This is a genomic window from Aeromicrobium sp. 10G20-16, assembly GCF_055809665.1.
On the sequence record NZ_CM147919.1, the window covers coordinates 2,021,791 to 2,134,743 of the forward strand.

Consider the following 112,953-nt stretch of genomic DNA (forward strand, 5'->3'; position numbering starts at 1 on the left):
CGAGGCGCGCGCCTGCCGGTCGTCGCACGAGGAACCGGCAGCCGCACTCGACGCACTGATCGCCTGGCACATCGACTTCGCCCTGGAACATCCGGCGCTGATCGTCATCCAGGAGCGCGAGTGGTCCAACCTCGACGCCGACGGCCGAGGCGCGGTGCGCCGCCTCCAGCTCACCTACATCGACATCTGGGTCGACGTGCTGCGCCGCCTGCGTGACGACCTCGATCCCGCCGAGGCGCGGGCCGTGGCGCAGGCGACCTTCGGGTTGCTCAACTCCACCCCGCACAGCGCACGCATCAGCCCCCAGGCGATGCGCTCGCTGCTGGCACCGATGGCCCGCGCCGCGCTGCTCGCCTGACCGGGGCGATCGTCGCGATGGCGACCCCCAGCAGCATGACGGCGCCGCCACCCAGCTCGGCGCCGGTCGGCACCTCGCCCTGCGCCAGCCAGGCCGCGACGATCCCGATCGGCGGCACCAGCAGCACGAACGGGACCACGGCACCGGCCGGGTGGCGCGCCAGCAACGAGTTCCAGATGCCGTAGCCGATCAACGACGCCCCGATGGCGGTGTAGAGCGTGCTCGCGATGGCCACTCCCGACAGCGACGTGAGCGCACGCCCGACCTCGTCGGGCCCGTCGACCAGCATCGACAACGCGAAGGCCGGCACCGGCACCACCAGCGCCGACCAGACCACGAGCGACAGGCCCGACTGCACCCCGGCGGCCCGGCTGACCACGTTGCCGATCGCCCACGACATGGCAGCGCCGAGGATGACCAGCAACGGCACCACAGGAGCCGAGGTCCCGTGCGCCACCGCGACCACCACCAACCCCGTGGTGCCCACCGCCGCACCGAGAACCTGACGGCGCGTGGGCCTCTCGCGGAGCACGACGGTCGCGATCACGATCGTGAAGATCACCTGTGCCTGCAGCACGAGCGAGGCCAGGCCGGCAGGAAGCCCGAGGTCGAGGGCCACGTAGAGCAGGCTGAACTGGCCCAGGCTCATGAACCCGCCGACGGCCACCACGGCCTGCCAGGAGGCGGCTGGACGCGGCACGAACAGCACCAGCGGCAGGGCCACGAGGACGAAGCGCAACGACAGGAACAGCAAGGGCGGCACGTCGGCGAGACCCTCGTCGATGACCACGAAGTTCCCGCCCCACAGCACCATCACGACGACGGCGAGGGCGGAGTGCTTCAGCGGCATGGGGCCAGTCTCACCCACTAGGCTCCCGCCATGGACCTCGGCAAGCTGCTCGGCGGCGACCTGGACATCAAGAAGCTCACCGCCGTGATCGACCTGGTGTGGAACAACAAGGACGAGCTGGCCCACATCCCCGACCTGCTCCGGAGCCTGTCGAACGGACTCGGCGAGGCCGGCACCCAGGCGCGTGCAGCGGGTCTCGCCCTGGTGGGCGAGGACGGCGTCTCCGGTGCCACGTCACGGCTCGGCGGCAGTGCCACGCGCCTGGGGTCGATCGCCGAGACGCTGTCCGAGGTCGCCGAGCTCGTGGGCGACGCAGCCGGCGAGGTCAAGAACGTGCCCCTGATGGGCGGGCCGGCCAAGCAGCTCAGCGCCGCAGCGAAGTCGTTGCACGGCACCACCCGGGACCTGGGTGGTCTGGCCGACGACCTCGTCGGGCTCGCGGAGATCCTCGGCCAGGTCGGCGCGGCCCTCGGCCGCCTCGGCGACAGCCTCGACCAGAGCGGGACCGAGGCGAAGAGCTTCGTCAGCGGCACCTAGGGACGGTCGATCAGCCCTCGGCCTCGAAGATCTGCGGGTGGAAGCCGGGCGGGCGGTTGGACGTGCGTGGCCCGAAGTCGCCGGGGTCGGCGAGGTTCCAGTCGTTGAGCCAGTGCTCGGGCGGGTCGTCCAGCAGCTGGCGCGGCTGCAGCCACTCGTGCAGCTCGGCGTACGACTGGGTGACCTGGTGCTCGAGACGCCGGTTCAGCAGCCCCGGGTGCAGCTGGGTGAAGGACGTCAGGCCCATCGACGTGACGATCTGGTGCGCGCTCGCGATGGTCTGGCTCTGGAAGTTGCGCACCCGGACCGACTTGTCGTCGACCCGCAGGGCCCGGGCCCGCCACGGGTCCTGCGTCGTGACGCCCACAGGGCACCGGTTGGTGTGGCACGCCTGCGCCTGGATGCACCCGATCGCGAACATCATGGCGCGCGCCGACAACGTGAAGTCCGCCCCCTGGCAGATCCGCTTGACGATGTCGATGCCGGTGGCGATCTTGCCGCTGGCGCCGATCTTGACGTGCTCACGCACGCCGACTCCGGTGAGGGCGTTGTGCACGAAGACCAGACCCTCGGTCAGCGGCATGCCCACGTGGTCCTCGAACTCGACCGGGCCGGCACCGGTGCCTCCCTCGGAGCCGTCGACGATGACGAAGTCCGGGTAGGAGTCGCGCTCGACCATGGCCTTGCAGATGGCGAGGAACTCGTGGCGCGAGCCGACGCACAGCTTGATGCCGACCGGCTTGCCGCCGCTGAGCTCGCGCAGCTGCTCGATGAACTCGATCAGCCCGCGGGGCGAGCTGAACGCGGTGTGCGCGGGCGGCGAGATCACGGTCTTGCCGACCTCGACCTCGCGGGTCCGCGCGATCTCCTCGCTGACCTTCGCGCCCGGCAGCACTCCACCGAGGCCGGGCTTGGCGCCCTGCGAGAAGCTTGACCGAGATGGTCTTGACCGTGTCGCCGCGCGCCTTCTCCTTGAACGAGTCGGGGTCGAAGTGCCCGTCCTCGGTGCGGCAGCCGAAGTAGCCCGAGGCCACCTCCCAGTTCAGGTCGCCGCCGTGCTTGAGGTGGTACGGACTGATCGCACCCTCACCGGTGTCCTGCAGGAACCCGCCCATCGCCGCACCGGCGTTGAGGGCCTCCACGGCGTTGGCCGACAACGCACCGAAGCTCATCGCCGACACGTTCAGCAGCGCCATCTCGTACGGCTGGGTGCACTGCGGGCCACCGATCATGACGCTCGGGATGGAACCCTCGGCGGTCTTGGCCTTGATCGAGTGGGTGACGAACTCGTATCCGATGGAGTTGACGTCGCGCTCGGTGCCGAACGGCTCGGCGTCCTCCTCACCCTTGGCGCGGGCGTAGACGAGGCTGCGCGTCTCGCGGTCGAACGGCGTGCCGTCGGTGTTGCGCTCGATGAAGTACTGCTGGAGCTCGGGGCGGATCGCCTCCATCGCGAACCGGGCGTGGCCGATCACCGGGTAGTTGCGCAGGATGCTGTGCTCACGCTGCAGCAGGTCCCGGACCCCCAGGAGGCCGATGGCCAGCACCGGCGCGCCGAGGATCCACCACCAGGGTGAGACCAGCAGTGCGAGTGCCGCACCTGCGGCTCCGAGGACGAGCACACCGAGGATTCCGAGCCACCTGATCATGACTCCCACTGTGCCACCGCTGTCCGCACACCACCTGTCACACGTCAGGCACCGCGCAGCGCACGAGCAGAGACCAGCGCCGCTCCGAGCGCCACCGCGATCGCCACGGCCGACGTCGTCTGCACGCCCAGGTCGAAGGCCGCGGTCGCCGAGGCGCGGATCTGCTCACCCACGCTGTTGGGGTACCACTCGGCAGCGGTCAACGTGCTGCCGAGCGTCTCGAACGAACCGTCCCGCTCGCCGTACGACGCCACTGCCGGGATCGTCAGGTTCGCGCGATAGACCGACGTGAGCACGCTGCCGAGCACGGCCGTGCCCAGCACGGCGCCGATCTCGTAGGCCGTCTCGGAGATCGCGGAGGCAGCTCCGGCGCGTGACGCCGGGACGCTCGACAGCATGAGGTCGTTGGTGATCGTCTCGGCGAGTCCGATGCCGATGCCCATCAGCGAGAACGCGATGGCCACCGACATGGCGCTCGGCGACCCGGTCAGGGCCATGACGACGTACCCCAGTGCCGAGGCGCCGAAGCTACCGGTCACCAGCAGGCGGGCCGAGAACCGGTGCAGCAGCCGCACCGCCCAGAACCCGGACAGCACCGTCATCGCCAGACCGGGCAGCAGCACCAGCGCCGCGTCCATCGCCGACATGCCCAGCACCAGCTGCAGCAGCTGGGCGCCGAGGAACAGGAAACCGGTCAGCGCCATGAGGCTCAACAGGTTGGCGACGATGGCGCCGCTGAAGACCCGGTTGCCGAACAGCGACAGGTCGATCATCGGGTGCGCGCTGCGCCGCAGGCGACGCACCAGCACCCAGCCCGAGGTGATCCCCACCGCGAACGCCACGATCGTGGTCTGGTCGAGGCCGTGGTGCGCCACCGACTTGATGCCGTAGACGAACGGCAGCATGGCCGCGAGCGACAGCCCGATCGCCGGCAGGTCGAGCGGACCGGGGCTCGGGTCCTTCGACTCCGGCAGGAGGGCGAGCGCCACCGGGATGAGCAGGGCGATCAGCGGCACGTTGATGAGGAACACCGAGCCCCACCAGAAGTGTCCGAGCAGCCAGCCGCCGAGCACCGGGCCGAGGGCGGCCCCGCCGGAGAACATCGCGGCCCACGTGGCGATCGCGAGGCGACGGTCGGTCCTGTGCGTGAACACGTTGCGGATCAGCGACAGCGTCGAGGGCATCAGGGTGGCGCCACTGATGCCCAGCAGCATGCGGGCGACCAGCAGCATCTCGGCGCTGGTGCTGTAGGCCGCGAGCAACGAGGCCGCGCCGAAGCCGACCGATCCGATCAGCAGCAGGCGGCGACGACCGATGCGGTCGCCGATGCTGCCCATGGCGATCAGCAGTCCGGCGAGCATGATCGCGTAGATGTCGACGATCCACAGCAGCTGCGTGCCGCTGGGGCGCAGGTCGATGCTGATGGCCGGCAGGGCAAAGCTCAGCACCGTGTTGTCGACCGACACCATGAGGACGGGGAGCATGAGGACGGCCAGCGCCGTCCACTCGCGGCGTCCCGCCCGCTCGGGGGTCTGGTCTGCGTTCAGGTGCAGCCCGTCCAGGTGCTGGCTGGTCATGGTGTCCTCCTCGGGTCGGATCGATGTCGGTTGACCGGACTACTGTACCGTCTGGACGGTTTAGTAACAAAGCGAGGTCGCTCCTGATTCCCTCGCTAGGGTGAGGTCATGTCCGAGGAGCGCAGCACGCGTGATCGCGTGCTCGACGCCTTCGAGTCGTTGCTGGTCGCCTCGGGAAGCCGGGCGGCCACGCTCGAGGCCGTCGCCGCCGACGCGGAGGTCTCCAAGGGCGGCCTGCTGTACCACTTCCACAGCAAGGACGAGCTCGTCGAGGGCATGCTGGACCGCCTCCGCGAGCAGGGCGCCGTCGACGTCGAGGCGATGCGGACGGCCAGCGTCGGTCCGGTCGAGTTCTACCTCTCGACCTCCGTGGACTCCGGGAGCGACTTCGACCGCGCCCTGATCGCCACCGCCAGGATCGCCCAGGAGAACGACCCGCGCGCCTCCGCAGCACTGGCGGACCTGCGCGAAGGCTGGTTCGAGGTGCTCAGCGAGCACCTCGGCGACGAGGCGCTCGCCCGCACCATCCAGCTGATCGGCGACGGCCTCTACTTCGACGACACGACCGGACTCGGCGAGCGCAACGCGCTCCCCCACGTGCGTGACGTGCTGCACCGGCTCGGCGTCCTCTGACGTTCATCTGAGCCCCGGCACGAATCCACCTGCCGGACACCTGGCACGCGTCGACTGAGGGCATGACACATCTCGGGGGAGATCGATCCGTCCTGCGCGCCCTCACCCGGCGCCTCGTCCCAGCTCTCGTCGCCACCTCTCTCATCGGAGCAGCCATGGCCCTTCCCGCCGGCGCCGCCGCCCGCACACCCGTCCTCGAGCCGAGCCGCGCCAGGCCGGCCACCCAGGCTCCGCACAGCGACGTCACCGTGTTCGGCCACCGCGGAGCATCGGGCTACCGGCCCGAGCACACGCTGGCGTCGTACGACCTGGCGATCCGCATGGGCGCGGACTACATCGAGCCCGACCTCGTCAGCACCAAGGACGGCGTGCTCGTGGCACGGCACGAGAACGACATCTCCGGGACCACCGACGTGGCCGACCACCCGGAGTTCGCGGATCGACGCACCACCAAGTCGATCGACGGCATCGCCATCACCGGTTGGTTCACCGAGGACTTCACGCTGCGCGAGCTGCGCACGTTGCGGGCCAAGGAACGCCTCCCGCAGGTCCGTCCGGCCAACACCGCCTACGACGGGCGGTACCGCATCCCGACGTTCAGCGAGGTCCTCGCGTTCGCCCGCGCCGAGAGCATCCGGTTCGGCCGACGCATCGGGGTGGCGCCCGAGACCAAGCACCCCACCTACTTCCGCGACATCGGGCTGCCACTGGAAGGTCGACTGCTGAAGGACCTCACCCGGTTCGGCCTGAACCACGCCCGCGCCAAGGTGGTCATCCAGTCCTTCGAGACCGGCAACCTGCGCGACCTCGCCACCCGCACCAAGGTGCCGCTGGTCCAGCTGACCTCGGCGACCGGCGCCCCGTACGACCTGCTCGCCTCCGGCGACGCCCGCACCTACGCCGACCTGATGACGCCCGACGGCCTGCGTGACGTCGCTCGCTACGCCACCTGGCTGGGCCCGGAGAAGAACAGCGTCATCCCCCGCACGCCGTCCGGTGCGCTCGCGACGCCGTCACGCCTGGTCGGCGACGCGCACGCCGCCGGTCTCAAGGTCGTGGCCTACACGTTCCGCGCCGAGAACCAGTTCCTGCCGACCGACTTCCGTTCCAGCACCGACCCGAACGCCTACGGCGACCTCGCCGGCGAGATCCGGGCCTTCACCGCGGCCGGCCTGGACGGGCTGTTCGCCGACCAGCCCGACCTCGCCGTGACCGCCGTCCGCTAGCCCTTGCGGAAGCTCGAGGAAGATGCTCGGGCCGAAGTCGTTCCTGGCGAGCGGACCCTGCAGGCGCTTCTCGATCGCCAGCATGGCGCCCGTGGGCAGCAGCTTCTTGAGGCGCTGGCTGCGCAGGTTCGACACCGACAGCTTGTTCTGCACCTGCAGCCCCGCGGTGGCGAGCTGATCGACGACCGTGTCGATGTTGTGGTTGACGAACGGGATGGCGTCCGGCTCGTCGGCCTGCACGGTGCGGATGCTGACCGGCTCGGCCGGCAGCGCCTTGCCCTGCTTCTTGAACGCACGACGGTTCTTGAAGTGGCCGTAGTTCGCGACCTCGATGATGGCGGTGCCGCCCGGCGCCAGCACGCGCGAGATCTCGGCGAACTCCGCGCTCGGCTCCGGGAGGTGGTGCATGACCCGGACCATGGTGATCAGGTCCAGCTCACCGTCGGCGAACTGCAGGGCATCGGCCTGCATCTGGACCCGGGCGACGTCGGTGCCGGACAGCAGCTTGGCCGCGGCGTCGAGCTGCGTACGGCTCGGCTCGGCGAGCGTCACGTGGTCGGCGAACTCGCGCAGCAGCAGGCACAGGCGACCGTAGCCGCCCCCGATGTCGGCGGCCTTCGCGAACCGGCGGCCCTTCAGCAGTCGCGAGATGGCGATCTGCTCGGCCGCGTTCTCATAGGCACGCTCGTCGAAGTACGTGGTGTAGTCGTACCCGCGGTCGTACTGGTCGGCGACCTTCTTGGGCTGGTCTGGCGTCTGTTCGGTCACGGCCCGACTCTAACCTCACCCGAAGGTGCGGGGCCCGAAGGTGGCCGGTCGCTTGGCCATGCCGGCCTCGCGAGCGATCTTCGTGTTGGGGGCCTTGAACATGGCCGACTGCAGGCGCCGCTCTCGCCGCAGGGCCTTGCGTCGCGAGCCCCGCTGGTTGGCGTAGAGCAGCTGCTTGGTGGCGGCCACCGAGTCGGGCGAGCGTTCGACGATCTTCTCGACCAGCGCCATCGCCGCCGCCAGGGGATCCTCGGCGACGTCGGTGGCCAGCCCGGCCTCGACGGCCTCGATCCCGGTGATCGTCTCGCCGGTCATCGCGAGACGCTGCAGCACGTCGATGGGCATGTTCTCGATGAACGGGACCGTCCCACCCATGTCGGGGACCAGGCCCCACTTGGCCTCGAGGATCGACCACCTGGCGTCCGGCGTGGTGAAACGGAAGTCAGCCCCGGCCGCGAGCTGCACCCCGGCACCGAAGCAGTGACCGTGCACGACGGCGATGACCGGCACCGGCAGGTCGCGCCAGACCGTCGAGAACTTCTGGAACCGGTTGACCGTTCGTGCTCCCGCGAAGAAGTACCTGGCCACCCGCCGCTTGTTCGTGAACGCCGCGGCGAAGTCGAGCCCGGCGCAGAACGAGCGCCCGGCTCCCTGCAGCACGACGGCCCGGATCGCGCGGTCCTTGGCCAACGACGTCGCAGCGGCGATGAGCTCGTCGACGAGGTCGAGGTCGACCCCGTTCAGCTGCTCCGGCCGATTCAGGGTCACGTAGGCGACCGGGCCGTCGATGGTGGTGAGCACGCGTGCGTCCGACATGCGATTCAGCCTAGGGGGTGACGGACGGGTCCAAGGCCTCGATGGCGCCCTCGAGGTCGGAGACGACGTACGCCTCGCTCCCGGGGATCGCGGCCCAGCCGGGGCCCCCCAGAACCAGGCGGGTGCCCCGCGGCATCGACTCGACCGCCTCCACCAGGGCGGACTGGTCGTCGCGCACCAGGGTGGCCCACACGAAGATCGCGTTCGGCGTGGTCCGCCGCGCCAGCTCGGCCAACGACGTCCAGGGCACGCGAGCGCCGAGCACGAAGCTGCCCGTTCCCCGCTGGGCCAGCGCGGCCTCGAGCGCGAAGACCGGGAGGGAGTGCTGGTCCTCCTCTGCGGTGGCCAGCACGATTCCGCCGTGGCTCATCGGCGCTGCGTGCGTGCGGGCGATCAGTCGCAGCTCGGAGAGCAGTCGTTCGCTCGCGATGTGCTCGTTGACGATGTCGATGGTGCCGTCGAACCAGCCCTCGCCGATGCGCACCAGCACCGGTGCCAGCACGGAGTTCCACGCGTCGACCACCCCCCGGCGGCGCAGCACGCCTCCGAACAGGCTGGTGAGCCGTGTGCCGTCGAGGGCCTCCACGGCTTCGAGGATCGCGTCGACCACCTGGGCGGAGGTCAGATCGGAGTCACCCGGCAGCTCGCCGGCCACCAGCGCCGCGACCTCGGCGGCATCGAGGTCGTGCGCGGCCCTCGCGGCCTCGCGCGGCGTGACGCCTCGATCGAGCAGGCGGCGCATGAAGTCGACGCGCTCGATGTCGTGCGCGGTGTAGCGGCGATGGCCCCCGGCCGTTCGATGGCTCGGGCCGAGCTCATACCGGCGCTCCCAGGTGCGCAGCGTCGCCTGAGCGATGCCGAGGCGCGCCGAGACCGCGCCGACGCCCCAGGTGAGGTCCATCCACCCATCCTGTCGAACCTCGTCAGAACCTGTCCATTTTTCCCAATCTGTGGACAGCCCTGTGGATTCTCTCGTCAGGGGCGCAAATGTCGTCAGAACCTCTGCAGTTTTCCCAATCTGTGGGTGCGCCTGTGGAAAAGTCGCGGTCGCCGCGGGCCAAACCTAGTCAAAACCTATTCACCGGCGTAGAGTTGTCGGCACCCGAGTAGACGCGAACAGGAGCAACCGTCGTGCCGAACATCCAGAAGCTGCCCGTTCCGCTCGTCGAGGCGTACGAATGGCAGTACGACGGCAGCTGCGCCGACCTCCCCACCGACATGTTCTTCTCCCCCGACGCCGAGCGCGGTGCCAAGCGCACGGCACGCGAGGCCCGGGCCAAGCAGATCTGTTCGACCTGCCCGGTCATCGATCGCTGCCTGCAGCATGCTCTCGAGGTCCGCGAACCGTACGGAGTCTGGGGCGGGCTGACAGCGGGCGAGCGCGCGCGTCTGCTTGAGGGTCGCATCGCCAGCTGAGCGGCACCTCGCCGAGCCCCGATCCGGCCGCGCGGCTCATCGGTGACAGGATCGACCCCATGAGCAGCAGCGTGCGACCCGAGCTGGCCGTCATCGGCGGATCCGGCTTCTACACCTTCCTCGACGATCCGCAGACCATCACCGTCGAGACCCCGTTCGGCGCACCCTCCGCGCCGATCGCCGTGGGCACCGTGGGCGGCCGGTCGGTCGCCTTCCTGCCCCGGCACGGCAGTCATCACGAGTTCCCGGCCCACCGCGTGCCGTACCGCGCCAACCTCTGGGCCCTGCGCAGTCTCGGGGTGCGCCAGATCCTCGCTCCCTGCGCCGTTGGCGGCCTGCAGGAGGCCTACGGTCCCGGCACGTTCGTGGTGCCGGACCAGCTGGTGGATCGCACCACCGGACGCACCCAGACCTACTTCGACGAGGGCGCGTGCCACATCTCGTTCGCGGATCCGTACTGCGATCGGCTCCGCGGCCACCTGCTGGCCGGGCTCGAGGGCCACTCCCCGGTGGACGGGGGCGCGATGGTGGTCATCGACGGCCCCCGCTTCTCCACCCGCGCCGAGTCGCGCTGGTACGCGGCCCAGGACTGGGCCGTGGTGAACATGACCGGCCATCCGGAGGCCGTGCTCGCCCGTGAGCTGGCGCTCTGCTACTCCACGGTGGCGCTGGTCACCGACCACGACGCCGGGGTCGACTCCGACTCCGCCGTCAGCATGGACGCCGTCTTCGAGGTCTTCGCGTCGCACACCGACACGCTCAAGGACGTGCTGCGCAGCGTCGTGGCCGACGTGGGAACGGAGCGCGACTGCGCCTGCCCGCACGCGATCGACGGCATGGACCTGCCGATCGAGCTTCCCGTGAGGATCCTGCTGACCGGCGCGGCCGGATTCATCGGCACCCACATCGCTCGCATCGCAGCAGAGCGCGGCCACGAGGTCGTCGGGCTGGATGCCTACCTCGTCCAGGCACACGGCGAGAACACCCAGCCCGCTGCCGACGTCCACGTGCTGGACCTGCGCCACGACGCCCTCGACGACGTGCTCGCCGGGATCGACGTCGTCTGCCACCAGGCCGCCATGGTCGGCAACGGCGTCGACGCACAGGACCTGCCGGACTACGCCGACCACAACGACCACGGACAGGCTCGGCTGCTGGCGGCGATGGCGCGGGTGGGCGTGAAACACATCGTCCTCGCGTCGTCGATGGTCGTCTACGGCGACGGCCGGTACACGTGCCCCGAGCACGGCGACGTCCCCCCGGCGGTCCGACAGGTCGACGACCTCGACGCCGGGCGCTACGACCCCCGCTGCCCGGTCTGCGTGGAGGAGGGGATGGACCACCAGATCACCTGGCGCCTGATCGGCGAGGACACCCCCTTCCTGCCGCGCACCAGCTACGCGGCCTCGAAGGTGGCCCAGGAGCACTACGCGTCGGCCTGGTGCACGCTCGAGGGCGGCCGGGCGATCGCCCTGAGGTACCACAACGTGTACGGCCCCGGCATGCCCGCGGACACCCCGTACGCCGGGGTCGCGGCGATCTTCCGCTCGTCGATCGCCCGCGGCGAGGCGCCGCGCGTGTTCGAGGACGGCGGCCAGATGCGCGACTTCGTGCACGTGCACGACGTCGCGCTCGCCAACGTGCTCGCGCTCGAGCAGGTCGCCGACCACCCGGAGGGCCTGACCGCGTACAACGTGGCCTCCGGACAGCCGTGCACCTTGCTGACGATGGCCGAGACCCTCGCCGGTGCCGGCGGCGGCGAACCGCCCGTGGTCACCGGCGACTACCGACGCTTCGACGTGCGTCACGTCGTGGCATCGCCGGCCGCCGCCACGGCCGGCCTGGGGTTCACCGCCCGGATCTCCCCCGTCGACGGCCTGGCCGCGCTTGCCGACGACCCGTTGCGCACCCGGTGAGCGACGATTGGCGGCCCATCCAGCGACCCCCTAGTTTCGAATCCATGAGTGTGGGCCCAACGGGAATCGTGTGCGACGTGGTGATCCCGTGTCGTGACGAAGCGGCTGCGCTTCCCGGCGTCCTGGCCGGTCTGCCCGCCGGCTGGCGAGCCATCGTGGTCGACAACGGCTCCCGCGACGGCACTGCAGAGGTGGCACAGAGCCTCGGCGCCACGGTCGTGCACGAGGAACGCGCCGGCTACGGCGCCGCCGTGCACACCGGCGTGGAGACCGCCACGGCGGACCATGTCGCGGTCATCGACGGCGACGGCACCATGCTGCTGACCGACCTCGTGCCGATGCTCGACATCGTGCGGTCCGGTGGAGCGCGCATGGCCGTCGGTCGACGCCGCCCCGTGGAGCGCGGCGTGTGGCCGTGGCACGCCCGGCTCGGGACCACGCTGCTGGCCACCGTCATCCGGCGCCGCAGCGGGTTCGGCATCCACGACCTCGCACCCATGCGCGTGAGCCGTCGCGACGACCTGCTCGGCCTCGGTGTCGAGGACCGCCGGTTCGGATATCCGCTCGAGCTGATGCTGCGCGCCTCGAAGGCCGGCTGGACCGTGCGTGAGATCGACGTCGCCTACGGCCACCGCGCACCCGGCACCAAGAGCAAGGTGTCGGGCTCGGTCAAGGGCACCCTGCGGGTCATCAAGGACTTCGCGAAGGTCATGCGATGAACGACCGCTCGGGGGGGCCCACGCTGCTGGTCGTGGCGAAGGCACCGGTGCCCGGACTGGCCAAGACCCGCATCGCGGCGACCACCGGCGAATCGATCGCCGCCGAGCTGGCCGCCGCTGCGCTGCTCGACACCCTCGACACCGTGCTCGCGGTCAGCGCCGACCGCGGCTGGCCGGTGGTCGTGGCCATGACCGGCGACCTCGGGCGGGCCGCCCGCTCGGCCGATATCCGCGCCGCGCTGGATGGCGTGAACGTCGTCGAGCAGCGAGGCGACGGGCTCGACGAGCGACTGGCCCACGCCCACGCCGACGCCGACCGCGGCCGCGGGGTGGTGCAGGTCGGCATGGACACCCCCCATCTGAGCGCCAACGACTACGAGACCGCCGGCGAGGTCGTGCAGGGCGGCGAACGCGTCCTCGGCCCGGCCGACGACGGCGGGTGGTGGTTGCTCGGCCTGCCGGACGCGACCGAGGCCGATCGCCTGGTCGGCGTCCCCATGTCCACCGATCGCACCGCCGAGCACACCCAGCGAGCCTTGGGCACCGTCCGCTGGCTGCGCACCGTCCAGGACATGGACACCTGGGCGGACGCGCAACAGATCGCCGCCGACATCCCCGCCTCCCATCGTCAGCAGTCCCGACTGGCCGTCGTCGTCGACCAGGCCCTTTCCTCAGGAGTGTCCCCATGAACGACGCCTTCGATCCCACCGAGGCCTACGAACCCGCACAGGCGTACGACGACGCCTTCGCCACCGGCCGGGCCGACGTCGTGGGCGTCGGCGGACAGACCGTGCCGTTCGAGGTGCACGCCTGGAACGGCGCCCCCGACATCGTCGACCGGTCGCTGTTCATCGAGCCGTGCACCGGTCCCACGATCGACGTGGGCTGCGGCCCGGGTCGCCTCGTCGGCGAGCTGGCGGGGCGCGGCATCCCGTCATTGGGCATCGACGTGTCGTCCGAAGCCGTGCGCCAGGCCCGCGGTCGCGGCGCCTACGCCCTGCGACGTGACGTGTTCGGCCACGTGCCCGGCGAGGGCGAGTGGGAGTTCGCCCTGCTGGCCGACGGCAACGTGGGCATCGGCGGCGACCCCGTGCGCCTGCTGAGCCGGGTGCGCGAGGTGCTGGCCGTCGACGGGCGCACGATCGTCGAGATCGCCGGCCACGGGATCGGCCTGATCGCCGAGCAGCGTCGCCTGCGCATCAACGGCCGCGACTCGGCCGAGTTCGCCTGGGCGGTCGTCGGTCTCGACGCGATCGCCGACGTCGCCGAGGCGGCCGGACTCAGGATCGACGAAACTCGCACTGTGGGACCGCGTCACGCGGTTACTCTGGTCAGATCATGAGGCTCCTCTAGTGCGTCTGCCCCGGGTCGAGGACATCGAGGCCCGCATTCCACGTCCGGAACACTTCGACGACTCCCGACGGGGGCTGCCGACGACCAGTCGCGTCGGCACCGCCCTGGGAATCGCCTTCGCCATCTGCTTCCTCACCGGGATGTGGAGCCACTTCCAGTACACCGATCCGAGCTGGCTGCCGATCGGACCGAATCCGGCGTGGCTGTACCGCTGGACGCAGGGCCTGCACGTCATCTCCGGCACTGCCGCGGTGCCGTTGATCCTGGTCAAGCTCTGGTCGGTCTACCCCCACCTGTTCGCCCGGCCCCCGGCCAAGGAGGACAAGCAGGCTCTCGTGCTCGAAGGGTTGTCGCGGTTGTCGATCGGCGTGCTCGTCGCGTCAGCGCTGTTCCTGCTGGCGAGCGGCACCCTCAACATCGCCGGCTGGTACCCGTGGGACTTCAGCTTCCGCCGCACGCACGAGGCACTCGCCTGGATCGCCATCGGCTCGATCGTGCTGCACATCGGCGTCAAGCTGCCGTTGATCCGCGAGGGTCTCGGGGCTCCCGTCGACGAGACCCCCGACGACGCCAGTGACGATCCGGGTGACGACGACCCGCACGCCACGAGCCGCCGCGCCGTGCTGGCCGCGACCGGGGCCGCGTCCGGTCTGGCCGCGCTGCTCACCGCGGGCCAGACCATCCCGCTGCTGCGCAAGGTCTCGGTGTTCTCGGTGCGCGACGGCGAGGGCCCGCAGTCCCTGCCGATCAACCGCACCGCCAAGGGAGCCGGGGCCGTCGCCGGCGCCACGTCTCCGGACTTCGCCCTGGAGATCACCTCCGGCGACCAGACCGTCACGTTGACCCTCGACGACCTGCGCGCGCTGCCGCAGTCCACCCACACCCTGCCGATCGCCTGCGTCGAGGGCTGGAGCCGCTCGGCTGAATGGACCGGGGTGGCCGTCCGTGACCTCATCGCGAAGGTCGGTGCACCCGCCCGGTCCACCGTGCGATTCGGCTCCATGCAGACCCGCGGGGCCTTCGCGTCGTCGGAGCTGCCGGGCCAGTTCGTCGCCGACGAGCGCACCCTGCTGGCGCTGAAGCTCAACGGCGAGGTCCTCAGCCTCGACCACGGGTTCCCCTGCCGGCTGATCGCCCCGAACCGGCCCGGTGTGCTGCAGACCAAGTGGGTCCAGAAGATCGAGGTGCGCGCATGACCGGCGTCTCGCCCACACGGCTCCTCCTCGGAGCGGTCGGGGTGGCCGGTGTGCTCTGGGGCGTCTGGTCGCTGCTCGACGACGGCACCACGGCCCTGGTGTCGCTGGCGATCTGGCTCGCCGGAGCGATCGTGGTCCACGACTTCGTGCTGGCACCCCTCACGGTCGGCCTCACCTTCGTGGCCGCCCGATTCCTGCCGCCCTCCGCCCGCATGCCCACCGTCGTGGCGTTCATTGTGTGGGCCACGTGCAGCGTCGCGTTCTTCGCCGTGATCTCCGGGCACGCCGAGAAGACCGGCAACGAGACCATCGGCGGGCGCCCCTACACGCTGTCGTGGATCGTGTTCACGCTCGTGCTCGCGGCCGCCGCAGCCGCTGCCACCACGATCCGCTCCCGTCGGCTCGGGACCCGCTGAGCCTGCCTCGGGAGCGGGCCTACGGGACGGCGTCGAGCAGGGCCCGCGTGTAGTCGTGCTGGGGTTCGCCCAGCACCGACCCGGTCGGGCCCTGCTCCACCAGCTGACCTTCGCGCATGACCGCGACGTGGTCGCTGATGTACCGGATCACCGCCAGGTCGTGGGAGATGAACAGCACCGTCAGTCCGAGCCGGCGCTGGACGTCGCGCAGCAGGTTGAGCACTGCTCCTTGCACCGACACGTCGAGGGCCGACGTCATCTCGTCCGCGACGACCACCTCCGGGTCACCGGCGAGCGCCCGCGCCAGGGCGACGCGCTGCCGCTGACCGCCCGACAGAGCGGCAGGGCGACGGGCCGCGAAGGTCGGGTCCAGCTCGACCATCGCGAGCAGACGAGCCACCCTCTCGGACCGCTCCCGGCGGTCACGCTGCGCGATCATGGCTTCGGCGATGCTGGCGCCAACGGTCATCCGCGGGTCGAGCGACGCGTAGGGGTCCTGGAACACCATCTGCACCGGTCGGGGGTGGCCGCGTCGGTACGACTGCTCGATCGGCTGGCCGTCCAGCAGCACCTGCCCGGACGAGACGGGCGCCAGACCGACCGCCGTCCGAGCCAGCGTCGACTTGCCGGAGCCGGACTCACCCACGAGTCCGACGATCGACCCCGCCGGCACCTCGAGCGTGACGCCGCGCACCGCGTGCACCGCTGCACTGCCGCGCCCGTACCTGGTGTGCACGTCGTCGAAAGTCAGAGCGCTCATGTGTCGTCCCCCCGTCCCTCCACCACCAGGGGCGTGAGCGGATTCCAGCACGCCACGGTCGTGGGCCCCAGGTCCTCCAGCACCGGATCTTCGTCCAGGCAGTGCTGGGTCGCCGCGGGACACCGGGCCGCGAAGGCGCATCCGCGCGGCACCTCGTCCGGTCGAGGCGGCCGACCCGGGATCGTGGCGAGCGGCTGCGTGCGATCGGTGGTCATCGTGGGCACGGCCGCGAGCAGGGCCTGCGTGTAGGGGTGCTGGGCGTGCTCTCGCACCTGGTCGGCGCTCAGCTGCTCGACGATCCTGCCTGCGTACATCACCATCACCCGGTCGGTACGACCCATGATGACGCCGAGGTCGTGCGAGATCAGGATCATCGCTGCTCCGGTCTCGTCCCGTGCCGCGTCGAGCAGATCCAGCACCTGGCGTTGCACCGTGACGTCCAGGGCGGTCGTCGGCTCGTCGGCGATGATCAGGCGTGGTCGTCCCATCAGGCCGATCGCGATCATGGCTCGTTGCCGCATGCCACCGGAGAACTGGTGCGGGTACTGCCGGGCGCGGCGTTCCGCGTCCGGGATGCGCACCTCGCCGAGCACCTGCACCGCTCGCGACAACGCCGCGGAGCGGGAGGCTCCCTGGTGCTCGCGCGCGACCTCCGCGACCTGGGCACCGACGCGCATCACCGGGTTCAGCGAGCTCATCGGGTCCTGGAAGATCACCGACATCGAGTCCGCCAGCCGGTCGCGGGTCACCGATCTGCTCGAGGACCGCAGGTCGTGACCGTCGAACTGCAGCGTGGCGGCCTCGGCCCGGACCGGGGGCTGCAGCAGCCGGGCGACCGCCATCGCGGTCAGGCTCTTGCCGGAGCCGGACTCACCGACGATCCCCACCGACTCGCCGGGGGCGATGTCGAGATCGACGCCACGCACCACGTCCACCCACCGGCCGTCGACCGGGATGCGCACCCGCAGGTCATCGACGACCAGAACACCCTCGCCTCGCTCAGAGGACACCGCGGCGGCTGAGTCGACCGGTGCGTCACCGGCCAGCCCGGGTGTCCACCGGGGAGGACGCCGCTGCCGTCCACCCAGCGTGGAGGCCGCCGCCTCACCCGTCAGGTTGAAGGCCAGGCCGGCCACGACGATCGCCAGTCCCGGGCCGAGAGCCCCAGCGGGGTTGGCATAGATGTTGTCGACGCCTTCGAGCAGCAGGCGACCCCAGTCGTAGCCGGGCGGTTGGACCCCGATCCCGATGAAGGACAGGCCGGCGAAGGCGAGCAGGTGATTTCCCGCACCCATCGCCGCGTTGATGGCCAGCGGCTCGCCGATGTTGGGCAGGACGTGGCGTCGCAAGATGGCGAGCCTCCCGATGCCCATCACGCGCGCCGCCGCCACGTACTCAAGATCCATGATCGAGGCGACCAGGGTCTGGGTGAGTCGCGCGAACCACGGCGCCGCCGCGATGCCGAGCGCCAGGACGGCTCCCTGCTTGCCGACGCCGAAGATGATGGCGAAGAACAACGCCAGCAGCAGCCCGGGGAAGGCCACCGCGATGTTGATCGCCGCCGCCGACCACCGGGCCACCCGGCGCCCGGCCACGGCCGTCAGCGCGCCCAGCAGGACACCGGCCACCAGACCGATCGCGGTCGCGAGGATCGCCAGGCCGACGGCCAGCCGGGTCGCGACCAGCACCCGAAGTCCGATGTCGCGCCCCAGGCTGTCCGTGCCCAACCAGTGCTGCGCCGACGGGGGCGCGCTGATCGCCGAGGTGTCGAACCGGGCCGCCTGTTCGCCCCAGAGGATGGGCGCGAAGACAGCCACGAGGGCGACCACCGCAACCATCGCGAGCGCCGCGACACCCAGTGGGGTGGAGGTGAGCGACCGGAACCGTGCTGCGGCCGCGCGATCGACGCGGGCCGGATCGGTGGGCGTGAGCGTCATCGATCAGCCCTCCTTCAGCGTCGAGCGCGGATCGAGCGCCACGAGCACGATGTCGACGACCAGGTTGACGACCAGGACGATCGCGCCGTAGACCAGCACGATCCCCTGGGCGAGAGGGAAGTCCTTGTTGATGATCGACCCGGTCAACGACGAGCCGAGCCCCGGCCAGGCCACCACCTGCTCGACCAGGACGGTGCCCGCGACCAGTCCGGCCAGCAGCAGGCCGCTGACCGTGAGGGTGGCGGTCACGGCATTCGGCAAGGCGTGCCGCAGGTAGACGCGAGTGGCCCGAAGCCGCTTGGCCCGCGCCGTCCTGACGTAGTCGGTCTGCAGCACGCTCAGCATCTCGACTCGCACGATCCGTGCCAGCCCGGCGGCCGGGCCGATGGCCAGGGCCAGCACGGGGATGACGTACGACGAGACCCCCGTCGCGCCCGCCACCGGCAGCCAGGCCAGGCCCACCCCGAAGACCGCGACAGCGGTCACGGCAACCAGGAAGTCCGGGATCGTCCCCAGGACGGTGGCGGTCGAGGTGAAGGCGACCTCGGTACCGCGACGCCCACCCCCCTCGGTGCGGACCGCAGCCAGCAGGCCGACCGGGATGGCCACGACGATGATGACGACGAAGGCCGCGAACGCGAGCAGCAGCGTGTTCGGCAGGCGGTCGCCGATGATCTGCGCGACGGGCAGCTGGGTCTGGAACGACGTGCCGAGGTCGCCGCGGAACAGGTGCGTCACGTAGTGCACGTACTGCTGCAGCAGGGGGTCGTCCAGACCCAGCTCGGCGCGTCGTGCCGCGATGACGTCAGCGGGAGTGCGTGGACCCAACGCGGCCCGGATGGGGTCGCCGGGGGTGAGGTGGATGATCAGGAAGGAGAACGTGATCAGCACCCAGACCGAGACGAGCAGCCGGAGCGTCCGACGGACTGCGAAGGCGATCCACGGCGGTCGGCGCGCAGATCGCCTCGCAGTACCCGACGGAGCTTCCGGCGGCTGACATCGACGACAGTCGTCAGTTCTTCAGCAGGCGGATCGAGGAGCCCCACAGCTGCCCGCCGGGCGCCACGACCTCGGCGCGCGAGACGAACGTGCGGGAGACGTCGTCGAACATCGGGATCAGGTTGTATCCGGCCAGCAGGGCCTTCTCGGCGTCGGCCCAGTCGGCGCATCCGGCATCGCCCACCTGAGGTGACGCCTTGGCCACCGCCGCGGTGTACGCCGCGTTGTCGATGTGCGAGAAGTTGACGCCACCATCGGCGGGTGCGGGTCCGGACACGAAGGCCACCATCTGCGAGGGAAGGTTGAACGTGAACGGCGCCCAGGCGACGTCCCACTGTCCGGTGTTGAAGAACCGATCGTTCAGCTGCGCCTCGGGGAGCGCCTGCAGGTCGACGTCGACGCCGAGCTTCTTCCACTCCGCGGCCAGGTACTCGGCTCCAGCGGTACGCGCACTCAGTCCTTGGGCGTCGTACTTGAAGGCCACCTTCAGCTGGGTGCCGTCCTTGGCGCGCACGCCGTCCGATCCGGCCACCCATCCCGCGTCGTCGAGGATCTGCTTGGCCTTCGCGGGGTCGTACGCCGGCAAGTTGCCCTTGACCGTGTTGATCCCCGCACAGGGGTTGGGGTCGAGCGTGATGAAGCCGGTCGACGCCTGGCCCTGGCCGCCGGTGGCGACCTTCGACAGCTCGGTGCGGTTGGTGCCGACCGTGAGGGCCTCGCGAACGGCAGGATCGGCACCGGGGCGTCCGTCCGCCTGGTTGAACCAGGTCTCGCCGGCCGTGCTGATGGTGTCGATGGTCGCGAGCTTGGCCGACTGCAGACGGCGGGCGTCGGATCCGCCGACCGCGGCGTAGTTGACCTCGCCGGACAGCACCAGGTTGGCCGTCGTCGTCCCGCTGCTCAGCACGCGGACGTCGAGCGCGTCGGGGGTTCCGGCACCCTTCAGCGACGTGCCGTCCGGACCCCAGGAGTATCCGGCGGTCGGGGTGAAGGAGTAGTTGTCGCCCGGTACGGCCTTGTCCAGCTGCCACGGGCCGGTGCCGATGGTCGCGGCGGCCAGCGCCTTGTGGTCGTCGAGCCCAGCCCGGCAGATGATGAAGATCCCGGACAGCTCGGTGAGCAGGAAGCCGTTCTCGTCCGGCGAGGTGACGGTGATCGTGCGCGCGGCGTCGTCCGCGGCCACCTTGAGACCCGGATGTGCCATCACGCCGTTGAGCGGCGACTTGTTGTCCGGGTTCGCGATGAAGTCGATGTTGTCCTTGACGTCGGTGGCGGTCAGCTTCGAGCCGTCGGAGCACGCGATGTCCGGCTTGAGCGTGAACGACGCGGTGGTCGCCGTGGAGTCCCACTTCTCAGCCAGGCCGGACACGACGGTGCCGTCGTCCTTCAGGTACACCAGGGTGTCGTAGCTCAGTGCCAGCATCGACCGGGTCACCGAGCTCGGCGTCATCGACGGGTCGAGGTTCCCCGGGTCGCTGGCCAGCGCCATCGTGAACGTGCCGCCATCGGCGTAGGCCTTCGGCTGCCCAGACCCGCTCGAACCGCCAGAGCAGGCAGTCAGTGTCAGGCTCAGCGCGACGGCGCCGATAGCAAGTGTGGTGCGTGACATGGCGTGTCTCCTCCGCAGGCAGGTGGGTCACCCCATCCTCGTGGCCCCGCGAGCCTCCGCCATCGTGGGTTCGTGCAATTTGCTGGCGGCTCCTTTGGCCAACAGCACTATGGCGCACGCTCACACCTGCCCGGGCGCGTGCGACGATGGCGTGGTGTCAGACGCTGGCGTGAGCACCGAGCAGCTGTTGGCTCGCCTGCAGTTCGCCGGCCTGGAGCACATCGGCGGTGCCCTGGACCTCGAGGCACACATCACGGCGATCGCGGGGGTCGACGAGCACGACCAGCCAGCCGAGGGGCTGTTGGTCCTGGGCATCGGCCTCGAGGACGAGCCGTCCGTGCTGCGGGCCTGGCAGACGTGGGCTGCTGCTGGTGCGGTCGCGCTGCTGGTGCGCACGTCGCTGGTGGGATCGACGCCGGTCCTGCGCGGCGGTGGCGCGCAGGACACGAGCACGATGCTGCTCGGCATCGGCGACGACATGGCGTGGCTGCGGCTGGCCGCGATGGTGGCCGCCGACCTGGACCGCGACCAGGTGCCGACGGCGGTGGCGCTGGACGACCAAGGGGTGGCCGACCGCGACCACTTCTACGCCATCGCCAACTCCCTGTCGGCCCTGCTCGACGGACCGGTCACGATCGAGGACCTCCGATTCCGGATCGTGGCGTTCTCGGCCGACCAGGATCGAGCCGACGAGCATCGCCAGCGCAGCATCCTCGAACGACGGGTGTCCTCGACCAACAGCGACATCTTGGAGCGCGAAGGAATCTTCGCTCAGCTGTACGCCAGCCCGGTGCCGATCTTCGTCCGCCCGAACATCGTCGGCGCCAGCCCGCGCACCGCCATGCGGATCAGGTACGGCGACGAGACGCTCGGGTCGATCTGGGCGGTGACGTCGGCCCCTCCCACCCCGTTGCAGGAGCATGGCCTGATCGAGGCGTCCAACGTCCTGGCCCTGTCCATCACCCGAGATCGGCTCCTGGACGAGGCGCGCAACGAGTCACGGCACGCCCAGGTCGTGCGACTGCTGGCCGGGGGCACCGACGGTGTCGCCGCCGCGGTTGAGCTGGGCATCGCCGACGTGCCCACCTTCGTCGTGACCCTCAGCCCACGCTCGGGCGGGGACGACCCACTGGGCGACGAGATCTCTGCTCGTCGCCTCGCACGACTGGTCGCGACCTTCACCGCGTCGATGAGTCACCGCGCCGTGGTGGCTCCCGTGGGCCCGAACGTCCACGTCGTGGTGCCGTTCGGGTCCGGCGACCCACGTCCTGACGCCCACGCCGTCGAGGCCCGCCGGTTCGGGACCAATCTGCTCCAGCGTCTCCCGGGCGACGACCTGGTGGTGGGGTTCGGCGACGTCATCGCCGACGCCACCCAGCTGTCCCGGTCGAGGCGGCAGGCCGACACGGCGGCTCGCGTGCTGCGCCTGCGCGAGGTCGACGACCGTCTGGGCGGGGTGGGCTACTGGCGCGACCTGCAGGTCGACGCCCTCCTGATGGAGCTGGTCGATGCGATGATCGCCCGCCACGAGCCGCTCGCCGGTCCGCTGGCGCCCCTGCTGCTCGACGACGACTCCGACCACCTCGACACCGTCCGCGCCTATCTGGACCGGCTCGGCGACGTCACCGCAGCGGCTGCCGACGTCTTCGTGCACGCGAACACCTTCCGCTACCGACTGCGCAAGATCGCCGAGCGGCGCGGGATCGACCTGGACGATCCCGATGTCAGGTTCGCCGTGATGCTGCAGCTCAGGCTCCACGACTGGCGCCAGCGGCTCGCCGCCGGCGCGTCGTCCAGCGCCACCACACCATCGCCCGAACTTGGGCCGGACGCACGAAGCGCCTCCGGCGCCTCGCCCGCACAGTGAGTTCCATGCCTGCTCAGACCACCACCCCCCTCGCCACCGCGCGGCTCGACGACGTCGTCGACGACATCCTTCGACTGGTCGCCGTGGAGTCGCCGTCGGGCGACGTCGCGGCCCTGAACCGCAGTGCCGACGCCGTCACCGACCTGGTCGAGCGACGCCTCGGCCTGACCCCTGAGCGGGTGGACGTCGACGAGGTGCCGCACCTGCGCGTGCGATTCGGTGACGGACCCTCGAAGGTCCTGATCGTGGCGCACCACGACACCGTGTGGCCGCTGGGGACCCTGCACCAGATCCCCGCCGGGGTGACCGACGGCATCCTGCGTGGTCCCGGCTGCTTCGACATGCTGTGCGGCCTGGTGATCGCCGTCCACGCTGCGGCGATGCTGCGCGAGCAGGATCCGGGGGCAGCAGACGGCATCACGTTGCTGGTCACCGGGGACGAGGAGACCGGGTCGAGCACGTCGCGTGCCCTGATCGAGGCCGAGGCCCGGGGCTGTCGGGCGGCGCTGGTGCTCGAGGCCTCGGCCGACGGCGGTGCGGTCAAGGTCGGCCGCAAGGGCGCCTCCATGTACACCGTCGTCATCGATGGCGTCGCTGCGCACGCGGGTCTCGAGCCGGAGCGCGGCTCGAACGCCACCATCGAGGCGGCCCACCAAGTGCTCGCCATTGCGGCGATGGGCGACACCGCCGCGGCCACCACCGTCACGCCCACGCTGCTGACGTCCGGCACCACCACCAACACGATCCCGTCGCGCGCCGAGGTGCACGTCGACGCGCGCGCCATGACCGCTGCCGAGCAGGAGCGTGTCGATGCCGCCATCCGGGCGCTGCGACCGCAGGTGAGTGGCTGCGCGGTCAGCATCCAGGGAGGCATCAACCGGCCGCCCATGGAGCCAGCCCTGGGCGCTGACCTGTTCGATCGGGCCCAGCGAGTGGCAGCCGAGATCGGGGTACCGGCACTGGAGTCGGCGGTCGTGGGTGGCGCATCGGACGGCAACTTCACCGCGGGCGTCGGCGTTCCCACGCTCGACGGACTGGGCGCCGTCGGAGGAGGCGCCCATGCCGTCACCGAGCACGTGGTCGTGGCCGCGATCCCCGACCGCCTCGCGCTGCTCGCACAGCTGTGCGCGTCGTTGCTGGCCGAACCGGCCTGAACCAGTCCTCAGCGGCGGTTGACGATCGCCGCACGCGACGCGACGCCCAGGGCCGACAGCTGGTAGAGCACCACGACGAGGCCGACGAGCTCGGTCGGGTCGCCCGCGTCGGCGCGCACGACGCGGGTGCCCACCCGCTCGACCCCCGGGATCATGGCTGCCGTCTCCGTGGCGGTCTCGTTCGGCAGGTCGACCTCGAGCGTCAGCCGATCCGGCAGGACCGGTGGCTCCAGCCCAGGTGCCGCGGCCACCGCCCGGGCAGCGCGCTCGCGCACCAGTTCCTGCGCCCGTAGCGGCGACAACGAGTCGGCGGCCGACCAGCCGTGCGCCCGCTTGACCTCTGCGACCACCACGCCGGCGAACCGGTCGACGGCACGCTCGCAGGTGACGTCGTCGCCGGTGACCAGCCCCAGGGGAACTCCGGCCGCAGCCAGCTGCAGAGCGTTGACGTCCGCCTCCGACACCGGCTCGTCGTTGAGTCGCACCTCGCCGAAGTGCGACGAGAAGGTGTGCGCCAGGACGCCCCGCTCGCCGGCCGCGGCGTGATACCCCACGAACAGGGCCACGTCGTGATCGGCCGAGATCCCCTCGGCCATGCAGTCGGCCTTGGGCAGACCGGTCAGGACCCGAGCGCGTGGGTCGAGGCGTGCAGCGAGCAGGTTGTCCATCGTGCCGTGGCTGTCGTTGACCAGGACCCGCGTGGCCCCGGCGTCGAACGCTCCGGCGATCGCCGCGTTGGTCTCATCGGTCATCAGCTCCTGAGCGCGCGCGTACCCCGTGCCGCCGCGTGCCACCTGGTCCAGCGTCGCCACGCCGGCGATGCCCTCCATGTCGACCGAGATGTACACCTGGACGTCGCCGCTGGTCACTGCTCCACCGCCCGCAGCGCGTCGACCGCGTGCCGGCCCAGGGTCCCGATCAGCCGGTCGGCGTCCGGGTTGCGCAGCTCCTCGTCGGGGTGCCGGACGAACACGCCCACGGCGTAGCGCCCACCGTCGGGGTACTCCACGACGCCGGCCTCGTTGCGCACGTAGGTGACGGTGCCGGTCTTGCCGCTGATCGAGATGCGCGAGTCGGGAAATCCCGAGGTCAGCCGGTGCGGCCACACCTGCAGGCCGAGGATCCGCCGGACCTCGGCGCACGCCTCGGGCGGTGCCGCGGTGTCGTCCCAGATCGCGCGCAGCAACGTCGTGGCCTCTCGGGCGGTGGTCGCGCTGGTGCGGTCGGGGTCGAACGCCGCCGCCGCGCGCAGACGTCCTCGCAGCTCGTCGTCGGGCTGCGACAACGCGTCGTCGTCCACGTCCTGCCCGATGTCGTCGGCGATCGAGACGAACAACCCCCGGCAGTCCGTCTCCAGCGTCGTGACCTCGAGGCCCAGCCCGGCCAGACCGGCGTTGACGGCGTCGAGCCCGACCCGGTCGATCAGGACGTCGGTCGCATGGTTGTCGCTGACCGACATCATCAGGTACGCGAGGTCGCGGACGGACAGCTCGACGTCGTCGAGCATCACCGACAGCCCGACGCCGCCGAGCGTGCGGTCGCCCGCCGGGACCCGGATCCGGTCGACGAGCTCGAGCTGCCCGGCCGACGCCTGGCGGCAGACCTCGAGCAGCACCGGGATCTTGAAGACGCTGGCGGCGACGACCGGGCGATCCGGGTGCCGGCCCACCTCGGCGCCGGTGGCGAGGTCGACGGCGTGGATCGTCGCGTCGAGACCCAGCTGGGCCAGGGCGGCGTCGGCCGCCGCCTCGAGCTGCGCCTGTGCGTCCTCGATCAGCATCCGGTGTCCTTCCTGGTCGGTTGGGCCGAGCGCCCTCGCCCCGGTGCCGCGTCCAGCTGACCGTCGTCCAGCACGACGTCGCCGCGGCTGAGCACCCAGCGCGGCCACCCGTGCAGGGTGCGCCCGTCGTAGACCGAGTACCCCGCCCGCGACTGCATCGTCGAGCCGTCGACGACTCGGCTCTCCTCGGGATCGATGACGACCAGGTCCGCGTCGGCACCGACCCGGATCTCGCCCTTGGCAGGCAGGCCGAAGAGCGCGGCAGCCCGGGTGGAGGTCACCTCGACCAGCCGCTCGAGGCTCAAGCGGCCGGCGCGGACTCCCTCGGTCCACAGCAGGGGCAGCATCGTCTCCAGCTCGGCCACTCCCTTGCGCAGGGCGTCCACGTCGTCAGCGTGCTCGAGCTTTTGCTGCAGGGTCCACGGGGCGTGGTCGCTGCCCATGGTGTCGATCGAGCCGTCGGCCAGACCGGCCCACAGGGCGTCGACGTCGGCGGCGGACCGGACCGGCGGCATGCCCACGTACTTGGCGCCGTCCGGCTCGGCGTGGACCTCGTCGGTCAGCCCGAGGTAGAGCGGACGCGTCTCCACGTGGACGTCCACGCCTCGGGCCCGCGCCCGGGTGCACACCTCGAGCGCCGACGCCGACGACAGGTGCACGACGTACACGCTCGAGCCGGTCTGCTCAGCCACCGCGATCATCCGCTCCACGGCCGCCCGCTCGCTCACGGGCGGGCGGCTCAGCGGGTAGTGGGCTGCGTCGGCGAGCCCTTCGCCGGCCAGCTGCGCCGTCGCGTCGTCGATCAGCAGCTGGTCCTCGCAGTGCGCCAGCGTGAGCATGCCGGACCGGCCGGCCACCCGCACCGCCTCGACGAGATGGCTCGAGTCCCAGTCGAACGCCAGCACGACCATCTTCAGACTGGTGTGCCCGCGGGCCGCCAGCGCGCGGATCTCGTCCAGCGTCTGCTCGGTCGCACCGATCATCGCGGGGTGCAGGAAGTAGTCGGCGGCCGCCACCTCCTGGCAGGCTGCCGCGTCACGGTCGATCGCGGCGGTGAGTCCTTCGTCGCCCAGGGGAAAGCTCATCTGGCCGAACGTCGTGACGCCCCCGGCGATGGCCGCCAACGACCCGACGTAGAAGTCGTCGACGAACTCCGGGTCGTCGGCGGCCAGCACCTGCGGTGAGCACAGGTGCACATGGGGGTCGACCAGGCCGGGGATCACCACCATGCCGGTCGCATCGATCTCCCGCCGGCCGGCGATGGCGCCCCCGACCTCGGTGATCACACCACCGGTGACGCCGATGTCGGTGACACCGGTGGCTCCAGCGCGGACCACGGTCCCTCCGCGCACCACGACGTCGCAGACGTCGGTCACGTCATCTCCTCGGTGCCGACGGTGAACTCCGCCATGGTCGCGGGATCGGGCTCGACCCCCAGACCGGGGCCGGTGGGGACGCGAATGAACCCGTCCTCGAGCTCGAACGGCTCGGTGATGTCCTGCGCGTAGAACCGGCGCGAGGCCGAGATGTCGCCGGGCAGCGTGAACCCGGGCAGTGCTGCCAGCGCTGCGTTGGCGGCACGACCGAGGCCGGTCTCCAACATCCCCCCGCACCACACGGCCACGCCGTTCGCGCGGCACAGGTCGTGGATGCGTCGCGCCTCGAGGTAGCCACCGACGCGGCCGGGCTTGATGTTGATGACCGCCGCCGATCCGAGCGCCAGCGCGTCGGCGGCGGCCTCCACCGAGACGATCGACTCGTCGAGGCACATCGGGGTCGCCATCTGCCGGGCCAGCTCGGCGTGCTGTCGCAGGTCGTCCTCGCCGAGCGGCTGCTCGATCAGCAGGAGGTCGAACTCGTCGAGGCGACGCAGGTGCGCGGCATCCACCAGGGTGTAGGCCGCGTTGGCGTCGACCTGCAGCGGCACGTCGGGATGTGCCTCCCGCACGGCCCGGACCGGTTCGACGTCCCAGCCGGGCTGGATCTTGAGTTTGATCCGCTGGTACCCCTCGTCGAGGTAGCCCGCGACGACGTCCAGCAGCTGGGGCACCGAGTCCTGGATGCCGACCGACACCCCGGACGGCACCCGGTCGACGGTGGCACCCAGGTGCCGCGCGAGCGAGGTGCCGGCGCTGCGCAGCTCGGCGTCGAGCACCGCCATCTCCAGCGCCGCCTTCGCCATCCGATGACCCACGAACGGCTTCAGGTGGTGCTGCAACGTCTCGGCAGTGAGATCCTCCACCTGCAGCAGCGCCGGCACCAGGTAGGTGCGCATCACGTCGGCGACACCGGCGACGTACTCGCTGGAGTACAACGGGTGGCGCATCGCGACGCACTCGCCCCACCCACGCACGTCTCGGCCGTCGATCTGCCCGTGCAGCTCGACGATGAGTGCCTCGCGATCGGTCTGTCGAGCGAACGACGTCGTGAACGGCGCCACCAGCGGCAGCCGCAAGGTGTGCACCAGAACGGACCGTACCTGCATGTCAGGACCTCCTCAGGACGTAACGGCCTGATCGTTCCACGTCGATGATCGTCCACCCGGAATCCAATAGGACCGGCAGCACGTCACGCACGCGCAGCCGCCAGGCGATCGCTGCCTCGGGGTCGCTGGAGCGGAGCGACTCGATGTCCGCCGGGATCGCGACGCTGCACCAGGTCGCGTCGGCGGTGGGCAGCCGGACGACCCCTGGGCGGCCGTCGTCGCCCATCGTCAGTGCTTCGTGGATCGCCGTTGCGGGAATCTCGACGGCCGGGCGGGCGACCGGGTCGGTCGACCACGCGACGAACAGTCGGTCGCTGCCGTGTCCGTCGTTCAGCCCGTCGCGCATGTCGCCGTAGAAGTCCACCAGGTAGGAGCGCGCTCGGGTTCCCAGGCGGTGCAGGTTGAAGTAGGCGTTGCGCGCCACCAGCGGATCGAAGGTCCACGTGATGGTCGACAGGCCCCGATCGCGACTCCACTGACGCTGGTGGTCCTTCAGGGCGGCGCCGACACCCTGCCCGGCATGACCGCTCATGACACCGACGATGTGCGAGTGCAGGGCCCGACCCAGCGGCTCGGAGAAGAAGCCCACCCCGACCGCCACGAGGCGACCGGAGTCGAAGGCGCCTCCCACGTAGTTGCCGCCGTGGGAGAGCGCGACGAGCATCGCGCTGTCCACCGGGCTTCCGGTGTCGCGCTGCCAGATCTGCGCGAGCAGCTCAGATCCTGCCCCCATCTCCTCGACGGTGAGCTCACGGACGACCAGACCGCGGGTGTCCGGGGCCGCCCCCGACGACGGCATCCCCACCACTGCCATCGGCCACCTCCTCGTGGTCGGGCCGGCCCCTGGACGGCCGACCCTGCCGACCCATCCTCGTGGCGTCACGGGTCAGTCTCTTCGGCCGCGCTCACAAAGTTGCCGATCGACGCTGGTCAGATCCGACAACGTCGTGCTCAGCGGCCGGCTCGGACCGGCCGACCGGCAAGCTCGTCGACGACCAGGTCGTCGTCGCGGACAACGGTGCGTCCCGCGACGATCACCCGGGCGTAGCCGGTCGATGGCAGGCTGCCGTGCTCGTAGGTGGCGCGATCGGTCACCCGCTGGGCGTCGACCACCACGACGTCGGCGTCGCATCCGGCTCGCAGGCGTCCCTTGGCCGCCATGGCGGGCACGAACGGCTCCAGGATCTGCGCCGGCCCGAGCGTGCAGCGGCGCACCGCCTCGACCACCGACACCATCTGCGTCTCCCGGACGTAGCGCCGCCAGAACCGTGAGAACGTCCCGGCGGTCCTGGGGTGCAGGCTCGTCGAGGCCGGCGGCGGCCACGCGTAGGGGTCGGACTGCTCGGCCGGCCACGTCAGCGGCATCGCGTCCGAGGCGACGACAGTTCCCGGGAAGGCGAAGCAGCGGTCGAGGACGGCGCGGTCCGCGGCCCGGGACTCTTCCAGGAAGTGGACGATCGCGACCGATCCAGGATCCTCTTCGCGCAGCTGCCTCAGGTGTGCGGCATCGCGGACCCGTTCGCCGGTGGGGCCGTGCACCAGTGACGACGGCTGGAGTCCACGCTCGGCCAGACGCTCGGGTGCGAGGAAGTCGGCGCTGATCGCCGTGGCGCCCGCGCCGTAGGGGTAGGCCTCGGTCGTGACCGGTGCAGGCGAGCGTTCGATGAGCCGGTGCACGCGATCGACGTGGTGGGTCGACGTGCTGTTGACGTGGCAGTAGTGCGCGCGGACTCCGGTCTCCGCCGCGGCGCGGACGATCTCCTCGGCGCCGTCGACGACGGCGTCCGGCACCTGCTCGACCAGGTCGCGTGCGTGCGTGAAGGTGGACACGCCGTGCTGGGCGGCGAGCTGGCTCACCGCCTGGTACTCCTCGGGATCCACGCGCGGGGCGTACCCCATCAGGACACCGACACCGATGGCACCCGCGTCGAGGTCGCGCGCGATGCGCTCGATCAGCTGGGCGTGCTGGCGCGCGGTGGACGCGGCCTTCCATCGTGGGTCGCCGAAGTGGTCCAGCGGATGGGCCATCTGGGCGACGGTCAGACCGCCGATCTCGATCATCCTCGCGTGCTGCCAGGCCGCCGACGCCCCGTAGTGGATGGCGCGCCCCTCCGCCGCGACGCGTTCGTACCAGCTGGCGACCTCGGTGAACCCGCCTTCGAGGTCCAGGGCGGTGGTGACGCCGTCGCGGGCCTGCAACCGGCTGCCCGCGACGCTCTGGGCGTGGCTGTGCAGGTCGATCCACCCGGGGGCGACGATCATCCCCGTGGCGTCGACCACCTCGGTCGCCTCGACAGGCTCGGTGGTGATCGCCGTGATCGTGTCGCCCGTGATGGCCACCGTGGCGACCGCGTCGTGACCGGACTCCGGGTCGATGACCCGCCCGCCGACGATCGCCGTGTCGCAGGTGAGGGGCTTGTGCGCGTGCCGCATGGGTTCACACCTCCTCGCCCAGTGTCGCGGGACGCACCGCAGCACGCATCGTGCGCGCGCACCAAGGAGTCGCCCGGCGGCAGTCGTTCACCACAAGGCAGGCTGCAGGGTCCGGCTCAGCCGGCGAGGGTGGCGGGCAGGGTCTCGTAGCCGCGCAGGATGCGGGTGGGTCGGCGGGTTGCTCCGGGCTCGAGGCGCAGGTCGGGGAAGCGGTCGAAGATCGTGCGCAGTCCGACCTCGCCCTCCATGCGGGCGAGGGCGGCCCCGAGGCAGTAGTGCCGACCGGACGAGAAGGACACGTGATCGGACGCGTTCTCGCGGGTGACGTCGAAGCGGCCCGGATCGTCGAACACGTCGGGGTCGCGGTTGGCACCGGCCAGCAGCGTGGTGACCATGGATCCCCGCCGCACCTCCACGCCGGCGATCTCGGTGTCGCGCGCCGCCATGCGACCGGTCAGCAGCACCGGCGGGTCGTACCGCAGCACCTCGTCGACGGCGTTGGCCCACCCCTCGGGAGCGCTGCGCAGCTGGGCGAGCTGGTCCGGGTGGTCGTGCAGCAGACGGATGCCGTTGCCGAGCAGGTTGACCGTGGTCTCGAACCCGGCAGCCAGCACGAGTCCGGCGGTCGACTTCAGCTCGTCGTCGGTGAGCACGGCCCCGTCGTCGTCCTGGGCCGTGACCAGCTGGCTGAGCAGGTCGTCACCGGGGTTCTGGCGCACCTGCTCGATGTGGCCGACGAGCCACTGCTCGAACTCGGTCAGCGACGACTCGACGGTGTGGAAGGTGCGCCAGCCCAGGCCCAGGTCGAGCGAGGGAGCGGCGCCACTGCCGAAGGCCAGCACCCGGTCGCGGTCGCGTGCAGGAACGCCCAGGACCTCGGCAATCACCGTCACCGGCAGGAGGGAGCAGTAGCGGTCGACGAGATCGACCGGGCGGGTCGGGTCGAGGTCGTCGAGCAGGTCGTCGGCGATCTGCTGGGTGCGGTCGCGCAGGCGCTGCACCGCCTTGACCGAGAACACCCGGGTGACGAGCTTGCGGTAGCGGGTGTGGTCCGGGGGCTCGGTGACCAGCAGCGACGGGGGCGTCAGTGGTCCCATCGGCGCCGATCGGAACGCCCACTGCGCGACCTTGGCCAGCGGACCACCCGGACCGAAGTCGACGCCGCTGCGCATGTCGGGACTGGTCAGCACCTCCTTGACCACCGGCTGGGAGGCGGTGACGAAGGCGAACTTCGAGCGGTGCAGGGGACCCTCGGCGCGGATGCGGTCGAGCAGGTCGAGGGTCGTGGCCTCGTCGGAAGCCTCGATGAGGCGTCCGTGCAGGTCGCCGCGACGTGCCGATCCCTGGATGGCCATCCGGGGCACGGCGTGCCCCAGCCCCCAGCGCAACGTGCGGGCGGCGCGCGTCTCGATCTGTTCCTGGACCGACATGGTGCTCCTCACCGTGGTTCCAATACCGACCGGTATCGAGTACTCATGAGTATCGTAGCCCCGATGTCAACACTGCCGCCCACACGTCCCGCCACCCGCCCGACCCGCGACGTCGTGCGGCGGGCGCTGCTGGACTCCGCCGCTCGGGTGTTCGCCCGCAAGGGCATCGACGCCGCCAGCCTCGACGACGTCGCCGCCGACGCCGGGTTCACCAAGGGCGCCGTCTACTCCAACTTCGGCAGCAAGGACGGACTGGTCGCGGCCCTCGCCGACGACCGGGTCACGGCCTTCCTGGACCTCGGTCTCGACGCCGTCAGCGACGTCGACGAACCGCTCGCGCAGCGCGCCCAGGCCCTCGGCGACCGCCTCACCGCGGCGTTCGACGAGCAGCGCGACTGGACCCTGCTGTTCCTCGAGCTGTGGCAGCGATCGGTGCGCAGCGGCCACGTCGACGCCGCCTTCCGCGAGCGCCGGCGCGGACTGCACGCCGCGATCACCGCGGCGATCGAGCACCACTTCGGCACCGCCGGCGTCGCCATGCCCCTGCCCCCGTCCGAGCTGGCCACGCTGCTGATGGCCCTGGCCAACGGCCTGGCCATCGAGCGCCAGGCCGACCCCGACGCCGTGCCCGACGACCTCCTGGGCCGGGTGCTGTCGCTCTTGGTGGCGGACTGAACGCGAGCGAAACCTAGGGTTCTCAATGGCGCCGGAAGTGGGCGCCGGCACGACCACCTAAACGGCCGCGCCCACGTCGCCGCTTCGTCCGCTGATTGCCTTTTTTGTCGCAGTGGGTGCGTGGCTCGCAGCGCTGGACCAGATCAATGAGTAGCAGCCAGCTGAACCTTCCGCTTCGCCGGAAGGTGTCGGCTCATGGTCACCATGTCTCCCTCATCAGGCTCACCGAATTTCGCCCTTCGCGACACCTCGTTCCATCTACAGTAGTCACGGCGAAAGGTGAAGATGATGGGCTTCTCGGTCAAGGTGGCACCGGGCGTACGGGTGCGGGCTTCGTCTCGTGGCGTGCGGACGAGTATTGGTCCGCGGGCGGCACGTGTTCATGTTGGTTCGGGACGTACGGGGTTCTCGACCGGCGCTGGTCCCGTGAGCTACTACACGAGTGCGGGCGGGTCGTCCCGTTCCAGGCCGCGCGGCTCTGGAGCTGCTGCGCGCGAGCTTCGTTCCGCCACTCAATCTCCGGCAGCTGCCGAGAAGGCAGCCGAGGGGCGTCGTCTCGCCGCGGCCCTGGACGCTGTGGCGAACCTTCACCGAGAGTCGTTTCCTGACGCGCAGCCCCCACGTGCGCCTGACCCGCAGCCCGTTGACCGTGCGGCCGTGACCAAGCGCCATGTTGCCGAGGCCAAGCGGTCCACGAGCGTCTTCGCCCGGACAGCCCGACGTGAGGCGCTGGCGACTGCCATTGCGAACGCAGAAGTCGAGATCGCCCAGCTGACGTCTGACGCGGCCGCCGATCGTGACGTCTACCAGGCAGACCTTGACCACTGGTGGAACAACCTTCGTGCGAACGATCCAGGCACGGTCATAGGTGCCCTTGCGGCAGCGTTCGAGGACAACGAGGCTGCTGCGGCACCGATCGGGTCCCAGGGTGATGCGGTGTCGATCGTCGTCCTGCTGCCCGACCTGGACGCCGTCCCGGAGCGACGTCCCACCCTGACCGCTGCCGGGAACGTCAGCCTGAAGAAGTTGACGAAGTCCGAGACGAATGCGTTCTACGCCGAGATGGTCGCCGGCCATATGGTCGTGACCGTTAAGGAGGCGTTTGCCGTCGCACCCGGCATCCAGACCGCGCACGTCGTCGGGCTCCGCATCGGGCGCACTGATGCATACGGGCAGCCCGTCGTGGATGTCCTGGCGGCCGCCGAGCTGAAAAGGGCCTCGCTCTCGGGCGTCCGGTGGGACACCGCGTCGGCCCTCACCGTTCTCACAGACACCAGCGCCGACCTACTCATAGACCTCAAAGGCCGCACGTCCGAGCTCGTCCCGCTGGACCTCACGTCACGTCCTCACCTTCAAGCGGTCATCGACGCCGTCGATGTCGCCGAGCTTGCCGGGTGACGCGTCAACGCGACCCGCAGACCAACCCAGATGGGCCCTGCATCTCGTTGAAGCGCACAGCGACCGTCACCGTCATGCTCGTCCCAGCTGTTGCGGGCTGCTCCTCAGCTGGTTTCAGCGGCGATGGCTCCGGCGCCTCCTCGAGGCGTCACTGGTGCCGGCTTCGTCTGATCCCACCCCGACCGCACTGCCAGCACCTGCCTTCAAGCTCCTGAGCAAGGTCGAGATGGACGACGACTTCCGGGGAATGGGAACCCCGTCGGCGCGTTTTCGGTCAGCAGGCGCCCGCGGCTCCGAGTGCGCCTCCTCCTCAAATCCCACCACCCGTCCAGATGCGCTTGCGACCGAGCCCCGACGCAATCGAGCCCCTGACAGCATTTCTGTCAGGGGCTCGATCTCAGGTTGGTGCGCGAGGGGGGATTTGAACCCCCACGCCCTTGCGGACACTGGCACCTGAAGCCAGCGCGTCTACCGTTCCGCCACTCGCGCGTGGTCCCACCGGGGCAGGACCGAGGACTGAGTCTAACAGGGGTTCGCGGGTGTCCAGAACGGTGGCATGCGGCTCTGTTCGCCGTCTCCCGTTACGATCGACTAGTCAAGCGCCAGTGGTGCGATCGCGTGCGGGAGGTGAGCGTCAGATGGCAGGGGTCCTGCAACGGTTCGAGCAACGCCTCGAAGGAGCCGTCACCGGAGCGTTCGCCCGCGCCTTCCGCAGCGCCGTGCAGCCCGTCGAGATCGCCGCCGCGCTGCAGCGCGAGGTCGACAACTCCGCGCACATCCTGTCGCGCGAGCGTCGCCTGGTGAACAACGACTTCAGCGTCGAGCTCTCGCCGGCCGACCACGAACGCCTCACCCCGTTCGGCGCCACGCTCGTCGACGAGCTGAGCACCCTGATCACCGATCACGTCACCGAGCAGCGCTACACGCTCGCCGGCCCCTTGACGATCGCCTTCGTGAACACCCCCGAGCTCGGCACCGGACGATTCCGTGTGCGCAGCAAGACCAACGCGTCGGTGTCCGGCGGGGCCATCAAGCCCGAGGTGCGGTCCAACGTCAGCATCGAGGTCAACGGGGCCACCCACCCGGTGCCCAACGAGGGCCTGGTCATCGGCCGCGACGCCGAGGCCGACCTCAAGATCGACGACCCCGGCATCTCACGGCGCCACGCCCGCATCACCGTGCACCGCAACGGCGGCGACACCACGGTGTCGATCGTCGACCTCGACTCCACCAACGGCGTGGTCCTGAACGGCCACCGCGTCACCACGGCCGTCGTGGCCGACGGCTCCGAGGTGCGCCTGGGCAACACGATCATGGTCATCCGCGTCGCCGGGTCGAGGTGACGGGCCGTTGTCCGAGCTCACCCTCACGCTGATCAAGCTGGGCTTCCTCGCCGTGCTGTGGCTGTTCGTGCTGTCGGCGGTCTCGGTCATCCGCTCCGACATCTTCGGCACCAAGGCGCCGGCCCCCGCCCGCCAGCGCACCCCCAAGACCAAGGCGCAGGGCGCACCCAAGACCAAGCGCTCCCGTAGGCCGTCGCGCGGCAACCCGTCGTCACTGCACGTCGTGTCCGGCGCCAACCAGGGCCAGAGCGTTCCGCTCGGTGAGGGCCCGATCCTGCTCGGCCGCGGCACCGACGCCGCCATCCGACTCGACGACGACTACGTCTCCACCCGTCACGCGCGTTTCGCCACCAACGGCGAGCAGTGGTTCGTCGAGGACCTCGGATCCACCAACGGCACCTACATCGGCAGCCAGCGCGTCACCACCCCCGTTCCCGTCGGCCTCGACATGCAGGTACGCGTCGGCAAGACCGTCGTCGAGCTGCGGAAGTAGTCGGCCATGACCGCCCTGACCTACCGCTACGTCGCGCACACCGACGTCGGCCTGCGCCGGTCCAAGAACGAGGACTCGGGATACGCCAGCAGCCGCCTGCTCGCGATCGCCGACGGCATGGGTGGAGCCGCGGCCGGCGACCTCGCGTCGTCGTCGGCCATCGACGTCGTCCGCCGCCTCGACGACACCCTCGACGGTGACGCACTCACCGCCCTGCAGACCAGCGTCGAGCTCGCCAACGCGCGCCTCGGCGAGCTGATCAAGGCCGACCCCGCCGTCGAGGGGATGGGCACCACGCTCGAGGCGATGCTGTGGGACGGCGAGAAGCTCGCGGTCGCGCACCTGGGCGACTCGCGCATGTACCGGTTGCGTGACAACGCCCTGGCCCAGCTGAGCGCCGACCACACCTTCGTGCAGAGCCTGGTCGACGAAGGCAAGCTGACCCCGGCCGAGGCCCGCGTGCATCCGCACCGGTCGCTGCTGCTGCGAGCCATGCTCGGCCGCGACGACAACCAGGCCGACTTCAGCTGGATCCAGCCGTCCCTCGGCGACCGCTACCTGTTGTGCAGCGACGGACTCTCCGACATGGTTCCCGATCAGCTCATCGAGCGGGCGATGCAGTCCGAGACCATCGACCTCGCCGCCACCGAGCTGATCCGCCTGGCCATCGAGGGCGGCGGGCACGACAACATCACCGTCGTCATCGCCGAGTTCGTCGAGGCCGACACCGAGGTCGATCCCGACTCCTCGTCCGCCGACGGCCGACCCCAGTTGGTGGGAGCGGCGGCCGAGCAGCGCCAGCAGCCGCGCGACCGGACGACCGCCACGCGGGACGCGATGTCGTCGGAGGTCGACGAGGAGGTCATGCGCTACGCGCCCCGCCCACCCGGCTCCCGCCCGTGGGTCCGGCGCACGGCACTGGGCGTGGTGCTGGTCGCGATCATCGCCGCTGCCGGCTTCGGCGCGTACAAGTGGACCCAGACCCAGTACTACGTGGCCGCCAGCGACGGCCGGGTCGCCGTCTACCAGGGCGTGCCCTTCGACGTGCCCGGGGTGAACCTGCACCGGGTGGCCGAGGTCAGCGACATCGAGCTCACGACCCTGCCCGAGTACAGCCGCTCACAGGTCGAGGCGGGGATCGAGGCGCAGAACCGGGCCGACGCTGACGACATCGTCGCCAACCTCGAGCAGTTCGTCGCTCCCACCCCCAGCCCGTCCGCGACCCCCACGCCCACGAAGACACCCTCGGCGGCGTCCTGATGTCCGCCGCCGCACCGGTGTGGGTGCCGCGCAAGCGTCGCGGTGCCGAGATGGTCCTGACGGCCATGGCCGTCGGGATCAGCGTGTTCGCCTACGCCGCGGTCGGCCTCGGCACCACCGGATCGATCCCGTCCGACACCTTCAAGCTCGGCGGCGCGGTCGCGGTCGTGGCCATCGCCACCACGCTCGTCGTCCGGCGCCTGGCCCCCTACGCCGACCCGGTGCTGCTCCCGCTCGTCATCTGCCTCAACGGACTCGGCCTGGCGATGATCTACCGCATCGACAAGGGCTGCGCCGACTTCTGCCTCCAGGGCAACTTCCAGCCGCTGGCCAACGCCCAGCTGCTGTGGACAGCGCTCGGCATGATCGCGTTCTCCGTCGTGCTGTTCGTCGTGCGCGACCACCGCTCGCTGCAGCGACTGACCTACTCGTTCGGCTTCGCCGCGATCGTCCTGCTGATCCTGCCCCTGCTTCCGGTCATCGGCCAGAACATCCGCGGTGCCCGCATCTGGATCAATCTCGGCCCGTTCAGCTTCCAGCCCGGCGAGGCGGCCAAGATCTGCCTGGCGATCTTCTTCGCCGGCTACCTCGTCGTGCACAAGGACGCGTTGGCCCTGGCCGGTCGGCGGGTGCTGAACGTCGACCTCCCGCGCGGACGCGACCTCGGACCGATCCTGGCCGGCTGGCTCATCAGCGTCGGCATCCTGGTGTTCCAGCGCGACCTCGGGTCGTCGCTGCTGTTCTTCGGTCTGTTCGTCGTGATGCTCTACATCGCCACCGAGCGCCCGGGCTGGCTGATCGTCGGCGGCGTGCTGTTCGTCGTCGGCTCCTACTTCGGCTACCTGGCCTTCGGCCACGTGCGGGCGCGGTTCGACGTGTGGCTCGACCCGTTCGGCGACCCCGATCGCAACGGCCAGATCATCAACTCCTTGTTCGGCCTCGCGCACGGCGGTCTGCTGGGCCAAGGGCTCGGCGAGGGAAGCCCGCAGCTCACCCCGTTCTCGTTCTCGGACTTCATCATCGGCGCCATGGGCGAGGAGCTCGGTCTCACCGGCCTGATGGCGATCCTGCTGATGTACGGCCTGATCGTCGAGCGCGGCCTGCGCATCGCCCTGACCTGCCGCGACGCCTTCGGCAAGCTGCTCGCCGCGGGTCTCGCGGTGTCCTTCGCGCTGCAGGTGTTCGTGGTCGTCGGCGGCGTCACCCGGTTGATCCCCCTCACCGGCCTGACCACCCCCTTCCTCGCCCAGGGCGGGTCCTCGATCGTCATGAACTGGGCGATCATCGCCCTGCTCCTGCGCATCAGCGACCAGACCCGACGGCCCGCCCCCGAGATCGCCACCTTCGACAGTGACGAGGAGACACAGGTGGTGAAGCTCGCATGAACCACCACCACACCTCACCCCGGTCGAGCGAGAACCACCCATCAGGAATGGTGGTGAAGCTCGGATGAACCACCACCACACCTCACCCCGGTCGAGCGAGAACCACCCATCGGCAAGGGTGGTGAAGCTCGGATGAACAAGCCCATTCGCTACCTGGCCATCGGGTGCCTGGTGATGTTCCTGGCGCTGGTCGCCAACGTCAACTACGTCCAGTACGTCGAGGCCGACTCGCTGAACAACAAGCCGAACAACCGGCGCGTCATCGACGAGGAGTTCTCGCGCGACCGCGGTCCCATCCTCGTCGCCGGCGACCCCATCGCCGAGAGCGTCAAGAGCAAGGACCGCTACGTCTACCAGCGCACGTACCCCGACGGCGGGCTCTACGCGCCACTGACCGGCTACTTCTCCTACATCTACGGCCAGTCCTGGATCGAGCGGTCCGAGAACAAGGTGCTGTCCGGCAGCGACAACCGGTTGTTCGTCAACCGCGTCGTCGACCTGCTGTCGAACAAGCAGCCCAAGGGTGGCAGCGTCGAGCTCACCATCGACCCGCTCGCGCAGAAGACCGCCGCCGAGGGCCTCGAGGCGCTCGGCAAGGGCACCAAGGGGGCCGTCGCGGCGATCAACCCCCAGACCGGCGAGGTGCTGGCGATGGTGAGCCAGCCCTCGTACGACCCCAACCGGCTGGCCAGTCACGACTTCTCGAAGGTCAACGCCGCGTGGGACGAGCTGACCACCGACAAGAACCAGCCGATGCTGAATCGCGCCACCCAGCAGATCCTTCCGCCGGGGTCGACGTTCAAGCTGGTCACGGCAGCCGCGGCGCTCGAGGACGGCGTCGTCAAGAACATCGACGACAAGGTCAAGGCCGGCAGCTCGCTGAGCTTCCCGGGCATCCAGTACAAGCTGGTCAACGAGAACGGATCCAACTGCGGCGGCAACGAGATCACTTTCGAGCAGGCACTCAACGTGTCGTGCAACGTCGCGTTCGGCGGGCTGGCCGGAAAGATCGGCCAGCAGAAGCTGGCCGAGCAGGCCGCCAAGTTCGGCTTCGGCACCGATCCGCTGTCCGGCATCCCCACCAGTCCCAGCCAGTTCACCTCCGCCGGCACCGACCTCGAGGCGCCCCAGCTGGCGCAGAGCGGCATCGGTCAGTTCGAGGTCTCCGCCACGCCCCTGCAGATGGCGATGGTGGCCGGCGGCATCGCCAACGAAGGCACCGTCATGAAGCCGTACCTGGTCAAGACGGTCCGGTCACCCAGCCTGAGCGTGCTGAGCCAGGGCAAGCCCGAGCGGCTCAGCCAGGCGATGAGCGCCACCAACGCCGCCAAGCTCGAGCAGATGATGATCAGCACCACCGAACGCGGCACCGCCACGTCGGCGCGCATCGCGGGGGTCGATGTCGGCGCCAAGACCGGCACGGCACAGTCCGCGCCGGACCGCCCGCCGTACGCCTGGTTCGTCGCCTTCGCGCCTGCCGAGAACCCGCAGGTGGCCGTCGCCGTCATCGTGGAGTCCACCAAGATCTCCCGCGACGAGATCGCCGGTGGCCGACTGGCCGGGCCGATCGCCCGCTCCGTGATGGAGGCTGTGCTCGGCAAATGACCCCGTTCCCCACTCCAATCACCGCACCCGCACCTCACTCTGGGAGACTGACGACATGACCGAATCCGGCGACGAGCCGATCCGCCTCGGCGACCGCTACGAGCTCGGCGGTCTCCTGGGTCGTGGCGGCATGGCCGATGTCAGGGTCGGGCGCGACCTGCGCCTGGGTCGCACGGTGGCGGTCAAGCAGCTGCGGACCGACCTGTCGGCCGACGACACCTTCCAGGCGAGGTTCCGTCGTGAGGCGCAGTCCTCGGCGGCCCTGAACCACCCGTCGATCGTGGCGGTCTACGACACCGGTGAGACCACGGGTGCCCACGGCACGCACGTGCCGTACATCGTGATGGAGTACGTCGAGGGCCAGACGTTGCGCGACATCATGCGCGGTGCCGAGAACGGGCGCAAGATCCTGCCGGAGCGCGCGCTCTCGATCACGGCCGACGTGCTCAGTGCACTGGACTACAGCCACCGGTCGGGGATCATCCACCGCGACATCAAGCCCGCCAACGTCATGGTCACACCGGCCGGCCTGGTCAAGGTCATGGACTTCGGCATCGCCCGCGCGATCGCCGACACGTCGTCGGCCATGACCCAGACCGCCGCCGTCATCGGCACCGCCCAGTACCTGTCACCGGAGCAGGCGCGTGGCGAGACCGTCGACGCCCGCAGCGACATCTACTCGACCGGTTGCCTGCTGTTCGAGCTGCTCACGGGACGTCCGCCGTTCGTCGGCGAGAGCCCCGTGTCGGTCGCGTACCAGCACGTGCGCGAGGAGCCCAAGGCGCCGTCGCAGCTCAACCCCGAGGTGAGCCAGTCGGTCGATCACATCGTGGCCAAGGCGCTGGCCAAGCGGGTCGAGGATCGCTATCAGAGCGCCGCCGACATGCGCAAGGACATCGAGCGGGTGCTCGCCGGCGGCGAGGTCGAGGCTTCCGCCTCCACCGCCGTCGTGGGCGCGGCCACCGCCGTGGCCCCCGCCGTGGCAGCGACGCCCCGCCGGACCGAGCCCGGCGCCCGACGCGCCGTGCCCGAGGAGGAGCCGGAGAGCGAGAGCCGCTGGTGGATCGCGGCCGTGATCGGTCTGCTGCTCGTGGTCGCCGCGGTCATCGCGATCCTGCTGATCACCAACGACAGCGGCCCCGAGGCACCGGCCACCGTCACCGTTCCCGCCGTCGCCGGCAAGGAGGAGCAGGTCGCCACCCGCCTGTTGACCGACGCCGGCTTCCAGGTCGAGACCCAGCAGCGCGCCGACGCCGACATCGCCGAGGGATTCGTCATCGAGTCCGATCCGGCCGAGGGCGACGAGGCCGAGAAGGGCAGCACCGTCACGCTCGTCATCAGCAGCGGGCCGGAGCAGGTGACCATCCCGGACCTGCAGGGCTTCACCTACGACAGCGCCAAGAGCCGGCTCGAGGACCTCGGTCTGAAGGTCAAGAAGGACACCGCCGACGACCAGGCCGAGAAGGACCAGGTCATCAACACCAACCCGCCGTCCGGTGAGTCGGTCGAGGTCGGTTCCACCGTGACGATCATCGTCTCGCGCGGTCAGACCACCGTGCCCAACGTCGTCGGCCAGAAGCAGGCCGACGCGCAGAAGGCGCTGGAGGATGCCGGCCTGAAGGTCACGGTGCAGGAGGATCCGGCGGCGACGCAGGACAAGGGCATCGTGTCCGACCAGTCGTTGACCAGCGGTCAGCGGGTTCCGCAGGGCACGGCCATCACCATCACGGTGTCGACCAAGCCCGATCAACCCGATGTCCAGGACGGCGTGGCCGACCAGGGCAACGGGCCAGGGCAGTAGCGCCGGGGACCGGTCAGCTCACGACGGATCAGCCGTCGTCGACGCGTACTGCATCGTGACCTGGTCGTCGTAGGCCGGCACCGTGAGGTCCTCGGCGCTGCCCACCCGCAGCCCCAGTCCGTACGTGCGGGCGTAGTCCGCGAACGTCACGGTCTCCGGGGTCGAGCCCAGTGACTGCAGCATGCCGCCGACGTCGCCCACGGCGTTGATCCGGTACGGCGGCGAGTACTGACGACCGTTCAGCAGCACCGTGTTGCCGACGCACTTCACGCCCGTGGTCGAGATCAGCCGCTGGCCCTGCAGCGAGATCGCCTCGGCACCACCTGCCCACAGGGCGTTGACGTAGGCCTGCAGGTCCTGCTCGTGGACCACGAAGATGTTCGGGTCCAGGCCGGGTCGCACCCGGCTCTTCGGGGCGTCGTCGAGAACGATCCTGACTCCGGGCCCGCGGACCGACGTCATTCCGGCGACCGGCTCGAGGGCGGCGGCGTCCTTCTTCAGCGTGTCGATCGCCGTGCCGCCGACCCGGGCCGACAGCTGGTCGATCGAGGTCTGCAGCGCGTTGGCGGTGTCGCGGCGCTGGTCGACGCGCTCGGCCCGCTCGCGCAGCAGCGAGCTGAGGTCACCGCCGGACGGGCGCAGGTCGTCGCCGGAGGCGCTGACGGCGGCGGTGACGAACAGCAGCCCGCTCGCAGCGCACACCGCCATGACCGCGAGGGGCCAGCGCTGCTGCGCGTGCGAACCCCGCTTCGCGCTGCTGCGCGGCATACGGCCTCCCGGTCTGTGTGGTGCACCACTAGGCTAGACGAGACCCACTGAACCCGCGGCGACACCGCCGCCTCGTCTGGAGGACCCGTGGCACGCGACAAGACCCCCAAGGGCCCGAAGTCTCAGGGCCCGAAGCCGCAACGCATCGGTAATCGCTGGGCCGGGCCCGCCATGGTCGGGTCGGCCGTCTTCGGACTGGTGTGGATCGTGACCTACTACGTGGTCAACGGTCAGATCGACAGCTACCCGAAGGTCCTGCAGTGGTACGGCGACATCGGCAACTGGAACATCTTCATCGGCATGGGGTTCATCGTGGCGGCGTTCGGCTTCGCCACCAAGTGGGAGTAGCGGCTTCATCTGTCCCCAGCTGTGGATCCAGATGGGGATAACTACACCGGTGTAACTCGGTCCCCAGGTGTGGATCAACCTGTGGACAAACTATGAGGTGAGCGCCGCCGTGCGCAGCACGAGGGCGACCGCCCCCACGACGACCAGCACGACGACAGCACCGATCTGGGCCTGCTGACGCAGCCGCTTGGGCGAGTAGGCCACGGCCGCCCCGATGAGCAGTCCGGCCAGGAATCCACCGAGGTGACCCTGCCAGCTCACGTTGGCCCGCAGGCTCAGCAGCGCGTTGATGCCCAGCAGCACCAGCAGACCGGTGACGTCGACCTTGGCCTTGAGCTGCAGCACCAGCGCCAGCGCGAACAGCCCGAAGATGGCGCCGGAGGCTCCCACCGTCGGGGTGCCCGCCGGCGACAGCAGGTAGACCACGACCGACGAGAACACGGCCATGGTCAGGTAGGCCACGATGAACCGCCAGGTGCCGAGCGCCTTCTCCACGAACGGCCCGAACAGGTACAGGGCGTACATGTTGAACGCCAGGTGCAGCAGACCCAGGTGCAGGAAGGCTGCCGTGAACAGGCGCCACCAGGCGCCCTGGGCCACTCCGGTCAGCTCGGTGCCGTCCTGCGCGAAGCGTGTGTCGGCCAGCATCGCGCCCTGCTGGAAGATCGGCCCGTCGAAGCCACCCGTCGCCACCTGCAGCAGGTAGGCGACCACGTTGATGCCGATGAGGGCCATCGAGACGCGGCCCACGTTGGTGCTGACCAGGCCGCCGGCGATGGTGCGGGCAGAACGCACCGACTTCTTGCCCTCCGCGATGCACGTGGGGCACTGGAAGCCCACCGCCGCGTCGCGCATGCAGTCAGGACAGATCAGCCGCTCACAGCGCTGGCACGAGATGTAGGCCTCGCGGTCAGGGTGTCGGTAGCACCGCTGATCGGCGACAGGGTCGGACGTCACGCCTCCGCGCGCTCGATCCGCAGCGACTCGATGACCACCGGGGTCGAGGGCTTGTCGAACCGGTCGGTCGGCGAGGCGCCGATCGCGTCGACCACGGCACGACTCTCGTCGTCGGCGACCTCGCCGAAGATGGTGTGCTTGCGGTTGAGCCAGGTGGTGGGCGCCAGCGTGATGAAGAACTGCGAGCCGTTGGTGTTGGGGCCTGCGTTGGCCATGGCCAGCAGGTAGGGGCGATCGAACTGCAGGTCCGGGTGGAACTCGTCCTCGAACTCATAGCCCGGTCCGCCGCGACCGTCACCCATCGGGTCGCCGCCCTGCAGCATGAAGTCGGCGATGATGCGGTGGAATCCCAGACCGTCGTAGAACGGACGGGTCGCCAGCTGCCCGGTGGCGGGGTCGACGAACTCCTTGGTTCCCTCGGCCAGCCCCACGAAGTTCTCGACCGTCTTGGGGGCCTGGTCGGCAAACAGGTTCACGACGATGGTGCCGAGATTCGTCGCGAGGTGGGCGGTCAGCTGCGATGCCACGTTCTGGGGGTCCTTTCGGGCGGATGTGTGCACCTCATTCTCCCACGCACCGCCTGAAACGGCTCCCCGCCGGGCCGCACGTGCCGGGCGCTACCGTGACCTGCATGACTGCCTCCCCCACGGTCGACCTGTCCCGGGTCGCGTCCGACATCGCCGTGCTCACCTTCAGCGCCCCTCCGGTGAACCTGTACTCAGCCGAGCTGCACGACGCGTTCGACGCGGCACTGGACGACATCGAGGCCGACCTGCCCCGCGCGCTGCTGATCCGGGCCGAGGGCAAGCTGGTCTCCGGCGGGGTCGACGTCGCGGCGTTCCACGCGCAGAAGACGCGCGCCGACACCCAGCGGCTGTACGACCGCATGCTCGAGCTGCCCGAGCGCATCGATGCCCTGGACGTTCCGACGTTCTTCGCCGCGCACGCCCTCACGCTGACCTGGGCGTTCGAGGTGGCGCTGGCCTGCGACATCGTGATCGCGGCCGATCGGGCGAAGTTCGGCCTGGTCGAGCGCGTCATCGGTCTGACCCCCACGATGGGCGGCACCCAACGGCTCGCCGCGCGCGCCGGGGTGGGCCGGGCCAAGCAGCTGGTCTTCACCGGCGCCACCTACGACGCCGCCACCCTGGCCAGCTGGAACGTGGTCAACCACGTCCTGCCCGACGAGGGCTTCGACGATGCCGTGCTTGAGCTGGTTCGTCACGTCGCAGTGGGCCCGACCCGAGCGTTCGGCGCGGCCAAGCAGATCCTGCGTCACTTCGAGATCGGCGGAGTGCCCGAGGCCATCGCCCACACCACCTCGATCGCGTCGTCGTTGTTCGACACCGAGGACCTGCAGCACGGCATGGAGTCGTTCCTCACCGACGGCCCCGGCAAGGCGACCTTCGAGGGCCGCTAGCCGCTCTCGGTTCGCTTGCCGCTCTCGGTTTACCAGCAGGCCCCGGCAAACCTCATGTCTCCGGGCAAATTCACCCGAGGAGTGAACACCTTCCGGGGCCTGCTGGTAAACCGCCAACGGTCAGGCGGCAGCTTCGGCGCGTAGGCGGGTGGTGGCGCGGTGCTCGGCCCAGAAGCTCACGAACGGGATGGTCGCGAACAGGGCCGTGGTGATGACGAACCACGGCTGCCAGCGGTGGCGACGCGCGAGCACCGCGATCAGCACGAGCAGCGCCATGAACAGGTAGCCGTGGATCATGTCGATGATCGAGATGAGGCCGTCGTTGCGGTTCCACCACGACAGGTCGTTGGTGCTGAGCTGGGCGATGAAGGCGCCGATCACGAAGATCAGGTTCAGTCCGACGATCCAGGCGACGACGCGGTAGGCGATGGCGGTTCGGCTCACCCGGGAAGGTTACTCCGCGCCCACGAGCGCCGGCTCGGCGGCGGCCGCCACCTGCTCGCTGGTCATCCGCCACCACATGAACACCGTGAACAATCCGAACACCCACCACTGCAGGGCGTAGGCGAGGTTGCGCAGTCCCACGGTCCAGGACACGTCCTGGCTGGGTGCTTCGGCCACCGTCAGGCCCGAGGCGAGTCCGGCGTCGGTGCTGATGGCGAATCCCGAGTACAGGTCGTAGGGCAGCTCGTTGGCCAGCGCCGGGATGCGCATGGCGCCGATCGTGCGGCGGTCCGGATCCCACGGCTGTCCCTCGCCCTGTCCGGACTGCAACAGACCGTCGACCGTGACCTGGCCGGTCGGCAGCGACGGCGCATCCCCCACCTCGGGGGCCCAGCCACGCACCACGAGCATCGCGTCACGGGGATCGGTCATCAACGGGGCCACCAGCCAGGCGCCGCGGACGCCGCCCTGGTCACGACCGGTGACCCAGAACTGGTCGGCAGCCGGGGCGAAGGTCCCCGTCATCGAGACGGGGCGCTGGTTGAGGCGCGGCTCGAACGGCTCGTCGGGTCCCCAGAGGCCCGCGAGCGACACCTGCGGAACCTCTTGACGATCCGCACGCTCGGAGGCCTGCCGGGTGTCATAGACCCCCAGCTGCCACAGCCCCATCACGATGCAGAACGTCAGGGCGACGACGGCGAACAGGTGCAGCCCGATCAGCGCCGGACGGAACCACTGCCTCACAGGTGGGCCGTCACGACGTGAAGCGCGCGACGTCCGGGTAGAGCGGGAAGCGCTCGGCCAGCACGGCCGTGCGCTTGCGCAGACCGTCGATGTCGACGTCGCCGGGCTTGAGCGCCTCGGCGATGACGTCGGCGACCTCGGTGAACTCCTCGGTGCCGAAGCCGCGGGTGGCCAGGGCGGGCGTGCCGATGCGCAGGCCCGACGTCACCATCGGCGGCCGCGGATCGTTGGGGACCGCGTTGCGGTTGACCGTGATGCCCACCTCGTGCAGCCGGTCCTCGGCCTGCTGACCGTCGAGCTCGCTGTCACGCAGGTCGACCAGGACGAGGTGGACGTCGGTGCCGCCGCTGAGCACCTGCACGCCGGCGGCACGGGAGTCGTCCTGCATGAGCCGCTCGGCCAGGATGCGTGCACCGTCGAGCGTGCGCTGCTGGCGGTCGGTGAAGTCCGGGCCGAGGGCCATCTTGAACGCCACGGCCTTGGCGGCGATCACGTGCTCGAGCGGACCGCCCTGCTGGCCGGGGAACACCGCGGACTGCAGCTTCTTGACCATCTCGGGGTCGTTGGACAAGATCGCGCCACCCCGCGGGCCGCCCAGCGTCTTGTGGGTGGTGGTCGACACGACGTGCGCGTGCGGCAGCGGGCTGGGGTGCAGCTCGGCGGCGACCAGCCCGGCGAAGTGCGCCATGTCCACCCACAGCAGAGCACCGACCTCGTCGGCGATCGCGCGGAAGGCGCCGAAGTCGAGCTGGCGCGGGTAGGCCGACCAGCCGGCGATGATCACCTTGGGCGAGTGCTCGAGGGCCAGCGACCGCACCTCGTCCATGTCGACGATGCCCTCGTCGTCCACGTGGTACGGCACGACCTCGTACAGGCGCCCGGAGAAGTTGATCTTCATGCCGTGCGTGAGGTGGCCGCCGTTGGCCAGGTCCAGCCCCATGATCGTGTCGCCGGGACGCGCGATGGCGTGCAGCACGGCGGCGTTGGCCGTGGCGCCCGAGTGCGGCTGGACGTTGGCGTACTCGGCGCCGAACAGCTGCTTGAGCCGGTCGATGGCGATCTGCTCGACCTGGTCGACGACCTCGCAACCGCCGTAGTAGCGCTTGCCGGGGTAGCCCTCGGCGTACTTGTTCGTCAGCACGCTGCCCTGCGCCTGGAGCGCCGCGACGGGTGCGAAGTTCTCCGACGCGATCATCTCCAGCGTCGTCTGCTGACGCTGCAGCTCGGCGTCGAGCAACGCTGCGATCTCGGGGTCGAACTGCGAAAGCGGCTGGTCCAGGCTCATGGCACCCAGACTATCGGTCCGCCGGGAGGATCAGTGCTCGGGGAAGAGGGATCCGCCGCGCTTGGTGACCAGCACCGCAGCCTGGGTGCGGCGCTGCAGCCCCAGCTTGGACAGCATCTGCGTGACGTAGTTCTTGATCGTCTTCTCCGCGAGGTACATCTCGTCGGCGATCTGCTTGTTGGTCAGGCCCTGTCCGATGTACTCCAGGATGCGTCGCTCCTGGCGGGTCAGCTTGTCCAGCGGATCGGTCGTGGGCGCACCCTCGCGGATGCGCTCGAGCACCTTCTGGGTGACGGTGGGGTCCAGCAGCGACTCTCCCGCGGCCACCCGGCGGATCGACTCGACGATCTCGTTGCCACGCACCTGCTTGAGCACGTAGCCGGCCGCGCCGGCCATGACGGCCGAGAACAACGCCTCGTCGTCGTCGTACGAGGTCAGGATCAGCACCGCGGTCTTGGGGTGGCGCGAGCGGACCTCGCGGCACACCTCGATGCCGGTGCCGTCGGGCAGGCGACCGTCGAGGACGGCGACGTCAGGCTTGAGCTGGGGGATCTGGCGCAGTGCCTCGGCGGCCAGACCAGCCTCGCCGATGACCTTCAGGTCGTCGTTGCGCTCCAGCAGGCTCTTGATGCCCTGCCGGACGATCTCGTGATCGTCGAGCAGGAACACCGTGATCGGTTCGGTCATGCGCTCTCCCCTGGGACGCTCCACGTGATCGTGGATCCACCGGTCGGTGTGCTCTCGACCTCGCACTGTCCACCGAGCAGCTCGGCACGACGACGCATGTTGCGCATCCCGTTGCCTCCGTCTCGTCCGACTGATGGGTCGAAGCCCTGTCCGTTGTCCACCACAGTGAGAGTGACATGGTCGCCGACCGTGACGTCAAGCGAGACCTTGGTGGCCTTTGCATGTTGCACGATGTTGGACAACATCTCGCCCGCGACTGCGACCACGTGCTCCCGCACCATACCGGACACCTGTGTCGTCACGGGCCCGCTGAACGTGACCACGGGCCGGAATCCCAGCAGTTCGCCGGCATCATCGGCCATTCGGGTCAGAATCGCAGGGACGTCGGGACTGTCGACGTCGTCGTGCTCGAGTCCGGAGATGGTGCGCCGCAGATCGGCGATCGTCTCGTCGATGCCGTCGATGGCCGAGGACAGCGAGGCAGCCACCTTGGGGTCGTCGGTGACGCTGGCGGTCTGGTCCAGGTTCATGCCGATCGCGAAGAGGCGCTGGATGACGACGTCGTGCAGGTCGCGGCTGATGCGGCCCCGGTCCTCGAAGATCGCGAGGCGTCGCCGATCACCCTGGACCCGCGCCATCTGGAGCACCTGTGCGGCCTGCTCGGCGAAGCGTTCGGGCAGCTCGGGATCGAGCTCCCAGGAGTCGACGAGTCGAGAACCGGCCCAGCCGACGACCAGCGTGCCCCTCCCGCCGCCCTGAGGACCAGAACCGTCGTGCAGCGGCAGCATCTGCACGGTGCGCAACGCAGGCCAGCCCGCGAGGATCTTGGGGTCGTAGCGACGATCCAGCTCGGTGCGCGGCACGACGACCGCGTGCCCGGTGCGCACCGGCCGCCCCACAAGGGTGCCGGCGACGGGCACGGACTCACCGAGCAGACCGTCCGACTCGACGCCCGAGACCGCTGCGACCACGAGGTCCTCGCCGTCGTCGTCGGGCAGCAGCAGGATCGCGCACGACGCCGACGCCACGTCACGGGCGCGATCGACGATCAGCTGCCAGGCCGACTCGTGCGACACCGGGCCGAGCAGGCTCGTGGCGATCTCGACCGAGGCGTCCAGCCAGCGCCGGTCCCGCACCGACTTCTCGTGCAGCAGCGCGGTGCTGATCATCAACCCCGCCGAGCTGGCGAACGCGTCGGCCACGTCCTCGTCGTCAGCCGAGAACCCTCGGCCGGACTCGTGGTCGAACAGGTACAGGTTGCCGAACGTGCGGCCGTCGACCCGCAACGGCACTCCGAGGAAGGCGAGCGATCCGATCGGGGAGGACGCCTGGTCGAGCAGGTCGACCAACGCCTCGCGTCCGGCGAGCGACTCGGTCAGGTCGTCGGGCAGGCCGAAGGAGGCGAAGCGGCCGAGGCGGCGGTCGGCTCGGCCGTCGACGACGTCCAGGATCCCGCAGCGCGCACCGCTGAGCCGGCAGGCCTCGCGCACCAAGCGCTGCAGCAAGCCGTCCACGGACAGGTCGCGCGACACGTCAGCGAGGCCGAACCATGCGTCTCGGCGGCGCTGCTGCGACGTGACCCGGATGTCACCCTCCATGTCCCTCATTTCGTAGAGGCCCATTGTGCCCGAACGAATGGACTTTAGTCCCTATTTTGGCAGATCCACCCAACTTCCCTCGGGGTGGCCCGCGCACACGACCGCACCGGACCGAAACGTCACCAAACTGCAATCCCAAGGAGACAGCCCGACGTGTAGCGTGCCGAGCGATCTAGTCCGTCGTGACTAGTCCACGGCGGCCGGGGGACGGCGCCGAGTCGTTCTCAGGAGGACATCGATGAACACCACTCGACCCAGCACGGGCCGACGCACCATCGCGATCACCGCGGTGGCCGCTCTCTCCGGGCTCGCCCTCGCGGCGTGCGGCGCCGGCAAGTCCGGCGACTCCAACGCCGGGCTGATCGTGGGCACCACCGACCAGGTGGTCTCGATCGACCCAGCAGGCTCGTACGACAACGGTTCGCTCAACGTGCAGACGCAGGTGTACCAGTACCTGCTGAACTTCCCGGCCGGCACCACCGACCTGACCCCCGACGCCGCCTCGAAGTGCGACTTCGACCCGAACGACGGCACCAAGTACGTGTGCACCATGAAGCCGGGCCTGAAGTTCGCCAACGGTCACGACCTGACCGCCAGCGACGTCGCCTTCAGCTTCAACCGCATCGTCAAGATCAACGACCCCAACGGCCCTGCCTCGCTGCTCGGCGCGATGAAGTCGGTGGAGGCCACCGACGACTCGACCGTCACGTTCACCCTCGCGGCGCCCAACGACCAGACCTTCCCGCAGATCCTGGTCACCTCGGCCGGTCCGATCGTCGACGAGGAGACCTACCCCGCCGACGCCGTGCTCGACGACGACGCCGCCGTGAAGGCCAACGGCTTCTCCGGTCCGTACACCATCAAGAGCTACCAGAAGAACCAGCTCGCCGAGTTCGTGGCGAATCCCGACTACGACGGCACGTACGAGGCCCCCAAGGCCAAGAACGTGACGATGAAGTACTACGCCAAGCCCGAGAACCTCAAGCTCGACATCCAGAACGGCGCCATCGACGTGGCCTACCGCTCGCTGACGCCCACCGACATCGCCGACCTCGAGAAGAGCGACGGCGTGAAGGTGCACACCGGCGCCGGCGGCGAGCTGCGATACGTGGTGTTCAACCTCGACACGATGCCGGGCACCTCGCCCGAGCAGAAGCTGGCCATCCGCAAGGCGGCCGCCTCCTCGGTCAACCGCGACGAGCTGTCGGAGCAGGTCTACAAGGGCACGTACACCCCGGCGTACTCGATGGTGCCCGACGGCCAGGCCGGAGCGAATGAGGCGTTCAAGGACCTGTACGGCGCCGCGCCCGACAAGGCGGCCGCCGAGAAGTTCCTCAGCGACGCCGGCGTGAAGACGCCGGTCGACATCAAGCTGCAGTACAACCCCGACCACTACGGCTCCAGCTCGGACCAGGAGTACAACGCCGTCAAGCGTCAGCTCGAGGCGACGGGCCTGTTCAAGGTCTCGCTGCAGTCGACCGAGTGGGTCACGTACTCCGAGGAGTACCCCGCCGACGCGTACCCGGTCTTCCAGCTGGGCTGGTTCCCGGACTTCCCGGACGCCGACAACTACCTGTCGCCGTTCCTGAGCCCGTACGACGACAAGCAGAGCGGCAACTTCACCAACTCGCACTACAACGAGATCGGCACGCCGTTCCAGGACGACGAGATGACCAAGCTGCTGGACTCGGAGCGCGTCGACGGCGACCAGGCCAGCCGCGAGGCCACGATCGGCAAGATCCAGGACCGGCTCGCCGACCAGGTGCCATACCTGCCGCTGCTGACCGGCTCGCAGGTCGCCATCGCCGGAGACGACGTGAAGGGGGTCGACGACACGCTCGACGCGTCGTTCAAGTTCCGCTTCACGGCACTGTCGAAGTGAGCCGCTAGATCGATCGGGGGCAGGTCCGGGCCGGTACCGGGCCTGCCCCCTTCGTCGTCCCGATCCACCCACCGCAGGAGCCACGCATGGCCGTCACCGAGTCCCTCACCCCGGTCTCGTCACCGGACGAACCCGATGCCCCCCGTCGGGGCGGGTTGAGTCCGCTGGCGCGCTACCTGCTGGTGCGCCTGGCGCTGCTGGTCCCGATGATCTGGCTGCTCGTCACGATGGTCTTCGTGCTGATGCGGGTCATCGGTGATCCCATCCAGGCCGCCCTGGGTGGTCGCCTCAGCGCGGCCCAGATCGCCGAGCGCAAGGCCGACGCCGGACTGGACCGCCCGATCCTGACGCAGTACTGGGAGTACCTCACCGGACTGCTGCACGGCGACTTCGGCACCACGCTCACCGACAACCGCAAGGTGTCGGACATCCTGGTCGTCAACGGTGCGGCCACGCTCGAGCTGGCGTTCTGGTCGCTGCTGGTGGCGTTCTGCGTGGGCATCCCACTCGGACGTCTCGCCGCCCGGTACCGCGACCGGCTGCCCGACGTCATGCTGCGCCTGTTCGCGATCCTGGTCTACGCGGCACCGGTGTTCTTCGTGGGTCTGCTGCTCAAGCTGGCGTTCACCCCGTTCGGGTGGCCGTCGTCCGGGCGAGCCAGCACCAGCACCGAGCTGACCTTGCAGAACGTGAATCCGCAGACCCACATCATGATCGTCGACGCGATCCTGTGGGGCGAGCCGTCGCTGATCTGGGACGTCCTGCAGCACGCCATGCTGCCGGCGATCGCCCTCGGACTGCTGACCGGCGGCATCTTCCTGCGGCTGGTGCGGGTGAACCTGCTGCAGACGCTGCGCATGGACTACGTGACCGCGGCCCGCGCCCGCGGCGTCAGCGAGCGCCGCGTGCTGAGCAAGCACGCGTTCCGCAACGCGCTGGTACCGGTGGTCACCGTGATGGGGCTGCAGATCGCGCTGCTGCTCGGCGGAGCGATCCTCACCGAGACCACCTTCGAGTGGAAGGGCCTCGGATACCAACTGTCGCAGTACCTGATCCGTCGCGACTTCCTGGCGGTGCAGGGCATCGTCACCGTCATCGCCCTGATCGTCGGGGTGATGAGCTTCCTGATCGACGTCGTGGTCGCCTTCGTCGACCCGCGAGTGAGGTTCTGATCATGGGTGTGGTCAAGCAGTCCCACGGACTTCAGCGCTTCATGCTGCTGCTCGGTTTCGGGCTGATCGCCCTGTTCGTCGTGCTGGCGGTCTTCGCCCCGCTGCTGGCTCCCTACGGCTTCAACCAGGCCCGCGGCGCCGACGGCGTGCTGTTCGGCACGCAGGACCCGCCCTCGTGGGACCACCTGTTCGGCACCACCGTCGGGGGCACCGACGTGCTCTCGCGGGTCATCTACGGTGCGCGCACCGCGGTCGTCGTGATCGTGCTCGCGGTGATCCTGTCCGGCCTGGTCGGTGTGCCCCTGGGTCTGCTGTCGGGCTTCCTCGGGGGGTGGCTCGACCGGGCGCTCGTGTTCGTGATGGACGCGCTGTACGCGTTCCCGTCGCTGCTGCTGGCCATCGTGGTGTCGATCGTGCTGTCCGGCGGCAGCAGCGGGGCCGTCGGTGGCATCCTGGCCGCTGCCATCTCGATCACGGTCGTGTTCGTGCCGCAGTACTACCGCGTCATCAGGAACGCCACCTTGTCGGTCAAGGCCGAGCCGTACGTCGACGCTGCCCGGGTCGTGGGCGCCCGCACCCCCCGCATCCTGCGCAAGCACATCTTCTCCAACGTCTCGCAGTCGCTGCCGGTCATCGCGACGCTCAATGCGTCGGAGGCGATCCTCACCCTCGCAGGTCTGGGGTTCCTCGGCTTCGGCATCGAGCCCTCGGCCGCCGCGGAGTGGGGCTACGACCTGAACAAGGCGCTGCCCGACGCCTCGTCGGGCATCTGGTGGACCGGGGTGTTCCCCGGTGCCGCGATCGTGCTCATCGTGCTGGGGGCGACCCTGGTCGGCGAGAGTCTGAACGACATCCTCAACCCCCTGCTGCGCACGCGCAGCGGGGAGACCACCACCGCGGACACCGCTGAGCTTCGGCGAGTTCGACGCTCCGGCCGCTGCCGCACCGGCCGGCGAGACCAAGCGTGTGGCGGCGCTGTCACTGACCGACCTCGACGTCACCTTCCGCACCGACGCTGCGCCGGTGCACGCGGTCAACGGCATCAGCTTCGACGTCGCGCCCGGTGAGGTCGTCGCCGTCGTGGGTGAGTCCGGATCCGGCAAGTCGGTGACCTCGCGGGCCGTGCTGGGCCTGCTCCCGTCCACCGCCGAGGTCACCGGTTCGGCCACGCTGCGCCACCGCGAGGGTGTCGACCGCGAGCTGATCGGCATGAGCACCCGCGACCTGCAGCCCATCCGCGGCGACCAGGTCTCGATGGTGTTCCAGGAGCCGTCGACCGCGTTGAACCCGGTGTACACGGTCGGTTGGCAGATCATCGAGGGACTGCGCGCCCACAGCACGGACTCCGCGAAGAAGATGTCCAAGAAGGCGGCGCGCGCCCGAGCCGTCGAGCTGCTCGAGCTCGTCGGGATGCCCGATCCGGCCGAGCGGGTCGACTACTACCCGCACCAGCTGTCCGGCGGACAGAAGCAGCGCGTCGTGATCGCGATGGCGATCGCGTCCAGTCCCGACGTGATCATCGCCGACGAGCCGACCACCGCGCTGGACGTCACCGTGCAGGCGGCGATCCTCGAGCTGCTGCTGTCGCTGCGTGAGCGCCTCGGCACCGCGATCGTGCTCATCACCCACAACATGGGCGTGGTGGCCGACATGGCCGATCGCGTGGTGGTCATGTACCGCGGGTCGGTCGTCGAGCAGGCTCCGGTCGACCAGCTGTTCGCCGAGCCCGCCCACCCCTACACCCGTGCGCTGCTCGACGCCGTTCCGCACCTGGGTCGAGGAGACGGCCCCCAGCCCGTGGCGTCGGACGCCGAGACGGTGCTGGAGATCGACGACGTCACCGTCGAGTTCGCCGGCCGATTCGGTCGTCCGAGCTTCCGCGCCGTCGACCAGGTGTCACTCACGGTCCGCCGCGGCGAGGTGCTGGGCCTGGTGGGCGAGTCCGGGTCCGGCAAGTCGACCATCGGCCGCACGGCGGTCGGGCTGCAGCAGCCGACGGCGGGCACGGTCCGGGTGTCGGGCACCACCATCTCGGGGCTGTCCGATCGCGAGCTGCGTCCGCTGCGGTCCCGCTTCGGGTTCGTGTTCCAGGATCCCGCGGCGTCACTGAATCCGCGCATGTCGATCGCCGACTGCGTGGCCGAGCCGCTGCACGTCCAGACCGACCTGACCGACGACGCCGTGCACGCCAAGGTGCGCGAGCTGCTCGACAGCGTCGAGCTGCCCGGCGCCTACGCCGAGCGCTACCCGCACGAGCTGTCCGGCGGCCAGCGTCAACGGGTGAGCCTCGCCCGCGCCCTGGCGCTCGATCCGGACCTGTTGATCGCCGACGAGCCCACCTCGGCGCTCGACGTGTCGGTGCAGGCTCGAGTGCTCGAGCTGTTCACCGAGCTGCAGCAGCGCTTCGACTTCGCGTGCCTGTTCATCAGCCACGACCTCGCCGTGGTCGACGCGCTCGCCAACCGCGTGGCCGTCATGCAGCACGGCCGGCTGGTCGAGGTGGGCGACCGCGCCCAGGTGCTCGGCGATCCACGGGAGGAGTACACCCAGCGCCTCATCGCCGCGGTTCCGGTGCCCGACCCGGCCGAGCAACGTCGTCGTCGCGCCGCACCTGGCCACCTGTTGACCGACCTGTCGTAGGACAGACTGGAGCCATGGATCCCGTGGCGATGGTGCGACAGCGCATCGGCGCTGCCCTGTTCGAGCGGGTCGCCGGCGACGAGGGTCCTGCTCGCCGTGAGCGCATCTGGAGCAGCACGGGTGAGCGTCGCTTCGGTCCTGACTCGGCGATCTTCCGGGTGCACTCCGACGCGTCGATGTTCGTCGGTGGAATCCGTGCCCTGCTCCTGCAGTCGCTGCACCCGTTGGCGATGGCTGCGGTCGACCAGCACTCCGGCTACCGCGGAGACCCGTGGGGCCGACTGCAGCGCACCAGCACGTTCCTGGCCGAGACCACCTTCGCGACCATCGAGCAGGCCGACCAGGCCATGGCTATCGTCCGGGCCGTGCACGACCGCATCGAGGGCGTCGCCCCCGACGGCCGCCCGTACCGGGCGTCGGACCCCCACCTGATCCGCTGGGTGCACGTCGCCGAGGTCGACAGCTTCCTGCGGGCGCACGACCGCTACGGCGGCCGGCCGCTCGACCCGACCGGCCGCGACGCCTACGTGGCCGAGACCGCCCACGTGGCCCGGGGCCTCGGCGCGGTCGACGTGCCCGAGACCGTCGCGGAGCTCGACGAGGTGATCGCCGGCTACCGCCCCGAGCTGCACAGCACGGAAGCCGCCCGTCGCACCGCCCGGTTCATCCTGCTGCACCCGCCGGTGTCGTTGAGCCAACGTGCTCCGTACTCGCTGCTGTGCGCCGCCGGGGTGGGGCTGCTGCCGCTGTGGGCCCGCTGGCCCCTGCGCCTGCCGTACCTGCCGGTCACGGAGGCGACCGCCGTCCGAGCCGCCGGCATCGCCATGACCGGCACGATCCGCTGGGCCATGGGCGCGCCGCCGAGCGCTGCGCCGCAACCATGAGCTCGGTCTCGGAGCGGGTCGGCCGCTCGCTGGGTCGACGACTGCGGATCGTCGGACGCGACCTGCGCCGGTTCCGGCCCGACTGGCGGTGGATCGCGGGCGTGCTGCGTTCGTTCGTGGTCTCGTTCGTGGCGCTCGCGGTCAGCCTGTGGCTGCTGCCCGGCACCCAGGTGACCCGTGGAACCGAGTCGGTCGCCACGCTCGCGGTGGTGCTGCTGGCCGTCGGCGCCCTGCTGCGTCCGCTGCTCACCCGCCTGACCGTCCTCACCGGAACCGTGGGTCTGCTCGTCGCGGGCCTGCTCGCGCAGGCGCTGCTGCTGGGGGTCGCCATGACCCTGGTGCCGACCGTCGAGCCGTTCAGCGTCGGTGAGATCGTCGTCGCCTCCTGGGCGGCCGCGGTGGTGGCGGCCGGCGTCAACTGGTTGTTCGACGCCAGCAGCGACGAGGCGTTCTTCGGCCAGGTCATGGGCCAGGCCGTGCGGCTGACCCATCGCGAGGGCTCGGAGTCGCGGGGCGTGCTGATCGTGCAGCTCGACGGGGTGAGCACGCCGTTGATGCGTCAGGCGATCACCGCCGGCGCGATGCCCACGGTGTCGCACTGGCTGCGGTCACACTCGCACCGCATGCAGTCCTGGCACACCGGCCTGCCGGCCACCACCCCTGCCGGGCAGGCCGCACTGCTGCACGGCGACGTCACGTCGGTACCGTCGTTTCGCTGGTACGACAAGAAGCAGGGTCGACTCGTGGTGTCCAGCCAGACCGACGACGTGGCGGCCGTCGAGCAGTCGTTCAGCACCGGCGACGGCCTGCTGGCGCACGGTGGCGTCAGCGTCTCCAACCTGTTCTCCGGCGACGCGCCCACCCGCATCCTGACGATGAGCGACGCCCGCATTCCGTCGCGCGAGCGGGCGACGGCCTCGTTCGCAGTGGGCCGGGCCGGGTTCGTCCGGTCGCTGGTGCTCCTGATCGGTCAGATGGTGACCGAGCTGCACCAGGGCCGTCGGCAGCGCCGTCGGCGTGTCGAGCCGCGGGTGCGGCGGACCGGGTCGTTCGTGCTGTTGCGCGGCCTGACCACCGTGGTGCTGCGTGACCTGAACGTGTCGATCGTGGCCGAGCACATGGCCCGCAGCGCACCGGTGATCTTCTGCGACTTCGTCGACTACGACGAGGTCGCCCACCATGCCGGCCCAAGTCGCCCCGAGTCGATGCGCACGCTGGAGAACCTCGATCGGGTGCTGCGGTTCTTCACCGAGGTGTCGCAGGAGGTGCGAGCGACCTACGAGCTCGTGGTGGTGTCCGACCACGGCCAGACCCAGGGCACCCCGTTCAAGCAGCTGACCGGGTCGACGCTGTCGCAGGTCGTCCACGACCTGGCGGCTCAGCCGGTGCGGATCAGTGGTGACGACCGGCCGGCCGAGCCGTGGGGTCCGGCCACCCTGCTGGCCGGAGGTACCGCTGCTCCGCGGGTCGTCGAGGCCGCGGCGCGACGAGCCACCCGACCCCCCGCCCAGCAGACCCCCGACACCGACCACCTGGTGGTCGCCGCGTCGGGCAACCTCGCCCACGTCTACCTGACCGACGAGCCGGACCGACTCACGCTGCGCGCGGTCGCCGATCGCTTTCCGGCGCTGATCGACGGGCTGGCGGCCCATCCGCACGTGGGCCTGGTGATGGGCCGGGTCGACGACAGCACGGTGCGGGTGTTCGGAGGGTCCGGGTGGCGCGACCTGCGTGACGGCGAGACCGTCGGCGGCGAGGGGGAGGACCCGACCGGGTCGTTCGGCTGGCGAGCGTCAGCCGACCTGTGCCAGCTGTCGTCGCGCGACCACGTGGGCGACCTGGTCGTCGTCGGCCGGTTCGATCCGGAGCTGCAGGAGGTCGTCGCCTTCGAGGAGCAGGTGGGTTCGCACGGCGGTTTCGGCGGCTGGCAGACCGAGGCACTGCTGATCCACCCCCAGTCTTGGTCCGACACCGGTGACGGCAGTCCTCTGGCCGGACCGGACGTGCACCGGCTGCTGGTCCGACGGCTCGAGGAGCTCGGCCTGCGAGGGCGTCCGTGACCGGCCTGGCCGTCACCTGGTGGGGCCACTCGTGCACGACCGTGGAGCTGGCCGGCGTTCGGGTGGGCACCGACCCGCTGCTGACCGACCGCGTCGCTCACCTGGTGCGGCACGCGCCCACCCCGCGCGCAGAGGCAGCCGAGGTGGACGTCGTGCTGGTGTCCCACCTGCACGGTGACCACCTGCACCTGCCGTCGCTACGGACCGTCGATCCGGCCGTCCCCCTGGTGGTTCCGCGCGGCGCCGCGGCGCTGCTCGCGCGACTCGGCTCGCGCACGGTGCACGAGGTGGCTCCGGGTGACCGGCTCGACGTGGCCGGTGTCGCGGTGCAGGTGCTGGCGGCCCAGCACGACGGGCGCCGACTGCCGGGCAGTCGCCATGCAGGTCCCGCGATCGGCTTCCGCATCACCTCGGGAGGTCGCAGCGTCTGGTACCCCGGCGACACCGGGATGGCCGACCACCTGCATGACGTCGAACCGGTCGACCTCGCCCTGCTGCCGATCGGCGGCTGGGGTCCGACGCTCGGCGACGAGCACCTCGGACCGGAGCAGGCGGCCGGTCTCGCCGCGTCGAACGGCAGCCGGTGGGCGCTCCCGGTCCACCACGGCACCTTCTGGCCGTGGGGTCTGCGCCGCATCGCGCGCGCCAACCACCGACGGTTGTTCGTCGGTCCGGCCGGTCGGTTCGCCGCGGCACTCGACGGTGCCGTCACCACTGCACTCCCTGCGCGCCACGGCGTCCGGCTCGAGCTGGGGCCAGGAGGTGCGGCATGAGCCTCTGGGCGCTGATGACGATGGCCGGCTTCGTCATGTTCGGCTCGATCATCCCGGTGGTGCCCACCGGGGCGGCGGTCAGCGCGGCAGCCGTGGTGGTGCAGGCGGACCATCCGTGGGAGATCGTCGTGGTCGTGGCGGTGGGCGCGGCCGGCGCCTACGCCGGCGACGTCATCACCTACCTGACCCTCCGGCGCTGGGGCACCCCGCTGGCCCAGCGCATCGGCTGGCTCCAGCGCGACAACCCGCAGGCCGCGCTGGCTGCCCTGCGCGAGGGCATCGAGCACAACGAGGTCCGCACCCTGCTGGTCTCGCGCCTGGTGCCGGGCGGACGCGTGCCTGTGCTCGTGGCCGCAGCGCTCGGCGGCTACCCGTGGCAGCGCTACGTGGTCGCGGCCGTGGGCGCCACGCTGTTGTGGTCGATCACCTACTCGGTGATCGGACTGGTCGGGAACACGGTCATCGACGACCAGCGGGTGGCCGTGGTCGTGGTGGTCGCTGCTGCGCTCGCGCTGACCGGGGTGGCCCAGCTGGTCGCCTCCCGGCGCCGCTCGCGCATGTGACGCATGGTGGAGGGGTACCCCATCGTCGAGGAGTGATGACCGTGAAGAAGCTGACCGTGCTGGTCGGCGCCGCCGCGGGCTACGTGCTGGGCGCGCGTGCCGGCCGCGAGCGCTACGAGCAGATCAAGAACGCCGTGCGTCGCACCGACCGGACGTCGACCGCCGGAGCAGACGTCCCGCCCCCGGGATCGACGTCATGAGCGCCGACGAGCGATCGACCGGTCAGCTGGTCGCCCAGCTGAGCGAGGACCTGTCCACCCTGGTGCGTGACGAGATGGCACTGGCCAAGCGCGACCTCGCCACCGCCGGCAAGCGCGTCGGCATCGGAGCGGGACTGTTCGGGGCCGCCGGGGTGGTCGTCTGGTTCGCGGTCGGCACCTTGGTCGCCGCAGCGGTGCTCGGCCTGGCGACGGTGCTGGACGCCTGGTTGTCGGCACTGATCGTGGGTGTGGCACTGGCCTTGGTGGCCGGTGCGATGGCCCTGGTGGGCAAGAGGTCGGTCGACCGAGCGCCCGAACCCCCGCGTGAACGTGTCGACAGCGTCAAGGCCGACGTGGCCGCCGCCCGTCCCGGAACCGAGGAGACCTCATGACCGACGACCTCGAGCGCGAGATCGAGCAGACTCGCGAGCACCTCGCCGACACCGTCGACGCCCTCACCGGCAAGGTCGAGACCGGAGCCAAGCGGTCCGTGCGCATCGGGGTCCCGATCGCCCTGGCCGTCGCCGTGGCCGTGATCGTGTGGCGACGGCGGTCCTGACCGGGCACCGGCCCGGCGTCGTTGGTGGAGCCTAGGGGACTCGAACCCCTAACCCCCTGCTTGCAAAGCAGGTGCGCTACCAATTGCGCCAAGGCCCCCTGTGGTGGGGAGGTGTGGTCAGACCGGATCGGTGCCGGCTGCCCACGGGTCGACCGGGGTCGACTTCGTGCGTCGTCCGAGGGCCCACACGACGCCTGCGGCCGCGAGGCCGAGGGTGATGATCTTGCTCATCGATCCTCCTCGAACAGTGGGCGTACCAGGACTTGAACCTGGGACCTCTTCCTTATCAGGGAAGCGCTCTAACCAAGCTGAGCTATACGCCCGCAACAGCGATGAACACTACCTCACGGCACCGGTCGCGATGAAATCGGCCCGGGTGGACCCGCGCGACCATCAGTCCTGCGAGGTGTACGTGACCTCGAAGCCACCCAACAGCTGCGCGGCCAGGTTGTACAGGTGCGCAGCGATGGTGGCGAGGATGGTCATGATCACCACGTTGAGGGCCGACAGGACCAGACTCAGACCCACCAGTCGGGTGAAGCCCAGGTAGTCGGTGATGCGGAAGGAGCTCGTGTCGTCACTCAGCACGGTGTTGACGCTGCTGTCGATCTGCTCCCAGATGCCGGTGACGTCGAGGATGACCCAGAAGATCGTCACGGCGACGACCGCGACGACCATCATCGCGACGGAGATCGTGAAGGCCATCCGGGTGACCGACCACGGCTCGATGTACGACAACCGGAGCGTGGCTGCGCGACCCCCGCGCGAGTCCGACATCACCGGTGTCCGCGTCTCCGCCTCGGGCTTGCTGGTCGTGGTGACGGTCTGTGACACGGGAGCATCCTCACGCTCAGCCTTGACGGCGGGAATCACCGCCGTGGCGAACGGGGAGGAGGACGTGGTGCGAGCGTAGTCACTGGCCGACAACGGACGCGACCGGCTCGACGACGTGCTGCCACCGCTCTTGGTGCTCGTGCTCGAGCTTCCCGTGGACCTGGCCGGCGTGGACTTGCTGCCACCACTCTTGGCCGATGACGCCTTGGTGGCCGGAGTCTTCTTCGCGTCGCCCCGAGACTTCGAGGTCGAGCTCTTGATGCTGGGGCTCTCGGCCGCCGGTCGCGGACGACCCTTGTCGGTCTCGCCGTCGAGACCGGCCGACGCGTCGATCCTGGGGATCTGCGAGGTGTGCGCTGCGTCGCCCGCACGTGCTCCGGGCATCGCGCCGTTCGAACGGTCAGTGCTCGCGTCGGGGGCCTCGTCGCTCACTCGTCGTGCACCTCATCGGTCGGTTGGGGCTGATCGGTCTGCTCATCGGCTGCGTCGTCCTCGGGAACCGGTTCGGCGTTCCGGGCGATGGTCACCACCCGGTCGTCCCCCTTGAACGTCACGAACTTGACCCCCATCGTGCCACGTCCTGTCGCATTCACACCTGAGACGAGGCTACGAGTGACCTGTCCGCCACTGGTGACGGAGATGACGTCGTCGGTGTCGACCAGCACCAGCCCACCCACCAGCTCACCGCGGTTCTCGGTGATCTGCATGGCCTTGATGCCGAGTCCGCCGCGACCCTGCAGGCGGTAGTCCTCGATCGGCGTCTTCTTGGCGTACCCACCGTCGGTGACCGTGAAGACGTACAGCTGCTCAGGCTCGAGCACCGCGTCGGCGTCGTCGGCCTGCTCCGGCCGGCGGATCACGCTCATCGACAGCAGCGAGTCGTCGCCACGGAACTTCATGCCGGTGACGCCCGAGGTGGCGCGTCCCATGGGCCGCAGCTGCTCGTCGTCGGCGCGGAACCGGATGGCCTGCGCCTTGCGTGAGATCAGCACCATGTCGTCCTGGGCGTTGACCAGCTCGGCGCCGATCAGCTCGTCGTCCTCGTCGCGGAAGTTGATCGCGATGACGCCGGCCTGACGGGGGCTGTTGTAGTCGCCCAGACGGGTCTTCTTGACCAGACCCTTGCGGGTGGCCAGCACCAGGTAGGGCGCCTGCTCGTAGTCGCGGATCGCCAGGACCTGCGCGATCTGCTCGTCGGGAAGGAACGACAACAGTCCGGCGACGTGACCACCCTTGGCGTCGCGCGCGGCCTCGGGCAGGTGGTACGCCTTGGTGCGGTAGACGCGTCCGGCCGTGGTGAAGAACAGGATCCAGTGGTGGCTGGTGGTCGCGAACACGTGGTCGACGACGTCCTCGCCGCGCAACGTGGCACCGCGCACTCCCTTGCCCCCGCGGTGCTGCACGCGGTACTGGTCGGTTCGGGTGCGCTTGGCGTAGCCGCCCTTGGTGATGGTCACCACGACGTCCTCGTCGGGGATCAGGTCCTCGTCGGACAGATCGCCGTCGGCCGGGACGATGGGCGTGCGCCGGTCGTCGCCGTACTTCTCGACGATGGCTGCCAGCTCCTCGCTGACGATGGAGCGCTGGCGCTCCTCACGGGCCAGGATGTCCTGGTAGTCCGCGATGGCGGCCTCCAGCTCGTTGAGCTTGTCGATGATCTTCTGCCGCTCGAGCGCGGCCAGGCGGCGCAGCTGCATCTCGAGGATGGCGCGCGCCTGGATCTCGTCGATGTCGAGCAGGTCGATCAGGCCGTCGCGAGCCTCGTCGACCGTGGGGCTGCGGCGGATCAGGGCGATGACGTCGTCGAGCGCGTCGAGGGCCTTGGCGTACCCGCGGAAGATGTGTGCCTCCTCCTCGGCCTTGCGGAGGCGGTACTCGGTGCGGCGTCGGATGACCTCGATCTGGTGCGTGATCCAGTTCGTGATGAAGCCGTCGAGGCTCAGCGTGCGCGGCACGTCGTCGACCAGGGCCAGCATGTTGGCGCTGAAGTTGGTCTGCAGCTCGGTGTGCTTGAACAGGTTGTTGAGCACCACGCGGGCGACGGCGTCACGGCGGATCTCGACGACGATGCGGCGGCCGACGCGCGAGCTGGACTCGTCGCGCAGGTCGCTGATGCCCTGCATGCGCCCGGAGTTGACCAGATCGGCGATCTTGCGCATGAGCGAGTCGGGGTTGACCTGGTACGGCAGCTCGGTGACGACCAGCTGGATGCGCCCCTTGGCGTCCTCCTCGATGTTGACCACCGCGCGCATCGGGATCGAGCCGCGGCCCGTGCGGTACATGTCCTCGATGCCCTGCGTGCCGACGATCAGACCGTGCGTGGGGAAGTCGGGGCCCTTGACCCGCTCGATCAACGCCTCGAGGGTCTCCTCCTGGGAGGCGTCGGGGTGGCCGAGCACCCACTGGGCCGCCTCGGCGACCTCGCGCAGGTTGTGCGGCGGGATGTTGGTGGCCATGCCGACCGCGATGCCGGCCGAACCGTTGACCAGCAGGTTGGGGAACCGCGCCGGCAGCACGCTGGGTTCTTGCGAACGGCCGTCGTAGTTGGGGCGGAAGTCGACGGTCTCCTCGTCGATGTCACGCACCATCTCCATGGCGATCGGCGCGAGCTTGCACTCGGTGTACCGCATGGCGGCTGCCTGGTCGTCGCCCGGCGAACCGAAGTTGCCCTGGCCCTGCACCATCGGTGCGCGCATGACCCACGGCTGCGCGAGGCGCACCAGGGTGTCGTAGATCGCGGTGTCGCCGTGCGGGTGGTACTGACCCATGACGTCACCGACGATGCGGCTGCACTTGCTGAACCCGCGGTCGGGTCGGTACCCGCCGTCGAACATCGCGTAGAGCACGCGCCGGTGGACGGGCTTGAGTCCGTCGCGCACGTCGGGCAGGGCTCGGGACACGATCACGCTCATGGCGTAGTCGATGTACGAGCGCTGCATCTCGTCCTGCAGCTCGACGGGTTCGATCCGGTCGCGCTCGATGGGGAGGTCGGTCATGGGTGAGTCCCTTAGATGTCGAGGAAGCGAACGTCTTTGGCGTTGCGCTGGATGAAGGACCGTCGTTGCTCGACGTCCTCACCCATCAGCACCGTGAACATGAGGTCGGCGGCGGCGCCGTCCTCGAGGGTGACCTGGCGCAGGACGCGCGCATCCGGATCCATGGTCGTCTCCCACAGCTCGGAGTCGTTCATCTCGCCGAGACCCTTGTAGCGCTGCACCGGAGCCTCCTTGGGCAACCGGTGTCCGGCGGCCGCGCCGGACTCGAGCAGCGCATCGCGCTCGCGGTCGGAGTAGGCCAGGTCGTGCGGGTGGTTGGTCCACTTGATCTTGTACAGCGGCGGCTGGGCCAGGTACACGTGGCCGCCGTCGATCAACGGCTTCATGAAGCGGAACAGCAGCGTGAGCAGCAGGGTGGAGATGTGCTGGCCGTCGACGTCGGCGTCGGCCATCAGCACGATCTTGTGATACCGGAAGCTTCTCGATGTCGAAGTCCTCGTGCACCCCGGTGCCGAGCGCGGAGATGATCGCCTGGACCTCGGCGTTCTGCAGGATCTTGTCGATGCGTGCCTTCTCGACGTTCAGGATCTTGCCGCGCAGCGGGAGGATCGCCTGGGTGCGCGGGTCGCGGCCGCCCTTGGCCGAGCCGCCGGCCGAGTTGCCCTCGACGACGAAGATCTCGCACTCCTCAGGGTTGCGGCTGGAGCAGTCGGCGAGCTTGCCGGGCAGACCGCCGCTGCCGAGGAACCCCTTGCGGTTGCGCGCGAGGTCACGGGCCTTGCGTGCCGCCATGCGGGCGGTGGCCGCGTCGATGGACTTGCGCACGATGACCTTGCCCTCGGCGGGGTGCTGCTCGAACCACGCGCCGAGCTCGTCGTTGAGGACCGACTGCACGTAGGACTTGGCCTCGCTGTTGCCCAGCTTGGTCTTGGTCTGACCCTCGAACTGGGGCTCCTCGAGCTTGATCGAGATGATCGCGGTGAGGCCCTCGCGGATGTCGTCGCCGGAGAGGTTGTCGCTGGCCTTCTTGATCAGGCCCTGGGTGGTGGCGAACTTGTTGACCGTGGAGGTCAGGGCCGCGCGGAAGCCCTCCTCGTGCGTGCCACCCTCATGGGTGTTGATGGTGTTGGCGAAGGTGTGCACCGACTCGCTGAAGCTGTCGTTCCACTGCATGGCGACCTCGAGCGACAGGCCCTTGGCCTCGTCCTCGGACTCGAAGGCGATGACCCCGTTGTGGATGGGCGACTTGCTGCCGACGTTGATGTGGTCGACGTAGTCGACCAGGCCGTTGTCGAAGCGGAAGCGCGCCTCGCTCTCGATGGAGTCGACGGCCGAGTCGCCCTCGGCCGCCTCGGTGGTGGCGTCGCGCTCGTCGCGCAGGACCAGCTCGAGGCCCTTGTTGAGGAACGCCATCTCACGAAAACGCGTCTTGAGCGTCTCGTAGGAGTACTCGACGGTCTCGAAGATGTCGGCGCTGGCGTAGAACGTGGTCGTGGTGCCGGTGTCGTCGGTGGCCTCGCCGCGCACGAGGTCGGCGTCGGGCTCTCCGTAGGTGAACGACTGGGTCCAGACGTAGCCGTCACGCTTGACCTCGACGTGCAGCTTGGTGCTCAGCGCGTTGACGACCGAGACGCCGACGCCGTGCAGACCACCGGAGACCTTGTAGCCGCCGCCGCCGAACTTGCCGCCGGCGTGCAGCGACGTGAGCACCAGGGTGACGGCCGGCATCTTCTCGGTGGCGTGCATGTCGACCGGGATGCCGCGGCCGTCGTCGACGACGCGGACGCCGCCGTCGGCCTGCAGCACGACCTCGATGTGGGTGGCGTGACCGGCAAGAGCCTCGTCGACCGAGTTGTCGACGACCTCGTAGACCAGGTGGTGCAGTCCGCGCTCACCCGTGGAGCCGATGTACATGCCGGGGCGCTTGCGCACCGCCTCCAGACCTTCGAGCACCTGGATGTTGCTCGCGTCGTAGGACTGCTCAGGATCTGGAGTTTGATTCACTCCGTCAGTATACGGGCCCATAGCGTGCGTCTGACGGTTGAACCGTCTCCTCGCCTCGCCGTGTCGCGAGCGTCGAGTGGGTCTGAGAGGCACAGAATCGTGGCTGTGACGTGCTCGCAGTCCCCCGCATGAGCTCGGGGTCGGCCGTGGACCCGGACGGCGGCCCACCGTGGCAGGCTGGTGTCATGGCCGTCACCCACGAATCCGTCGTCTCCCGCGCCGTCGCGGTGGGGTGCGCCGTGCTGGGTGCGGCCGTGCTGGTCCTCACCTACCTCGGCGCGGTCGGAACGTCGTCGGGACAGCGTCTCGACCAGCGGGCCATGAACACCGTCTACGCCGGCCGCGACGCGCGCCTGTCCCTGCTGGCCTTCCTCGGCAACGTGTCGATCGCAGCGATCCTGATCGTGATGCTGGTGTGCGTGGCGCTGGCCCTCGCCCGCGGCAACGCGCGCTGGGCACTGGGAGCGGTGGGCGTGATCGTCGGAGCGAACGTGACGACGCAGCTGCTCAAGCACCTGGTCCTGGACCGGCCCGACTTCGGGCTCTCGACCCTGAACTCGCTGCCGAGCGGGCACACCACCGTGGTGGCGAGCGCCACCGCGGCGACGGTGCTCACCGCGCCACCGACGCTACGGGTGATCGCGATGCTGGGCGGGGCGGCCGCCACGACCATGACGGCTGCCTCCACCATCGTGGCCGGCTGGCACCGTCCGTCCGACATCGTCGCGGCCCTCGGCGTCTGCCTGGTGTGGTCGGCCCTCGCCTCCGTGGTGCTGTCGCGCCAGGTGGTCGGGGCGCGTGCCGGCGTGATCGTGTCGGCGCTCGGATCCCTCGGCGCGCTCGTGGCCCTGGTGCTGATCGGCGTACGACCCACCGGCGGATGGGACGGCGTGGTCGACGCGTCGGCGGTGCTGGGCCTGGTCGGCGTCGCGGTGATCGTCTTCACCGTGCTGGTCAGCTGGTTGGCGTTCGACGACGATGTTCCCCGTGAAACATCGCCGTCAGCCGTAGGTGTCCCGGGGTCCGCGCTGACCGCGGATCGAGCGCGGGCCTGACGTCCAGCTGGGCGCCTGGGGGCCGCGGATGTCGATGCGCAGCACCGACCCGTCGCCCAGTGCCTCGTTGAGCTTGGCCACGATGCGCGGGGCGAGCAGCCTCAGCTGCGTGGCCCACGCGGTCGTGCGCGTCTCGACGTGCACGACGGCATCGGCGAACCCCACGACCCGCGAGTGCTGCGCCACCTCCGGACCGACGATCGTGGCCCAGTCGTCGAAGACCCGCTGCGCGTCGATGTGCTTGCCCCAGCCGCGCTCTCGGATCATCTCGCCGAGCACCTCGCCGATCGGCACGGGGTCGTCACGCCGCTGACGGCGTTCGGTGGCGGGTGGTGGCCGGCGGCGCGGGGGGCGAGAACCGCCGGGCGGGGCGGGTCTTCCCCCGCGCTTGTACCGATCGGTGATGTCGCGTGCCAGGTCCAGGGGATCGGGCTCGTCGGGCTGGTCAGGCATCCTCGGTCACCGTGCCCCCGGCCACCACGAACCGCTGACCCTTGAGCTCGTCGGGCACGTCGTCGGCGACCGCGGCCGTGACCAGCACCTGCTCGGCGTCGCCGACCAGGTCGGCCAGCTGCTGGCGGCGGCCCTGGTCGAGCTCGGCGAACACGTCGTCGAGGATCAGCACCGGATCGTCACCGTCGGTGCGCAGCAGCTCGAACGCGGACAGGCGCAACGCGAGCGCGAGCGACCACGACTCGCCGTGGCTGGCGTAGCCCTTGGCCGGCAGCTGACCGATCGACAGCACCACCTCGTCGCGGTGCGGTCCGACGAGACTGATGCCACGGTCCAGCTCGTCGCCGCGCCGCCGGCCCATCTCCGCCAGCAGGGCTTCCGCGATCACCGCCTGGTCCCGTTCGGACGCCGGCAGGTCGATCGACGGCTTGTAGACGGCCGTGACCGCGCGCCGGTCCTCGGCGGCACCGGACGCGACCCGGGTGTGGGCCTCCACCAGGTGCGGTGCGAGATCGTCGAGCAGGACCAGGCGCTGGGCGATCAGCTCGCCGCCGAGGCGGGCCAGGTTCTCGTCCCAGATGTCGAGGGTGGCGATCTCGACGTCGCGCCTCCTCCCCGCGCTCTTGAGCAGCGTGTTGCGCTGGCGCAGGACGCGGTCGAAGTCGGCCTTCACGCCCGCGAGGCGGGGCGTGCGGAGCACCAGCAGCGCGTCGAGGAAGTGTCTGCGGTCGGACGGGTCGCCCTTGACCAGCTGCAGGTCGTCGGGCGAGAACGTCACCGTGCGCAGCACGCCGACCAGGTCACGCACGCGGGGCAGGTCTCCGCGGTTGATGCGGGCCCGATTGGACTTGCCGGGGATGATCTCCAGCTCCAACAAGGCGGTGCGGTCGCCGCGCACGACGTCGGCGCGCACGACGGCGCGCTCGGCGCCGGACCGCACGAGGGGGACGTCGCTGGAGACCCGGTGCGAGTCCAGGCGCGACAGGTACTCGATCGCCTCGACGAGGTTGGTCTTGCCCTGCCCGTTGGCGCCGATGAAGCAGACGGCGCCGGGATCCAGATGGATCTCGGCCTCCGGGTAGGACCGGAAGTCGTGGAGGGTGAGGCGAGCGACGTGCACGCCGGCGTCAGGCCGAGTCGGGGTCGTGCCCGGCCTCGGCGGCCGCCTTGACGGCGTGGCCGCCGAACTGCTGACGCATGGCCGCGACCGCCTGCATGGCCGGCGACTCGTCCTGGCGCGAGGTGAACCGCGCGAACAACGACGCCGCGATGGTGTGCATCGGCACCGCGTTGTCGATGGCCGCCTCGACGGTCCAGCGGCCCTCGCCGGAGTCGTCGGCGTAGCCGCGCACCTTGCTCAGACCCGGATCGTCCTCGAGCGCCTTGACCAGCAGGTCCAGCAGCCACGAACGCACCACGGTGCCCTCGCGCCACGAGTCGAACACAGCGGTGACGTTGTCGACCATGTCGACCTTCTCGAGCAGCTCGAAGCCCTCGGCGTAGGCCTGCATCATGGCGTACTCGATGCCGTTGTGGACCATCTTGGAGAAGTGACCCGCACCGACGCGACCGGCGTGGACGAAGCCGGACTCGCCCGGGGGCTTGAGGGCGTCGAAGGCGAACTGCACCTTGGCGATGTCGTCGGCGTCGCCGCCGGCCATCAGCGCGTAGCCGTTCTCCAGGCCCCACACCCCACCGCTGACGCCGCAGTCGACGTAGCCGATGTTCTTGGCGGCTGCGAGCTCGGCGTGCTTCTCATCGTCGGTCCAGCGCGAGTTGCCGCCGTCGACGATGACGTCGCCGGCGTCGAGCAGGTCGATCAGCTCGGTGACGGTGGAACGGGTGATCTCGCCGGCCGGCACCATGACCCACACGATTTTGGGTGACGGAAGCTGCTCGACCATCGCTGCGAGCGAGTCGACGTCCGAGACGTCGGGATTGCGGTCGTACCCGACCACGGTGATGTCGGCGTTGCGCATGCGGGTGCGCATGTTGCCGCCCATCTTGCCGAGTCCTACCAGTCCGATGTCCATGCTGGCTCCTCTGGGGTTCGTGGGTGGTTCAGCTCTGCAGGCGCACCGGCATGATCAGGTAGCGGAAGGCTCCGTCAGGATCGGCGCCGATCTCCTTGACGCCGGAGATGGCGGCTGGCTTGGTGTGCTGGGTGAACGACAGGTGCACGACCGGGTCGGACATGACGCCCAGTCCCTCGAGCAGGTAGGTGGGGTTGAAGCCGATCGAGATGTCGGGGCCGTCGATGGTGGCCTCGACCGACTCCGAGGCCTGCGCCTCGTCGCCACTTCCGGCCTCGAGCAGCAGGACACCGTCGGCGAAGGTCAGGCGCACCGGGGTGTTGCGCTCGGCGACGAGCGCCACGCGCTTGACCGAGTCGACGAACGCGTGGGTGTCGACGTAGGCCACGGTCTCGGCCTGGGCCTGGAACAGCTGACGGACCCGGGGGAAGTCACCTTCGAGCAGTCGGGTGGTCGTGCGGCGCGTGCCGTTGCCGACGGCACCCTCGAAGCCGATCAGTCCGTCGCCGGACTCGCCGGCCGACACCGCGATGGTGACGTCGCCGCCGCTGGTGAGCGACCGCGCGGTCTCTCCCAGGACGCGCGCGGGCACGAGCGCCTGCGCCGACAGGTCGGTCTTCTCGGGGAACCACTGCAGATCGCGCAGGCTCGCGCGGAATCGGTCGGTGGCCATCAACGAGATGGTGTCGCCCTCGAGCTCGAGGCGCACACCGGTGAGCAGCGGCAGCATGTCGTCGCGCCCGGCGGCGGCACTGGCCTGGGCCACGGCGGTGGCGAAGACGTCGGCCTTGACGGTGCCGGAGGCCGTGGGCATCTGCGGCAGCTGGGGGTACTCCTCGACCGGCATGGTCTGCAGGCTGAAGCGGGCGCTGCCGCACACGACCTGCACCTTGGTGCCGTCGAGGGTGACGTCGACCGGCTTGGCAGGAAGCGACTTCACGATCTCGGCGAGCAGCCGACCGGAGACCAGGACACGGCCCTCACCGGAGACCTCGGCCGGCAAGGTGGCGCGGGTGGAGGTCTCGTAGTCGAAGCCGGACAGGGTGAGACCGTCGGCTGACGACTCGATGAGCAGGCCGGCGAGCACGGGGACGCTCGGACGGTTCGGCAGGCTGCGCGCAGTCCAGGCGACAGCGTCGGCGAAGGTGTCGCGTTCGATGCGGAACTTCACGTCGTGCTGCCTTTCGGGCGGGCCAGGTGGCTGTCGTCCAGCATCCTGCCACGGTCAAGGGCCTCGGCAACAGGCAGGTGAGGCCTGGTGAACGATGCCCACAGGTGACGGTCGAGGTGATTTCTACTGGTCATCTGGTGATGAAGAGGTTCAGTAGTAGTCATAGCCTCTGTGGATTCCGTGGACAACGTGGTTTTTTCTTGTAATTCCAGAAATTCTGCCGGTGGACAAGATGTGTGGGCCTGGAGGGAGAAGCTACGGGATGCTGTGGATCCTGTGATGCCGTTCACACTCTGTTCACATCTGGACACCTTCTGTCCACGATTTTCTCGGTCTTTCCCACAGGCTCGTCCCCAGGTGTGCACGACGCCCTGCCGTTGCAGGCGTGTCACGGTTGGCGGGCCTGCTGCTTGATGCGCGCGGTCAGCTCGGTGACCTGGTTGTAGACGGCGTGCTTCTCGGCCATCAGCTTGCGGATCTTGCGGTCTGCGTGCATCACGGTGGTGTGGTCACGGCCGCCGAACTCCTGCCCGATCTTGGGCAGCGACATGTCGGTGAGCTCGCGGCACAGGTACATGGCGATCTGGCGAGCCAGCACGAGATTGCGACTGCGGTTGGCGCTGCACAGGTCGTCGATCGTGAACTCGGAGTAGGTCGCGGTCTGCGCCATGATCATCGACACCGAGATGTCGGGCTCCTCGCCCTCGGCGACCAGGTCCTTGAGCACGATGTGCGCCAGGTTGAGATCGACCGTGGTGCCCTGCAGGTTGGCGAAGGCGGTGGCGCGGATCAGTGCGCCCTCGAGCTCACGGATGTTGGTCTGGACCTTGCTGGCGATGAACTCCAGCACGTCGGCCGGCGCCGTGAGCTTCTCGTTGGCGGCCTTCTTGCGCAAGATCGCGATGCGGGTCTCGAGATCGGGCGGCTGCACGTCGGTGGTCAGACCCCACTCGAAGCGGTTGCGCAGCCGGTCCTCCAACGTGGTCAGGTTCTTGGGGGGACGGTCCGAGGTCATCACGATCTGCTTGTTCTCGTTGTGCAGCGCGTTGAAGGTGTGGAAGAACTCGGTCTGGGTCGATTCCTTGCCCTCGAGGAACTGGATGTCATCGACCAGCAGCACGTCGACCTCGCGGTACTTGCGCTTGAGCGCGGCGGTCTGGTTGTTGCGGATGGCGTTGATGACGTCGTTGGTGAACTCCTCGCTGCTGACGTAGCGCACACGCGAGGAGGGGTAGAAGTTCAGGACGTAGTGGCCGATGGCGTGCAGGAGGTGGGTCTTGCCGAGCCCGGACTCGCCGTGGATGACCAACGGGTTGTACGCCTTGCCGGGTGCCTCCGCGACGGCGACGGCGGCCGCGTGGGCGAACCGGTTCGACGAGCCGATGACGAAGTTCTCGAACAGGTAGCGCGGGTTGAGTCGGGCCTCCGAGGCGCCACCGATGCGAGCCGGTCCGATCTTCGGTGCGCCGGAGTCCCAGCTGGCGACGAACTCGTCGCGATCCTCGTCGTCGAGGTCGTCGTCGATCTGGTCGTCGATGTCCTCGACCGTCTCGCCCTCGTGCAGCTGGTCGGCGAGGTCGGGCTCGATGCTGACCACGAGTCGGGTCTCCGAGCCGAGTGCTTGCGTCAGCGCCTGCTCGAGCGCCGGCTTGACCCGGGCCTCGAGCTGGGCGCGGGTGAGGTCGTCAGGGACGGCGACCAGCAAGATGTTGTTGTGCAGTGACATCGGCTGCGCGGCGTAGACCCAGACCTTCGCGCCTGGCGACAACGTGGCGATCGCCTCGCCCCAGATCCTCCGCAGCGCGTCGTCCGCAGGGGTCTCGGCAAGGTCGGTCATAGGGCGCCTCCGGGTCATGATCCACATGGTTTTCCACAACATGTGCAGCCGGCAAGAGTGGGGCGCCAAGTCTGTGGAAAAGTGATCGGTACGGCGTGACGCTAGCAGCGCAGGTCAGTGGTCACAAGCGAGTTGCACGATCTCGTGACGTCGTCGTCGGCGTGTCGTCACGAACCTGCGGCTGCCCTGCCGTATGAGGTCGGTTTGACCGTCCAGACAGGCGACCCGTACCGTGGTGAGATCGTCTGTGGACGACTCCTGCCGCGAGCCCGCGGATGGACGTCGTCATGTGCGTGATCGACACCCGGTCCCGCCGGACGTCACCATCTGTGTACATCGTTCTGTGAGGAAACATCGTGAGCAAGCGCACCTATCAGCCGAACAATCGTCGTCGGTCCAAGAAGCACGGTTTCCGTCTGCGCATGCGCACCCGCGCCGGCCGCTCGATCCTGGCCAACCGCCGCCGCAAGGGCCGCGCAAAGCTCTCCGCCTGAGTCATCGTGCTGGCCCCAGGGCAACGCATGCGTGACGGCAACGACTTCCGGTCCACGGTTCGACGTGGATCGCGAGGAGCTCAGCCGACCCTGGTGGCGCACGTCGTGAAGGGAACCGGCGGTCGATCGACCGTCGGTTTCGTCGTGAGCAAGGCCGTCGGGTCGGCGGTCGACCGCAACCGTGTCAAGAGGCGTCTTCGTCACCTGATGCGCGACCGCGTCGATCAGCTGCCGGCGGGCTCACGGGTCGTCGTGCGTGCACTGCCCGCATCGTCCACCGCGTCCTCGCGTGCACTCGGCGATCAGCTCGATGCTGCGTTGGTGCGCGCGGGTGTGTCGCTCGATGCCGGTCTGGCCGCGCGGTGAAGTACCTTCTCGTGGCACTGTTGCGGGTGTACCGGTTCGCCATCAGCCCGCTGTACGGCGACGTGTGTCGCTACTACCCCAGCTGTTCGGCGTACGCGCTCGAGGCGGTGCAGGTGCACGGTTCCGTGCGCGGCGCGTGGTTGGCCGTGCGACGGTTGGGACGTTGCCACCCGTGGGCACCCGGCGGGCTCGATCCAGTTCCACCCCATCGACATGCTGCGTCGCAGCATGATCGCACTTCACAAGGAGAACAGTCGTGGGCTTCCTAGGCGACATCGGCTCGGCGATCATGACACCGCTGTACTACGCGGTGTCCGGCATCCTGCTGGTCTGGCACGAGATCTTCTCCACGGTGCTGCCGGCGGAGTCCGGCTGGACCTGGGTCCTGTCGATCATCGGGCTCACCGTCACGATCCGCACCCTGCTGATCCCGCTGTTCGTCAAGCAGATCAAGAGCAGCCGGAACATGCAGCTGCTGCAGCCCCAGATCAAGGCCCTGCAGCAGAAGTACAAGCACGATCGGCAAAAGCTCCAGCAGGAGCAGATGAAGCTGTTCCAGGAGACCGGCACCAACCCGCTGGCGTCGTGCCTGCCGCTGATCCTGCAGATGCCGGTGTTCTTCGCGCTGTTCCGCGTGATCGACCGCGCCGCCCAGGACGGCGCCGCGGGTGCTCGTGGCTTCATGACCGCCGAGAATGCGACGCAGCTGCAGAACGCCCAGCTGCTCGGCGCGCGCATCGCCGACACGTTCACGAACACCGACCTGACCGGCACCCGCATCCTGACGATGTCGTTGGTCATCATCATGGTGGCCACGCAGTTCACGACGCAGCGGCAGCTGATGAGCAAGAACATGCCGGCCGATGCCATGACCGGGCAGTACGCGCAGCAGCAGAAGATGCTGCTGTACATCCTCCCGTTCGTCTTCGCCATCAGCGGCGTGATCTTCCCGCTGGGCGTCCTCTTCTACTGGGTCACGTCGAACATCTGGACCATGGGTCAGCAGTTCTACGTCATCCGCAACAACCCCTCCCCCGGAACTCCCGCGTTCAAGCAGAAGCAGGAGCGCGACGCGAAGAAGGGCAAGACGGTCACCGAGGACCCGTTGCAGGCGGCGAAGGACGCGGCGATCGAGGCGGAGCCGAAGCCGGTTCGCCAACAACCCAAGAACCAAGCGCGCAGCAAGCGCAAGAAGGGCGGCAAGTGATGAGCACGGATGCATCGAAGCTGGAGAAGGAAGGCGACATCGCCGCGGACTTCCTCGAGGAGCTGCTGGACATCGCCGACCTCGACGGTGACATCGACATGGACGTCGAGGGTGATCGCGCTGCGGTCGAGATCGTCGGCGGCGAGCTCGGTCACCTGGTGGGCGACGACGGTGAGGTGCTCGACGCCCTCCAGGAGCTGACCCGTCTGGCGGTCTACCGCGAGACCGGCGAGCGCAGCAGGCTGATGCTCGACATCGGTGGGTTCCGGGCAGCTCGTCGCGCCGAGCTGGTGACGCTGGCGCAGGTGGCCATCGAGCAGGTGGGCGCCGGCGAGGCCTCGGTCTCGATGGATCCGATGACTCCGTTCGAGCGCAAGGTGGTGCACGACACCGTCGCCGATGCGGGACTCACCAGCGAGTCCGCCGGCGTGGAGCCGCACCGCTACGTGGTGGTGCTCCCGGGCGCTGGCACGACCCGTGTGGACGCCGATGTCGACGCCGAGGTTCAGGGGTAGCCTCGCTCCATGCCTGACGATGTTTCACGTGAAACACCCCCGCCCACAGATCTCATGGTCGACGCGGCGGGGGTGTTCTCGTCCCGGCTGCCACTCGCCGAGGCCTATGTCGAGCTGTTGGCCACCGACGGCGTCACGCGCGGGTTGATCGGTCCCCGTGAGGTTCCGCGGCTGTGGTCCCGCCACGTCATGAACTCGGCCGTGGTGCTGCCTCGTGTGCCACACGGTGCCTCGGTGGCCGACGTCGGGACGGGTGCCGGCCTGCCCGGCATCGTGTGGGCCATCGCGCGCCCCGATCTGTCCGTGTCGTTGATCGAGCCGCTGCTGCGACGCACCACGTTCCTGACCGAGGCCGTCGAGCGTCTGGGTCTGGAGAACTGCACGGTCGTGCGTGCACGGGCCGAGGACGTCCATGACACCTTCGACGTCGTCACGGCGCGCGCGGTGGCGAACATGGACCGTCTGGCTCGCTGGTGCATGCCGCTGGTGAAGAAGCCCGGCGGCGTACTACTGGCCCTCAAGGGGCAGTCCGCTGCCGAGGAGGTCGAGGCGGCTACCGCGACGCTCCGCCGGTTCGGCGCCACCACTATCGTGGTGCAGACCTACCCCAACGGGGCGGTTCCGACCACCGTCGTCGAAGTCTCCGCGTGAGCGGTGTTTCACGTGAAACCATGGAAAGGGGCGCGGTGACCACCCCACTGCCACCCGAGCACACCCCTCTGGCGCACGAAGCCGAGGCCCACGTCGAGCTCGCACAGCGCGTGGCGAGCTTCCCGACGTTCGAGCGTCCGGACCAGACCCGCATCTTCGTCGTAGCGAACCAGAAGGGCGGCGTCGGCAAGACCACGACGACCGTCAACATCGCTGCAGCGATGGGACTGCGCGGACTGCGCGTCCTGGTGATCGACCTCGATCCACAAGGCAACGCGTCGACCGCGCTGAACGTCCCGCACCACGAGGGCGCGGCCGGTGTCTACGAGGCGATCGTCGAGGGCACCGACATCGACGAGCTGGTCAGCCCGTGCCCGGACATCCCCGGGCTCACCGTGCTGCCGGCATCGATCGACCTGGCCGGCGCCGAGGTCGAGCTGGTCTCGCTGGTCGCGCGCGAGTCGCGTCTCGACCGCGCGCTGCAGACCTATCTGCGCGACTGCGAGGAGGCCGGCGACGTCATCGACTACGTCTTCATCGACTGCCCGCCCTCGCTCGGGCTGCTCACCGTGAACGCGATGGTGGCCGGTCGTGAGGTGCTGATCCCGATCCAGTGCGAGTACTACGCGCTCGAGGGCCTGGGCCAGCTGGTGCGCAACATCGAGCTGGTGAAGTCGCACCTGAACCCGGCGCTCGACATCTCCACCATCTTGCTGACGATGTACGACGGCCGCACCCGACTCGCCTCCGGCGTGGTCGAGGAGGTGCGCTCGCACTTCGGGGACACGGTGCTGCGCACCACGATTCCCCGAGCCGTGCGCATCTCGGAGGCGCCCAGCTATCAGCAGACCGTGCTGACCTACGACCCCGTCTCGAGCGGAGCGCTGTCCTACCTCGAGGCGGCGCGCGAGATCACCCAGTCCTCAGGAGGACGCGCATGAGCACCCCCCGCACCGCAGGCAAGCAGTCGCGCGGACTCGGCCGCGGCCTGGAGGCGTTGATCCCGGCCACCGCTGCGGCGGCGCGCGAGTCGGGTCTGGAGGAGGTCGAGGGAGCCCGCTACGCCGACATCCCCCTGACCCAGATCGTTCCCAACCCGCGTCAGCCCCGCTCGGTGTTCGACGCCGACGACATGGCCGAGCTCGTCCACTCCATCAAGGAGATCGGGCTGCTGCAGCCGATCGTGGTGCGGTCGGTGGGCGCCGACCGCTACGAGCTGATCATGGGCGAGCGCCGGTGGCGAGCGCACCAAGAGGCCGGCCTGTCCTCCATCGGTGCCATCGTGCGCGAGACCGACGACGCGGACCTCCTGCGCGACGCCCTGCTGGAGAACCTGCACCGTTCGCAGCTGAACCCCCTCGAGGAGGCGTCGGCGTACCAGCAGCTGCTGGACGACTTCGGCTGCACTCACGACGAGCTGGCCGATCGCATCGGCCGGTCGCGGCCCCAGATCAGCAACACCCTGCGTCTGCTGAAGCTCACCCCCACCGTGCAGCGTCGGGTGGCGGCCGGTGTGCTGTCGGCCGGGCATGCGCGCGCGCTCGTCAGCGTGGCCAATCCGGAGATCCAGGACCGGCTCGCCAGCCGGGTGGTCGCCGAGGGTCTGTCGGTCCGAGCGCTCGAGGAGATCGTGGCGGTCGGCCCCGACACCGGATCGACCAAGACCGCCGCCCGGCGGGGTCCGACCATGTCGGCGCCGCGGCTCGCCGAGATCGCCGACCGACTCTCGGATCGCTACGACACCCGGGTCAAGATCGACCTGGGACGGAGCAAGGGCAAGGTCGTCATCGAGTTCGCGACGATCGACGACCTGGAGCGGATCGTGGGCCTGATGGACGGGAAGAAAGCCGGTTCATAGCGACAAGGGTATTTGTCGACAAAGAAACAAAGACACAGAAGGGGCGGCCCACACGGGCCGCCCCTTTTGCGATGTCCTGCAGTCTCAGGCGAATTCGGACAGCTCGTTGAGGATCGCCGACTTGGGGCGCACGCCGGTGATGGAGCGGACGACCTCGCCCTTGTAGTACAGGTTCATGGTCGGCAGACCGATCACCTTGTACTGCGCGGGCGTGACCGGGTTCGCGTCGGCGTCCATCTTGACGATCGTGAGGGCGCCGTCCTTCTCGGTGGCGATCTCCTCGAGGATCGGGGCGAGCTGGCGGCACGGGCCGCACCAGCTGGCCCAGAAGTCGACGAGCACGGGGCCGTCGGCGTCGAGGACCTTCTCCTTGAAGTCGGCGTCGGTGACGGCGGTGATGTCTGCCATGGGTGCTCCTGCTGGGTGGGTGGGTGGTGGAAGGTGGTGCTGGGTTCAGTCGACGAGGGCGGCGTCGGGAGCCGGTGCGCCGGCGTGCTCGAGGTCGGCCAGGTAGCGCTCGGCGTCGAGCGAGGCCGCACACCCGGTGCCGGCAGCCGTGATGGCCTGTCGGTAGGTGTGGTCGACCAGGTCGCCGGCCGCGAAGACGCCGGCCAGGTTGGTGGCGGTGGATCCGGGCTTCACCAGCACGTAGCCCTCGTCGTCGAGATCGACCTGTCCGGTGAGCAGCTCCGAGCGCGGATCGTGACCGATGGCGATGAACAACCCGGTGGCGTCGATGCGGCGGGTCTCGCCGGTGACGGTGTCACGCAGCGTGAGGCCTTCGAGCGTCTCGTCGCCATGGATCTCGGCGACCTCGGAGTTCCACGCGAACTCGATCTTGTCGTTGGCGATGGCGCGGTCCTGCATGATCTTGGATGCGCGCAGCTCGTCGCGGCGGTGCACCAGCGTGACCTTGCTGGCGAAGCGGGTCAAGAAGGTGGCCTCCTCGAGGGCGCTGTCGCCTCCGCCGACCACGACGATGTTCTGCTCGCGGAAGAAGAATCCGTCGCAGGTCGCGCACCAGCTGACGCCACGGCCCGACAGGCGGTCCTCGCCGTCGATGTCCAGCTTGCGGTAGCCCGAGCCGGTGGCGAGCACGACGGCCCGCGCCTGGTGCGTGCTGCCGTCGCCCAGGGTGACGGTCTTGATGTCACCGGTGAGGTCCACGGCGGTGACGTCGTCGGCGACGAGCTCGGCGCCGAAGCGCTCGGCCTGGGCCCGGAAGTTGTCCATGAGCTCGGGGCCCATGATGCCCTCGGGGAAGCCGGGGAAGTTCTCGACGTCGGTGGTGTTCATGAGGGCGCCGCCGGCGGTGACCGACCCTTCGAAGACCAAGGGCTCGAGGTTGGCCCGCGCGGCGTACACGGCGGCGGTGTAGCCCGAGGGTCCGGAGCCGATGATGATCAGATTGCGGATGTCACCCATGGGGCGAGCTCCTGTTCGTCGGGGATGGCGCGTGCTGCGCACGTACTCGTCTCAACGCAGTCTAGGACGCGGACATTCCCCTATCCGCGACCCCGGACCCCGATCTCACGGATCGTTCCGACGTACTCCCCGGGGCTGCTCTCGGGCAGCCGGGTCAGGAAGACCACGACGTAGCGGGAGACCACCCCGGACGGCAGCGAGACGGTCGCGTCCGCACCGGCGGCGTCGATCGTGGCGACACGATCGAGATCCCGCAGTCGCGTGGGAGCCTTGCTGGCACCCTCGGGGGCGACGTACACCGACAGGTTCGTGGGACCGGAGCCGAGCAGGATCCGCAGCGAGGTGATCTGGCGGGTGCCACCGAGGTCGACCAGCAGTCCGACACCGTCCTTGAGACCGCCCAGGTTCGGGTTGCCGAAGTAGCGCGACGTCGACCAGCTGGTGTCCGGGTTGCCGTCGATGGCCCGGGACGCCTGCCGTGGGTTCTCCTCGCCGTCCGACCCTTGCGGATCGAAGTCGGTGGCCGATCTCAGTGGGAGCGTGCGCACCGGCGACGAGTCGTCGATCGCGGCCGTCGGGGACTGCGTGGAGCGATCGGCCAGGAAGATCAGGGTGGAGATCAGGGCCAGACCCACCAGAATGCCGAGCAGCACCAGGGCGCGGTCGCCACGCGTGGCGCGGCGTCCGCGCGCCTTGGCCCGCTCGAACGTCGTCGGTGGCGCCGGTTCGTAGGCCTTGGGTCGTCGGCGCGGCGGCTCGAGACCGGGCGGCGGGCCCTGCGGCACGATCACCGGGTCCAGGCGCAGCAGGTCCGGCGAGGAGATGTTGCTGAGACTGGGCTGGTCGTCGTGCAGGTCGTCGTCCTCGCCGGAGAGGCGCAGGGTGCGAGCGATGTCGGCGGCGTTGGTGAGTCGTGGTCGGTGCTCGCGCGGGGGGACACCCAGGATCCGGTCGCACACGTCGTCGATGTCGCGCGAGACCCCGGCCCGGACCTGGCGGGGGCGCAGCAGTCGGCCGTGCTCGGTGGGCGCGGGCGGCAATCCGTCGACGGTCGAACCGGGCCACCTGCTGGTCAACGAGGCGTACAGCAGGCGTCCGAGGGACTCGACGTCCTCGTGCTCGTAGGCGACCAGGTCCGCAGCGGAGTCGTGGTGATCGGCCGGGGCCAGAGCCGTCGCGACGCCGAGACCGACGACGCGGACGGCGCCGGACTGCTTCAGCAGCACCTGATGAGGTGTCAGTCGACGGTGGTAGACCCCGTTCTCGTGGGCATGGGCCAGCGCCTCGGCCACCTCGGCGACGACGGTGGCGGCGCGACGGTTGGGCAGGGCCGACTGCAGCAGCACCTGGTCGAGCGGGAAGGCCCGAGCCCACTCCCGCACCACCAGGTGATGGGCCTGCTCGTCGGAGATCAGGTCGAGGACGCGCAGAAAGCGCGGGTCGTTGACGGCGGTCGACTGGCGCGCGGCCTCGAGGAAGTGCTCGGCGCGAGCATCGCTGCTGGGCAGCAGCTCGAGACCGACGTTGCGGTTGAGCGTCTGGTCGTGGGCCCGCCAGGTGGCCGCTCCGAACTTCTCGGACACGAGGTCCTGCAGCTCGTATCGATGCGCCAGGACGTCGCCGGAGGCCAACGTCCGCCGCTCGCTCATCGACACTCCTTCACGCGTCCTTGTCATGGTAGACAGCCGGACCAGCGTTCCGTGACGCCGATCGCCGGTGTGTCCGTGCGGTCAGCGGCGGCGCAGGGTGGCGACCAGGTACGGCAGCTGCTCCATGCGCAGCAGACGGGTGGACACCACGTAGGCCGCCGCGCCCACCAGGCCGGAGATCACGGCGATCGGCAGACCCCCGCTGGCGCGCGTCGGATCCAGGCCCAGGGCGGCGAGCCCGCGCGCCGATCCGAGCATGACGCCCGCGGTGACGGCGGAGGCGAGGATCAGACGGCCGAGGAACACCATCATCTCGCGGTCGATCATCGGACCGAACCGACGACTCAGCAGCGTGGTGGACAGCGTGGCGCCGACGCCGTAGGCCAGGCCGAACGACAACGCCAGCATCATGGCGACGTGGGCCGGATCGACCAGCCGGGACAGCACGACGGCCGCGACGATGTTGACCGCTGCGATCGCCACCTGGATGAAGAACGGCGTGCGGGTGTCCTCGTTGGCGTAGAAGCCGCGCACCATCAGGTAGTGGAAGGTGAACGTGACCATCGCGAGGCCGAACGCCGAGATGGTGTTGCCGATCAGCGACGTGTCTCCCTCCACGGCACCGACGATGCCGGCGGCGGTCGACAACGGGCCGCCGAGGCACGCGACGGCGACGGCCAGCGGCACCACGATGACCAGGGCCATGCGGATCGTGCGCCCGAGCTCGAGGCGGAACCGGTCGAGGTCGCCGGCCGCGGCCAGCGAGGACAGCGTCGGGATGATCGCGGTGGCCAACGACACCGTGATGACACCGTGCGGCACCTGGCTGACCAGGAAGCCGAACGAGTACACCGCCACGCCGGCGGCGGGCACGTCGAGCGACTTGCCCTCCAGGGTGGCGGCGTTTCCGAGCCGGTTGACCACGATGAACGCCACCTGGTTCGCGACGATGAACAGCAACGTCCACATGCCGAGCCGCAGGGTGTGGCCCATGCCCACCCCGCGGAAGTCGAACCGTGGGCGGTACCTGAACCCGGCGCGGCGCAGGTAGGGCACCAGCACCAGGGTCTGCAGCACGATCGCGACGGTCGACCCGACGCCCAGGACGAGGGCCTCGCGCGTCGTGAAGCCGTCGGTGGCGTCGGACACCCCGAACGTGAGCGCGTAGGCGACCAGCACCGCGATGGCGACCAGGTTGTTGACGATGGGCGCCCACATCATCGGGCCGAACCGGCGGCGGGCGTTCAGCACCTGGCCGACCAGCACGAAGGCGCCGTAGAAGAACACCTGCGGCATGCACAGCCACATCAGCAGTCGGGCGGAGTCGCGCTGCACCGCGTTGCCGGGCTCGAACAGATCGGCGCCGTAGAACACGCGCATGAGCCACGGAACGGCCACGACCAGCACCAGGGTGCCGACCGCGAGCACCAGGAGGCCGAGGGTGATGACCCGGTTGGCATAGGCGTCGCCACCGTCGGCGTCGTTGCTCATGGCTCGGACCAGCTGGGGAACGAGGACCACGTTGAAGATCCCGCCCGCCACCAGGATGTACAGCGCGTTGGGCACGGTGTTGGCGATGTCGAACAGGTCGGCGTTGAGCGACTTGCCGATCACGACGATCAGCAGGCCGGCGCGCACGAATCCGGTCAGGCGCGACACGATTGTGCCCAGGGCCATCCAGGCGCTGGCGCGCGCCAGCGAGTTCTGCTCAGTCATCGTCGGGACCTGCCTCGACCGTCGGACCGCCTCGCCTGCTGAGGAACCGGCGGGCGAGCGCCAGCGCGACGAACACGCCGGCGGCGGCCATCGTGATCCAGAGGACTGCGCCCACCCGGCTCGAGCGCACGTTGAACTCGCTCGTCGTGCCGAACGGGCGGCCGTCCGGCGTGAGCAGCTGTGCCGTGACGGTCGTGGCGTTCTGCTGGCCGAGGTCGACGTCGACGGTGAGCGTCATGCGTTCCCCGGCAGCGATCTGCACCTGGTCCTGGTCGGGCAGCCGGAGCGCTGGATTGCTCGACGACAGGCGGACGCCGACCGAGACCTCCTCGTCACTGCCGTTGGTGATCGTCAGGGGGAACCCGCCGGACGAGCTGGACAGCGTGACCGACGGCGGACCCATGACGGTGATCGCGTTGAGGTCGCGGGTGACCTCACGCTGCAGCTCGCGAGCCAGCATGATGCCGGTCGACCGCTGGGTGCGCCACCGCACGCCCAGCACCCCGGCCACGGCACGTGCACGGCTGTCGGCGGAGGAGACGGACTCGTCCGATGCCGCGGAGTTGAGCACGTCTCCGTCGCGGTAGGCGGTGTCGGCGGCGTCGAGCAGCGACTCCGGCAGCGTGCGGACCGAGGTGGTGCGGGGCACGGTGCCGGTGAACCGCGGATCACGCACGACGGCGCCGAGGTCGTTGGGTGCCGAGAACGGGGCGGTCCAGGGCTCGGTGGACGTGAGCACCGGGTCGTCCGCGCGGGGCGTCCAGAACGGATCGACCAGCACGAGAGCACCGGCCCGTGACGCAGGGTCGGCCTCCCGCTCCAGGGACGAGAACGCTGCCGCGGCCAGCGTCTCCTGACGCAGGACGGCGCCCGACGTCTCGCCGGGCAGGTCGTCGAGGACGCGGTCGTTGACCAGCAGCGGAAGGTCCCCGCTGGTCGTGGGCACGTCGACCAGCGAGCCCGAGGAATCGGTCCAGCGCGACAGGTCCGACGAGTTGACCACCACCGGATCGGCGCCGCGTGCGCGAAGACTGGTCAGCAGGGAGCGGGTCACGCCACCGGACACGGGCCAGGACACGCGTCGGGTCGACAGCCCGAACTCCTGGATGACCGACTCGGTGGCGTTCTCGACGGCGCCGAACAGCCGGCGCCTGAGTGCCGGATCACCGACCAGCGCCAGCACGTCGGTGCGGTCGTAGTCGAGGACCCAGGCCGACGGTCCGGTGCTGATCGACACCAGGTCGTCCCGGAACGTCGCCGCGATCTGTCGCTGGGCGTCCGTGAGGTCGTTGGGTGCGCGGCCCTCGGCGAGATCGTCGACGGCCAGCACCAGCGCGGGATCCACGATGACGCCGCGGCCCACGGCACCGCGGGCGATGGCCGCGTCGAGCTGCTGGCGCAGCCGCCCGCCGGTGCTGATGCTCGCGAGCAGGGTGTCGAGGTCGAGCACGCGACCGGTGACGTCGCGCCCGACCGGCATGAAGAACGACCACACCACGGTCGTCGACACCGCGGGGTGGTCTCCGCTCATGAGAGGCAGCACGGTGATCGCACGTGAGATCGCCGCGTTGCTGCGTGCGCCGGAGGCATCGGTGGCGAGGATCTGGATGCCGACGGGGTACACGCCGTCGGCGCCTGAGATCGGCAGCTGCTTGGCCGGCACGGTGACGGTGAACGGGCGGGTGGCGCCGGCAGGCAGGTCTCCGATCTCGTCGAAGAGCCCGACGTCGACCACGCGCGGACCGGCGAAACCCGGGTCGGTCCGGACCGCATCGGCGAGGTCCGATCGCGAGGTGATCGGCTGCGGGCGGATGACGAGGTAGGCCTGGGCGTCGGTCCATGCCTGGTCGCCGGTGTTGGTGACGCGGCCGGAGAGGGTCACGTCGGCCGCCGCGCCGAGCTGCGACGGCGACACGTTCGTGATGGTGGTGAGCACGCCCGAGGAGTCGGCGGCCGATGCCGTGGACGGTCGGACCATGAGCCCCGCGAGCAGGGTCGCGAGCAGGAGCCCCGCGGCCGTGCGTCGTCTCCGGATCACCAACTCATGCTAGTCGGGGCACCGGAGGTGACCGAGCCCCGTCGATCCGCCGATAGAGTGTGTCCCCGTGCCGACGAACAGCCTCACCCCCGAGCAGCAGGCGCGGATCGACGCGCGGTTGGACGCCTTGGGCTTCCTGACCGACCTCGGCCGCGCCTTCTCCGACGCGGGGCACGAGCTGGCCGTCGTCGGCGGACCGGTGCGTGACGCCGTGCTCGATCGCCCCGGCAACGACTGGGACTTCACCACCTCGGCCACGCCGGAGCAGATCGAGCAGATCGTGGCCCCGTGGGCCGACGCCCTGTGGGACATGGGCCGTGAGTTCGGCACGATCGGGCTGCGTCACGGTCAGCACGAGCTCGAGATCACCACCTACCGCAGCGACGAGTACGACCCGGACTCGCGCAAGCCCGCCGTCCGGTTCGGCGACTCGCTGCAGGCAGACCTGTCACGCCGGGACTTCGCCGTGAACGCCATGGCCATCCGGCTGCCGTCGCGCGAGGTGGTCGACCTGTTCGGTGGCCTCGACGATCTCGCGGCCCGGCGACTGCGCACCCCGGTGGCACCGGAGGTCTCCTTCGGTGACGATCCGCTGCGGATGATGCGGGCGGCCCGGTTCGCCGCCCAGCTGGACTTCACGGTCGATCCGGACGTCCGCCAGGCGATGGTCGACATGGCCGGGCGTCTGTCGATCGTCTCGGCCGAGCGCATGCGCATCGAGCTGGACAAGATCCTGCTCGCCGACCACCCCGTCGTGGGCCTGCGCCTGCTGGTCGACACCGGCCTGGCCGAGCAGATGCTGCCCGAGCTGCCGGCCCTGATCCTGGAGCGCGACGAGCACCACCGCCACAAGGACGTCTACGAGCACTCGTTGACCGTGCTGGAGCAGGCCATCGCACTCGAGGGCCGGCTGGACCATCAGCCCGACCTGGTCATCCGGCTCGCCGCACTGCTGCACGACATCGGCAAGCCCAAGACGCGGCGGTTCGTCGAGGGCGGCACGGTCACGTTCCACCACCACGACGTCGTGGGCGCCAAGCTGGCCCGCAAGCGCCTGCGGGCCTTGCGCTACAGCAACGACGTCGTCGACCAGGTCTGCACGCTGGTCGAGCTGCACCTGCGGTTCCACGGGTACGGCTCGGGCGAGTGGACCGACTCCGCGGTGCGCCGCTACGTGCGCGACGCAGGTGACCAGCTCGAGCGGCTGCACATCCTCACCCGGGCCGACTCCACCACCCGCAACCAGCGCAAGGCGGCGCGACTGCAGCGCACCTACGACGAGCTCGAGGAGCGCATCGCGGTGCTCGCCGAGCAGGAGCAGCTCGACGCGCTGCGTCCTGACCTCGACGGCACCCAGATCATGGAGATCCTCGGCATCGGCCCCGGTCGAGAGGTCGGCGAGGCCTACCGCTTCCTGATGGACCTGCGCATGGACCGCGGCCCGTTGGGGGAGGAGCAGGCCACCGAGGCGCTCAGGGCGTTCTGGGCCGCTCGTGGTTGAGGCAGGACTGACTGGCCGATGCGCCTGATTCGGGGCAACTAGCGGGCCGGTGGTGTCTGGCCGATGCAAAGGTTCTGCGCGAGGGCCGCGGTGTGATTCATCCGCGGCAGAGCGTCATGGACGGCTCGCGACGAATCTATCCGGTCCTGTTCCCGTCTGTGGTCATCCCGGTTTGTCAGTGCCATCGGTCAAGATTCAACGATGCGGCAGAAAGTGCTATCGAGATGACTGCACCCAAGGGAGGTGCCCTCACCGGGCCGCGTAGTCAAGCGAGGATTTCGTTCCACAACAACAGCGACGACGTGCGGTCCCTGTGGAGTTTGCGCCAAGCGGCGAAGACCAGTCGAGCTGTCCAACTACACCTCGGTCCAGCCAATAAGGGCACATACCTGCTCATTTCGGCGCTCTGGGAGACGTACTGCGAAGACGTTCTCACTGAAACGATGGCCGAACTCATCACCGGCATCGTTGATGCCGAGTCATTGCCGATCTCGGTGCGTCGCGCGATTGCTCGTGAGGTGAAGGACGACAAACATGACCTCAGTCCTTGGAAACTGGCAGGCACGGGGTGGCGCGATGTCGCAGGCGAACGAGCCCGCCGCCTCTGTCAAGAGCTGGTGTTCAACTCGCCGAAAGCCGGAAACGTTGATGACCTGTTCCGGCGCACCTTCGGCATCGAAGATGTGAGTCAGTGTTGGACAAGTGAGCGAGTGCACGATCCGCGGGCGGCCTTGGACGAGCACCTCGTGCTGCGTGGTGAACTTGCCCATCGTGCTGCCGCAACGACCATCACGAAACGCCAGATCTCGGACTTCTACCAGCTCGTGATGGACCTGACCCGATCGATGGACGCACACCTCGGAGCCTTCGTCTTCTCCGTCACCGGTCAGAACCCCTACGCGGCGCCCGCTGACGCTAGATGCTGTCGGAACGAGTGAAGCTCGGAAGTCGGCCGTTCACGCTGACTTCAAGTTCGCTGTCGACAGGGATACCCGCATTGGCCCGCGGGCATGGTGGACTCGTGGCAGTGTGCATCTCATGGATCACCTGAGCGTTCGAGGGGGCGCGAGTGTCGGCAGGATAAGGCCCGTTATACCTCGCGAGGTTTGGCCGCACGAGGCGCGGGACTTCACCCCGTGGCTGTTGGACAACGTGGATGTGTTGAGCGAGCTCCTCGGGATGGATCTTGTCCTCGAAGTTGCCGAGCATCCCGTTGGTGGGTTCAGCCTCGATCTACTCGGACACGATGCAAGCACTGGCGAGCCGGTAATCGTCGAGAATCAGCTGGAGCAGTCAGACCACACCCACCTCGGGCAGATTCTGACCTACGCGGCCGGAACTGACCCGACAACCATCGTCTGGCTTGCCACATCTTTCAGGGAAGAGCACCGCTCGGCGGTTGACTGGCTGAACTCACGGACGGACGAGCGAACCAAGTTCTTCGCGGTCCAGATCGAAGTCGTTCGCATCGGAGAATCGGATCCCGCCCCAGCATTTCGGCTGGTCGCCCAACCGAATGGCTGGGAGAAGGTGATTCGAACAACAACTGCGGCGCAGCGCGAGGTGTCCGGTCGGCAGAGCCTGTACCGCGAGTTCTGGACTCGATGGATCGCCTTGATGACCGACCGAGGCGTCGGCTGGACCCGTGGAACTCGAACCACGGTTGGATCTTGGTACCCCATCACGGCAGGTGTGCCCGGAGCCGTGTACAGCAGCGGGTTCATGCGCCGGGGTCTCATCAACGAGTTGTACTTCGAAGACCCGGACCCGGCGGCGAACACCCGAAGATTCGAGCAGCTGCTGGCTCAACGTAAAGCCGTTGAGGAAGTCTACGGCGGTGCGCTCGAGTGGGACCCCATGGACGGGCGCAAAGCTGCCCGAGTTTGCGAGTATCTTCCAGACGCTCAGATTGAGAACGAGGAAGATTGGAGTCAATACCTCGAGTGGTTTCTGGATCGCCAAACGCGACTGCGCAAGGCGATCAAGTCTGTTGCGGAGATTCCCAGCTAGGACACTTGCGGTGGATGGACGGTGTGCAGCTGGCCAGCACACGGCGGTCAAGGCCGTCGATCGTGGTCGCTTTGGTCAACGCAATGGCTGCCGCCGGAGGCACGAACGGGCGCTTGAGGAACTGTTGTCCACACTGGGATCGCAGAGCGGAAGCAGTGTCAGTGGTGGCGTCTAGGTTGGTTGTATGAGCAGCAACGGGGGCATCGGGGTGGGTCGGTTGACCGCGCTGGCTCGTGCGCGTGCTCGTGCCGAGGCGGCGGAGATCGAGGGGATGATCGCCTACCGTGACGGTGAGCTGGAGCGGATTGGCCGGTTGGAGCGGCCGTTGCAGCGTCAGCTCGAGGCCGCGGCGATCGGTCTGGACATTGGTCAGGCCATGGGGTTGTCCGAAGCCCAGGTCCACGGGCGGTTGGCGTCGGCTGATCGGGTCCGTGAGCACACCCCGCAGGTGTGGTTGGCGTTTCGTGACGGGCGGATCAATGAGCACCGGGTGCGTGAGATCGCGACCACTCTGGCTGTGTTGCAGCGGCCCGAGTCGTACCTGCGTCTCGATCAGTCCGTCGTCGCCTACGCCCAGACCCACACGGTGACTGAGCTGCGGCGGTGGCTGCGGCGGTTCGTCGAACGCGTCGAAACAGACCTGGCACTCGAACGGGCCGAGCGGGCGCGTGAGGAGCGTCGGGTCGAGGTCCGCCACGGCGACGACACCATGTCGACCCTGTTCGCCGTCCTACCCTCGCTGCAGGCAGCCGCGATCGCCAAGAGGCTCCATGCCGAAGCCAAGGCCCTCGGTGCTGACGACCCCCGCACCATTCCCCAACGCGAAGCCGACCTGCTCGCCGCGTGGATGACCACCACCGAGTCAGGCCACGCGTCTGTCCACGCCCAGATCGCCGTGAAACTCCCCGCTGAGTCGTTCACCGGCGCCAGTGACGGATTCGCCGAAGCCGCCGACGGCTCCTGGTCAGCACCCACCGCCTGGACCCTCGACCCGAACCTGATCGCCAACCCGGTCTGGCACCGCCTGATCATCGACCCGATCACCGACGACGTCCTGGCCCACCACTACGTCGGCCGCCTCGCCCCCGACACCCTCAAGCACGCCATCGGCTTCCGCGACGGCGTCTGCCAAGCACCCGGATGTCTGATCCCAGCCGACCGGTGCGACGGCGACCACCGACAACCCTGGCCCGACGGACCAACCGCGGGCACCAACATGTGGCCACTGTGCCGACGCCACCACACCCTCAAAGGACACCAGATCCTCCAATGGGTCCTGCCCTCCGGCCACACCATCACCGCCGAACCCACCCACCGACAACCACCCACACCACCACCCTCGAGGGTCGAGCACCACCTCGCCCAGATGCTCGTCTGACGCAGCAAGGCCCGGCGAGCCGAAGCTCACCGGGCCCTGCTGTCGTTCAGTCGATCAGCTCAGGCTGAAGCACGGCTTCGTGAAGTCGTACGCCGAGGCCGTCGGACCAGCGGTCAGCTCCTGCACGACCGACACACCGGTGGGTGCGGTGTCGTCGACCTTGCTGATGACGCTGGCGCGGTAGGCCACCTCGTTCGGGTCACCCTTCGTGGCGCCGGCCTCTGGGGGCAGCATGCCCTCGTAGTCGACACTGTCGAGGTTCTTGGCAGCTTCGACCACGCTCTCGCGAGTGATGTCGCCGCCGTCAGCCGCCTGCTTCAGCGCGGCCAGCAGCGGGTAGCTCCAGACCCAGCCGGCGGTGTAGCCGTCGTTGGGCGTCACGTCACCGAGTGCGTCACGCATGGCCTGGTGGCCCGGCGTGTCGGTGCCGAACGGTCCCCAGGGACCGGCCTGGAAGTACAGCGCCTCGAGTGCCGGCTTCGCCGCCGACTGCAGCAGAGCAGGGTTCCACGTCGGGCTGGACCCGACGACGGTGCCCTTGAAGCCCTGCTGGGCGAGGCCGCCGACGATGGTCGCCATCTCGGCCGGACCGGTCGAGACGAACACCATGTCCGGCGCAGCCTTCAAGATCGCGCCGATCGCGCCGGCCTGGTTGTCCTGGCCGGGAGGCGTCTCGAGCTTGCTGAACTCCAGGTCGTTCGCCTTGGCAGCAGCCTCGACACCGGCCGCCGCGTCTCCTCCGTAGTCGCCGGGGTAGCCGACGGCCACGACCTTGGACTTGACGCCGCGGTTCGCGACCGCCCAGTCGACGCCGTTCATGGCCTCGAAGCAGTAGCTGGCGCCGCTCTCGAGGATCTGGTCGTCGAACTCCCACGCGGAGTTCCACGAGGCCGGAACGCCGATGACGTTGTCGGCCTTCATGTCGTCGAGGATCGTCAGGGTCTGCGTCGAGCCGAGGGTCTGCGCGAGCGCCAGGATGTTCTTGCGCATCTCCTGGTACTTGCGGTTGTGGATCTCGGGGTTGTACTCGGCGTCAGCGATGTTCTCCGACAGGTTGATGTCGTAGCCGCCGACACCGCCCGCCTCGTTGACCTTCTTCCAGAACGCCTTCTGCGAGTCGGTGATCGGCACCGCCAACGGGGCGAAGGGGCCCTTGGTGAGGTCGGAGATCACACCGAGGTAGATGCAGCCGTTGTCCTTGTTGACGGCATCGGGGCACGCCTCGGAGGTCACGCCGGGGCTGGCCCCGGCCTCGCCTCCGTCGCTGCCACGGCAGCCGGTCAGCACCAGCGTCGCCACGGCAGCGCCGACGACCGCGCGGGTCACATTCGATCGGATCTTCACTGTCATTTCCTTTCGGTCCGGCGCCGCGTCGAGCGAAGCCGTCTTGCTGGTGCCGCTGGGCGGCAGGCGGACGAAGATCCGCCCGGTCAGGGGGTTGCGTCAATAGGAGAAGGGCCAGCCCTTCCAGTACAGACGTGCGCGGTTCCAGATCCCGAACAGTCCTCGAGGCTCGAAGATCAGGAACACGATGATGAGCAGGCCGTACAGGATCGACTCGAGCTGGAACACCGACAACAGACCACCGCTGGCGGCGCTGGTGCTGATGCCCGGGACGAAACCGGCGATCTCGCCGGAGATCCGGCCGAGGGCGCTGATGAAGATGGCGCCCATGATCGATCCGGAGATGGTGGCGACGCCACCGATCAGGATCATGGCCAGGTACTGGATCGACAGCAGCAGGCCGAAGGTTCCGGGCTCGAAGACGCCGACGACCGCGTAGTACAACGCGCCCGTGACGCCGGCGAAGAACGAGGACATCGCGAAGGCCATGATCTTGTACTTGGTCAGGTCCACCCCGACCACGGCGGCGGCGACGTCGCGGTCGCGCACGGCCGAGAAGGCCCGACCGACGCCGGACCGGGCGATGTTGCGCCCCAGGATCGCGAACACGATCAGGAAGACCAGCGCCAGCAGGAACTGACGCTGCTCACGCGCCAGGTCCAGGCCGAGCACGGATCCGGACCCGTTGAAGTCGATGCCGAACGCCACCAGGTCGGGTCCGCGGCGGCCGACGCCGGGTCCACCGGTCAACGAGCGGGCCTCGCGGAAGATGTGGTCGCCGAGGAACACCAGGCCGAGCGTGACGATCGCCAGGTACAGGCCACGCAGTCGCACCGCGATCGGACCGACCAGCAGTCCGGCGACCGCGGCGACGATGCCCGCGGCAGGAAGCCACAGGTAGATGGGCAGGCCGTAGCCGACGACCGGCCCGTCGGGGTCGCCACCGATGATGGCGGCGGTGTAGGCGCCCAGACCGATGAAGAAGGCGTGGCCAAGCGACACCTGGCCGGCGTAGCCGGTGACCAGGTTGAGGCCGATCGCGCCGACCGCCGAGATCATGCCGAGGGTGAGGATCAGCAGCAGGTCGTCGGTGAGCATGAACGGCAGCAGAAACGAGACGATCACCAAGATGATCGTCGACCGGCGCTTGGCCGGTGAGTTCAGCAGCGCGAGATCCTGCGTGTAGGCGGTGCGCGCCAGGGGGCGGCCGCGCAGGCCCGAGCGGGGGCGGGAGAACAGACCGGTGCTCATACGCGCTCGACCTCCTTGGTGCCGAAGAGGCCGTACGGTCTGACGAGCAGCACCACCAGCATCAGGGCGTAGGGCGCGACCAGCGAGAAGTTGCGGCCCAGCCACGGAGCGACGTCAGGCTGGTAGATCGCGGTGAGGGCCTCGACGATGCCGACCGACAGTCCACCGATGACGGCACCGGGCAGCGAGTCCAGGCCGCCGATGATGATCGCCGGCAGCGCCTTGAGGGCGATGATCCAGCTGGTCTGCTCCATGCCGGCGGTCCCGGCGGCGATGAACGTGCCGGCGATCGCGGCCAGTCCACCGGCGATCGCCCAGGCGAGCGCGAAGATCGCACCCACCCGGATGCCCTGCGCCAGCGCGGTCTCCTGGTCCAGGGCCGTGGCCCGCATGGCGAGCCCGGTGCGCGAGAACCGGAAGAACATGGTCAGAGCGGTGACGGTGACGGCCGTGACCGCGATCAGGCCGAGCGTCTGGTGCGAGATCGACACCCCACCGAGCTCGTAGCGCGCGCTGCCGTTGGGGTAGCGCACGATCTTGGACTCGATGCCGATGTAGCGGTTGGTGAAGATGCGCAGCACGATGTCGACGCCGATGGTGATGATCGCGAGCGTGAACACCGGCTTGCCGATCATCGGGCGCAGGGCGAGACGTTCGACGACCATGCCGACGAGCGCGCCGCCCAGGATGCCGACGACCATGCCGGGGAAGAACGGCAGACCGATGACGGCCGTGGCGTGATAGGTGACCAGACCGCCGACCACCATCAGCGCCGGCTGGGCGAAGCTGATGACGCGCGTGGACTTGTAGATCATCACGTAGCCGAGAGCCAGGAGGGCGTAGATCGACCCCTGGCCGAAGCCGTTGACGAGCGCCTGCAGAAAGTTGGTCATGCGCGGTCTCCTGCGTACATGCTCTCGATGACGGACTCGAACTGGCCGGTGACCGCGGAGCGGCGCACCTTCTGGGTGGCGGTGAGCTCGCCCGCGTCCTCGTCGAGCTCCTTGGGCAGCAGGCTGAACCGCTTGATGGTCTCGACCGCGGCGAACTGCTGATTGACCTCGTCGACCACCCGCTGCACGAGCTCGATCACCTCGGGCTTGGCCGACAGGTCGGCGTACGTGGTGAATGCCAGGCGCTTCTTCTGCGCCCAGTTGCCGACCGTGTCGAGCTCGATGCCGATCAGGGCGGTCAGGAACTTGCGCCGATCGCCGATGACGATGGCCTCCTTGATGTACGGAGAGGCCTTGAGGCTGTTCTCGATCTCGCTGGGGGCGATGTTCTTGCCGCCGGCGGTGATGATGATGTCCTTGAGCCGATCGGTGATCCGCACGTGCGTGCCGTCGACCCACTCGCCGACGTCACCGGTGTGCAGCCAGCCGTCGGCGTCGATCGCGCTCGCCGTGGCGTCGGGGTTGTTCCAGTACCCCGCGAAGGTGCCCTCGTGGCGGGTGAGGATCTCGCCGGTCTCGTCGTCGATGCGCAGCTCGATGCCGTCCTGGGGCTCTCCGACGGTGCCGACCTTGACCCTGCCGCGCCGGTTGGCCGTGGCGATGGCGCTGTTCTCGGTCATGCCGTACACCTCGTGCATCGGCAGGCCGAGACCCATGAAGAACTCGAGCACCTCAGGGGCGATGGGGGCCGCGCCGGACGCGGCGTAGCGAACCCGCGAGAGTCCGAGCCGTTCGCGCAGGGCGCGGTACAGGAACACCCAGCCGACGGCGTAGGCCAGTCGGGTGCCGAGCGTGTGCTGGCCGTCGTGGGCGACCAGGGTGCGCCCGATCCAGCGCGAGACCTTCATCCACAGAGCGAAGTTGGCCCGCTTGATGCGCGAGGCGCCGCTCATGCGGATCTGGACGCCGGCGACCATCTTCTCCCAGATGCGCGGGACGCCGAACAACAGCGTCGGCTGGATCTCGCGCAGAGCCTGGGGAACGGTGTCGATCGACTCGGCGAAGTTCATCTGCACGCCGCTGGCCGCGCTGGTCCACACCGTGAACAGGCGTTCGGCGACGTGGCACAGGGGGAGATAGGAGACCGCGAGGTCCTTCTCGCTGGGCCGGGGGTCGATGAACGCCTCGTCGCGCAGCCGGTCGATGACGTAGGCCACGTTGCCGGTGGACAGCATGGCGCCCTTGGGTGGACCGGTGGTGCCGGAGGTGTAGACCAACGTGGCGAGATCGTCCGCAGTGGCCGCGGCGGCGAGCGCGTCCACGGCACCGGGATGTTTTCCGGCGTGGGCACGGGCCAGGTCGAGGAAGTCGTCCCAGGACATCAAGCGCGGGTCGTCGTAGATCTCGGTGATGCCACGGCCGTCGAGGTAGATGATGTGTCGCAGGTCAGGGCACTGGTCGCCGATGGCGAGCGCCTTGTCCACCTGCTCCTGGTCCTCGGCGAACAGCACCGTGGAGCCGGAGTCGCGCAGGACGTGCAGCACCTCCGGAGCCGGGTTGGTCGGGTACAGGCCGACGGTGGCGGCGCGCACGGCCGTGATGCCGACGTCGCAGTACAGCCACTCGGGCCGGTTCTCGCTGTGCACGGCGATGCGGTCTCCGGTGCCGACCCCGAGGGCCAGCAGCCCGTGGCCGACCAGGTCGGCGTGGTGCCAGTAGTCCGACCAGGTGATCTCACGCCACAGGCCGAGGTTCTTCTCGCGCATCGCGACGCCCGCGGGGGTGTCGACGCTGCGGTGCTGCACCACCTGGGCGAGCGTGGGCAGGGTGCTCATGAGACCTCCTCCGCCGAACCCAGGTAGGCCCGGATGACCTCGGGGTGGTCCTGGACGACTGCGGGTGTCCCGGTCACGAGGGGCTCGCCGAAGTCGAGCGCCATCACCCGGTCGGCGATGTCCATGACCAGGCCCATGTCGTGCTCGACCAGGATCATGGCGATGCCGAGCTCGCGCTTGACGTCGAGGATGAACCGCGCCATGTCCTCGGTCTCCTCACCGTTCATGCCGGCCACCGGCTCGTCGAGCAGCAGCAGCTTCGGCTCCATGGCCAGGGCCCGGCCCAGCTCGATGCGCTTCTGGATGCCGTACGGGAGCAGGCCGACCGGAAGGGTGCGGTACGCCTCGATCTCGAGGAAGTCGATGATCTCCTCGACCCGGCGGCGGTTGCGGACCTCGGAGGCCTTGGCCCTGCCGAGCCACGCGACGGCCGACGGCCAGCCGTACCCGAGGTGGTGGTGCCGTCCGAGCATCAGGTTGTCGACGATGTCGAGGTTCTCGAACAGCTCGATGTTCTGGAAGGTGCGCGCCATGCCGCGATGGGCGATCTGGTGCGGCTTGAGCCGACCCAGGTCCTCACCGAGGAAGGTGACCGATCCGACCTGCGGCGTGTAGACGCCGGAGAGGACGTTGAAGATCGAGGTCTTGCCGGCGCCGTTGGGTCCGATGATCGCGAACAGCTCGTCGGGACGGACCTCGAAGCTGACGCCGCTCAGGGCCGTCACTCCGGAGAACCGCAGCTCGACGTCGGCGACCTGGACGACCGGGTCGTGGGGGTGTTCGCTGGTCATGAGAGCCACCGCTTCCGACGCTTGTAGTGCTTGAGGTCGCGATAGGAGGTGGCGTTGTCGCCCCGCCCGAGATAGAAGTCGCGGATGTCGTCGTCCTGCAGCATCTCGGCGGCGGGCTTGTCCATGACGATCTTGCCGTTCTCCATGACGTAGCCACGCTCGGCGATCGACAGCGCCATGGTGGCGTTCTGCTCGACCAGCAGCACCGTGGTGCCGCGCCGGTTGATCTCCACGACGATGTCGCGGATCTGCTGCACGATGCGGGGGGCCAGGCCGAGGCTGGGCTCGTCGAGGAGTAGGAAGGTGGGGCCGGCGACGAGGGCGCGGCCCATGGCCAGCATCTGCTGCTCGCCGCCGGACAGGTAGCCGGCGGTGCTGCGGCGCCGTTCGGCCAGGATCGGGAACATGTCGTAGACCTCGGCGATCGCCTCGGCGCGGCCCTTGCTGCGGGTGTGTCCGCCCACGCGCAGGTTCTCGTCGACCGTGAACTCGGTGAACACCCGGCGACCCTCGAGCACCTGCGACATGCCGGCCGCGACGATCGCCGGAGCCTTGCGCTGGTGGATGGGGTTGCCGTCGAGCCTGATCTCACCCTTGGTGATGGCGCCGTCGTGGGTCTCCAGCAACCCGCTCAGGGCTCGGAGCAACGTGGTCTTGCCGGCTCCGTTGGCTCCCAGCAGCGCGACGATCGATCCGGTCGGCACGTCGAGACTGACGCCCTTGAGCACCTGGATCACGTCGTTGTAGACGACCTCCAGGTTCTTCACCTCGAGCATCGGCCACTTTCGGCCCGGTGCAAGATGGCACTGCGGTTGGTTGCACCCCGCACGCTGTTTGTGATCTGCATCTCACTATGCATGCACAAAGAGTGTAGGTATTGTCCGAAGTCGTCAAGCCGAAATCGTTGTCCGCAACCATCTCGCAACCTGACCTGTGCACCACCACTGCTGGAGCCGACCATGTCCCTCGATCCCGATGTGCCCCGCCCTCGTCGCGAGAACCGCGACGGTCGAGTCGCGCGCGGCGAGCGAACGCGGACCGCCGTCGTCGATGCGCACGCCCAGCTGCTGCAGGAGGACGTGCTGCGTCCGACGGCCAAGCTCGTCGCCGAGCGGGCCGGCATCTCGTTGCGCACCCTGTGGCTGAACTTCGGTGACATGGAGGCGCTGCTGTCCGCCACTGGTCAGTACTGGCTGGACCGCGACGCGGCCGCCCGCAAGCCGACACCGCCGGACCTGCCGCTGGCCGACCGCATCGACCAGTGGTGCACTGAGCGCGCCCGGCGCATGGAGGACCTACGTCCGGCCGCGGCGTCGTCGCAGCTGGTCGAGCCATTCTCACCGTCGTTGACCGCGGCTCGCCAGCAGCACCGCGCCCGGCTGCACCGTGACCTCGTGGCGACGTTCGGAGCCGAGATCGGGTCCGGCACCGACATCGCGTCCGCCTCCCCGCTGCACCAGGCGCTGTTCGTCGCTGCCGACGGCATCACCTGGCTGGTGCTGCGCCGCGACGAGGGCCTGTCGGTCGAGGCCGCCACGGAGCTGATGAGATCGACCTTCGCCCGCCTCCTGGGTTCTGTCGGCACGGCGGGTCACGCGCCGATAGAGTGACCAAGGTCCGGGGCGATGGAGGGAGCCGTCCGTGGAGATGGACGAACAGCCGACGCCGTACACGGGGCCGGAACGGCGGGTGAGCAACCGTCGCGCGGAGGACCGCCGAGGTGCGGGAGGGGGACGACGCGCGACCGACCGGCCGGATCCTGCGGACGGGTTCGGCGATCCTGAGCCACCGCTCGACGGGCGTATCGCCCGGGGGCTGCGCACCAAGCAGGCGATCGTCGAGGCGCACACGGACCTGGTGCGCGAGGGGGTGCTGCGGCCGACGGCCCAGATGGTGGCCGACCGGGTCGGCGTCTCGGTCCGGACGATCTGGACGGCGTTCGCTGACCTCGAGGCCCTGCTGGCGGCCACAACCGAGCGCTGGATGGAGATCGACGCCGAGAACTGGGAGCCCGTGCCTCCCGACCTGCCGCTGGACGAGCGCATCTCGTTGTTCTGCTCCCGCCGGGCGGACCGCATCGAGCTGATGGCCCCGGCTGCCCGCTCGTCGGCGCTGGGCGAGCCGTACTCGGCGGCGCTGCGCGGCGGGCGTCGCCTGCTGGTCGAGCGGCTCAAGTACGACCTGGAGCAGACCTTCAGCCCCGAGCTCGGTCCCCGGACCGAGCACTCCACGGCCTACGACGAGCTGTACGTGATCGGCGCATGGCCGGTCTGGCAGATCCTGATCGAGGACCTCGACATGACGCGCGAGCAGGCGCTGCAGGCGACCATGGCGTCGTTCACCCGCACCCTGGCCGAGCACACGTCACGCACGACCTGAGCAGCAGGGGCGGCACCCATCGATGGGTACCGCCCCTGTGCAGGGTGCTGCAGTGAGCTCTAGCGCTCTTCCTCGCCGCGGATGAAGGCCTCGAGCTTGTCGCGCCCGAGGTCGTCGGCGCGCTGCTCCGGCGGGCTCTTCATCAGGTACGACGAGGCGCTCAGCAGCGCTCCGCCGATGCCACGGTCCTTGGCGATCTTCGCCGCGCGGATGGCGTCGATGATGATGCCGGCCGAGTTCGGCGAGTCCCAGACCTCGAGCTTGTACTCCAGGTTCAGGGGAACGTCGCCGAAGGCACGGCCCTCGAGGCGCACGTAGGCCCACTTGCGGTCGTCGAGCCACTGCACGTAGTCGCTCGGGCCGATGTGGACGTTCTTGTCCGACACCTTGCCGCTGAGCGAACCGGTCAGGTTCGAGGTGACCGACTGGGTCTTCGAGACCTTCTTGGACTCCAGGCGATCACGCTCGAGCATGTTCTTGAAGTCCATGTTGCCGCCGACGTTGAGCTGGTAGGTGCGATCCAGCGCCACGCCGCGGTCCTCGAACAGCTTGGCCATCACGCGGTGCGTGATGGTGGCGCCGACCTGGCTCTTGATGTCGTCGCCGATGATCGGGACGCCGGCGTCCTCGAACTTCTTGGCCCACTCGGGGTCCGAGGCGATGAACACCGGCAGGGCGTTGACGAACGCGACCTTGGCGTCGATCGCGCACTGCGCGTAGAACTTGTCGGCCTCCTCCGAGCCCACGGGCAGGTACGAGACCAGCACGTCGGCACCGGACTGCTTGAGCGTCTCGACGACGTCGACGGCCGGTGCGTCCGACTCCTCGATCGTCTCGCGGTAGTACTTGCCGAGACCGTCCAGCGTGTTGCCGCGCTGCACCGTCACACCGGTGGGGGCGACGTCGGTGATCTTGATGGTGTTGTTCTCGCTGGCCTGCGTGGCGTCGGCCAGGTCGAAGCCGACCTTCTTCGCGTCGACGTCGAACGCGGCCACGAACTCGATGTCGCGGACGTGGTAGTCACCGAACATCACGTGCATGAGTCCGGGCACGGTGGTGTCCGGCTCGGCGTTCTTGTAGTACTCGACGCCCTGGATCAGGGACGTGGCGCAGTTGCCCACGCCCACAATTGCCACTCGTACCGAACCCATGGGTTCTCCTTCATCGTTGTCTGTTGCTGGTTGATGGGTCGTGCTGGTCAGGTGATGTCGCCCGCGTCGACATCGGTCGGGGGTCCGCCGTTGCGTTCGCGATCGATCAGCCCGGTGAGCCAGGTGATCTCCTGCTCCACGGCCTCGAGCCCGTGTCGCTGCAGCTCTCGGGTGTACGCGTCGGTGCGCTCGCGACCCCGCTGGGCCGCGTGCTTGACGTTGTGCAGCCGCTCCTCGAGCCGGCTGCGCCGACCCTCGAGGATGCGGACGCGCGAGGCCGCGCTCGTGCGCCCGAAGAACGCGAAGCGGACACCGAAGGTGTCGTCGTCCCACGCGGCCGGACCGGACTCCTCCAGGAGCGAGGTGAAGTGCTCCTTGCCCTCGGCGGTGAGCCGATAGACGATCCGGGCCCGGCGGGACCGTGCCTCGGTCGCACTCGGCTCGGTCGCCGCGGCCTGGTCGGCCACGATGTGCCCGGCCTTGCCCAGAGCCTTCAGGGACGGGTAGAGAGTGCCGTAGGACAGGATGCGGCTCCACCCCAGCAGGGCGTTGACCTGCTTGCGCAGCTCGTACCCGTGCATGGGCGTGTCGTGCAGCAGTCCGAGGACTGCCACCTCCAGCGCCACACCGCGTCGTGTCATCTCATCCGATCCTGTTACTGACAAAGTTGGGACTTTGTCGGTATATCGAGACGATACATCGATCACACGTATCGACGTCAAGTTCGCCGACATCGAGGTGATCTGAACCACCTGTCCCGCGGGGGATCAGGGCGCTCTCAGGTAAGTTCGGCACACTGGACAGGTTGCCGTTCTCGACGGCGCTTCTCACGTGATCCGGAATGGATCCGCCCAGATCCGCGACGAAGGACTGACTCCGTGGCAGCACAGACCAAGCGCAAGCCCTCCGCCCGCCGGCGGGCCTCCTCGACGTCCGGCGGCTCCCGCTTCCGTTCCCTCCTGCAGGGCATCGGTGGCCGAGGACCCTGGTGGACCAAGACCCTGCGGTGGCTCGCCTTCTTGACGGTGGCCGGCATCCTCGCCGGCGCTCTGACGTTCTTCGTGCTCTACCGCGCCATCGCGATCCCCGACCCCAACGCGGACTTCCAGACCCAGACCACCAAGGTCTACTACTCCGACGGCAAGCACCAGATCGGCTCGTTCGCCGAGCAGAACCGCGAGAACGTCACGCTGGACCAGATCCCGGCCTCCATGCAGGCCGCCGCGATCGCCGCCGAGGACCGGTCGTTCTACACCAACCGCGGCATCGACTTCAAGGGAATCCTGCGCGCGGTGCGCGACAACACCACCAGCGGCGAGATCAGGGGCGGCGGCTCCACGATCACCCAGCAGTACGTGAAGATCCTCTACCTGACCCAGGAGCGCTCGTACCAGCGCAAGGTCAAGGAGGCCGTGCTCTCGATCAAGATCCACAACCAGCTGAGCAAGAAGCAGATCCTCGAGGGCTACCTCAACACCATCTACTTCGGCAACGGCGCCTACGGCGTGGAGGTCGCGTCCAAGACGTACTTCAACAAGCCGGCCGCCGACCTGAACTACGCACAGTCCGCGATGCTCGCCACCATCATCAACAGCCCCAGCTACTACGACCCCTACGTCGAGGGCTGGGAGGAGCGGATGATGCCGCGCTACCAGTACGTGCTCGACGGCATGGAGAAGTCCGGCGCCATCACCTCGGAGGAGCGCGAGAAGTTCCGCGACAAGCTTCCCGGGCGTCGTCAAGAAGAAGAACAGCAACCGGTTCTCCGGCACCAAGGGCTACCTGCTGGACATGGTCCAGAAGCAGATGGTCGGGCTGGACTTCAGCGACGCGCAGATCCGCGGTGGGGGACTGCGCATCGTCACCACGATCGACTACGAGAAGCAGAAGGACGCCGTCGCGGCGGTCAAGCAGGTCGCGCCCAAGGGCCTGGACGAGCTGCACACGTCGCTGGTGTCGGTGCAGCCCGGGACCGGCGCGGTCCGTGCACTCTACGGCGGTCCCGACTACCTCAAGAGCCAGCTGAACTGGGCCACGCTGCCCACCCAGCCGGGCTCGACGTTCAAGGTGTTCGCCCTCGTCGCCGCTCTCGAGGACGGCTACGGTCTCACCACCGAGCTCGACGGTGACTCGCCGCTCAAGATCGGGTCGGCCGAGATCGAGAACCAGGGCGACTCCGGTGGTGCGTCGTTCGGCGAGGTGTCGCTGGCCCGCGCCACGGCCAAGTCGATCAACACGGCCTTCGTCGACCTCACCCAGCAGATGAGTGGCGGCCCCGACGCCGACATCTCCACCGGCGCCGACAAGGTCCTCGCGGCAGCGCAGCAGGCCGGCATCCCCGCCAAGGTCACCGACACCATCAGCCCGGTCGCGGTCACGCCGCTGGGTTATGCGCCCGTGCCGCCGATCGACATGGCCACCGCCTACGCGACCATCGCGGCCGGTGGCGTCAAGGCCGACTGGTACCTGGTCCAGAAGGTCACCGACACCAACAAGACCGATCTGTACGAGCACGAGACCAAGGCCAAGCGCACCATCCCCGAGGACGTCGCGGGCGACGTTATCAAGGCGATGCGTGGCGTCACGGCCAGCGGCGGCACCGGTACCAACGGCGTCACCACCTGCCCCACGGCGGGCAAGACCGGCACCGCCACGGCCGGCGCGGACCCGCTGAACCAGCACGTGTCGTCGTCGTGGTTCGCCGGCTACACGCCCAAGCTCGCCACGACCGTCATGTACAACCGCGGCACGGGCAACGAGGACCTCGAGGGCTACCTCAACCCGTTCTTCGGCGGCACCTACCCGGCCATGACGTTCAAGGCCTACATGAACGCCGCCCTGCAGGACGAGGACGGCTGCGGCGAGTTCGTCCCGCCGGGCAACATCAAGCCGGACAAGGGCACCGTCTACAAGCCGCCGCCGCCGAAGTGCAGGTCCGACCAGCAGCTGAACGGCTCCAAGACCAAGTGCGTCGACAAGCCGAAGCCGACGCCGACCCCCACGCCGACGCCGACTCCCACACCGGAGCCCACGGACACCACCCCGACAGACCCGGCACCGACGGGTACGCCGACCGCGCCGGGCAGGCCCGGGGGGATCATCCCGCCCCCCAGGGGCTAGCGGCTCAGGCCAGGTCGATGCGGTCGAACGTCGTGGTGGTGAACCGCACCGCGACGTCGACCGTGTCACCGATGGCGGGCGCCTGGACGCCGTTCGGCACGAACACCATGCTCACGTGCATGTGCGGCGGCTCGACGAACCATCGCTGCTTCCCGGCGACGGTGAACGGCGACAGGGTCAGGCCCGCGGCCTCCAGCCCACCCTTGGCCAGCGTCTTGCCGCGGGTGAGCACCCCGGACGATCCACGGGGTGCCTCGAGACCGACGCCGTGGCTGGTGCCGCCGGAGATCACGAGCACCACGCCGTCGCGTGGCACGGCGCGCTGGCGATAGCCGACGCGCTCCCCGCGCGACACGGTGTGCCGGTCGAGCACCTCGGCGCGGACCGACAGGGCGCCGAGGTCACCGAGCCACAGGCCGGTGCCGACCCGGGGCCGGATGGTCAGGTGCGGGCGTCGGGCGGCGAGCTGTCCGAGCTCGGTGGACGTGAGGTGCGAGACGAACAGGGTCGAGGTGTCCAGCTGTGAGGCAGCGAGCGCTGCGGCCCAGCTCTCCGCCTCGCGCAGGTGCCCCTCCGCCGGTCCCGCGCCCACGAGCGGGAGGTGGATGGCGAAGCCCACCACCTGCAGATCGCCCAGCGCGGACACGGCGGCGGCCAGCTCGTGGCGGTCCAGCCCGTGGCGGGACATCGACGTCTCGCCCTCGAGCACCACGCGAGCCGTCGGCGCGACCTCGCTCAGCGCGGCGACGTCCTCGACCCGCCCGAGGGTGTGCACGACGCGGTCGTCCAGCACGACGTCGGTGAGGAACGGGCGCCACGGGGTCAGCACCATGACGCGGCCCCCCTCGGGCCCGGGACGGAAGTCGGCCAGCGCGTCGGGCACCTCGGCGTAGGTGCCCACCGCGATGGTGTCGGCACCGAGAGCGGTGGCCTCACGAGCCAGCAGCCCGCGACCGAACCCGTATCCGTTGCCCTTGATGACCGGGACCAGTCCGGGGGATGCGTCGAGCACCCGACGGGTGCCGGCCCGCCAGCGTGCTGCGTCGACGTGCAGGGTGAACGTCATCAGCGCCTCTTCAGGTATTGCGTGAAGCCGAGGTAGAGCGCGCGGTTGAGCGGAAGATCCCACTCGCCGAGGTGCTCGACGGCCTCTCCTCCCGTACCCACCTTGAACTGGATCAACCCGATCTGCGGGTCGTCGGCGTCCAGGGTCTCGGTGATGCCGCGCATGTCGTACACCTCGGCGCCGGCGGCCAGGGCGTCGCGCATCATCTGCCACTGCACGGCGTTGGACCCGCGGACGTCGCGCTTGGCGGTGGTGGACGCGCCGTAGGAGTACCACGCGTGGGCGCCGACCCGCACCGTCGTGGTGGCGGCCACGAGGTCGCCCTCGTGACGAGCGAGGTAGAGCACGAGACGGTCATCCTCCTCGGCGGTGAGGGCGTCCCACATCCGCTCGAAGTACGGCAGGGGCCTCGGCGTGAAGCCGTCGCGCGTGGCGGTCTCGGCGTACACGCGGTGGAAGTCGGCGAGGTCGGCGCGGGTGCCGCGGGTGACCTCGACCCCGCTCTTGGCGGCCTTCTTGATGTTGCGCCGCCACTGCTGGTTCATGCCGGCCAGCAGGTCGTCCTCGGACCTCCCCGCCAGGGGCAGCTGGAAGTTGTACTTGGGCTGGCCGGCGGAGAAGCCCCCGTCGAGGCCGATCTCGCGCCAGCCGCGCTGCGACAGGGCGGCGGCCACGGCCAGGACGTCGTCGTCCTGCTCGTCGGCCGGGGTCTGCGACAGCGTGCCGAGGGCCTCGTCGGCGATGGCCGCCTTGAGGGTGCCGGCGTGCCAGCGTCGACCCACCACGGCCGGGCCCATGCGGATCCCGAAGGCGCCGGCGGCCGTGAGGTGGGCGATCATCGGGTCGAGCCAGCGATCGAGGTCGCCGGCCCGCACACTGCCCGACCAGTCGATGTCGGGACCCTCGGGCAGGTAGGCCAGGGAGCGCTTCAACCCGATGCGATGCAGCTGGGGCAGCTGGCGGTACAGCACCAGACCGGCACCGACGATGCGGTCGCCGTCGAACCAGCCGATCGACTCGCCACGCCACTCGTTCTTGACCGCAGCCCACGCGGGCGTCTGCAGGAAGCTGACCGATCGGCGGCTGCGGACGAACGCGAGGTGCTCCTCGGCGTCGATGCTGCGGACCACCAGTGCTGTCGTCACTCCGTCACGCTACCAACGCGCCGTGGTCTAGCGTGACCGCCGTGAAGAGCTGGCCCGCCACCGTGCTGGGGCGGCGTGCCCTGTCCGCGCACCTGGTGCGGGTCACGGTCGCCGTCGACTCGACCTTCCCGGGCACGGGGGTGCCGGACGAGTCGGTGACGGTGCACCTGCCGCAGCCGCGGGTCTACACCGTGTCGGACCTGCGACGCGTGGACGGTGGTCAGCAGCTCGACCTGGACGTCGTGCTGCACGGCCGGGGGCCGGGCGTGGAGTGGGCCCGGACGTGCACACCCGGTGACACGGTCACCCTCTCCGAGCCGCACGGCAGCTACGCGCCGCCGCCGGTCGTCGGCCAGCAGCTGTTGGTGGCGGACCTGACGGGGGTGCCGGCGCTCGCCCGGATCCTGCGTGGTCTCGACGCCGGGCAGCACGCGCGCGCCGTCGTGGTGGTCACCGATCCCGCGGACCGTCTGGACCTGCCGAGCCCCGCCGAGGTCGACGTGGAGTGGATCACCGTCGCAGCGGGTCCCCCAGTCAGCGACGCCCTGCGGGCCGCCGTGCTCGAGGTGCCCGACCCGGGCAGCTACGTCTGGTTCGCGGGTGAGGCGCGCGCCGGCCGAGCCATCCGCCAGCACCTGCGGCGAGAGCGTGGATGGCCCCAGTCGGCGCTCAGCACGCTCGGCTACTGGCAGCTCGACGCCGAGGTGTGGCGGGAGCGCTACGAGCAGGTCGCCGGGCGGGTCGCGGCCGAGGCGCGCGACGCCCACCAACGCCTGGGCCACGACCACGGCGCCTTCCTCGACGCGCTCGAGGACATCTACGACCGCGAGGGTCTGTAGTCCGTTTCAGGCCACGAACTGGTGCGTGGGTCGGGCGGGCACGATCAGCAGCGTCATGCCGGCCTCCTCCGGAGTGCGGTCGGCCTTGCGGTGGTTGCAGCGTTGGCAGGCCGCCACCGCGTTGTCCCACGTGAGGGTGCCGCCGCGGCTGCGCGGGATGACGTGGTCGACGGTCTCGGCACGACCACCGCAGTAGGCGCAGCTCTTGTCGCGTGCCTTGATCGCGGACTTGGTGCACAGGTTCGATCGCCGGTGCATCCAGCGGGTCACGACGTAGCGGACCAGGCGCAGGACCTTGGGGCGGGGAAAGGGTCCGAACGTGCCGCCGGCCTCCTCCTCGATGACCGCGACCTCACGCACCAGCATCTTGATCGCGTGCTGGAGCGACACGCGCTGCAACGGTTCGTAGCTCGCGTTCAGAACCAGCACGTACCCGTCCATGGCCGACCTCTCTGGGCGTACCTCCGTGCCGTGATCGTAGGCCATTCATCGCCCCGAAACACGGCGGAACCACAACTGTCCTACGGTGGAATCGTGGACACACCGGAGCTGCTCGACGGATATGGGCCCGTCACGGGCTTCGACGAGATGTACGCCGGCAACGGTTCCGAGGTCCGACCGACCTACGAAGCCGTGCGCGCCGCGTTCTCCGAGATGGGCCCCGACGAGGTGCGCCTGCGCGCCGACTCGCTGGCGTCGTCGTACCTGGAGCAGGGCATCACCTTCGGCGTCGAGGGCGAGGAGCGGCCGTTCCCGCTCGACATCGTGCCGCGGCTGATCGAGGCCCAGGACTGGGTCCAGGTCGAGCGCGGCGTCCGTCAGCGGGTACTGGCGCTCGAAGCGTTCCTCGCCGACATCTACGGACCCGGTGAGCTGTTCCACGACGGTGTCGTCCCGCGCTCCACGGTCATGACGTCGCCGCACTACGCCCGCGTGGTCGCGGGCCTCGACCCCGCCAACGGTGTGCGGGTGCACGTCTCGGGCGTCGACCTGATCCGTGACGGCGACGGCGACTTCCGCGTGCTCGAGGACAACGTGCGGGTGCCGTCGGGTGTCTCGTACGTGATGACCAACCGGCGTGCGCTGTCGGCGTCGCTGCCCGAGCTGTTCGCCGACCACCGCATCCGGCCCGTCGCCCAGTACTCCCAGCAGCTGCTCGCTGCACTGCGCGCCGCCGCCCCGGCCGGCGTCAGCGACCCGACCGTCGTGGTGCTGACCCCCGGCGTCTACAACTCGGCCTACTTCGAGCACACCCTGCTGGCACGCACCATGGGCGTCGAGCTGGTGGAGGGCCGCGACCTCGTGTGCCGGTCGGGCCGCGTCATGATGCGCACCACCAACGGCCTGGAGCCGGTGCACGTGATCTACCGCCGCATCGACGACGACTGGCTCGACCCCCAGCAGTTCCGTGCCGAGTCCACCCTCGGGGTGCCCGGCATCATCAACTCGGCCCGCGCAGGCCACGTCACCATCGCCAACGCCATCGGCAACGGTGTGGCCGACGACAAGCTGCTCTACACCTATCTGCCGGACCTGATCGACTACTACCTGGGCGAGGAGCCGATCCTGCGCAACGTCGACACCTGGCGGGTGGGCGAGGCCGACCAGCGCGAGGAGGTCCTCGACCGTCTCGACGAGCTGGTGCTCAAGCCGGTCGACGGCTCCGGCGGCAAGGGCATCGTCATCGGTCCGGCCGCCAGCAAGCCCGAGCTCGACGAGCTGCGGGCCAAGATCCTGCTCGATCCGCGCGCGTGGATCGCCCAGCCGGTCATCTCGCTGTCGACCGTGCCGACCCTGGTCGAGAACGGCATCCGGCCGCGGCACGTGGACCTGCGTCCGTTCGCGGTCAACAAGGGCGGCGGGGACGTCTGGGTGCTCCCCGGCGGCCTCACCCGGGTGGCGCTGCCCGAGGGCGAGCTGATCGTGAACTCCAGCCGCGGTGGCGGCTCCAAGGACACCTGGGTGCTCGCCGGACCGGCCGACCCGGATGCCGCGGAGGAGGAGACCGGGACCATCCCGGCGGTCACCGAGGACGCCTTCGACCTCGACCCGAACCATCTGCAGGTCCAGGAGCAACAGCAGGCCCAGGGCAAGGGAGGCCCCCGATGCTGAGCCGGATCGCCGAGTCGCTGTTCTGGATCGGGCGCTACCTGGAGCGTGCAGACGACACCAACGGCGACAGGGAGTGCCCATGCTGAGCCGGATCGCCGAGTCGCTGTTCTGGATCGGGCGCTACCTGGAGCGTGCAGACGACACAGCACGGATCCTGGACGTGCAGATGCAGGTGCTGGTCGAGGATCCGAGCATCGACGAGCGGGTCTCGTGCGAGCAGCTGCTGTCGGTCATGGGCGTCGAGGAGTACGCGGGCAACCCGAACCGCTGGATGATCCTGGACCTGCTGGCCCACAACCCGGACTCGCCGACCTCGATCGCGGCGACCATCGGTGCCTGTCGTGAGAGCTCGCGTCGAGCTCGCGAGACGCTGTCCACGGACATCTGGGCCGCCATCAACACCACGTGGCGTGGGCTCGGATCGGCCCGGGCCATGCGACCGCCGGACATGTTCGCCTGGGTGCGCAACCGCTCGGCGATGATCTCGGGCATCGCGGAGTCCACCATGACCCGCGACGAGGGCTGGCAGTTCTACCAGCTCGGCCGCAACATCGAGCGTGTCGACATGACCGCTCGCCTGATGTCCACCGCCGCCCTGGCGTCGGGCCCGCAGGTCGCGTGGCCCACCACGCTGCGAGCGTGCGGCGCTTACGAGAGCTTCATCCGTGCCTACCGCGGTGTCGAGGCGGACCGCCAGGCCGCCGAGTTCCTGCTGCTGGACCGCTGGTTCCCCCGCTCGATCGTCTCGGCCCTCGCCGAGGCCGAGAAGGCGCTGGTGCGCCTGGAGCGCAGCGGCCGCCGGGCCGGCTTCGGCGACGAGGCGCAACGGCTGCTCGGCCGTGCCCGCACCGAGCTGGAGTACCGGCCGCTGGCCGACATCGTGTTCGACCTGCCGGTCGAGATGGAGCGTCTGCAGCGCAGCTGTGCCGCCGCCAGCGACGCCGTCACGGCGAGGTACTTCGCCGAGTCCGAGGCCTACTCGTGGACGGGAGGGGTTCGACTGTGACCGCGTCCGAGGCCATGCAGCTGCGGGTCAAGCACACCACCGGCTACCACTACGAGAACGGTGCGGTCGCCTCGTTCAACGAGGCGCGCATGACGCCGGCCACCACGTCGGAGCAGTACGTGCTGCGGTCGCGACTCGAGATCTCACCCTCGCCGTGGACGTACGAGTACCGCGACTACTGGGGCACGACCGTCACGGCCTTCGAGGTGCACGACCCGCACGGCGACCTGACGGTCGTCGCCACCTCCACCGTGGAGACCCAGCCGCCGACGGCCGACGTCGAGCACATCGGGTGGGACGACCTGGAGTCCGTCCAGGACGAGCACTGCGAGTTCCTGGCGATGAGCGACTGGGTCCGTCCCGCCGACGACCTGGCCGCCGAGGTGGACCAGCTGAGGGCGTCGGCCGCGACCCCCGCGGAGTTCACCGCCGCGGTCATGGCGATGATCCACGCGCGCATCCAGTATTTGCCCGGCACCACCGAGGTGACCACCACGGCAGCTGACGCGTGGGCCGCCGGCAGCGGCGTGTGCCAGGACATCGCGCACCTGACCGTCGGGGCGCTGCGTCACGCACGCGTTCCGGCCCGTTACGTCTCGGGCTACCTGCACCCCTCCAGCGACCCGGTCGTCGGCGAGACCGTCGACGGCGAGTCGCACGCGTGGATCGAGTACTGGGACGGTGAGTGGGTGGGCTTCGACCCCACCAACGAGATCGCGCAGGGTCCACGTCACGTGGTGGTGGCCCGGGGTCGCGACTACGCCGACAACCCGCCGCTGCGCGGCATCTACTCGACCGCCGGCGGCTCCGACCTGTTCGTCGAGGTCGAGATCACCCGGTTGCGCTGACCCTGCCAGACTGACGGCATGACCCAGACTGCTCTCGGCGGCCAGCCCGCCACCCTCGTCGGAGACCTGCCCGCGGTGGGCGCACCCGCCCCCGACTTCACCCTCACGGCACCGGACATGTCCGACGTCACCCGCGATGCGTCGAAGCGCACCGTTCTGAACATCTTCCCCAGCGTCGACACCGGCGTGTGCGCCGCCAGCGTGCGCACCTTCAACGAGCTCGCGGCGTCACTGCCCGACACCGACGTCGTCAACGTGGCGATGGACCTGCCCTTCGCGATGGGCCGGTTCTGCGGTGCCGAGGGCATCGAGAACGTGACGGTGGGTTCGGCGTTCCGCTCGACGTTCGGGGACGACTACGGCGTCACGCTCACGGACTCCGGATTCCGCGGACTCTTCGCGCGCTCGGTGGTCGTGGTCGATCGCGACGGCACCGTGCTGCACAGCCAGCTCGTCCCGGAGATCGCCCAGGAACCCGACTACGACGCCGCCATCGCCGTCCTGACGTGAGGCTGCGCGCCGACCTGCAGTCGGACACCCTGACCCGGCCCACCGAGGCGATGCGCCAGGCGATGGCCACCGCCGAGGTCGGTGACGACGTCTACGGCGAGGACCCCACGGTCAACGCGCTCGAGGAGCGGGTCGCCGACCTGCTCGGGCACGAGGCCGGCCTGTTCACGCCGAGCGGCTCGATGGCCAACCAGCTGGGCCTGCGCCTGCACGTCGCACCGGGCGCCGAGCTGATCTGCGACTCGCTCGCCCACGTGGTGCGCGCCGAGCTCGGCGCGGCCGCTGCGTTCTCGGGCATCACGTCCCGCACGTGGACGGCGCCGCGCGGGCTGCTCGATGCCGCCGATCCACTCGCGCTGATGATCACCGGCGCCGGCGTCTACCAGGTCAACACCTCGCTGGTGGTCGTGGAGAACACGCACAACTTCGGCGGTGGCACCGTGCAGCCGATCGAGCAGATCCGCGCCCTGCGCGACGGCACCCGGGCCGCCGGCGTCGCGATGCACCTCGACGGGGCGCGCCTGTGGAACGCCCACGTGGCGTCGGGTGTGGCCCTGGCCGACTACGGTGCGCTGTTCGACACCGTCTCGGTGTGCCTGAGCAAGGGTCTGGGCGCGCCGGTCGGCTCGGTGCTGGTGGGGTCGCGCGACGCCATCGACGAGGCCCGCATCTGGCGCAAGCGCCACGGCGGCGGCATGCGACAGGCGGGCATCCTGGCCGCCGGGGGCCTGCACGCCCTGGAGCACCACGTCGACCGGCTGGCCGACGACCACGCCCGCGCTCGTCGCGCGGCCGAGGCGTTCGCGGAGGCGGCCCCCGGCTGCGTCGACCCTGCGCAGGTCGAGACCAACATCGTCGTGCTCGACGTGTCCGCCACCGGATGGGCGGCGCCCGATCTCGCGGCGGCTGCGCTCGACGACGGCGTGCGGTTCTACGCCGTGGGACCGTCGGTGGTGCGACTGGTGTGGCACCTGGACGTCGACGACGACGCGACCACGCACGCCATCGACGTCGTGACCGGGCTGCTGGCCCGCGGGCAGGTTGCCGGTCAGTAGATTGACCCCATGGCCATCGTGCACGTGAATGCCTCGATCAGCCCCACCAAGCTCGAGATCGCTCGCCAGTGGCTCACCGCCACCGAGTGGTTCGACGGTGACCCCGACGCGTTGAAGCTGGGCACGCGGTACTCGTACCGCTTCGACGATCCGGCCGGCGAGGTCGGCGTGGAGGTGCTGCTGGTCGCCGACGGCGATCGCGTGCTGCAGGTGCCGCTCACCTATCGGGCGCAGGAGCTGGCGGCCGGTGAAGCTGCCTTCCTCACCCACATGGAGCACACCGTGCTCGGGCGGCGCTGGATCTACGACGGGCTGGGCGATCCGGTGCTGGTCGAGGCGCTGCTGCGGGCCGCGATCACGGGTGCGACGCAGGAGGACTACGAGGTCGACGTCGACGGCGAGCGGCAGGTGTTCCCGGCTCTGGTGCAGGTGACCGGCACCGGCACCGCTCCCGCGCCGTCGGTGTCGCGGGTCGACGCGGTGCGGCGTGAGGGCTCCACGTCACTGGTCCCGACCGACGCGGGAGTGCTGGTGCTGCCGCACGTGGCCGGCGATCTCGACCTCGGCGGGCGGCCGGGACTGGTCGGCCGTTGGCCCGACAGCGATGGTGACGTCCCGCTCGCGGCGGTCGCTCCAGCCCACGACTAGGTTGGACGGCGTGACCGACGACCAGAATCCTGAAGCCCGCTACTACGCCGATCCCGTTCCCGAGCTGCACCAGCCGTACTCGGCCGCCGAGGACCGCTACCAGCACCTCGAGTACCGCCGGGTCGGTGACTCCGGTCTGCTGCTGCCCCCGATCTCGTTGGGCCTGTGGTGGAACTTCGGCGACAACCGCCCGTTCGACACCCAGCGCGAGATCCTGCGTCACGCCTTCGACCGCGGCGTCACGCACCTCGACCTGGCCAACAACTACGGTCCTCCGTACGGCTCGGCGGAGGAGAACTTCGGCCGGATGATGCGCGGCGACTTCAAGCCGTACCGCGACGAGCTGATCATCTCGACCAAGGCCGGCTGGGACATGTGGCCGGGCCCGTACGGCAAGCTCGGGTCCCGCAAGTACGTGCTGGCCAGCCTCGACCAGTCGCTGGCGCGCATGAGTGTCGACCACGTCGACATCTTCTACTCGCACCGGGCCGACCCGGGCACGCCCGTGGCCGAGACCATCGGCGCGCTCGACACCGCGGTCAAGCAGGGCAAGGCGCTGTACGTGGGCATCTCGTCCTACTCGCCCGAGCGCACCATCGAGGCCGTGCGCGTCGCGCGCGAGCTGGGCACGCCGCTGGTCATCCACCAGCCGTCGTACTCGATGCTGAACCGGTGGGTCGAGAGCGGCCTGCTCGAGACGCTGGCCGACCTCGGGATGGGCTCCATCGGCTTCTCCCCGCTGGCCCAGGGGCTGCTGACCACGCGGTACCTGCAGGGCGACCCGGTCGAACGGGCCGGCGATCGCGGCAGCTTCGACGACGGACTTCTGACACAGGAGAATGTCAGACGCCTGCGTGGCCTGGCCGACATCGCCGAGCAGCGCGGTCAGTCGCTGGCGCAGATGGCCATCGCCTGGACGCTGCGCCCCGGTGGCGTCACCT

At 69.4% G+C, this 112,953-nt stretch carries 106 protein-coding genes, 3 tRNA genes and 4 pseudogenes (2 of these 113 cut by a window edge); 60 read left to right on the forward strand and 53 right to left on the reverse strand.

What is annotated here, in order from left to right:
- Positions 1-358 carry the 3' portion of a TetR/AcrR family transcriptional regulator gene (locus AC0L5F_RS10265; protein ID WP_473313258.1) on the forward strand. The gene continues 188 nt to the left of window position 1, outside the view, so the window shows 358 of its 546 coding nt (coding positions 189-546); its start codon lies off the left edge, out of view; the stop codon is at positions 356-358.
- Here AC0L5F_RS10265 and AC0L5F_RS10270 read toward each other — a convergent pair.
- Positions 297-1,208, reverse strand: coding sequence for an EamA family transporter (locus tag AC0L5F_RS10270; protein ID WP_473313259.1), 912 nt, complete (start codon positions 1,206-1,208; stop codon positions 297-299). The genes AC0L5F_RS10265 and AC0L5F_RS10270 overlap by 62 nt on opposite strands.
- Positions 1,209-1,238: 30 nt before the next feature.
- Between AC0L5F_RS10270 and AC0L5F_RS10275 the strand changes: the two genes are divergently transcribed.
- Positions 1,239-1,745 carry a hypothetical protein gene (locus AC0L5F_RS10275; protein ID WP_473313260.1) on the forward strand — a complete coding sequence of 169 codons (507 nt, stop codon included), beginning with the start codon at positions 1,239-1,241 and terminating at the stop codon, positions 1,743-1,745.
- A 10-nt stretch (positions 1,746-1,755) separates the two neighbouring features.
- On the opposite strand, the gene AC0L5F_RS10280 is transcribed toward AC0L5F_RS10275, so the two are convergent.
- The 3 genes and pseudogenes from AC0L5F_RS10280 to AC0L5F_RS10290 all read right to left on the reverse strand — a co-directional run bounded on the left by AC0L5F_RS10280 (position 1,756) and on the right by AC0L5F_RS10290 (position 4,971).
- On the reverse strand, positions 1,756-2,640 hold the full coding sequence (locus tag AC0L5F_RS10280) for a glutamate synthase-related protein (RefSeq protein WP_473313261.1): 885 nt from the start codon (positions 2,638-2,640) through the stop codon (positions 1,756-1,758).
- Between the two features lie 169 nt (positions 2,641-2,809).
- Positions 2,810-3,394, reverse strand: a pseudogene (locus AC0L5F_RS10285) (glutamate synthase-related protein); the annotation flags it as partial.
- Between the two features lie 44 nt (positions 3,395-3,438).
- On the reverse strand, positions 3,439-4,971 hold the full coding sequence (locus tag AC0L5F_RS10290; protein WP_473313262.1) for an MFS transporter: 1,533 nt from the start codon (positions 4,969-4,971) through the stop codon (positions 3,439-3,441).
- 108 nt (positions 4,972-5,079) lie between these two features.
- Between AC0L5F_RS10290 and AC0L5F_RS10295 the strand changes: the two genes are divergently transcribed.
- On the forward strand, positions 5,080-5,604 hold the full coding sequence (locus AC0L5F_RS10295) for a TetR/AcrR family transcriptional regulator (RefSeq protein WP_473313263.1): 525 nt from the start codon (positions 5,080-5,082) through the stop codon (positions 5,602-5,604).
- A gap of 155 nt (positions 5,605-5,759) precedes the next feature.
- The gene (locus tag AC0L5F_RS10300) at positions 5,760-6,830 is read left to right on the forward strand and encodes a glycerophosphodiester phosphodiesterase (RefSeq protein ID WP_473313264.1); all 1,071 of its coding nucleotides are present in this window, start codon (positions 5,760-5,762) and stop codon (positions 6,828-6,830) included.
- A gap of 330 nt (positions 6,831-7,160) precedes the next feature.
- Here the strand turns inward: AC0L5F_RS10300 and AC0L5F_RS10305 are convergent.
- The 3 genes and pseudogenes from AC0L5F_RS10305 to AC0L5F_RS10315 form a co-directional block, all read right to left on the reverse strand.
- A pseudogene (locus tag AC0L5F_RS10305) lies at positions 7,161-7,598 on the reverse strand (class I SAM-dependent methyltransferase); the annotation flags it as partial.
- A 15-nt stretch (positions 7,599-7,613) separates the two neighbouring features.
- Positions 7,614-8,414, reverse strand: coding sequence for a crotonase/enoyl-CoA hydratase family protein (locus tag AC0L5F_RS10310; RefSeq protein WP_473313265.1), 801 nt, complete (start codon positions 8,412-8,414; stop codon positions 7,614-7,616).
- Between the two features lie 10 nt (positions 8,415-8,424).
- Entirely contained in the window at positions 8,425-9,315 is an 891-nt protein-coding gene (locus AC0L5F_RS10315) for a MerR family transcriptional regulator (protein WP_473313266.1), read from the reverse strand.
- A gap of 230 nt (positions 9,316-9,545) precedes the next feature.
- On the opposite strand from AC0L5F_RS10315, the gene AC0L5F_RS10320 reads away from it, so the two are divergent.
- Genes AC0L5F_RS10320 through AC0L5F_RS10350 form a run of 7 tightly spaced genes read left to right on the forward strand, consistent with a single transcriptional unit; the run spans position 9,546 to position 15,430 of the window.
- Positions 9,546-9,830 carry a WhiB family transcriptional regulator gene (locus tag AC0L5F_RS10320; RefSeq protein ID WP_473313267.1) on the forward strand — a complete coding sequence of 95 codons (285 nt, stop codon included), beginning with the start codon at positions 9,546-9,548 and terminating at the stop codon, positions 9,828-9,830.
- A 59-nt stretch (positions 9,831-9,889) separates the two neighbouring features.
- Entirely contained in the window at positions 9,890-11,746 is a 1,857-nt protein-coding gene (locus AC0L5F_RS10325) for an S-methyl-5'-thioadenosine phosphorylase (protein ID WP_473313268.1), read from the forward strand.
- Positions 11,747-11,790: 44 nt separating this feature from the next.
- Entirely contained in the window at positions 11,791-12,465 is a 675-nt protein-coding gene (locus AC0L5F_RS10330) for a glycosyltransferase family 2 protein (protein WP_473313269.1), read from the forward strand.
- Positions 12,462-13,154 (forward strand): TIGR04282 family arsenosugar biosynthesis glycosyltransferase, encoded by a 693-nt coding sequence (locus AC0L5F_RS10335; RefSeq protein ID WP_473313270.1) that lies wholly within the window; start codon positions 12,462-12,464, stop codon positions 13,152-13,154. Before AC0L5F_RS10330 ends, AC0L5F_RS10335 begins: the two co-directional genes overlap by 4 nt.
- Positions 13,151-13,807, forward strand: a complete 657-nt coding sequence (locus tag AC0L5F_RS10340) for a methyltransferase domain-containing protein (RefSeq protein ID WP_473313271.1) — start codon at positions 13,151-13,153, stop codon at positions 13,805-13,807. Before AC0L5F_RS10335 ends, AC0L5F_RS10340 begins: the two co-directional genes overlap by 4 nt.
- A 10-nt stretch (positions 13,808-13,817) precedes the next feature.
- Positions 13,818-15,014: a molybdopterin-dependent oxidoreductase gene (locus tag AC0L5F_RS10345; protein WP_473313272.1), complete on the forward strand. Its 1,197-nt coding sequence runs from the start codon at positions 13,818-13,820 to the stop codon at positions 15,012-15,014.
- On the forward strand, positions 15,011-15,430 hold the full coding sequence (locus tag AC0L5F_RS10350) for a hypothetical protein (RefSeq protein ID WP_473313273.1): 420 nt from the start codon (positions 15,011-15,013) through the stop codon (positions 15,428-15,430). Before AC0L5F_RS10345 ends, AC0L5F_RS10350 begins: the two co-directional genes overlap by 4 nt.
- A gap of 19 nt (positions 15,431-15,449) precedes the next feature.
- Here AC0L5F_RS10350 and AC0L5F_RS10355 read toward each other — a convergent pair whose 3' ends face one another.
- The 4 genes from AC0L5F_RS10355 to AC0L5F_RS10370 form a co-directional block, all read right to left on the reverse strand.
- Positions 15,450-16,190, reverse strand: coding sequence for an ABC transporter ATP-binding protein (locus AC0L5F_RS10355; RefSeq protein WP_473313274.1), 741 nt, complete (start codon positions 16,188-16,190; stop codon positions 15,450-15,452).
- Entirely contained in the window at positions 16,187-18,127 is a 1,941-nt protein-coding gene (locus AC0L5F_RS10360) for a dipeptide/oligopeptide/nickel ABC transporter permease/ATP-binding protein (protein WP_473313276.1), read from the reverse strand. The genes AC0L5F_RS10355 and AC0L5F_RS10360 overlap by 4 nt, the downstream gene beginning before the upstream one ends.
- A 3-nt stretch (positions 18,128-18,130) precedes the next feature.
- Complete coding sequence (locus tag AC0L5F_RS10365; protein WP_473313277.1) at positions 18,131-19,018, reverse strand: ABC transporter permease; 888 nt, start codon at positions 19,016-19,018, stop codon at positions 18,131-18,133.
- Positions 19,019-19,139: 121 nt separating this feature from the next.
- Positions 19,140-20,735 carry an ABC transporter substrate-binding protein gene (locus AC0L5F_RS10370; RefSeq protein ID WP_473313278.1) on the reverse strand — a complete coding sequence of 532 codons (1,596 nt, stop codon included), beginning with the start codon at positions 20,733-20,735 and terminating at the stop codon, positions 19,140-19,142.
- Between the two features lie 169 nt (positions 20,736-20,904).
- Here AC0L5F_RS10370 and AC0L5F_RS10375 point away from each other — a divergent pair, with 169 nt between their 5' ends.
- Together AC0L5F_RS10375 and AC0L5F_RS10380 are read left to right on the forward strand one after the other, a co-directional pair.
- Positions 20,905-22,602, forward strand: a complete 1,698-nt coding sequence (locus AC0L5F_RS10375) for a PucR family transcriptional regulator (RefSeq protein WP_473313279.1) — start codon at positions 20,905-20,907, stop codon at positions 22,600-22,602.
- Positions 22,603-22,607: 5 nt separating this feature from the next.
- Positions 22,608-23,756 (forward strand): M20 family metallopeptidase, encoded by a 1,149-nt coding sequence (locus tag AC0L5F_RS10380; protein WP_473313280.1) that lies wholly within the window; start codon positions 22,608-22,610, stop codon positions 23,754-23,756.
- An 8-nt stretch (positions 23,757-23,764) separates the two neighbouring features.
- Here the strand turns inward: AC0L5F_RS10380 and AC0L5F_RS10385 are convergent, their stop codons facing one another.
- The 7 genes from AC0L5F_RS10385 to AC0L5F_RS10415 all read right to left on the reverse strand — a co-directional run bounded on the left by AC0L5F_RS10385 (position 23,765) and on the right by AC0L5F_RS10415 (position 31,884).
- A complete protein-coding gene (locus AC0L5F_RS10385; RefSeq protein ID WP_473313281.1) occupies positions 23,765-24,625 on the reverse strand; it encodes a M55 family metallopeptidase in 861 nt (286 codons plus the stop codon).
- A complete protein-coding gene (locus AC0L5F_RS10390; RefSeq protein ID WP_473313282.1) occupies positions 24,622-25,536 on the reverse strand; it encodes a serine hydrolase in 915 nt (304 codons plus the stop codon). The genes AC0L5F_RS10385 and AC0L5F_RS10390 overlap by 4 nt, the downstream gene beginning before the upstream one ends.
- On the reverse strand, positions 25,530-26,912 hold the full coding sequence (locus AC0L5F_RS10395; protein ID WP_473313283.1) for an amidohydrolase family protein: 1,383 nt from the start codon (positions 26,910-26,912) through the stop codon (positions 25,530-25,532). The genes AC0L5F_RS10390 and AC0L5F_RS10395 overlap by 7 nt, the downstream gene beginning before the upstream one ends.
- Positions 26,909-28,021, reverse strand: coding sequence for an o-succinylbenzoate synthase (menC, locus tag AC0L5F_RS10400; protein ID WP_473313284.1), 1,113 nt, complete (start codon positions 28,019-28,021; stop codon positions 26,909-26,911). The genes AC0L5F_RS10395 and menC overlap by 4 nt, the downstream gene beginning before the upstream one ends.
- Before the next feature lies 1 nt (position 28,022).
- The gene (locus tag AC0L5F_RS10405; protein WP_473313285.1) at positions 28,023-28,835 is read right to left on the reverse strand and encodes a GNAT family N-acetyltransferase; all 813 of its coding nucleotides are present in this window, start codon (positions 28,833-28,835) and stop codon (positions 28,023-28,025) included.
- A 137-nt stretch (positions 28,836-28,972) separates the two neighbouring features.
- On the reverse strand, positions 28,973-30,454 hold the full coding sequence (locus AC0L5F_RS10410; RefSeq protein ID WP_473313286.1) for an amidohydrolase family protein: 1,482 nt from the start codon (positions 30,452-30,454) through the stop codon (positions 28,973-28,975).
- A gap of 116 nt (positions 30,455-30,570) precedes the next feature.
- Positions 30,571-31,884, reverse strand: coding sequence for a cytochrome P450 (locus AC0L5F_RS10415; RefSeq protein WP_473313287.1), 1,314 nt, complete (start codon positions 31,882-31,884; stop codon positions 30,571-30,573).
- A 63-nt stretch (positions 31,885-31,947) separates the two neighbouring features.
- Here AC0L5F_RS10415 and AC0L5F_RS10420 point away from each other — a divergent pair, with 63 nt between their 5' ends.
- Entirely contained in the window at positions 31,948-32,559 is a 612-nt protein-coding gene (locus AC0L5F_RS10420; RefSeq protein ID WP_473313288.1) for a TetR/AcrR family transcriptional regulator, read from the forward strand.
- A 657-nt stretch (positions 32,560-33,216) separates the two neighbouring features.
- Positions 33,217-33,957 (forward strand): hypothetical protein, encoded by a 741-nt coding sequence (locus tag AC0L5F_RS10425; protein WP_473313289.1) that lies wholly within the window; start codon positions 33,217-33,219, stop codon positions 33,955-33,957.
- Positions 33,958-34,360: 403 nt separating this feature from the next.
- Here the strand turns inward: AC0L5F_RS10425 and AC0L5F_RS10430 are convergent.
- Positions 34,361-34,446, reverse strand: a tRNA-Leu gene (locus AC0L5F_RS10430).
- Positions 34,447-34,595: 149 nt separating this feature from the next.
- Between AC0L5F_RS10430 and AC0L5F_RS10435 the strand changes: the two genes are divergently transcribed.
- The 6 genes from AC0L5F_RS10435 (at position 34,596) to pknB (ending at position 41,844) form a co-directional block, all read left to right on the forward strand.
- Positions 34,596-35,300 carry an FhaA domain-containing protein gene (locus AC0L5F_RS10435; protein WP_473313290.1) on the forward strand — a complete coding sequence of 235 codons (705 nt, stop codon included), beginning with the start codon at positions 34,596-34,598 and terminating at the stop codon, positions 35,298-35,300.
- Between the two features lie 7 nt (positions 35,301-35,307).
- The gene (locus tag AC0L5F_RS10440) at positions 35,308-35,793 is read left to right on the forward strand and encodes an FHA domain-containing protein FhaB/FipA (RefSeq protein WP_473313291.1); all 486 of its coding nucleotides are present in this window, start codon (positions 35,308-35,310) and stop codon (positions 35,791-35,793) included.
- A 6-nt stretch (positions 35,794-35,799) separates the two neighbouring features.
- Positions 35,800-37,053 carry a protein phosphatase 2C domain-containing protein gene (locus tag AC0L5F_RS10445; protein ID WP_473313292.1) on the forward strand — a complete coding sequence of 418 codons (1,254 nt, stop codon included), beginning with the start codon at positions 35,800-35,802 and terminating at the stop codon, positions 37,051-37,053.
- Complete coding sequence (locus tag AC0L5F_RS10450) at positions 37,053-38,438, forward strand: FtsW/RodA/SpoVE family cell cycle protein (protein ID WP_473313293.1); 1,386 nt, start codon at positions 37,053-37,055, stop codon at positions 38,436-38,438. Before AC0L5F_RS10445 ends, AC0L5F_RS10450 begins: the two co-directional genes overlap by 1 nt.
- 132 nt (positions 38,439-38,570) lie before the next feature.
- Positions 38,571-40,043: a peptidoglycan D,D-transpeptidase FtsI family protein gene (locus tag AC0L5F_RS10455; protein WP_473313294.1), complete on the forward strand. Its 1,473-nt coding sequence runs from the start codon at positions 38,571-38,573 to the stop codon at positions 40,041-40,043.
- A 55-nt stretch (positions 40,044-40,098) separates the two neighbouring features.
- Positions 40,099-41,844 carry a Stk1 family PASTA domain-containing Ser/Thr kinase gene (gene pknB, locus AC0L5F_RS10460; RefSeq protein WP_473313295.1) on the forward strand — a complete coding sequence of 582 codons (1,746 nt, stop codon included), beginning with the start codon at positions 40,099-40,101 and terminating at the stop codon, positions 41,842-41,844.
- 18 nt (positions 41,845-41,862) lie between these two features.
- Here the strand turns inward: pknB and AC0L5F_RS10465 are convergent, their stop codons facing one another.
- Entirely contained in the window at positions 41,863-42,612 is a 750-nt protein-coding gene (locus AC0L5F_RS10465) for a DUF881 domain-containing protein (protein WP_473313296.1), read from the reverse strand.
- A gap of 87 nt (positions 42,613-42,699) precedes the next feature.
- Between AC0L5F_RS10465 and AC0L5F_RS10470 the strand changes: the two genes are divergently transcribed.
- Positions 42,700-42,960: a cell division protein CrgA gene (locus tag AC0L5F_RS10470; protein WP_473313297.1), complete on the forward strand. Its 261-nt coding sequence runs from the start codon at positions 42,700-42,702 to the stop codon at positions 42,958-42,960.
- A 90-nt stretch (positions 42,961-43,050) separates the two neighbouring features.
- Here AC0L5F_RS10470 and AC0L5F_RS10475 read toward each other — a convergent pair whose 3' ends face one another.
- Positions 43,051-43,815: a rhomboid family intramembrane serine protease gene (locus AC0L5F_RS10475; protein WP_473313298.1), complete on the reverse strand. Its 765-nt coding sequence runs from the start codon at positions 43,813-43,815 to the stop codon at positions 43,051-43,053.
- Positions 43,816-43,913: 98 nt separating this feature from the next.
- On the reverse strand, positions 43,914-44,444 hold the full coding sequence (locus AC0L5F_RS10480) for a peptidylprolyl isomerase (RefSeq protein WP_473313299.1): 531 nt from the start codon (positions 44,442-44,444) through the stop codon (positions 43,914-43,916).
- Between the two features lie 104 nt (positions 44,445-44,548).
- Between AC0L5F_RS10480 and AC0L5F_RS10485 the strand changes: the two genes are divergently transcribed.
- Positions 44,549-45,337, forward strand: a complete 789-nt coding sequence (locus tag AC0L5F_RS10485; protein WP_473313300.1) for an enoyl-CoA hydratase/isomerase family protein — start codon at positions 44,549-44,551, stop codon at positions 45,335-45,337.
- A 120-nt stretch (positions 45,338-45,457) separates the two neighbouring features.
- On the opposite strand, the gene AC0L5F_RS10490 is transcribed toward AC0L5F_RS10485, so the two are convergent.
- From AC0L5F_RS10490 to AC0L5F_RS10510, 5 genes are read right to left on the reverse strand one after another with little or no spacing between them, the layout of a single operon-like run.
- Positions 45,458-45,781 carry a DUF3817 domain-containing protein gene (locus AC0L5F_RS10490; protein WP_473313301.1) on the reverse strand — a complete coding sequence of 108 codons (324 nt, stop codon included), beginning with the start codon at positions 45,779-45,781 and terminating at the stop codon, positions 45,458-45,460.
- Between the two features lie 9 nt (positions 45,782-45,790).
- On the reverse strand, positions 45,791-46,525 hold the full coding sequence (locus tag AC0L5F_RS10495) for an SURF1 family protein (protein WP_473313302.1): 735 nt from the start codon (positions 46,523-46,525) through the stop codon (positions 45,791-45,793).
- A 10-nt stretch (positions 46,526-46,535) separates the two neighbouring features.
- Complete coding sequence (gene glyA, locus AC0L5F_RS10500) at positions 46,536-47,810, reverse strand: serine hydroxymethyltransferase (RefSeq protein ID WP_473313304.1); 1,275 nt, start codon at positions 47,808-47,810, stop codon at positions 46,536-46,538.
- 30 nt (positions 47,811-47,840) lie between these two features.
- On the reverse strand, positions 47,841-48,497 hold the full coding sequence (locus tag AC0L5F_RS10505) for a response regulator (protein ID WP_473313305.1): 657 nt from the start codon (positions 48,495-48,497) through the stop codon (positions 47,841-47,843).
- A complete protein-coding gene (locus AC0L5F_RS10510; RefSeq protein WP_473313306.1) occupies positions 48,494-50,104 on the reverse strand; it encodes a sensor histidine kinase in 1,611 nt (536 codons plus the stop codon). The genes AC0L5F_RS10505 and AC0L5F_RS10510 overlap by 4 nt, the downstream gene beginning before the upstream one ends.
- Before the next feature lie 229 nt (positions 50,105-50,333).
- Between AC0L5F_RS10510 and AC0L5F_RS10515 the strand changes: the two genes are divergently transcribed.
- The 11 genes from AC0L5F_RS10515 to AC0L5F_RS10565 all read left to right on the forward strand — a co-directional run bounded on the left by AC0L5F_RS10515 (position 50,334) and on the right by AC0L5F_RS10565 (position 60,828).
- On the forward strand, positions 50,334-51,977 hold the full coding sequence (locus AC0L5F_RS10515; RefSeq protein ID WP_473313307.1) for an ABC transporter substrate-binding protein: 1,644 nt from the start codon (positions 50,334-50,336) through the stop codon (positions 51,975-51,977).
- Between the two features lie 86 nt (positions 51,978-52,063).
- Complete coding sequence (locus AC0L5F_RS10520) at positions 52,064-53,149, forward strand: ABC transporter permease (RefSeq protein ID WP_473313308.1); 1,086 nt, start codon at positions 52,064-52,066, stop codon at positions 53,147-53,149.
- 2 nt (positions 53,150-53,151) lie between these two features.
- Positions 53,152-54,216: an ABC transporter permease gene (locus AC0L5F_RS10525; RefSeq protein ID WP_473313309.1), complete on the forward strand. Its 1,065-nt coding sequence runs from the start codon at positions 53,152-53,154 to the stop codon at positions 54,214-54,216.
- A complete protein-coding gene (locus AC0L5F_RS10530) occupies positions 54,116-55,789 on the forward strand; it encodes an ABC transporter ATP-binding protein (protein WP_473313310.1) in 1,674 nt (557 codons plus the stop codon). Before AC0L5F_RS10525 ends, AC0L5F_RS10530 begins: the two co-directional genes overlap by 101 nt.
- Before the next feature lie 14 nt (positions 55,790-55,803).
- Positions 55,804-56,673, forward strand: coding sequence for an oxygenase MpaB family protein (locus tag AC0L5F_RS10535; protein ID WP_473313311.1), 870 nt, complete (start codon positions 55,804-55,806; stop codon positions 56,671-56,673).
- Positions 56,670-58,733 (forward strand): alkaline phosphatase family protein, encoded by a 2,064-nt coding sequence (locus AC0L5F_RS10540; protein WP_473313312.1) that lies wholly within the window; start codon positions 56,670-56,672, stop codon positions 58,731-58,733. The genes AC0L5F_RS10535 and AC0L5F_RS10540 overlap by 4 nt, the downstream gene beginning before the upstream one ends.
- Entirely contained in the window at positions 58,730-59,506 is a 777-nt protein-coding gene (locus tag AC0L5F_RS10545) for an MBL fold metallo-hydrolase (protein ID WP_473313313.1), read from the forward strand. Before AC0L5F_RS10540 ends, AC0L5F_RS10545 begins: the two co-directional genes overlap by 4 nt.
- Entirely contained in the window at positions 59,503-60,069 is a 567-nt protein-coding gene (locus tag AC0L5F_RS10550) for a DedA family protein (protein ID WP_473313314.1), read from the forward strand. Before AC0L5F_RS10545 ends, AC0L5F_RS10550 begins: the two co-directional genes overlap by 4 nt.
- Positions 60,070-60,110: 41 nt before the next feature.
- Positions 60,111-60,269 (forward strand): hypothetical protein, encoded by a 159-nt coding sequence (locus AC0L5F_RS10555; protein WP_473313315.1) that lies wholly within the window; start codon positions 60,111-60,113, stop codon positions 60,267-60,269.
- Entirely contained in the window at positions 60,266-60,661 is a 396-nt protein-coding gene (locus tag AC0L5F_RS10560) for a phage holin family protein (RefSeq protein ID WP_473313316.1), read from the forward strand. Before AC0L5F_RS10555 ends, AC0L5F_RS10560 begins: the two co-directional genes overlap by 4 nt.
- Positions 60,658-60,828 (forward strand): DUF3618 domain-containing protein, encoded by a 171-nt coding sequence (locus AC0L5F_RS10565; RefSeq protein WP_473313318.1) that lies wholly within the window; start codon positions 60,658-60,660, stop codon positions 60,826-60,828. Before AC0L5F_RS10560 ends, AC0L5F_RS10565 begins: the two co-directional genes overlap by 4 nt.
- Positions 60,829-60,850: 22 nt before the next feature.
- Here AC0L5F_RS10565 and AC0L5F_RS10570 read toward each other — a convergent pair.
- From AC0L5F_RS10570 to gyrB, 5 genes and pseudogenes are all read right to left on the reverse strand, one after another.
- Positions 60,851-60,926, reverse strand: a tRNA-Ala gene (locus tag AC0L5F_RS10570).
- A 150-nt stretch (positions 60,927-61,076) separates the two neighbouring features.
- Positions 61,077-61,151, reverse strand: a tRNA-Ile gene (locus AC0L5F_RS10575).
- A 70-nt stretch (positions 61,152-61,221) separates the two neighbouring features.
- Positions 61,222-62,094 (reverse strand): DUF3566 domain-containing protein, encoded by an 873-nt coding sequence (locus AC0L5F_RS10580; protein ID WP_473313319.1) that lies wholly within the window; start codon positions 62,092-62,094, stop codon positions 61,222-61,224.
- On the reverse strand, positions 62,091-64,658 hold the full coding sequence (gene gyrA / locus AC0L5F_RS10585) for a DNA gyrase subunit A (protein WP_473313321.1): 2,568 nt from the start codon (positions 64,656-64,658) through the stop codon (positions 62,091-62,093). Before gyrA ends, AC0L5F_RS10580 begins: the two co-directional genes overlap by 4 nt.
- A gap of 11 nt (positions 64,659-64,669) precedes the next feature.
- Positions 64,670-66,683: pseudogene (gene gyrB / locus AC0L5F_RS10590) on the reverse strand (DNA topoisomerase (ATP-hydrolyzing) subunit B).
- 164 nt (positions 66,684-66,847) lie between these two features.
- Here gyrB and AC0L5F_RS10595 point away from each other — a divergent pair.
- Positions 66,848-67,717, forward strand: coding sequence for a phosphatase PAP2 family protein (locus AC0L5F_RS10595; protein WP_473313322.1), 870 nt, complete (start codon positions 66,848-66,850; stop codon positions 67,715-67,717).
- Here the strand turns inward: AC0L5F_RS10595 and AC0L5F_RS10600 are convergent.
- From AC0L5F_RS10600 to dnaA, 5 genes are all read right to left on the reverse strand, one after another.
- Positions 67,664-68,170 (reverse strand): DciA family protein, encoded by a 507-nt coding sequence (locus AC0L5F_RS10600; protein WP_473313323.1) that lies wholly within the window; start codon positions 68,168-68,170, stop codon positions 67,664-67,666. The two genes, AC0L5F_RS10595 and AC0L5F_RS10600, sit on opposite strands and share 54 nt — an antisense overlap.
- On the reverse strand, positions 68,163-69,290 hold the full coding sequence (recF, locus tag AC0L5F_RS10605; RefSeq protein ID WP_473313324.1) for a DNA replication/repair protein RecF: 1,128 nt from the start codon (positions 69,288-69,290) through the stop codon (positions 68,163-68,165). The genes AC0L5F_RS10600 and recF overlap by 8 nt, the downstream gene beginning before the upstream one ends.
- A 7-nt stretch (positions 69,291-69,297) precedes the next feature.
- The gene (gene gnd, locus AC0L5F_RS10610; RefSeq protein ID WP_473313325.1) at positions 69,298-70,203 is read right to left on the reverse strand and encodes a phosphogluconate dehydrogenase (NAD(+)-dependent, decarboxylating); all 906 of its coding nucleotides are present in this window, start codon (positions 70,201-70,203) and stop codon (positions 69,298-69,300) included.
- A 28-nt stretch (positions 70,204-70,231) separates the two neighbouring features.
- Positions 70,232-71,374, reverse strand: a complete 1,143-nt coding sequence (gene dnaN, locus AC0L5F_RS10615) for a DNA polymerase III subunit beta (RefSeq protein WP_473313326.1) — start codon at positions 71,372-71,374, stop codon at positions 70,232-70,234.
- Positions 71,375-71,762: 388 nt separating this feature from the next.
- Entirely contained in the window at positions 71,763-73,211 is a 1,449-nt protein-coding gene (dnaA, locus tag AC0L5F_RS10620) for a chromosomal replication initiator protein DnaA (RefSeq protein WP_473313328.1), read from the reverse strand.
- Between the two features lie 356 nt (positions 73,212-73,567).
- On the opposite strand from dnaA, the gene rpmH reads away from it, so the two are divergent.
- Genes rpmH through AC0L5F_RS10660 form a run of 8 tightly spaced genes read left to right on the forward strand, consistent with a single transcriptional unit; the run spans position 73,568 to position 78,302 of the window.
- On the forward strand, positions 73,568-73,705 hold the full coding sequence (gene rpmH, locus AC0L5F_RS10625) for a 50S ribosomal protein L34 (RefSeq protein WP_473313329.1): 138 nt from the start codon (positions 73,568-73,570) through the stop codon (positions 73,703-73,705).
- Positions 73,706-73,711: 6 nt separating this feature from the next.
- Complete coding sequence (rnpA, locus tag AC0L5F_RS10630; RefSeq protein WP_473313330.1) at positions 73,712-74,071, forward strand: ribonuclease P protein component; 360 nt, start codon at positions 73,712-73,714, stop codon at positions 74,069-74,071.
- A gap of 26 nt (positions 74,072-74,097) precedes the next feature.
- The gene (gene yidD, locus AC0L5F_RS10635; RefSeq protein WP_473316182.1) at positions 74,098-74,340 is read left to right on the forward strand and encodes a membrane protein insertion efficiency factor YidD; all 243 of its coding nucleotides are present in this window, start codon (positions 74,098-74,100) and stop codon (positions 74,338-74,340) included.
- Between the two features lie 20 nt (positions 74,341-74,360).
- Positions 74,361-75,278 (forward strand): membrane protein insertase YidC, encoded by a 918-nt coding sequence (yidC, locus tag AC0L5F_RS10640; protein WP_473316183.1) that lies wholly within the window; start codon positions 74,361-74,363, stop codon positions 75,276-75,278.
- Positions 75,278-75,793 (forward strand): Jag family protein, encoded by a 516-nt coding sequence (locus AC0L5F_RS10645; protein WP_473313331.1) that lies wholly within the window; start codon positions 75,278-75,280, stop codon positions 75,791-75,793. The genes yidC and AC0L5F_RS10645 overlap by 1 nt, the downstream gene beginning before the upstream one ends.
- Positions 75,794-75,802: 9 nt before the next feature.
- Positions 75,803-76,444, forward strand: coding sequence for a 16S rRNA (guanine(527)-N(7))-methyltransferase RsmG (gene rsmG / locus AC0L5F_RS10650; RefSeq protein ID WP_473313332.1), 642 nt, complete (start codon positions 75,803-75,805; stop codon positions 76,442-76,444).
- A 35-nt stretch (positions 76,445-76,479) separates the two neighbouring features.
- Entirely contained in the window at positions 76,480-77,385 is a 906-nt protein-coding gene (locus tag AC0L5F_RS10655; protein WP_473313333.1) for a ParA family protein, read from the forward strand.
- Positions 77,382-78,302 (forward strand): ParB/RepB/Spo0J family partition protein, encoded by a 921-nt coding sequence (locus AC0L5F_RS10660; RefSeq protein WP_473313334.1) that lies wholly within the window; start codon positions 77,382-77,384, stop codon positions 78,300-78,302. The genes AC0L5F_RS10655 and AC0L5F_RS10660 overlap by 4 nt, the downstream gene beginning before the upstream one ends.
- Before the next feature lie 84 nt (positions 78,303-78,386).
- On the opposite strand, the gene trxA is transcribed toward AC0L5F_RS10660, so the two are convergent.
- The 5 genes from trxA to AC0L5F_RS10685 form a co-directional block, all read right to left on the reverse strand.
- Positions 78,387-78,710, reverse strand: coding sequence for a thioredoxin (trxA, locus tag AC0L5F_RS10665; RefSeq protein ID WP_473313335.1), 324 nt, complete (start codon positions 78,708-78,710; stop codon positions 78,387-78,389).
- 45 nt (positions 78,711-78,755) lie between these two features.
- Positions 78,756-79,727: a thioredoxin-disulfide reductase gene (gene trxB, locus AC0L5F_RS10670; protein WP_473313336.1), complete on the reverse strand. Its 972-nt coding sequence runs from the start codon at positions 79,725-79,727 to the stop codon at positions 78,756-78,758.
- An 80-nt stretch (positions 79,728-79,807) separates the two neighbouring features.
- On the reverse strand, positions 79,808-81,376 hold the full coding sequence (locus AC0L5F_RS10675) for a protein kinase family protein (RefSeq protein ID WP_473313337.1): 1,569 nt from the start codon (positions 81,374-81,376) through the stop codon (positions 79,808-79,810).
- A gap of 81 nt (positions 81,377-81,457) precedes the next feature.
- Positions 81,458-83,092 (reverse strand): murein biosynthesis integral membrane protein MurJ, encoded by a 1,635-nt coding sequence (gene murJ / locus AC0L5F_RS10680; protein WP_473313339.1) that lies wholly within the window; start codon positions 83,090-83,092, stop codon positions 81,458-81,460.
- Positions 83,085-85,130, reverse strand: coding sequence for a DUF6049 family protein (locus tag AC0L5F_RS10685; protein ID WP_473313340.1), 2,046 nt, complete (start codon positions 85,128-85,130; stop codon positions 83,085-83,087). The genes murJ and AC0L5F_RS10685 overlap by 8 nt, the downstream gene beginning before the upstream one ends.
- A gap of 67 nt (positions 85,131-85,197) precedes the next feature.
- Here AC0L5F_RS10685 and AC0L5F_RS10690 point away from each other — a divergent pair, with 67 nt between their 5' ends.
- From AC0L5F_RS10690 to AC0L5F_RS10705, 4 genes are all read left to right on the forward strand, one after another.
- The gene (locus AC0L5F_RS10690) at positions 85,198-86,631 is read left to right on the forward strand and encodes a CCA tRNA nucleotidyltransferase (RefSeq protein WP_473313341.1); all 1,434 of its coding nucleotides are present in this window, start codon (positions 85,198-85,200) and stop codon (positions 86,629-86,631) included.
- A gap of 224 nt (positions 86,632-86,855) precedes the next feature.
- Positions 86,856-87,569, forward strand: coding sequence for a HEPN domain-containing protein (locus AC0L5F_RS10695; protein WP_473313342.1), 714 nt, complete (start codon positions 86,856-86,858; stop codon positions 87,567-87,569).
- A gap of 100 nt (positions 87,570-87,669) precedes the next feature.
- Positions 87,670-88,641 carry a DUF4268 domain-containing protein gene (locus AC0L5F_RS10700; protein WP_473313343.1) on the forward strand — a complete coding sequence of 324 codons (972 nt, stop codon included), beginning with the start codon at positions 87,670-87,672 and terminating at the stop codon, positions 88,639-88,641.
- A 184-nt stretch (positions 88,642-88,825) separates the two neighbouring features.
- A complete protein-coding gene (locus AC0L5F_RS10705; RefSeq protein ID WP_473313345.1) occupies positions 88,826-90,019 on the forward strand; it encodes an HNH endonuclease signature motif containing protein in 1,194 nt (397 codons plus the stop codon).
- A 54-nt stretch (positions 90,020-90,073) separates the two neighbouring features.
- Here the strand turns inward: AC0L5F_RS10705 and AC0L5F_RS10710 are convergent, their stop codons facing one another.
- From AC0L5F_RS10710 to AC0L5F_RS10735, 6 genes are all read right to left on the reverse strand, one after another.
- The gene (locus AC0L5F_RS10710) at positions 90,074-91,363 is read right to left on the reverse strand and encodes an ABC transporter substrate-binding protein (RefSeq protein WP_473313346.1); all 1,290 of its coding nucleotides are present in this window, start codon (positions 91,361-91,363) and stop codon (positions 90,074-90,076) included.
- Positions 91,364-91,462: 99 nt separating this feature from the next.
- The gene (locus AC0L5F_RS10715; protein WP_473313348.1) at positions 91,463-92,614 is read right to left on the reverse strand and encodes a branched-chain amino acid ABC transporter permease; all 1,152 of its coding nucleotides are present in this window, start codon (positions 92,612-92,614) and stop codon (positions 91,463-91,465) included.
- A complete protein-coding gene (locus AC0L5F_RS10720; protein ID WP_473313349.1) occupies positions 92,611-93,507 on the reverse strand; it encodes a branched-chain amino acid ABC transporter permease in 897 nt (298 codons plus the stop codon). The genes AC0L5F_RS10715 and AC0L5F_RS10720 overlap by 4 nt, the downstream gene beginning before the upstream one ends.
- The gene (locus AC0L5F_RS10725) at positions 93,504-95,342 is read right to left on the reverse strand and encodes an AMP-dependent synthetase/ligase (protein WP_473313350.1); all 1,839 of its coding nucleotides are present in this window, start codon (positions 95,340-95,342) and stop codon (positions 93,504-93,506) included. The genes AC0L5F_RS10720 and AC0L5F_RS10725 overlap by 4 nt, the downstream gene beginning before the upstream one ends.
- Positions 95,339-96,133 (reverse strand): ABC transporter ATP-binding protein, encoded by a 795-nt coding sequence (locus AC0L5F_RS10730; RefSeq protein ID WP_473313351.1) that lies wholly within the window; start codon positions 96,131-96,133, stop codon positions 95,339-95,341. The genes AC0L5F_RS10725 and AC0L5F_RS10730 overlap by 4 nt, the downstream gene beginning before the upstream one ends.
- Complete coding sequence (locus tag AC0L5F_RS10735; protein ID WP_473313352.1) at positions 96,130-96,909, reverse strand: ABC transporter ATP-binding protein; 780 nt, start codon at positions 96,907-96,909, stop codon at positions 96,130-96,132. The genes AC0L5F_RS10730 and AC0L5F_RS10735 overlap by 4 nt, the downstream gene beginning before the upstream one ends.
- A gap of 183 nt (positions 96,910-97,092) precedes the next feature.
- Here AC0L5F_RS10735 and AC0L5F_RS10740 point away from each other — a divergent pair, with 183 nt between their 5' ends.
- Both AC0L5F_RS10740 and AC0L5F_RS10745 read left to right on the forward strand, forming a co-directional pair.
- On the forward strand, positions 97,093-97,743 hold the full coding sequence (locus tag AC0L5F_RS10740; RefSeq protein WP_473313353.1) for a TetR/AcrR family transcriptional regulator: 651 nt from the start codon (positions 97,093-97,095) through the stop codon (positions 97,741-97,743).
- Positions 97,744-97,774: 31 nt separating this feature from the next.
- Positions 97,775-98,512, forward strand: coding sequence for a TetR/AcrR family transcriptional regulator (locus AC0L5F_RS10745; RefSeq protein ID WP_473313354.1), 738 nt, complete (start codon positions 97,775-97,777; stop codon positions 98,510-98,512).
- Between the two features lie 59 nt (positions 98,513-98,571).
- On the opposite strand, the gene AC0L5F_RS10750 is transcribed toward AC0L5F_RS10745, so the two are convergent.
- Together AC0L5F_RS10750 and AC0L5F_RS10755 are read right to left on the reverse strand one after the other, a co-directional pair.
- A complete protein-coding gene (locus tag AC0L5F_RS10750) occupies positions 98,572-99,663 on the reverse strand; it encodes an inositol-3-phosphate synthase (protein ID WP_473313355.1) in 1,092 nt (363 codons plus the stop codon).
- Positions 99,664-99,710: 47 nt separating this feature from the next.
- Positions 99,711-100,304 carry a PadR family transcriptional regulator gene (locus AC0L5F_RS10755; RefSeq protein WP_473313356.1) on the reverse strand — a complete coding sequence of 198 codons (594 nt, stop codon included), beginning with the start codon at positions 100,302-100,304 and terminating at the stop codon, positions 99,711-99,713.
- 420 nt (positions 100,305-100,724) lie between these two features.
- Between AC0L5F_RS10755 and AC0L5F_RS10760 the strand changes: the two are divergent.
- Both AC0L5F_RS10760 and AC0L5F_RS10765 read left to right on the forward strand, forming a co-directional pair.
- Positions 100,725-101,276: pseudogene (locus tag AC0L5F_RS10760) on the forward strand (transglycosylase domain-containing protein); the annotation flags it as partial.
- Between the two features lie 178 nt (positions 101,277-101,454).
- Entirely contained in the window at positions 101,455-102,783 is a 1,329-nt protein-coding gene (locus tag AC0L5F_RS10765; protein ID WP_473313357.1) for a transglycosylase domain-containing protein, read from the forward strand.
- A gap of 4 nt (positions 102,784-102,787) precedes the next feature.
- On the opposite strand, the gene AC0L5F_RS10770 is transcribed toward AC0L5F_RS10765, so the two are convergent.
- Together AC0L5F_RS10770 and AC0L5F_RS10775 are read right to left on the reverse strand one after the other, a co-directional pair.
- Positions 102,788-103,849 carry an alanine racemase gene (locus AC0L5F_RS10770; protein ID WP_473313358.1) on the reverse strand — a complete coding sequence of 354 codons (1,062 nt, stop codon included), beginning with the start codon at positions 103,847-103,849 and terminating at the stop codon, positions 102,788-102,790.
- Entirely contained in the window at positions 103,849-104,994 is a 1,146-nt protein-coding gene (locus AC0L5F_RS10775; protein WP_473313359.1) for a lipid II:glycine glycyltransferase FemX, read from the reverse strand. Before AC0L5F_RS10775 ends, AC0L5F_RS10770 begins: the two co-directional genes overlap by 1 nt.
- A gap of 41 nt (positions 104,995-105,035) precedes the next feature.
- Between AC0L5F_RS10775 and AC0L5F_RS10780 the strand changes: the two genes are divergently transcribed.
- A complete protein-coding gene (locus tag AC0L5F_RS10780; RefSeq protein ID WP_473313360.1) occupies positions 105,036-105,833 on the forward strand; it encodes a siderophore-interacting protein in 798 nt (265 codons plus the stop codon).
- Positions 105,834-105,839: 6 nt separating this feature from the next.
- On the opposite strand, the gene AC0L5F_RS10785 is transcribed toward AC0L5F_RS10780, so the two are convergent.
- Complete coding sequence (locus AC0L5F_RS10785) at positions 105,840-106,274, reverse strand: HNH endonuclease (protein ID WP_473313361.1); 435 nt, start codon at positions 106,272-106,274, stop codon at positions 105,840-105,842.
- Positions 106,275-106,367: 93 nt separating this feature from the next.
- On the opposite strand from AC0L5F_RS10785, the gene AC0L5F_RS10790 reads away from it, so the two are divergent.
- From AC0L5F_RS10790 to mgrA, 8 genes are all read left to right on the forward strand, one after another.
- Entirely contained in the window at positions 106,368-107,945 is a 1,578-nt protein-coding gene (locus tag AC0L5F_RS10790) for a circularly permuted type 2 ATP-grasp protein (RefSeq protein WP_473313362.1), read from the forward strand.
- On the forward strand, positions 107,939-108,031 hold the full coding sequence (locus AC0L5F_RS10795; RefSeq protein ID WP_473313363.1) for an alpha-E domain-containing protein: 93 nt from the start codon (positions 107,939-107,941) through the stop codon (positions 108,029-108,031). Before AC0L5F_RS10790 ends, AC0L5F_RS10795 begins: the two co-directional genes overlap by 7 nt.
- A complete protein-coding gene (locus AC0L5F_RS10800) occupies positions 108,025-108,951 on the forward strand; it encodes an alpha-E domain-containing protein (protein ID WP_473313364.1) in 927 nt (308 codons plus the stop codon). The genes AC0L5F_RS10795 and AC0L5F_RS10800 overlap by 7 nt, the downstream gene beginning before the upstream one ends.
- The gene (locus AC0L5F_RS10805) at positions 108,948-109,799 is read left to right on the forward strand and encodes a transglutaminase family protein (protein ID WP_473313365.1); all 852 of its coding nucleotides are present in this window, start codon (positions 108,948-108,950) and stop codon (positions 109,797-109,799) included. The genes AC0L5F_RS10800 and AC0L5F_RS10805 overlap by 4 nt, the downstream gene beginning before the upstream one ends.
- 18 nt (positions 109,800-109,817) lie before the next feature.
- Positions 109,818-110,309 carry a thiol peroxidase gene (gene tpx, locus AC0L5F_RS10810; RefSeq protein WP_473313366.1) on the forward strand — a complete coding sequence of 164 codons (492 nt, stop codon included), beginning with the start codon at positions 109,818-109,820 and terminating at the stop codon, positions 110,307-110,309.
- Entirely contained in the window at positions 110,306-111,364 is a 1,059-nt protein-coding gene (locus tag AC0L5F_RS10815; protein WP_473313367.1) for a threonine aldolase family protein, read from the forward strand. The genes tpx and AC0L5F_RS10815 overlap by 4 nt, the downstream gene beginning before the upstream one ends.
- A 9-nt stretch (positions 111,365-111,373) precedes the next feature.
- The gene (locus AC0L5F_RS10820) at positions 111,374-112,012 is read left to right on the forward strand and encodes a maltokinase N-terminal cap-like domain-containing protein (RefSeq protein WP_473313368.1); all 639 of its coding nucleotides are present in this window, start codon (positions 111,374-111,376) and stop codon (positions 112,010-112,012) included.
- Between the two features lie 64 nt (positions 112,013-112,076).
- Positions 112,077-112,953, forward strand: the 5' portion of a protein-coding gene (gene mgrA, locus AC0L5F_RS10825) for an L-glyceraldehyde 3-phosphate reductase (protein WP_473316184.1). It continues 155 nt past the right edge of the window; 877 of the gene's 1,032 nt are visible here — the first part of the coding sequence; its start codon is at positions 112,077-112,079; its stop codon lies beyond the right edge, outside the window.

Excerpts from the sequence above, each read along its gene's own strand:
- AC0L5F_RS10270 (WP_473313259.1), bottom strand. The coding sequence starts at position 1,208 with ATGCCGCTGAAGCACTCCGCCCTCGCCGTCGTCGTGATGGTGCTGTGG.
- AC0L5F_RS10275 (WP_473313260.1), top strand. The coding sequence starts at position 1,239 with ATGGACCTCGGCAAGCTGCTCGGCGGCGACCTGGACATCAAGAAGCTC.
- AC0L5F_RS10290 (WP_473313262.1), bottom strand. The coding sequence starts at position 4,971 with ATGACCAGCCAGCACCTGGACGGGCTGCACCTGAACGCAGACCAGACC.
- AC0L5F_RS10295 (WP_473313263.1), top strand. The coding sequence starts at position 5,080 with ATGTCCGAGGAGCGCAGCACGCGTGATCGCGTGCTCGACGCCTTCGAG.
- AC0L5F_RS10300 (WP_473313264.1), top strand. The coding sequence starts at position 5,760 with ATGGCCCTTCCCGCCGGCGCCGCCGCCCGCACACCCGTCCTCGAGCCG.
- AC0L5F_RS10310 (WP_473313265.1), bottom strand. The coding sequence starts at position 8,414 with ATGTCGGACGCACGCGTGCTCACCACCATCGACGGCCCGGTCGCCTAC.
- AC0L5F_RS10315 (WP_473313266.1), bottom strand. The coding sequence starts at position 9,315 with ATGGACCTCACCTGGGGCGTCGGCGCGGTCTCGGCGCGCCTCGGCATC.
- AC0L5F_RS10325 (WP_473313268.1), top strand. The coding sequence starts at position 9,890 with ATGAGCAGCAGCGTGCGACCCGAGCTGGCCGTCATCGGCGGATCCGGC.
- AC0L5F_RS10330 (WP_473313269.1), top strand. The coding sequence starts at position 11,791 with ATGAGTGTGGGCCCAACGGGAATCGTGTGCGACGTGGTGATCCCGTGT.
- AC0L5F_RS10335 (WP_473313270.1), top strand. The coding sequence starts at position 12,462 with ATGAACGACCGCTCGGGGGGGCCCACGCTGCTGGTCGTGGCGAAGGCA.
- AC0L5F_RS10340 (WP_473313271.1), top strand. The coding sequence starts at position 13,151 with ATGAACGACGCCTTCGATCCCACCGAGGCCTACGAACCCGCACAGGCG.
- AC0L5F_RS10350 (WP_473313273.1), top strand. The coding sequence starts at position 15,011 with ATGACCGGCGTCTCGCCCACACGGCTCCTCCTCGGAGCGGTCGGGGTG.
- AC0L5F_RS10355 (WP_473313274.1), bottom strand. The coding sequence starts at position 16,190 with ATGAGCGCTCTGACTTTCGACGACGTGCACACCAGGTACGGGCGCGGC.
- AC0L5F_RS10360 (WP_473313276.1), bottom strand. The coding sequence starts at position 18,127 with ATGACGCTCACGCCCACCGATCCGGCCCGCGTCGATCGCGCGGCCGCA.
- AC0L5F_RS10370 (WP_473313278.1), bottom strand. The coding sequence starts at position 20,735 with ATGTCACGCACCACACTTGCTATCGGCGCCGTCGCGCTGAGCCTGACA.
- AC0L5F_RS10380 (WP_473313280.1), top strand. The coding sequence starts at position 22,608 with ATGCCTGCTCAGACCACCACCCCCCTCGCCACCGCGCGGCTCGACGAC.
- AC0L5F_RS10390 (WP_473313282.1), bottom strand. The coding sequence starts at position 25,536 with ATGCTGATCGAGGACGCACAGGCGCAGCTCGAGGCGGCGGCCGACGCC.
- menC (WP_473313284.1), bottom strand. The coding sequence starts at position 28,021 with ATGCAGGTACGGTCCGTTCTGGTGCACACCTTGCGGCTGCCGCTGGTG.
- AC0L5F_RS10405 (WP_473313285.1), bottom strand. The coding sequence starts at position 28,835 with ATGGCAGTGGTGGGGATGCCGTCGTCGGGGGCGGCCCCGGACACCCGC.
- AC0L5F_RS10410 (WP_473313286.1), bottom strand. The coding sequence starts at position 30,454 with ATGCGGCACGCGCACAAGCCCCTCACCTGCGACACGGCGATCGTCGGC.
- AC0L5F_RS10415 (WP_473313287.1), bottom strand. The coding sequence starts at position 31,884 with ATGTCGGTCCAGGAACAGATCGAGACGCGCGCCGCCCGCACGTTGCGC.
- AC0L5F_RS10420 (WP_473313288.1), top strand. The coding sequence starts at position 31,948 with ATGTCAACACTGCCGCCCACACGTCCCGCCACCCGCCCGACCCGCGAC.
- AC0L5F_RS10435 (WP_473313290.1), top strand. The coding sequence starts at position 34,596 with ATGGCAGGGGTCCTGCAACGGTTCGAGCAACGCCTCGAAGGAGCCGTC.
- AC0L5F_RS10445 (WP_473313292.1), top strand. The coding sequence starts at position 35,800 with ATGACCGCCCTGACCTACCGCTACGTCGCGCACACCGACGTCGGCCTG.
- AC0L5F_RS10450 (WP_473313293.1), top strand. The coding sequence starts at position 37,053 with ATGTCCGCCGCCGCACCGGTGTGGGTGCCGCGCAAGCGTCGCGGTGCC.
- AC0L5F_RS10455 (WP_473313294.1), top strand. The coding sequence starts at position 38,571 with ATGAACAAGCCCATTCGCTACCTGGCCATCGGGTGCCTGGTGATGTTC.
- pknB (WP_473313295.1), top strand. The coding sequence starts at position 40,099 with ATGACCGAATCCGGCGACGAGCCGATCCGCCTCGGCGACCGCTACGAG.
- AC0L5F_RS10465 (WP_473313296.1), bottom strand. The coding sequence starts at position 42,612 with ATGCCGCGCAGCAGCGCGAAGCGGGGTTCGCACGCGCAGCAGCGCTGG.
- AC0L5F_RS10475 (WP_473313298.1), bottom strand. The coding sequence starts at position 43,815 with ATGCGCGACGCGGCGGTGGGCTTCCAGTGCCCCACGTGCATCGCGGAG.
- AC0L5F_RS10485 (WP_473313300.1), top strand. The coding sequence starts at position 44,549 with ATGACTGCCTCCCCCACGGTCGACCTGTCCCGGGTCGCGTCCGACATC.
- glyA (WP_473313304.1), bottom strand. The coding sequence starts at position 47,810 with ATGAGCCTGGACCAGCCGCTTTCGCAGTTCGACCCCGAGATCGCAGCG.
- AC0L5F_RS10505 (WP_473313305.1), bottom strand. The coding sequence starts at position 48,497 with ATGACCGAACCGATCACGGTGTTCCTGCTCGACGATCACGAGATCGTC.
- AC0L5F_RS10510 (WP_473313306.1), bottom strand. The coding sequence starts at position 50,104 with ATGAGGGACATGGAGGGTGACATCCGGGTCACGTCGCAGCAGCGCCGC.
- AC0L5F_RS10515 (WP_473313307.1), top strand. The coding sequence starts at position 50,334 with ATGAACACCACTCGACCCAGCACGGGCCGACGCACCATCGCGATCACC.
- AC0L5F_RS10520 (WP_473313308.1), top strand. The coding sequence starts at position 52,064 with ATGGCCGTCACCGAGTCCCTCACCCCGGTCTCGTCACCGGACGAACCC.
- AC0L5F_RS10525 (WP_473313309.1), top strand. The coding sequence starts at position 53,152 with ATGGGTGTGGTCAAGCAGTCCCACGGACTTCAGCGCTTCATGCTGCTG.
- AC0L5F_RS10535 (WP_473313311.1), top strand. The coding sequence starts at position 55,804 with ATGGATCCCGTGGCGATGGTGCGACAGCGCATCGGCGCTGCCCTGTTC.
- AC0L5F_RS10540 (WP_473313312.1), top strand. The coding sequence starts at position 56,670 with ATGAGCTCGGTCTCGGAGCGGGTCGGCCGCTCGCTGGGTCGACGACTG.
- AC0L5F_RS10550 (WP_473313314.1), top strand. The coding sequence starts at position 59,503 with ATGAGCCTCTGGGCGCTGATGACGATGGCCGGCTTCGTCATGTTCGGC.
- AC0L5F_RS10560 (WP_473313316.1), top strand. The coding sequence starts at position 60,266 with ATGAGCGCCGACGAGCGATCGACCGGTCAGCTGGTCGCCCAGCTGAGC.
- AC0L5F_RS10565 (WP_473313318.1), top strand. The coding sequence starts at position 60,658 with ATGACCGACGACCTCGAGCGCGAGATCGAGCAGACTCGCGAGCACCTC.
- gyrA (WP_473313321.1), bottom strand. The coding sequence starts at position 64,658 with ATGACCGACCTCCCCATCGAGCGCGACCGGATCGAACCCGTCGAGCTG.
- AC0L5F_RS10595 (WP_473313322.1), top strand. The coding sequence starts at position 66,848 with ATGGCCGTCACCCACGAATCCGTCGTCTCCCGCGCCGTCGCGGTGGGG.
- AC0L5F_RS10600 (WP_473313323.1), bottom strand. The coding sequence starts at position 68,170 with ATGCCTGACCAGCCCGACGAGCCCGATCCCCTGGACCTGGCACGCGAC.
- gnd (WP_473313325.1), bottom strand. The coding sequence starts at position 70,203 with ATGGACATCGGACTGGTAGGACTCGGCAAGATGGGCGGCAACATGCGC.
- dnaA (WP_473313328.1), bottom strand. The coding sequence starts at position 73,211 with ATGACCGACCTTGCCGAGACCCCTGCGGACGACGCGCTGCGGAGGATC.
- yidC (WP_473316183.1), top strand. The coding sequence starts at position 74,361 with ATGACACCGCTGTACTACGCGGTGTCCGGCATCCTGCTGGTCTGGCAC.
- AC0L5F_RS10645 (WP_473313331.1), top strand. The coding sequence starts at position 75,278 with ATGAGCACGGATGCATCGAAGCTGGAGAAGGAAGGCGACATCGCCGCG.
- rsmG (WP_473313332.1), top strand. The coding sequence starts at position 75,803 with ATGCCTGACGATGTTTCACGTGAAACACCCCCGCCCACAGATCTCATG.
- AC0L5F_RS10660 (WP_473313334.1), top strand. The coding sequence starts at position 77,382 with ATGAGCACCCCCCGCACCGCAGGCAAGCAGTCGCGCGGACTCGGCCGC.
- trxA (WP_473313335.1), bottom strand. The coding sequence starts at position 78,710 with ATGGCAGACATCACCGCCGTCACCGACGCCGACTTCAAGGAGAAGGTC.
- trxB (WP_473313336.1), bottom strand. The coding sequence starts at position 79,727 with ATGGGTGACATCCGCAATCTGATCATCATCGGCTCCGGACCCTCGGGC.
- AC0L5F_RS10675 (WP_473313337.1), bottom strand. The coding sequence starts at position 81,376 with ATGAGCGAGCGGCGGACGTTGGCCTCCGGCGACGTCCTGGCGCATCGA.
- murJ (WP_473313339.1), bottom strand. The coding sequence starts at position 83,092 with ATGACTGAGCAGAACTCGCTGGCGCGCGCCAGCGCCTGGATGGCCCTG.
- AC0L5F_RS10695 (WP_473313342.1), top strand. The coding sequence starts at position 86,856 with ATGACTGCACCCAAGGGAGGTGCCCTCACCGGGCCGCGTAGTCAAGCG.
- AC0L5F_RS10700 (WP_473313343.1), top strand. The coding sequence starts at position 87,670 with ATGGATCACCTGAGCGTTCGAGGGGGCGCGAGTGTCGGCAGGATAAGG.
- AC0L5F_RS10705 (WP_473313345.1), top strand. The coding sequence starts at position 88,826 with ATGAGCAGCAACGGGGGCATCGGGGTGGGTCGGTTGACCGCGCTGGCT.
- AC0L5F_RS10715 (WP_473313348.1), bottom strand. The coding sequence starts at position 92,614 with ATGAGCACCGGTCTGTTCTCCCGCCCCCGCTCGGGCCTGCGCGGCCGC.
- AC0L5F_RS10720 (WP_473313349.1), bottom strand. The coding sequence starts at position 93,507 with ATGACCAACTTTCTGCAGGCGCTCGTCAACGGCTTCGGCCAGGGGTCG.
- AC0L5F_RS10725 (WP_473313350.1), bottom strand. The coding sequence starts at position 95,342 with ATGAGCACCCTGCCCACGCTCGCCCAGGTGGTGCAGCACCGCAGCGTC.
- AC0L5F_RS10730 (WP_473313351.1), bottom strand. The coding sequence starts at position 96,133 with ATGACCAGCGAACACCCCCACGACCCGGTCGTCCAGGTCGCCGACGTC.
- AC0L5F_RS10735 (WP_473313352.1), bottom strand. The coding sequence starts at position 96,909 with ATGCTCGAGGTGAAGAACCTGGAGGTCGTCTACAACGACGTGATCCAG.
- AC0L5F_RS10740 (WP_473313353.1), top strand. The coding sequence starts at position 97,093 with ATGTCCCTCGATCCCGATGTGCCCCGCCCTCGTCGCGAGAACCGCGAC.
- AC0L5F_RS10750 (WP_473313355.1), bottom strand. The coding sequence starts at position 99,663 with ATGGGTTCGGTACGAGTGGCAATTGTGGGCGTGGGCAACTGCGCCACG.
- AC0L5F_RS10755 (WP_473313356.1), bottom strand. The coding sequence starts at position 100,304 with ATGACACGACGCGGTGTGGCGCTGGAGGTGGCAGTCCTCGGACTGCTG.
- AC0L5F_RS10765 (WP_473313357.1), top strand. The coding sequence starts at position 101,455 with ATGGTCCAGAAGCAGATGGTCGGGCTGGACTTCAGCGACGCGCAGATC.
- AC0L5F_RS10770 (WP_473313358.1), bottom strand. The coding sequence starts at position 103,849 with ATGACGTTCACCCTGCACGTCGACGCAGCACGCTGGCGGGCCGGCACC.
- AC0L5F_RS10785 (WP_473313361.1), bottom strand. The coding sequence starts at position 106,274 with ATGGACGGGTACGTGCTGGTTCTGAACGCGAGCTACGAACCGTTGCAG.
- AC0L5F_RS10795 (WP_473313363.1), top strand. The coding sequence starts at position 107,939 with ATGCTGAGCCGGATCGCCGAGTCGCTGTTCTGGATCGGGCGCTACCTG.
- AC0L5F_RS10800 (WP_473313364.1), top strand. The coding sequence starts at position 108,025 with ATGCTGAGCCGGATCGCCGAGTCGCTGTTCTGGATCGGGCGCTACCTG.
- tpx (WP_473313366.1), top strand. The coding sequence starts at position 109,818 with ATGACCCAGACTGCTCTCGGCGGCCAGCCCGCCACCCTCGTCGGAGAC.
- AC0L5F_RS10820 (WP_473313368.1), top strand. The coding sequence starts at position 111,374 with ATGGCCATCGTGCACGTGAATGCCTCGATCAGCCCCACCAAGCTCGAG.